At 68.2% G+C, this 114797-nt stretch carries 96 protein-coding genes and 1 tRNA gene (1 of these 97 running past the window's edge); 39 read left to right on the top strand and 58 right to left on the bottom strand.

What is annotated here, in order from left to right:
- Positions 1 to 534, top strand: the 3' portion of a protein-coding gene (locus P0D62_RS02720) for a DUF881 domain-containing protein (RefSeq protein WP_275701083.1). 237 nt of this gene lie to the left of the window's left edge; the window shows 534 of its 771 coding nt (coding positions 238–771); its start codon lies beyond the left edge, outside the window; the stop codon is at positions 532 to 534.
- Positions 535 to 699: 165 nt separating this feature from the next.
- On the opposite strand, the gene P0D62_RS02715 is transcribed toward P0D62_RS02720, so the two are convergent.
- The 12 genes from P0D62_RS02715 to P0D62_RS02660 all read right to left on the bottom strand — a co-directional run bounded on the left by P0D62_RS02715 (position 700) and on the right by P0D62_RS02660 (position 15112).
- Positions 700 to 1353: an aminodeoxychorismate/anthranilate synthase component II gene (locus P0D62_RS02715; RefSeq protein WP_275701082.1), complete on the bottom strand. Its 654-nt coding sequence runs from the start codon at positions 1351 to 1353 to the stop codon at positions 700 to 702.
- On the bottom strand, positions 1346 to 3361 hold the full coding sequence (gene pknB, locus P0D62_RS02710; protein WP_275701081.1) for a Stk1 family PASTA domain-containing Ser/Thr kinase: 2016 nt from the start codon (positions 3359 to 3361) through the stop codon (positions 1346 to 1348). The genes P0D62_RS02715 and pknB overlap by 8 nt, the downstream gene beginning before the upstream one ends.
- 76 nt (positions 3362 to 3437) lie before the next feature.
- Positions 3438 to 4868 carry a peptidoglycan D,D-transpeptidase FtsI family protein gene (locus P0D62_RS02705; RefSeq protein ID WP_275701080.1) on the bottom strand — a complete coding sequence of 477 codons (1431 nt, stop codon included), beginning with the start codon at positions 4866 to 4868 and terminating at the stop codon, positions 3438 to 3440.
- Positions 4865 to 6259, bottom strand: coding sequence for an FtsW/RodA/SpoVE family cell cycle protein (locus P0D62_RS02700; RefSeq protein ID WP_275701079.1), 1395 nt, complete (start codon positions 6257 to 6259; stop codon positions 4865 to 4867). The genes P0D62_RS02705 and P0D62_RS02700 overlap by 4 nt, the downstream gene beginning before the upstream one ends.
- Positions 6259 to 7704, bottom strand: a complete 1446-nt coding sequence (locus tag P0D62_RS02695) for a PP2C family protein-serine/threonine phosphatase (RefSeq protein WP_275701078.1) — start codon at positions 7702 to 7704, stop codon at positions 6259 to 6261. The genes P0D62_RS02700 and P0D62_RS02695 overlap by 1 nt, the downstream gene beginning before the upstream one ends.
- Before the next feature lie 4 nt (positions 7705 to 7708).
- Positions 7709 to 8176, bottom strand: coding sequence for an FHA domain-containing protein FhaB/FipA (locus P0D62_RS02690; RefSeq protein WP_275701077.1), 468 nt, complete (start codon positions 8174 to 8176; stop codon positions 7709 to 7711).
- A 4-nt stretch (positions 8177 to 8180) separates the two neighbouring features.
- Complete coding sequence (locus P0D62_RS02685) at positions 8181 to 8873, bottom strand: FhaA domain-containing protein (protein WP_275701076.1); 693 nt, start codon at positions 8871 to 8873, stop codon at positions 8181 to 8183.
- A 105-nt stretch (positions 8874 to 8978) separates the two neighbouring features.
- Entirely contained in the window at positions 8979 to 9992 is a 1014-nt protein-coding gene (meaB, locus tag P0D62_RS02680) for a methylmalonyl Co-A mutase-associated GTPase MeaB (protein WP_275701075.1), read from the bottom strand.
- Between the two features lie 10 nt (positions 9993 to 10002).
- Positions 10003 to 10971, bottom strand: a complete 969-nt coding sequence (locus tag P0D62_RS02675; RefSeq protein WP_275701074.1) for an acyltransferase family protein — start codon at positions 10969 to 10971, stop codon at positions 10003 to 10005.
- A 66-nt stretch (positions 10972 to 11037) separates the two neighbouring features.
- Positions 11038 to 12171 (bottom strand): ABC transporter ATP-binding protein, encoded by a 1134-nt coding sequence (locus P0D62_RS02670; protein ID WP_275701073.1) that lies wholly within the window; start codon positions 12169 to 12171, stop codon positions 11038 to 11040.
- A 13-nt stretch (positions 12172 to 12184) separates the two neighbouring features.
- Positions 12185 to 13921 (bottom strand): ABC transporter permease, encoded by a 1737-nt coding sequence (locus P0D62_RS02665; RefSeq protein ID WP_275701072.1) that lies wholly within the window; start codon positions 13919 to 13921, stop codon positions 12185 to 12187.
- A gap of 108 nt (positions 13922 to 14029) precedes the next feature.
- Positions 14030 to 15112 carry an ABC transporter substrate-binding protein gene (locus P0D62_RS02660; RefSeq protein WP_275701071.1) on the bottom strand — a complete coding sequence of 361 codons (1083 nt, stop codon included), beginning with the start codon at positions 15110 to 15112 and terminating at the stop codon, positions 14030 to 14032.
- Between the two features lie 158 nt (positions 15113 to 15270).
- Between P0D62_RS02660 and P0D62_RS02655 the strand changes: the two genes are divergently transcribed.
- The 4 genes from P0D62_RS02655 (at position 15271) to P0D62_RS02640 (ending at position 19684) form a co-directional block, all read left to right on the top strand.
- Positions 15271 to 16248, top strand: a complete 978-nt coding sequence (locus P0D62_RS02655; RefSeq protein ID WP_275701070.1) for a Gfo/Idh/MocA family protein — start codon at positions 15271 to 15273, stop codon at positions 16246 to 16248.
- 417 nt (positions 16249 to 16665) lie between these two features.
- Positions 16666 to 18027 (top strand): HNH endonuclease signature motif containing protein, encoded by a 1362-nt coding sequence (locus P0D62_RS02650; protein ID WP_275701069.1) that lies wholly within the window; start codon positions 16666 to 16668, stop codon positions 18025 to 18027.
- 330 nt (positions 18028 to 18357) lie between these two features.
- The gene (locus tag P0D62_RS02645) at positions 18358 to 18717 is read left to right on the top strand and encodes a hypothetical protein (RefSeq protein ID WP_275701068.1); all 360 of its coding nucleotides are present in this window, start codon (positions 18358 to 18360) and stop codon (positions 18715 to 18717) included.
- A complete protein-coding gene (locus P0D62_RS02640; RefSeq protein ID WP_275701067.1) occupies positions 18710 to 19684 on the top strand; it encodes a hypothetical protein in 975 nt (324 codons plus the stop codon). The genes P0D62_RS02645 and P0D62_RS02640 overlap by 8 nt, the downstream gene beginning before the upstream one ends.
- A 76-nt stretch (positions 19685 to 19760) precedes the next feature.
- On the opposite strand, the gene scpA is transcribed toward P0D62_RS02640, so the two are convergent.
- From scpA to P0D62_RS02610, 6 genes are all read right to left on the bottom strand, one after another.
- Positions 19761 to 21941, bottom strand: coding sequence for a methylmalonyl-CoA mutase (gene scpA / locus P0D62_RS02635; RefSeq protein WP_275701066.1), 2181 nt, complete (start codon positions 21939 to 21941; stop codon positions 19761 to 19763).
- A gap of 5 nt (positions 21942 to 21946) precedes the next feature.
- Positions 21947 to 23818 (bottom strand): methylmalonyl-CoA mutase small subunit, encoded by a 1872-nt coding sequence (gene mutA / locus P0D62_RS02630; RefSeq protein ID WP_275701065.1) that lies wholly within the window; start codon positions 23816 to 23818, stop codon positions 21947 to 21949.
- Positions 23819 to 23979: 161 nt separating this feature from the next.
- Complete coding sequence (locus tag P0D62_RS02625) at positions 23980 to 25413, bottom strand: L-serine ammonia-lyase (RefSeq protein WP_275701064.1); 1434 nt, start codon at positions 25411 to 25413, stop codon at positions 23980 to 23982.
- A 94-nt stretch (positions 25414 to 25507) separates the two neighbouring features.
- The gene (locus P0D62_RS02620; protein WP_275701063.1) at positions 25508 to 26434 is read right to left on the bottom strand and encodes a hypothetical protein; all 927 of its coding nucleotides are present in this window, start codon (positions 26432 to 26434) and stop codon (positions 25508 to 25510) included.
- Positions 26435 to 26662: 228 nt separating this feature from the next.
- Positions 26663 to 27055 carry a hypothetical protein gene (locus tag P0D62_RS02615; protein ID WP_275701062.1) on the bottom strand — a complete coding sequence of 131 codons (393 nt, stop codon included), beginning with the start codon at positions 27053 to 27055 and terminating at the stop codon, positions 26663 to 26665.
- Between the two features lie 126 nt (positions 27056 to 27181).
- Positions 27182 to 28432, bottom strand: a complete 1251-nt coding sequence (locus tag P0D62_RS02610) for a M20 family metallopeptidase (RefSeq protein WP_275701061.1) — start codon at positions 28430 to 28432, stop codon at positions 27182 to 27184.
- A 256-nt stretch (positions 28433 to 28688) separates the two neighbouring features.
- On the opposite strand from P0D62_RS02610, the gene P0D62_RS02605 reads away from it, so the two are divergent.
- The 3 genes from P0D62_RS02605 to P0D62_RS02595 are packed head-to-tail and all read left to right on the top strand — an operon-like array spanning position 28689 to position 31208.
- Positions 28689 to 29591 (top strand): ABC transporter substrate-binding protein, encoded by a 903-nt coding sequence (locus tag P0D62_RS02605; protein ID WP_275701060.1) that lies wholly within the window; start codon positions 28689 to 28691, stop codon positions 29589 to 29591.
- Between the two features lie 22 nt (positions 29592 to 29613).
- The gene (locus tag P0D62_RS02600; protein ID WP_275701059.1) at positions 29614 to 30471 is read left to right on the top strand and encodes an amino acid ABC transporter permease; all 858 of its coding nucleotides are present in this window, start codon (positions 29614 to 29616) and stop codon (positions 30469 to 30471) included.
- Positions 30468 to 31208, top strand: coding sequence for an amino acid ABC transporter ATP-binding protein (locus P0D62_RS02595; protein WP_275701058.1), 741 nt, complete (start codon positions 30468 to 30470; stop codon positions 31206 to 31208). The genes P0D62_RS02600 and P0D62_RS02595 overlap by 4 nt, the downstream gene beginning before the upstream one ends.
- 93 nt (positions 31209 to 31301) lie before the next feature.
- On the opposite strand, the gene P0D62_RS02590 is transcribed toward P0D62_RS02595, so the two are convergent.
- Together P0D62_RS02590 and P0D62_RS02585 are read right to left on the bottom strand one after the other, a co-directional pair.
- On the bottom strand, positions 31302 to 32246 hold the full coding sequence (locus P0D62_RS02590) for a formylglycine-generating enzyme family protein (RefSeq protein WP_275701057.1): 945 nt from the start codon (positions 32244 to 32246) through the stop codon (positions 31302 to 31304).
- On the bottom strand, positions 32239 to 32478 hold the full coding sequence (locus tag P0D62_RS02585; RefSeq protein WP_275701056.1) for a helix-turn-helix domain-containing protein: 240 nt from the start codon (positions 32476 to 32478) through the stop codon (positions 32239 to 32241). Before P0D62_RS02585 ends, P0D62_RS02590 begins: the two co-directional genes overlap by 8 nt.
- A gap of 288 nt (positions 32479 to 32766) precedes the next feature.
- On the opposite strand from P0D62_RS02585, the gene P0D62_RS02580 reads away from it, so the two are divergent.
- The 13 genes from P0D62_RS02580 (at position 32767) to P0D62_RS02520 (ending at position 46749) form a co-directional block, all read left to right on the top strand.
- Positions 32767 to 33810 (top strand): sulfate ABC transporter substrate-binding protein, encoded by a 1044-nt coding sequence (locus P0D62_RS02580; protein WP_275701055.1) that lies wholly within the window; start codon positions 32767 to 32769, stop codon positions 33808 to 33810.
- Positions 33807 to 34691, top strand: coding sequence for a sulfate ABC transporter permease subunit CysT (gene cysT / locus P0D62_RS02575; RefSeq protein WP_275701054.1), 885 nt, complete (start codon positions 33807 to 33809; stop codon positions 34689 to 34691). The genes P0D62_RS02580 and cysT overlap by 4 nt, the downstream gene beginning before the upstream one ends.
- Positions 34688 to 35548, top strand: a complete 861-nt coding sequence (cysW, locus tag P0D62_RS02570) for a sulfate ABC transporter permease subunit CysW (RefSeq protein ID WP_275701053.1) — start codon at positions 34688 to 34690, stop codon at positions 35546 to 35548. Before cysT ends, cysW begins: the two co-directional genes overlap by 4 nt.
- A complete protein-coding gene (locus P0D62_RS02565) occupies positions 35545 to 36552 on the top strand; it encodes a sulfate/molybdate ABC transporter ATP-binding protein (protein WP_275701052.1) in 1008 nt (335 codons plus the stop codon). Before cysW ends, P0D62_RS02565 begins: the two co-directional genes overlap by 4 nt.
- Before the next feature lie 37 nt (positions 36553 to 36589).
- Positions 36590 to 37054 (top strand): RrF2 family transcriptional regulator, encoded by a 465-nt coding sequence (locus tag P0D62_RS02560; protein ID WP_275701051.1) that lies wholly within the window; start codon positions 36590 to 36592, stop codon positions 37052 to 37054.
- Between the two features lie 96 nt (positions 37055 to 37150).
- Positions 37151 to 37390, top strand: coding sequence for a FitA-like ribbon-helix-helix domain-containing protein (locus P0D62_RS02555; protein ID WP_275701050.1), 240 nt, complete (start codon positions 37151 to 37153; stop codon positions 37388 to 37390).
- Positions 37387 to 37806 carry a type II toxin-antitoxin system VapC family toxin gene (locus P0D62_RS02550; RefSeq protein WP_275701049.1) on the top strand — a complete coding sequence of 140 codons (420 nt, stop codon included), beginning with the start codon at positions 37387 to 37389 and terminating at the stop codon, positions 37804 to 37806. The genes P0D62_RS02555 and P0D62_RS02550 overlap by 4 nt, the downstream gene beginning before the upstream one ends.
- Before the next feature lie 102 nt (positions 37807 to 37908).
- Positions 37909 to 38685 (top strand): SDR family oxidoreductase, encoded by a 777-nt coding sequence (locus P0D62_RS02545; protein WP_275701048.1) that lies wholly within the window; start codon positions 37909 to 37911, stop codon positions 38683 to 38685.
- Positions 38682 to 39794 carry an isochorismate synthase gene (locus P0D62_RS02540; RefSeq protein WP_275701047.1) on the top strand — a complete coding sequence of 371 codons (1113 nt, stop codon included), beginning with the start codon at positions 38682 to 38684 and terminating at the stop codon, positions 39792 to 39794. The genes P0D62_RS02545 and P0D62_RS02540 overlap by 4 nt, the downstream gene beginning before the upstream one ends.
- Positions 39791 to 41440, top strand: coding sequence for a (2,3-dihydroxybenzoyl)adenylate synthase (locus P0D62_RS02535; protein WP_275701046.1), 1650 nt, complete (start codon positions 39791 to 39793; stop codon positions 41438 to 41440). The genes P0D62_RS02540 and P0D62_RS02535 overlap by 4 nt, the downstream gene beginning before the upstream one ends.
- 4 nt (positions 41441 to 41444) lie before the next feature.
- A complete protein-coding gene (locus P0D62_RS02530) occupies positions 41445 to 42332 on the top strand; it encodes an isochorismatase family protein (protein WP_275701045.1) in 888 nt (295 codons plus the stop codon).
- Complete coding sequence (locus P0D62_RS02525; protein WP_275701044.1) at positions 42329 to 46126, top strand: amino acid adenylation domain-containing protein; 3798 nt, start codon at positions 42329 to 42331, stop codon at positions 46124 to 46126. Before P0D62_RS02530 ends, P0D62_RS02525 begins: the two co-directional genes overlap by 4 nt.
- Positions 46123 to 46749, top strand: coding sequence for a 4'-phosphopantetheinyl transferase family protein (locus P0D62_RS02520; protein ID WP_275701043.1), 627 nt, complete (start codon positions 46123 to 46125; stop codon positions 46747 to 46749). The genes P0D62_RS02525 and P0D62_RS02520 overlap by 4 nt, the downstream gene beginning before the upstream one ends.
- A gap of 9 nt (positions 46750 to 46758) precedes the next feature.
- On the opposite strand, the gene P0D62_RS02515 is transcribed toward P0D62_RS02520, so the two are convergent.
- The 7 genes from P0D62_RS02515 to P0D62_RS02485 form a co-directional block, all read right to left on the bottom strand.
- On the bottom strand, positions 46759 to 47979 hold the full coding sequence (locus P0D62_RS02515) for an ROK family protein (RefSeq protein WP_275701042.1): 1221 nt from the start codon (positions 47977 to 47979) through the stop codon (positions 46759 to 46761).
- Positions 47980 to 48089: 110 nt separating this feature from the next.
- Positions 48090 to 48563, bottom strand: a complete 474-nt coding sequence (locus P0D62_RS02510) for a PTS sugar transporter subunit IIA (protein WP_275701041.1) — start codon at positions 48561 to 48563, stop codon at positions 48090 to 48092.
- Positions 48564 to 48612: 49 nt separating this feature from the next.
- Positions 48613 to 49962, bottom strand: coding sequence for a class-II fumarase/aspartase family protein (locus P0D62_RS02505; RefSeq protein ID WP_275701040.1), 1350 nt, complete (start codon positions 49960 to 49962; stop codon positions 48613 to 48615).
- Entirely contained in the window at positions 49962 to 51530 is a 1569-nt protein-coding gene (locus P0D62_RS02500; RefSeq protein WP_275701039.1) for a PTS transporter subunit EIIC, read from the bottom strand. Before P0D62_RS02500 ends, P0D62_RS02505 begins: the two co-directional genes overlap by 1 nt.
- A gap of 233 nt (positions 51531 to 51763) precedes the next feature.
- Entirely contained in the window at positions 51764 to 52591 is an 828-nt protein-coding gene (locus P0D62_RS02495; protein ID WP_275701038.1) for an HAD-IIB family hydrolase, read from the bottom strand.
- Between the two features lie 10 nt (positions 52592 to 52601).
- The gene (locus P0D62_RS02490) at positions 52602 to 53291 is read right to left on the bottom strand and encodes a hypothetical protein (protein WP_275701037.1); all 690 of its coding nucleotides are present in this window, start codon (positions 53289 to 53291) and stop codon (positions 52602 to 52604) included.
- Between the two features lie 163 nt (positions 53292 to 53454).
- A complete protein-coding gene (locus P0D62_RS02485; RefSeq protein WP_275701036.1) occupies positions 53455 to 54102 on the bottom strand; it encodes a YitT family protein in 648 nt (215 codons plus the stop codon).
- A 76-nt stretch (positions 54103 to 54178) separates the two neighbouring features.
- On the opposite strand from P0D62_RS02485, the gene P0D62_RS02480 reads away from it, so the two are divergent.
- The gene (locus P0D62_RS02480; RefSeq protein WP_275701035.1) at positions 54179 to 54679 is read left to right on the top strand and encodes an Lrp/AsnC family transcriptional regulator; all 501 of its coding nucleotides are present in this window, start codon (positions 54179 to 54181) and stop codon (positions 54677 to 54679) included.
- Positions 54680 to 54727: 48 nt separating this feature from the next.
- Here P0D62_RS02480 and P0D62_RS02475 read toward each other — a convergent pair whose 3' ends face one another.
- The 6 genes from P0D62_RS02475 to P0D62_RS02450 form a co-directional block, all read right to left on the bottom strand.
- A complete protein-coding gene (locus tag P0D62_RS02475; protein ID WP_275701034.1) occupies positions 54728 to 56020 on the bottom strand; it encodes a lyase family protein in 1293 nt (430 codons plus the stop codon).
- Positions 56020 to 57657: a glycoside hydrolase family 13 protein gene (locus P0D62_RS02470; RefSeq protein WP_406708211.1), complete on the bottom strand. Its 1638-nt coding sequence runs from the start codon at positions 57655 to 57657 to the stop codon at positions 56020 to 56022. The genes P0D62_RS02475 and P0D62_RS02470 overlap by 1 nt, the downstream gene beginning before the upstream one ends.
- Positions 57658 to 57674: 17 nt before the next feature.
- Positions 57675 to 59459, bottom strand: coding sequence for a glycoside hydrolase family 13 protein (locus tag P0D62_RS02465; RefSeq protein WP_275701033.1), 1785 nt, complete (start codon positions 59457 to 59459; stop codon positions 57675 to 57677).
- A gap of 121 nt (positions 59460 to 59580) precedes the next feature.
- Positions 59581 to 60462, bottom strand: a complete 882-nt coding sequence (locus P0D62_RS02460) for a carbohydrate ABC transporter permease (protein WP_275701032.1) — start codon at positions 60460 to 60462, stop codon at positions 59581 to 59583.
- Complete coding sequence (locus P0D62_RS02455; RefSeq protein ID WP_275701031.1) at positions 60459 to 61376, bottom strand: carbohydrate ABC transporter permease; 918 nt, start codon at positions 61374 to 61376, stop codon at positions 60459 to 60461. Before P0D62_RS02455 ends, P0D62_RS02460 begins: the two co-directional genes overlap by 4 nt.
- 18 nt (positions 61377 to 61394) lie before the next feature.
- Positions 61395 to 62702, bottom strand: a complete 1308-nt coding sequence (locus tag P0D62_RS02450) for an ABC transporter substrate-binding protein (protein WP_275701030.1) — start codon at positions 62700 to 62702, stop codon at positions 61395 to 61397.
- Between the two features lie 119 nt (positions 62703 to 62821).
- Between P0D62_RS02450 and P0D62_RS02445 the strand changes: the two genes are divergently transcribed.
- A complete protein-coding gene (locus tag P0D62_RS02445; RefSeq protein ID WP_275701029.1) occupies positions 62822 to 64063 on the top strand; it encodes an ROK family protein in 1242 nt (413 codons plus the stop codon).
- Positions 64064 to 64597: 534 nt separating this feature from the next.
- On the opposite strand, the gene P0D62_RS02440 is transcribed toward P0D62_RS02445, so the two are convergent.
- The 5 genes from P0D62_RS02440 to P0D62_RS02420 form a co-directional block, all read right to left on the bottom strand.
- Entirely contained in the window at positions 64598 to 65185 is a 588-nt protein-coding gene (locus P0D62_RS02440) for a histidine phosphatase family protein (RefSeq protein ID WP_275701028.1), read from the bottom strand.
- Between the two features lie 244 nt (positions 65186 to 65429).
- On the bottom strand, positions 65430 to 67367 hold the full coding sequence (locus tag P0D62_RS02435; RefSeq protein ID WP_275701027.1) for a glycosyltransferase: 1938 nt from the start codon (positions 67365 to 67367) through the stop codon (positions 65430 to 65432).
- A gap of 240 nt (positions 67368 to 67607) precedes the next feature.
- On the bottom strand, positions 67608 to 67841 hold the full coding sequence (locus P0D62_RS02430) for a helix-turn-helix transcriptional regulator (RefSeq protein WP_275701026.1): 234 nt from the start codon (positions 67839 to 67841) through the stop codon (positions 67608 to 67610).
- Positions 67838 to 68686 (bottom strand): ABC transporter permease, encoded by an 849-nt coding sequence (locus P0D62_RS02425; RefSeq protein WP_275701025.1) that lies wholly within the window; start codon positions 68684 to 68686, stop codon positions 67838 to 67840. The genes P0D62_RS02430 and P0D62_RS02425 overlap by 4 nt, the downstream gene beginning before the upstream one ends.
- On the bottom strand, positions 68683 to 69564 hold the full coding sequence (locus tag P0D62_RS02420) for an ABC transporter ATP-binding protein (RefSeq protein WP_275701024.1): 882 nt from the start codon (positions 69562 to 69564) through the stop codon (positions 68683 to 68685). Before P0D62_RS02420 ends, P0D62_RS02425 begins: the two co-directional genes overlap by 4 nt.
- Before the next feature lie 296 nt (positions 69565 to 69860).
- Between P0D62_RS02420 and P0D62_RS02415 the strand changes: the two genes are divergently transcribed.
- Both P0D62_RS02415 and P0D62_RS02410 read left to right on the top strand, forming a co-directional pair.
- On the top strand, positions 69861 to 70484 hold the full coding sequence (locus P0D62_RS02415) for a phosphoribosylanthranilate isomerase (protein ID WP_275701023.1): 624 nt from the start codon (positions 69861 to 69863) through the stop codon (positions 70482 to 70484).
- Positions 70485 to 70556: 72 nt separating this feature from the next.
- Positions 70557 to 70639: transfer RNA gene (locus tag P0D62_RS02410), tRNA-Leu, on the top strand.
- A 54-nt stretch (positions 70640 to 70693) separates the two neighbouring features.
- Here P0D62_RS02410 and P0D62_RS02405 read toward each other — a convergent pair.
- From P0D62_RS02405 to P0D62_RS02380, 6 genes are all read right to left on the bottom strand, one after another.
- Positions 70694 to 71473 (bottom strand): nucleotidyl transferase AbiEii/AbiGii toxin family protein, encoded by a 780-nt coding sequence (locus tag P0D62_RS02405; RefSeq protein WP_275701022.1) that lies wholly within the window; start codon positions 71471 to 71473, stop codon positions 70694 to 70696.
- Positions 71439 to 72470 carry a type IV toxin-antitoxin system AbiEi family antitoxin gene (locus tag P0D62_RS02400; RefSeq protein ID WP_275701021.1) on the bottom strand — a complete coding sequence of 344 codons (1032 nt, stop codon included), beginning with the start codon at positions 72468 to 72470 and terminating at the stop codon, positions 71439 to 71441. Before P0D62_RS02400 ends, P0D62_RS02405 begins: the two co-directional genes overlap by 35 nt.
- Positions 72471 to 72566: 96 nt before the next feature.
- Positions 72567 to 73232 (bottom strand): DNA alkylation repair protein, encoded by a 666-nt coding sequence (locus P0D62_RS02395; protein ID WP_275701020.1) that lies wholly within the window; start codon positions 73230 to 73232, stop codon positions 72567 to 72569.
- A 67-nt stretch (positions 73233 to 73299) separates the two neighbouring features.
- On the bottom strand, positions 73300 to 74286 hold the full coding sequence (locus P0D62_RS02390) for a sensor histidine kinase (RefSeq protein ID WP_275701019.1): 987 nt from the start codon (positions 74284 to 74286) through the stop codon (positions 73300 to 73302).
- Positions 74270 to 75121, bottom strand: a complete 852-nt coding sequence (locus tag P0D62_RS02385) for a hypothetical protein (RefSeq protein ID WP_275701018.1) — start codon at positions 75119 to 75121, stop codon at positions 74270 to 74272. Before P0D62_RS02385 ends, P0D62_RS02390 begins: the two co-directional genes overlap by 17 nt.
- A gap of 20 nt (positions 75122 to 75141) precedes the next feature.
- Positions 75142 to 75750 (bottom strand): hypothetical protein, encoded by a 609-nt coding sequence (locus P0D62_RS02380; RefSeq protein WP_275701017.1) that lies wholly within the window; start codon positions 75748 to 75750, stop codon positions 75142 to 75144.
- Between the two features lie 87 nt (positions 75751 to 75837).
- Here P0D62_RS02380 and P0D62_RS02375 point away from each other — a divergent pair, with 87 nt between their 5' ends.
- On the top strand, positions 75838 to 76581 hold the full coding sequence (locus P0D62_RS02375; protein ID WP_455153218.1) for a response regulator: 744 nt from the start codon (positions 75838 to 75840) through the stop codon (positions 76579 to 76581).
- On the opposite strand, the gene P0D62_RS02370 is transcribed toward P0D62_RS02375, so the two are convergent.
- Positions 76514 to 81283 carry an NAD-glutamate dehydrogenase gene (locus P0D62_RS02370; protein ID WP_275701016.1) on the bottom strand — a complete coding sequence of 1590 codons (4770 nt, stop codon included), beginning with the start codon at positions 81281 to 81283 and terminating at the stop codon, positions 76514 to 76516. The two genes, P0D62_RS02375 and P0D62_RS02370, sit on opposite strands and share 68 nt — an antisense overlap.
- Before the next feature lie 242 nt (positions 81284 to 81525).
- Between P0D62_RS02370 and P0D62_RS02365 the strand changes: the two genes are divergently transcribed.
- On the top strand, positions 81526 to 82881 hold the full coding sequence (locus P0D62_RS02365) for an SMI1/KNR4 family protein (protein ID WP_275701015.1): 1356 nt from the start codon (positions 81526 to 81528) through the stop codon (positions 82879 to 82881).
- A gap of 328 nt (positions 82882 to 83209) precedes the next feature.
- On the opposite strand, the gene P0D62_RS02360 is transcribed toward P0D62_RS02365, so the two are convergent.
- From P0D62_RS02360 to P0D62_RS02335, 6 genes are all read right to left on the bottom strand, one after another.
- Complete coding sequence (locus P0D62_RS02360) at positions 83210 to 84247, bottom strand: hemolysin family protein (RefSeq protein ID WP_275701014.1); 1038 nt, start codon at positions 84245 to 84247, stop codon at positions 83210 to 83212.
- A complete protein-coding gene (locus tag P0D62_RS02355; protein WP_275701013.1) occupies positions 84244 to 85620 on the bottom strand; it encodes a hemolysin family protein in 1377 nt (458 codons plus the stop codon). The genes P0D62_RS02360 and P0D62_RS02355 overlap by 4 nt, the downstream gene beginning before the upstream one ends.
- A gap of 275 nt (positions 85621 to 85895) precedes the next feature.
- Positions 85896 to 86750, bottom strand: a complete 855-nt coding sequence (nadC, locus tag P0D62_RS02350; protein WP_275701012.1) for a carboxylating nicotinate-nucleotide diphosphorylase — start codon at positions 86748 to 86750, stop codon at positions 85896 to 85898.
- Positions 86747 to 88375, bottom strand: coding sequence for an L-aspartate oxidase (locus tag P0D62_RS02345; protein WP_275701011.1), 1629 nt, complete (start codon positions 88373 to 88375; stop codon positions 86747 to 86749). Before P0D62_RS02345 ends, nadC begins: the two co-directional genes overlap by 4 nt.
- Before the next feature lie 136 nt (positions 88376 to 88511).
- Positions 88512 to 89492, bottom strand: a complete 981-nt coding sequence (gene nadA / locus P0D62_RS02340; protein ID WP_275701010.1) for a quinolinate synthase NadA — start codon at positions 89490 to 89492, stop codon at positions 88512 to 88514.
- A gap of 1176 nt (positions 89493 to 90668) precedes the next feature.
- Positions 90669 to 90950 (bottom strand): helix-turn-helix domain-containing protein, encoded by a 282-nt coding sequence (locus P0D62_RS02335; protein ID WP_275701009.1) that lies wholly within the window; start codon positions 90948 to 90950, stop codon positions 90669 to 90671.
- Positions 90951 to 91221: 271 nt separating this feature from the next.
- Here P0D62_RS02335 and P0D62_RS02330 point away from each other — a divergent pair, with 271 nt between their 5' ends.
- Entirely contained in the window at positions 91222 to 93426 is a 2205-nt protein-coding gene (locus P0D62_RS02330) for a ricin-type beta-trefoil lectin domain protein (protein WP_275701008.1), read from the top strand.
- Positions 93427 to 93771: 345 nt separating this feature from the next.
- On the opposite strand, the gene P0D62_RS02325 is transcribed toward P0D62_RS02330, so the two are convergent.
- Positions 93772 to 94884, bottom strand: coding sequence for an NUDIX hydrolase (locus tag P0D62_RS02325; RefSeq protein WP_275701007.1), 1113 nt, complete (start codon positions 94882 to 94884; stop codon positions 93772 to 93774).
- A gap of 101 nt (positions 94885 to 94985) precedes the next feature.
- On the opposite strand from P0D62_RS02325, the gene P0D62_RS02320 reads away from it, so the two are divergent.
- Positions 94986 to 95660, top strand: coding sequence for a response regulator (locus P0D62_RS02320; protein ID WP_275701006.1), 675 nt, complete (start codon positions 94986 to 94988; stop codon positions 95658 to 95660).
- A gap of 150 nt (positions 95661 to 95810) precedes the next feature.
- Here the strand turns inward: P0D62_RS02320 and P0D62_RS02315 are convergent, their stop codons facing one another.
- Entirely contained in the window at positions 95811 to 98240 is a 2430-nt protein-coding gene (locus P0D62_RS02315) for a sensor histidine kinase (protein WP_275701005.1), read from the bottom strand.
- Positions 98241 to 98417: 177 nt separating this feature from the next.
- Positions 98418 to 100757 carry a sensor histidine kinase gene (locus tag P0D62_RS02310; protein ID WP_275701004.1) on the bottom strand — a complete coding sequence of 780 codons (2340 nt, stop codon included), beginning with the start codon at positions 100755 to 100757 and terminating at the stop codon, positions 98418 to 98420.
- A 138-nt stretch (positions 100758 to 100895) separates the two neighbouring features.
- Here P0D62_RS02310 and P0D62_RS02305 point away from each other — a divergent pair, with 138 nt between their 5' ends.
- The 6 genes from P0D62_RS02305 to P0D62_RS02280 all read left to right on the top strand — a co-directional run bounded on the left by P0D62_RS02305 (position 100896) and on the right by P0D62_RS02280 (position 107980).
- A complete protein-coding gene (locus P0D62_RS02305; RefSeq protein ID WP_275701003.1) occupies positions 100896 to 101669 on the top strand; it encodes an ABC transporter ATP-binding protein in 774 nt (257 codons plus the stop codon).
- 3 nt (positions 101670 to 101672) lie between these two features.
- Positions 101673 to 103085, top strand: coding sequence for an FtsX-like permease family protein (locus P0D62_RS02300; RefSeq protein WP_275701002.1), 1413 nt, complete (start codon positions 101673 to 101675; stop codon positions 103083 to 103085).
- Between the two features lie 184 nt (positions 103086 to 103269).
- Positions 103270 to 104763, top strand: coding sequence for a substrate-binding domain-containing protein (locus P0D62_RS02295; RefSeq protein WP_275701001.1), 1494 nt, complete (start codon positions 103270 to 103272; stop codon positions 104761 to 104763).
- Between the two features lie 195 nt (positions 104764 to 104958).
- On the top strand, positions 104959 to 105561 hold the full coding sequence (locus tag P0D62_RS02290; protein WP_275701000.1) for a helix-turn-helix domain-containing protein: 603 nt from the start codon (positions 104959 to 104961) through the stop codon (positions 105559 to 105561).
- A complete protein-coding gene (locus P0D62_RS02285) occupies positions 105558 to 106436 on the top strand; it encodes an ABC transporter ATP-binding protein (protein WP_275700999.1) in 879 nt (292 codons plus the stop codon). The genes P0D62_RS02290 and P0D62_RS02285 overlap by 4 nt, the downstream gene beginning before the upstream one ends.
- Positions 106436 to 107980, top strand: coding sequence for an ABC transporter permease (locus P0D62_RS02280; protein ID WP_275700998.1), 1545 nt, complete (start codon positions 106436 to 106438; stop codon positions 107978 to 107980). Before P0D62_RS02285 ends, P0D62_RS02280 begins: the two co-directional genes overlap by 1 nt.
- Positions 107981 to 108066: 86 nt before the next feature.
- On the opposite strand, the gene P0D62_RS02275 is transcribed toward P0D62_RS02280, so the two are convergent.
- Entirely contained in the window at positions 108067 to 108405 is a 339-nt protein-coding gene (locus P0D62_RS02275) for an MGMT family protein (RefSeq protein WP_275700997.1), read from the bottom strand.
- A 35-nt stretch (positions 108406 to 108440) separates the two neighbouring features.
- Here P0D62_RS02275 and P0D62_RS02270 point away from each other — a divergent pair, with 35 nt between their 5' ends.
- On the top strand, positions 108441 to 109451 hold the full coding sequence (locus P0D62_RS02270) for a phosphotransferase family protein (RefSeq protein ID WP_275700996.1): 1011 nt from the start codon (positions 108441 to 108443) through the stop codon (positions 109449 to 109451).
- 30 nt (positions 109452 to 109481) lie between these two features.
- The gene (locus P0D62_RS02265; RefSeq protein ID WP_275700995.1) at positions 109482 to 110564 is read left to right on the top strand and encodes a winged helix DNA-binding domain-containing protein; all 1083 of its coding nucleotides are present in this window, start codon (positions 109482 to 109484) and stop codon (positions 110562 to 110564) included.
- Here P0D62_RS02265 and P0D62_RS02260 read toward each other — a convergent pair.
- Complete coding sequence (locus P0D62_RS02260; protein ID WP_275700994.1) at positions 110561 to 111157, bottom strand: histidine phosphatase family protein; 597 nt, start codon at positions 111155 to 111157, stop codon at positions 110561 to 110563. The genes P0D62_RS02265 and P0D62_RS02260 overlap by 4 nt on opposite strands.
- Positions 111158 to 111163: 6 nt before the next feature.
- Complete coding sequence (locus tag P0D62_RS02255) at positions 111164 to 112345, bottom strand: PEP/pyruvate-binding domain-containing protein (protein ID WP_275700993.1); 1182 nt, start codon at positions 112343 to 112345, stop codon at positions 111164 to 111166.
- Between the two features lie 50 nt (positions 112346 to 112395).
- Here P0D62_RS02255 and P0D62_RS02250 point away from each other — a divergent pair, with 50 nt between their 5' ends.
- Positions 112396 to 112782 carry an SANT/Myb-like DNA-binding domain-containing protein gene (locus tag P0D62_RS02250; RefSeq protein WP_275700992.1) on the top strand — a complete coding sequence of 129 codons (387 nt, stop codon included), beginning with the start codon at positions 112396 to 112398 and terminating at the stop codon, positions 112780 to 112782.
- 2 nt (positions 112783 to 112784) lie between these two features.
- Positions 112785 to 113435, top strand: a complete 651-nt coding sequence (locus P0D62_RS02245; protein WP_275700991.1) for a transcriptional regulator — start codon at positions 112785 to 112787, stop codon at positions 113433 to 113435.
- Between the two features lie 22 nt (positions 113436 to 113457).
- Here the strand turns inward: P0D62_RS02245 and P0D62_RS02240 are convergent, their stop codons facing one another.
- A complete protein-coding gene (locus tag P0D62_RS02240) occupies positions 113458 to 114660 on the bottom strand; it encodes a CynX/NimT family MFS transporter (protein ID WP_275700990.1) in 1203 nt (400 codons plus the stop codon).
- Positions 114661 to 114797: the final 137 nt, after the last annotated feature.

Genomic DNA, 114797 nt, shown 5'->3' with positions numbered 1-114797 from the left:
GAGCAGCTCAGGGCCGAGGTCGAGAGGCTCGGAGCGCAGCAGCTGGTCGACACCCAGCTGCAGGACCGCGTCGACGAGGCCGCCAAAGAAGCGCTGACCCTTCCGGTCGCCGGGCCCGCGATCCGAGTCACGCTCACCGACGCCCCCGTCGACGTGAAACCCGCCGGTGCCGACGATGACGACCTGGTCGTGCATCAGCAGGACATCCAGGCCGTGGTGAACGCGCTCTGGGCCGGTGGCGCCGAGGCCATGACCATCCAGAACCAGCGAGTGATCTCGACGACGGCGGTGAAGTGCGTGGGCAACACGGTGGTTCTCCACGGCGTCCCATACGCACCGCCCTACGTGATTGTCGCCGTCGGAGATCAGGAAGGCATGGAGTACGCGCTCGGCGAGAGCGAGGCCGTGCAGATCTACCAGCAGTACGTCGCCGCCTACGGCCTGGGTTACAGCCAGGAGCGGCTGGCCCGCGTCGACCTCCCGGGATTCAGCGGCCCGCCGGGTCTGAGCCACGCCCAGGTTCTCGGTCCGTAGCCTCGAAACGGGCTGGCCGGCAGCCGGGGAACAGTCCCTGCGGAAGGGTGCGCTGGCTCTTTTCGAGGCTCGGCCGCGGGCGGCCTCGCACCTCAAAGAGCGTGGTCGGTGCTGCGCGCTGGTCCTGATTGTCGAGGCTCCCCGCCTCAAAGAGCGTGGTGGGCCCTACCGGACGGAGATGGCGACCAGCGGGGCCAAGTGGGCGGCTCGGGCCGGGGCGTCGGTGTCGCCGCAGTCGGAGAGCCAGTTGGCCAGCATCTGGTAGCCGCCCTCGGTGAGCACCGACTCCGGGTGAAACTGCACGGCCTCCACCAGCTGCTCGCGATGGCGGATCGCCATGATGGTGCCGTCCTCGGTGCGGGCGGTCACCTCCAGCACGTCCGGCAGGGTCTCCGGCTCGGCGGCCAGCGAGTGGTAGCGGGTGGTGGTGACCGGAGACTCCAGCCCACGGAACACCCCGGTGCCGGAGTGCCGCACCGGCGAGGTCTTGCCGTGCAGCAGTTCCGGCGCGCGCCCGACGACGCCCCCGTAGGCCACCGTCATCGCCTGCAGGCCGAGGCAGACGCCGAACAGCGGCTTCACGCCGGTCAGCTGACGCACTACCTCGACGCAGACCCCCGCCTCCTCGGGCGTGCCAGGCCCGGGGGACAGCAGCACGCCGTCGAAGGGCTCGTACCACCCCGGCTCGGCGAACCGCGGATCGTCGTTCCTCCACACCGTCACCTCGGCCCCGATCTGAGCCAGGTACTGGACGATGTTGTAGACGAAGGAGTCGTAGTTGTCGATCACCAGGACGGAGACCGACGCCGGCTCACTCACCGTCGCCCTCGCCCGTGTTCTGGTTGGGATCGTCGGTTCCGGGGTCGTCGGTTCCGGGATCCTCGTCCGGCGGGGGCTCTTCCTGCGGGGCGATGGCGACGTTGATCTCGATCACGGTGTCGGGCGAGACGGACTCGCCCTGGCTCCGGTTCTGCCAGAAGACCAGGCCCTCGGTGACGTTGGCATTGAGCACCTCGCGGACCTCCGGCTTGTTGGCGAAGCCCGCATCCTTGAGTGCTTGCACCGCTTGCTCGGTGGTCGAGTTGATGAGGTTGGGAACCGTGACCATCTCGGCACCGGTGGAGACGGTCACCGTCACCGTCGAGCCATAAGGGGCGGGCGTGCCCGAGCCCGGATTGGTGCGGATCACCCGATCCTCGTCGACGCTGTCGCTCGACTCGGTCTCCCGATCCACCACGAAGCCGAGCTCACGCAGCGTGCTCTCTGCTTCGTCGTAGGTGACTCCCTCCAAGCCTTCGGGGATCTCCACGTCGGCCGGGCCGGTGGAGACGACGAGCGTCACCTTGTCCCCCGGCTTGAGCTCCTTGCCGGCGTCGGGCTCGCTGCGGATCACATGGTCTTTCTCGACGTCGTCGCTGGGGTCTTCGGCCCTGACCGCCTCGAGATTGACGGTCTTGAGCTTGGCTTCCGCCTGCTCGAAGGTGAGACCCTCCAACCCGTCGGGTACGGCGACCAAACCTGGCCCCGTCGAGATGAAGAGCGTCACGGTGGAGCCCTTCTCGGCGGACTGCCCCTCAGCGGGATTGGTGCCGATGGCGTAACCCTCGTCGATCTCGGGGTTGGTCTGCTCCTCGATATCGGGCACGAGGTCGACGTCCTTGAGCGCCTTCTCCGCGGCCTCTTGGGTGAAGCCGGCGACCTTCGGCACAGCGACCGAGGTGGGGGCGCTCGGGTTGAGCAGGATGTAGACGGCGCTCGCCAGGGCCGCCACGAGCAGCACGGACAGGATGATCAGCGTCGCCTTCAGACCGGTGCGCTTGGGTCTTTCCGCCTCGAGCTCGTCGTCGCCGCCGTCCCCGGCAGCCGGTACCACGGCGGTGGGCACGGCCGCCCGGCGCGCGGTGGTGGTGAGGGGATCGCTGGCGATCACCTGGGTGGCGGCTTCGGCGGGGAAGGACGCGGCCATGGCGGCGACGGGGCGGCCGGCAAGGGCGGCGGCGATGTCGTCGCGGAACTCGGCGGCGTCCTGGTAGCGGTCGCGCGGATCCTTGTTGAGCGCCTTCAGCGTGATGGCGTCCATCTCGGGTGTCACCTCGGGGTCGCGCTGCGACGGCGGCACCGGGGCCTCGCGCACGTGCTGGTAGGCGACGGAGACGGGAGAGTCGCCCTTGAACGGCGGCTCGCCGACGAGCAGCTCGTAGAGCAGGCAGCCCACCGAATAGATGTCGGAGCGGTTGTCGACCTTCTCGCCACGCGCCTGCTCGGGAGAGAGGTACTGCGCGGTGCCGATCACGGCGGCGGTCTGGGTCATGGTGGCGGAGGTGTCCGCGACGGCGCGGGCGATGCCGAAGTCCATCACCTTGACGCTGCCCTGCGGGGTCAGCATGACGTTGGCGGGTTTGATGTCGCGGTGGATGATGCCGGCGCGGTGGCTGTAGGACAGCGCGTCCAGCACGCCCGAGGTGAACTCCAAGGCCCTCGACGGCAGGATCCGGCGGCCATCGCGCAGCACCTCCCGCAGCGTGATGCCCTCCACCAGCTCCATCACGATGTAGGGCACCATGACGTCGGACTTGTCGTCGCGCTCCTCGCCGGTGTCGTAGACGGCGACGATGTTGGGGTGGTTCAGGCCGGCGGCGGACTGCGCCTCGCGGCGGAACCGGGCTTGGAAGGTGGGGTCGCTGGCCAGGTCGATGCGCAGCCGCTTCACGGCGACGTCGCGACTCAGGCGCGTGTCGTGCGCCCGCCATACCTCGGCCATTCCGCCACGACCGATGATCTGGTCGAGTTGATAGCGGCCGCCGAGGAGCGCTCCAGGCTCAGTCATCGCACGGTTCCTTTCGCAGTTGCCCCCACATATTGTGCCGGGTCGGGCGCCGAATCAAGTTGAGAAAAGCAGGGAATCATCGCAGAGCCTCCACCACGGACTTGAAGATGGGGGCGGCCAGGCGACCTCCCGAGATGTCGTCACGGGCCACGTCGGCGTTCTCGACGAAGGCCACCACGGCGACCTTCGGCTCCTTCGCGTAGCCCACGAACCAGGCGTAAGGGGGCCTGTCAGGGGCGCTTTGCGCGGTGCCCGTCTTGCCGCCGACGGTGAGCCCGTCGATGCGCGCCGGCCGGCCCGTGCCGTCGTCGACCACCGTCTCCATCATCTGCTGCAGCAACTGCGCGTTGGTGCGCGACAGCGGCTGCGACAGGCGCTCGGGCTGCTGCGAGCTGACGACGGTGAGGTCGCGGTTGGTGACCGTGCTCACCAGATAGGGCTTCATGGCGACGCCGTCGTTGGCGATGGCGGCCGCCACCTGCACGATCTGCAGCGGCGACGCGGTGACGTCGAACTGGCCGATCGCCGAGAGCGCGGTCTGGGCCTCGTCCATCTCGGTGGGGTAGCCGCTGGTGGCCGCCGCGATGTCGATGGTCTGTTCCTGGTTGAACCCGAAGGACTCGGCCATGTCGCGGATCTTGTCCTGACCCAACTCCAGGCCGAGGCTGGCGAAGGCCGTGTTGCACGAGGTCTTCAGCGCCTGCTCGAGCGTGACGGTGGTGCCGCCGCAATCGGTGGAGTTGCCGATGGAGCGCGACGAGTTGGGCAGCCGGAACGACGTGGGCGCCTCCAGCTCGGTGCCGGGCAGCTTTCCGTCCTTCAGGGCGGCCGCGGCCACCACCAGCTTGAACGTGGATCCCGGGGGATAGATCTCGCGGGTGGCGCGGTTCTTCAGCGGCTCGTCGGGGTCGTTCAGCAGCTCGTCCCAGCTCTCGCGCACGTCGGAGAGGTCCAGCGACGACAACCGCTCGGGATCGAAGGTGGGGGTGGAGACCAGGGCGAGGATCTCGCCGGTCTCGTAGTTCATGGCGACGACGGCGCCGCGCTTCTTACCCAGCGCGGTCAACGCGGCCTGCTGCGCGGCGGGGTTGAGCGTCGTCGAGATGCTCGCGCCCTGGGACTGGCGGCCGGAGAGGACATCGAGGGTGCGCGTCACCGACATCGACGCGGCCGTGCCCGAGAGTTCGGGGGCGTAGTACGCCTCCAGGCCGGAGCGACCGTACTCGTAGGCGTACCAGCCCGTCACCGGCGCCCACAGCCGGCCGTCGGGGTAGCTGCGTCGCCAGGGGAAACGGTTGGATTCGGTCTCGGTGCTGACGGCGATGGGGTCGTTGCCGACGAGGATCGCGCCGCGGTACTGGGCGAACTCGGCGTCGCGCACGCGACGATTCAACGGGTGCTCGTTGAGGGCCTCGGTGCGGCCCACCGAGATCCACGTGGTGTTGATCAGCAGTGCCGCCATCATCACCGCGACGAAGATGCTCACCTTGCGCAGGGGTCCGTTCATGGCGCGATCACCGTCGTCTGGTCGTTCATGCTGCGGGCATCGATGGGAGCGGCGGTGGCGGCCTGCGGCATGCGGGCCCGATGCGAGATCAGCAGCAGCAAGGCGACGATGATCCAGTTGGAGATCATCGACGAGCCGCCCTGGGACATGAACGGCGTCGTCAGGCCGGTCAGCGGAAGCAGCCGGGTGATGCCGCCCAGGATGATGAACACCTGGAGCGCAAAGACGAAGCTGAGGCCGCCGGCCAGCAGCTTGCCGAAGCCGTCGGGCACGATCAGCGCGCTCTTCAGGCCCCGGGCGGCGAGCAGCGTGTAGAGCAGGATGATCGCCATGAAGCCGACGATGCCCAGCTCTTCGCCGAGGCTGGCGGCGATGAAGTCGCTCTGCGGCAGCGGGGTGAGCTGCGGGCGACCCTCGCCCCATCCGCGGCCGAACAGCCCGCCCCAGGCGAAGCCGAACTGGCCCTGGATGATCTGGTAGTTGCGGTCGTAGTCGCTGAATGGATCGAGCCAGGAGCTCACGCGGCGCGGCACGTGGCTGGTGAACAGATAGGCCATCACCCCCGCCGCAAGGAACAGCAGGCCGCCGAGGATGGGCCACGCGGGGCGCTCGGTGGCGATGTAGATCATCACGGTGAACAGCCCGAAGAACAGCAAGGAGGTGCCCAGATCGTTCTGGTAGACCATGATCACCAGGGCGATGCCCCACATGATCAGGATGGGGCCGAGGTCGCGGGCGCGGGGCAGCGTCAGGCCCAGCACCTTGCGTCCGGCCAGGGCCAGCACGTCGCGCTTCTCGTAGAAGTAGGCGGCGAACGCGATGGCCAGGCTGATCTTGGCGATCTCTGCGGGCTGGAACGAGAACGAGCCCACCCGGATCCAGATCTGGGCGCCCATGGTGCGATGCCCCAGACCGGGGATCAGCGGGAGCAGCAGCAGGAACAGGCTGCCGATGAACAGCAGATAGGGATAGCGTTGCAGCCGCCGATGGTCGCGCAGCACGACGATCACGCCGACGAACAGCGACACCCCCAGCAGCGTCCAGATCAGCTGCGTCTGGGCGTATCTGCCGATGGGATCCGACGCCTGGTCGAGGCGGGCGATCATCGCCAGCCCCAAACCGTTGAGCAGCAGCACGATCGGCAGGATCAAGGGATCGGCGTAAGGCAGGACGAAGCGCACCACCAGGTGCACCACCAGCCCGGCGCCGAACCAGAGGCCTGCCACCAGCGGGATCTGCGCCGGGAACTCGCCGTGCAGGTTCAGATGCGTGATGATCCAGCCGGCGAAGCCAAGGCTCTGCGCCAGCAGGATGAGGGCGAGCTCGACGTTACGCCGGCGGCGGTAGACGATGACGTCGCCGGAGAACTCGGGTTGCGGGCTGACCGACATCAACAGGCTTCCGGATCTGCCTCGGACGACGCTGCGGGCGTCAACGGAGCGAGGTTGGTGGGGTAGGGAACGGCGGACTCGGGGCTCGACGTGGCGGGCTGGGCGGGTGCGCCCGTGGCGTAGGGGAGCTGCGGCACGGTGCGGCTGGCGGTGGGCGATGGCGAGGGCTGCGGGTTCGAGCGAGCGAGCCGCGTCGCGACGCACTGTTCCGCGCGCATCCGAAGCTCCCCGGCGGTGACCTGCGCCGCCGCCAGGTCGTCGACGGCGATCGTGTTGTTCACGTCGCGCTGGTAGTAGCGCGGCAGGTCGGCGACCGCGATGTCGGTGTCCTCCACCAGCGTGTTCAGCTCGTAGCCCAGCACCGTGCCGGGAAGGCCGTTGTAGATCGCCACGTTTCCGTCGTGGACCGCGACGAAGTAGCGGGTGCGGGTGAACGCGACGGCGCCCCAGGCGGAGCCGCCGAGCACCAGGGCCACGACGAGGATCGCGGCCAGCGTGCCCGGCCAGCGGCGCTTCGCCTCCCGTGGCGCGTAGCGGGCCACCTCGTCGGGGGGCAGCTCGCCGGTCTGCGCCGGAGGCGTCGGATAGGTGGAGTCGTGGCCGTCGGCGTTCGACGGGCCGGGGCTGATGCCGACCCTGGGAATGGTCACCTCGGTGGCCGAGCCCACCAGGATGGGGGCGGCGCGCTCGAGGTCGTCGTCGTGCTCGACCACCTCGCCCACCACGACGGTGATGTTGTCGTGGCCGCCCGCCTCGTAGGCCGCGTGGGCGAGGAACTCTACCGCCACGGCGACGTCGGGGATGGCGAGCAGGGTCGCGATGCTGGCGTCGTCGATCAGGCCGGAGAGCCCGTCGGAGCAGAACAGGAAGCGGTCGCCCGGCCGCACGTCCATCACGATCAGGTCGGGATCGGCGTCCATCTGGCCGTTCAGCACCTTCAGGATCAGCGACCGATGGGGATGCGTGGCGGCTTGCTCAGGGGTGATCCGGCCCTCGTCGATGAGCTGCTGCACCCACGAGTGGTCGTGGGTGATCTGGGTGAGCTCGCCGTCTCGCAGCAGGTATCCCCGGGAGTCGCCGACGTGGGCGATGGCCAGCTGCGACCCGTTGAACATGCCGCCGCAGAAGGTGGTGCCCATGCCGTCGAGGGCGTGATCGTCGTCGATGAGATCGCCCAGGCGGGCGTTGGTGCGCGAGATGATGCCCGACATCGCGCTCAGCATGTCCTCGGCGCCGGCGATCCGCCGATCGGAGCGGCTGGCCTCGACCGCCGCTACCGCGGAGGCCAGATCGCCGGCGGCCGCGCCGCCCATCCCGTCGCACACCAGCAGCATGGTGGGTGAGGCGTATCCGGAGTCCTGGTTGTTCTTCCGGATTCGCCCCACCTCTGAATGCGCCAGTGCCCTGATCGAATACGGGGCGGACGAGCGTTCGGCGGCGACCATCAGCTCACGCCTCCAGCCGCATCAAGGTCTTGCCGATGCGCACCACGTCGCCGACCGTGATCGGGACGGGCTCGGTCACGGGCTTGCCGTTGACGTAGGTGCCGTTGGTGGAGTTGAGGTCGTGCACCAGCCAGGTGGTCTCGTCGGTCTGGACGAGCTGCGCGTGGCGGGCGGAGGCGTAGTCGTCGTCGAGGAGCAGCGTGCTGTCGGCCGCCCGGCCCAGATTGATCGTCGACGACACCGGCACCGACATGCCCTGCAAGGCGCCGCTGGTGATGGCGAACCGAGTGGGGATCTGCGCCTTCTTCGACTTCTTCGACCGTCCGCGGTCAGCCGGCACCGCCGCGAGCGACGACGCGGGCACGCGCTTGCCGAACATATCGGTGCGCACCACATTGGCGACGAAGAGGATGAACAGCCATAGGACGGCGAGGAAGACGATCTTGATCGTCAGCACGATGAGGTCGGACATAGGCTCACGGCTCCGCGGGCGTGTGCACCAACAACCGTGTATTGCCCAGTTCGATACGGGATCCCTCGCCCAGAGTGGTCTTCGACACGCGCACGCCGTTGACGTGCACGCCGTTGGTCGAACCGAGGTCCTCGATGGTGATCTGCCCGCCGCTGCTCACGGAGATCATGGCGTGGCGGCGGGAGATGCCGGGGTCGTTGAGACGCAGATCCGCGTCGCTGCCCCGCCCGATCATCAGTCCTGGCGGGGAAAGCGGATGGCGCACCCCGTTGACCTCGAGGACGAGCTGCCTGGTGGCCGCGCGCGGAAGCTTGCTGGGCGCGTCGGGATCGGTGGCCTCGCTGGCGACGGTGAACTGCCCGGTGGGCAGCGTCTGATCGCAGTAGTAGGTGATGGAGATGGGCCCGTTGAAGACGTAGGTCCGCTCGGCGGCGTGCTCCCGGATGCCGGGGAGGATCTCCGCGGTGAGGGTCTTGGCGTAGGGGTAGAGCCGGTCGTAGTCGTGCGACGACAACCCGACGGCGAACTGGTTGGGCACGAGGCGCTTGCCCTTGCTGAGCAGCTTCGCTTCGGCGTCCAGCTCGCGCTGGATTCCGGCGGCGATCTCGACAGGCTGCACGTCGCCCTTGAAAGCACGTGCGAAGACCTTACCGACGGCCGATTCGATCTTCTTTTCGGCCTTGTCGAAGACTCCCATGCTTCCTCCCTTCTCGTTCCCGGCGTCTAGGCGGCACAGGCCACCTTACCTGGCCACCACTAATGGGGGCTTCCTGGTGCTTCCGACAGCTACCGCTTTGCCCAGTTACTGCTTCGCCCAGTGCAGGCTGGGCACGGCGTCGGCGAAGGCCTTCAGGAGGACGTCGGCTCCCTCCAACGCGCTGAGCGCCTCGGAGGCCAGCGCCTCGCCGACCTGGCGAGCGGCGTCGCGCACCTGCGGGGCGGTGCGCAGCGACTCCATCAGCTCGTCGCGCACCATGTTCCACATCCAGTCGCGCTGCTGCTCCAGCCGGTGAGCGGCGAGGCCGCCGGTGGCCTCCAGCTCTTCGCGGTGCTTCAGGACGGCGTCCCACACCTCGTCGAGGCCCTCGCCCGTGTAGCTCGAACAGGTGAGCACGGGAGCGCGGCGTTTGGCGTTGTCGGAGGAGATCAGCTTCATGGCGATGGACAGCTCGCGGGCCGACACGCGAGCGGCCTGCAGGTTGTCGCCGTCGGCCTTGGTGATGCCGATCACATCGGCCAGCTCGAGGATGCCGCGTTTGATGCCCTGGAGCTGGTCGCCGGTGCGCGCCACCTGGAGCATCAGAAAGGTGTCCACCATGCCGTGTACGGCCACCTCCGACTGGCCGACGCCCACCGTCTCCACCAGCACCACGTCGTAGCCGGCGGCCTCCAGCACCAGCATCGACTCGCGTGTGGCGCGCGCCACGCCACCCAGATGGCCGGCCGTGGGTGAGGGGCGGATGAAGGCCCGCTCGCTCATCGCGAGCTCGCCCATCCGGGTGCGGTCGCCGAGGATGGAGCCGCCGGTCTTGGTGGAGCTGGGGTCGACGGCGAGCACGGCGACGAGGTGGTCGCGCTCTTCGATCAGCTTCTGGCCCATCGCGTTGATGAAGGTGGACTTGCCGGCGCCGGGCACGCCGGAGACGCCCACTCGGAAGGCCTTGCCGGTCAGCGGTGCGATGCGTTGCAGCAGCTCGTGGGCCTGCTCGCGATGGGCCGGCTTCGTCGACTCGACGAGGGTGATCGCCCGCGCGATGTGGCCACGGACGCCCGACGAGATACCGTCCGCCAGCTCTTCCACGCTCAACCTACGCATGGCCTCCACCCTAACGGTCGCGGATGGGGCGGCGTCGGTCGGGCCAGCGGAAGAAGATCGTCTTCGACAACGGGATCATCGCGATAGGCACCAAGACACCCACGACGAACAGCACGGGGAAGATCACCCACCACGACGGCTCGAAGGGGCGGATGGCGAACCAGGCCATGCCGACCAGGGGGAAGTGCGCCAGATAGACCACGATCGAGTTGCGGCCCACGCGCTCCAGCCACTCGATCCGTGGCACCCGCGGTGCCACCCAGACGATGCCCGCGATGCCGAGCACCCCGATCGCGAAGTAGACGATGTCGAACTCGCGCTCGCCAGGATGAGTGGCGCTCCAGGCCCCCCACGCCGTCGCGCCCAGCAGCAGGGCCACCGGCAGATAGGGTTTCGTCTCCTGCCAGCGACGCACGAAGGTGGTGGCCGCGGCGCCGGTGAAGAAGAAGGCTCCGTAGTAGAGGATGCGGCGCGCGGTGAGAATGCCCGGCACACCCGCCGGCAGCAGCATGGCCACCAGCACCATCGGGATCGGCAGCACCCAGGCCGGCATCTTGAGGGTCAGCGGCCCGACGATGTAGCACGCCGCGAGCACCACGAGGAACCACATGTGGTGCGGCCCGCCGAGCCAGGTCATGGGATTGGCGAACTCCGACGGTGAGCCGAGGGTGAGCACCGTGATGGTGACCCACAGCACATACGGCCACAGCAGCGCCTTGACCTTGCCCTCGTAGTACCGCGAGGTGCCCTTGGACAGCGAGTGGCTGAGCAGCATGCCGGACAGGAAGAACAGCATGGGAATGCGGTACGGAGCCAGCGCGTCGCTGATCATGATGGCCCACCGCGGCATGCTGCCGCCGTAGATCGCCACCGTCGTCGGGATATGCCGGAACACCACGAGGAGGACGGCGGTGCCCCGCAGCATGTCCATCCAGCCGAAGCGCTCCCGCGCGCCGGCCGCCTGTTCTCCGTCGCTCACAGTCCTGGCCCTCCCCGAGCTCCCGTTGAAGACACCCTAGTGGCGCGTCGCCAACGGGTGGGAGGTCTATGCGTTGCGGGGCAGCAGCCAGGCGGTGTCGGGGTCGAAGCTCACCACGACCTCGGCGCCCTCGGGGTGGATCTCGCCGAGCTTGGGATCGGAGGCCACGGCCGTGATGGTTCCCTGGTCGGTGGTCACCTCGTATTCGACGTGGTCGCCGTAGAACACCGACGTGGTCACCCGCCCGGTCTTCGCGCCGGCCGGAACCTGCGGATCGCCCGGACGGAACAGCCGGAACGACTCCGGCCGCACCAGCAGCACCACGTCCTTCGCCGCCGCAGCGTCCGGGTGGGCCGGAACCTCGACGCTCTGGCCGAGCACCGTCACGCCCACCCGGTCGCCCGAGGCGGTGCCGCGTCGGCTCACCTCCAGGAAGTTGGCTCGCCCGATGAAGTCCGCGACGAACACCGAGGCGGGATGGCGATAGATGACGTCCGGGGTGGCGGCCTGCTCGATCTGCCCGCCGTTCATCACGATGATCCGGTCGGACATGCTCATGGCCTCCGACTGGTCATGGGTGACGTAGACGCTGGTGATGCCCAGCTGGCGTTGCAGCTTGCGGATCTCCAGGCGCATCCGCTCGCGCAGCTTGGCGTCGAGGTTCGACAGCGGCTCGTCGAACAGCAGCACCTTGGGCTTCATCACCATGGCGCGAGCCAGGGCGACGCGCTGCTGCTGGCCGCCGGAGAGCTGGTTGGGGGCGCGCTTGGCGAACATCTCCAGGTTCATCGACGCCATCACCTCGTCCACCTGGCGGGTGATCTCCTCCTTGGGGAGGCGGCGGATCTTCAGGCCGTAGGCAAGGTTGTCCCACACGCTCAGGTGCGGGAACAACGCGTAGGACTGGAAAACCATGGCCATGGGGCGCTTGTTGGGCGGGGTGGTGATCATGTCGGCGCCATCGAGCACCACGTGGCCGCCCGTCGGATCCTCGAAGCCGGCGATCATGCGCAAGGTGGTGGTCTTGCCGCAGCCGGAGGGGCCCAGCAACGTGACGAACTCGCCCGGTGCGATGGTGAGGTTGATCGCGTCCACCGCCGTGACGATCTCCTGCGCCCGGCCGAACTGCTTGGTGAGGTCGATCAGCTTCAGTTCGCCCTGGACCGGCTGGGACTGGTTGTTCGCGTGAAGGTTGTTCATGGTGAGCTTTCGGTCACATGCCCGCGGTGGGCAGGGCGGATGAGGAACGGCCGCGGACGGCGAGGCTGAGCAGGCCGATGACGGTGAGCACGATGACGATCAGGATCGTGCAGTAGGCGAAGGCGTTGCCGAAGCGGCCCGCCTCCACCTCGGAGAGGATCTGCGAGGTCATGATCCGGGTCTTCGGCGTCGTGATGAAGATGATGGCCGAGATCGTCGTCATCGAACGGGCGAAGGCGTAGACCAGGCCGCTCAGCAACGCGTCGCGGATCAAGGGGAGGGTCACTCGGGTGAAGGTGGTCGCGCCGCTCGCGCCCAGCGAGGTGGACGCCTCGTCGATCGCCGGATCGATCTGCTGCAGGGCCGCGACGCCGGAGCGCTGACCGGCCGGGGTGGCGCGTGCGATGTAGACCATCGTGATCGCCATCGCGCCACCGAGGATGGCGCCGCCGCCGGCGAGGGCCGGGAGCCAGCGCAGGTTGAACGCGTCCACCGGGCTGTTGTAGGCGATGGCGTAGCCGATGCCGAGCACGGTGCCGGGCACCGCCAGGCCGAGCATGCCGAAGAAGTCCATGTAGGGCGCGGCGCGCTTCAGCTTGCGCACCACCAGCCAGGCGATCAGCATGCCGAGGATGCCGGCGATCGGGGTGGCGATCAGCGCGAGGGTCGTCGTCGTGATGATCGCGTCGGAGCCGATGCCCTTGAACAGGTAGCGGTAGTTGTCGAGCGTGAAGGTGTTGTTGACGCCGAGGATGCGGACGAAGCCGCCGATGATCACGGAGCCGTAGATGGTGACGATCAACGCCGACAGCAGCGCGACGACGGTCAGCACGGGGATGCGCGCGGCGTTCGAGGTGATCAGCTTGGCGGTGCCCGTCGGCTTGCCGGTGACGCTGACCGCCGACTGCCGGTTGGCCCAGTAGCGCTGCAGGATGAACACCAGCAGTGCCGGCACCAGCAGCACCAGCGAGTATGCGGCGCCGGCGCCAAGGTTGTACTCGCCGATGATGGCGATGTAGGCGCGCGAGGCGAGCACGGTGTAGTCGCCACCGAGCACGATGGGGTTGGCGAGGTCAGCGATGGACTCGACGAACAGCAGCAGGAAGGACGCAGCGAAGCCCGGAATCAGCATGGGCAGCGTGACGGTGACGAAGACCTGCCACTTGTTCGCGCCCAGGCTCAGCGACGCCTCGTCGAGCGACGGATCGAGCGACCGCAGCATGCCGAGCAGATTGGTGTAGGCGACGGGGAAGAACGACAGCGACAGCACCACCGTCAGCCCTCCCAGGCCGTAGACGTCCCAGTTCAGTCCCAGCAGCTGCTTGGAGATGATGCCGGAGCGGCCGAAGAGGGTGATCACGGCGGTGGCCACCGCGAAAGGCGGCGAGACGATGGGCACCAGGGACAGCAGGTGCACGATCTTCTTTCCGCGCCACTTCATCCGCACCTGGGCGAAGGCCAGCACGAAGCCGATCAGGGTTCCGATGGCGCCCACAAGGAGGCCGAGCACCACGGTGTTGAGCACGATCTTCCGGTTGACCGGGGACGTGATCATTCGCGTCAGAGTGTTGACCCCGTCGACGGAGAAGGCCATGAACAGCGTGCGCGCGATGGGAAGCAGCACGAGGAAGAACAAGATGATGGAGACGATCACGATCAACGTGATGGTCACCGGGTCTTGGCGTACGCGGCGGCCGGGCTTCTTTGCCTTCGACGGTGCGGCGACGGGAGGTTCCACGGTGGTGGTCATGGGCGTCCGATCAGTGAGGCGCGGCCCGGACCGTTCCGGGCCACGCGGTGGATGAGGTGAGAGGTTTCGCGGGCGGGCGGTGCCGACCCGCGAAACCTCTCGGCGTCGTCACTCCTTGGGAGCGGTGGCGATCTCCTCGTCGAATCGAGCGGTCAGAGCCTCCTTGGCTGCGGCCGCGGCGGCGAAGTCGTAGTCGACGCGGTTGACCTCGTCGATGTTGACCATCCGGTCGTCCGGGGCGGCGTTCTTGTTGGTCAGCAGCTGGTAGGACTGGTGCTGCGGGCCGATCTCCTGCGCCTCGGCGGACAGCGCCCAGTCGTAGTACTGCTTGGCCGCGGCCTCGTTCTTGGAGCCGGCGATCAGTGCGACGCCGCCGATCTCCCAGCCGGTGCCGTCGCTGGGGATGGTGGTGACCAGGTCGCTCATGCCCTGTTCCGCGTACTTCACGCAGTCGTGGCTGAACACGATGGACACGCCCACCTCGCCGCGACCGGCGGACTGTGCCGGGGCCGAGCCCGAGGTGGTGTACTGCAGGATGTTGCCGTGCAGCTTCTTCATCCAGTCGAGCGCCTGGTCCTCGCCGCCGCGTAGCACGACCTGGGTCCAGAGCGCGGTGAAGGCGGTGCCGGAGGTGGCCGGGTGGGCCATCATGATCTGGCCCTTGAGCTCGGGAGCCAGCAGGTCGTCCCAGGTCTTCGGCGCCTCGACGCCCAGCTCGCCCAGCACCTTCTGGTTGGAGCAGAAGCCGAGCACGCCCACGTAGACGCCGCCCCAGTAGCCGTTGGGGTCCATCAGCGCGGGGTCGATGTCGGCGGCGGCCGGCGACTCGTATTGGGTGAGCAGCCCGGCCTCGGCGGCGACGTTGTAGCCGTCGACGGGGCCGCCGTGCCACACGTCGAACTCGGGGTTGCTCTTCGCGGACTCGAGACGGGCAACGGCCTCACCGGAGGCGAGGCGGACGTAGCTGGTCTGGATGCCGGTCTTCTCCTGGAAGGCCTGGGTCCAGGCCTGGCAGACGTCTTCCTGGTTGCCGCAGGCGACGACGAGGCTCTGGTCCTCGGCGGCCTGGGAGGCGCTGCCGCTGCCGGAGGGCGTGGTCTCGTCTTCGATGGCGCAGCCGGAAAGCAGGAGGGCGCTGACGCCCATGGCGGCGCCGGCGATTCTCCAGAGACTTCTGGCGGATCGGGTCATGGTTTCTCCTTGGGAAACAGCGGGTGAACGCTCGTTGTTCACTGAATGACGAGCATGTTACCGACTCCTCGTCCTTGCCGGGTGGGGTTTGGGGGCTACGAGCGGAAGCTGTGCCCGAATTGTGATCAAGTCAGTGCGTGATCGTCTACGCTCGCGGCATGACCGACAACGACATTCGCTGGGGCATCCTGGCCACCGGAGGCATCGCGCAGACACTGGCCGGCGACATGAAGCTCGCAGGGGTGACCATCTCCGCCGTGGCCTCTCGCAGCTTGGACTCCGCCCAGGCCTTCGCCGAGCGCTACGGAATCCCGACCGCCCACGGCGACTACCCGTCGCTGGCCGCCGACCCCGATGTGGACGCCGTCTATATCGCGACGCCGCACCCGATGCACGCCGAGTGGGCGCTGGCCATGATCGACGCCGGCAAGCACGTCCTGGTGGAGAAGTCCTTCACCGTGGATCGTGCCGAGGCCGAGCAGATCCGCGATCGCGCCCGGGCGAAGGGTGTGCTGGCGATGGAGGCCATGTGGACCCGCTACCTGCCGCACATGGCACGCATCCACGAGATCATCGCCGCCGGGACGCTGGGTGAGTTGCGCGGGCTGATCGCCGACCACTCGCAGAAGCTGCCGTCCGATCCGACGCACCGGATCAACGCGCTCGAACTGGGCGGCGGTGCGCTGCTCGACCTGACCATCTATCCCATCTCCTTCGCCTTCGACCTCTTCGGCACGCCCGAGACGGTGAAGGCCCAGGCCGTGATGGGGCCTACCGGCGTCGACGTGGTGGATGCCATCTCCTTCGGCTACGGGGACGGCGCACTCGCGTCGCTCTACGCCACCTCGCAGGCCGCGGGGCCCAACAGTGCCGTTGTGCTGGGCACGGAGGCGCGCATCGAGATCGACGGCGTCTGGTACGCGCCCACCTCGTTCCGCGTGATCCGTCCGGACGGCGAGGTGCTGGAGAGCTACCAGTCCGAGGTGTTCGGTTCTGGGCGCGAGCTTCAGGTGCTGGCCTTCGAGCGCTACCTGGCCGAGGGCAAGCTGGATAGCGACCGCCTCGGCCTCGACGAGTCCGTCGAGATCATGGGCGTCTGCGACGAGATCCGCCGCCAGATCGGCCTGACCTACTGAGCGTCGCCCGGGTAACGGGCTGTTGACCGTCTGAAAGGGAGATCTTCCACCGTCTGCGGTGGAAGATCTCCCTTTGGAGTCCTCGGGGCGGTGTCCTGATGACCTCACGTGTTGGTGGCGACGTTCTGCTTCGTGACTGGTGCTACCAAGGGTCGGGCGCGCACCGTCCGCGGAGCTTGTTGAGGATCCGTCCGGGCGTGCGGAGCGCCGCCTTTCGTCTGGCGGCCTGCTCCCTGGCGCGTGAGAGGTGGCGATCCTGCCGGTGCTGACACCCCTTACGTCGCGGCTCTGGGAGAGCGGCCTGCGGGCTGTTGCTCGCGGTCGGGTCGTCGGCAGGTGTTGCCCGGTTGCCCGAAAGTGTTGCCCGTATCGTACATTCGTTCGGTTTTGTCAGACCCTGTCTGTAGCGTTCTGGATATGGAAACGACGACACGAACCAGCACCCGGGAGGCCCTTGAGGCCATCACCGGCTGGTTGGCTGTCATCAACCCCACCGAGTGGGATGTGCTGCCCGAACCCGAACTACTGGAGCTGTTGTGGCAAGCCCGGAAACTCGCGGACCGGGTAACGGGGTTGGCGGCGATGTTGACCGCGACGACGGAACGCAGGAACGCGGCGATCCTCGTGACGAGCACTCCGTTGAACACGTTGATCGCGCAGACCGAGCATCGTGACGGGAAGGACGCGAACCGGGCGATCTTCCAAGGACGTGACCTCACAAGGAATCCCGCCGTGGCGGCAGCAGTACTGGAAGGGGTGATCTCCACTGAGCATGCGCGGGGTGTGGTCAAAGCGATGAAGGAGTTACCTTCGGATCTCACCCGTGCCCAGGCAGAAAAGATCACCGGGCTGCTGGTGAACGAGGCCACCCACACCGTGCCGAGTGAGCTACCAGGCAAAGCCAAGGAAGCACTACGCCGGGTGGCACCGGAGTTGGTTCCCTCCCCAGCGGATGAGGACAAGATCCTGGCGGAGCAGCGTCGTATCGCACTACGCCGGCGCTCCTTCACCTACGGGGATGATGAGGAGGGCTCGATCTGGTTCCGTGGATCGTTGCCGCACCTGGAAGCAGAGCCCTTGCTCAACTCCCTGCATCAGTTGGTGGCGGCTGGGAAACGCACGGAACGCGACAAGCCCACCAGCTCTGTCGGGCGTGAGATCACGAGAGAGCAGCGCTACGCCGACGCCCTCACCCAACTCGCCGAAGAACCACAAACTGGACGGCGGGCTCGTCCCCGCGCGACGGTGATCGTGACCATCAAAGAGGCAGACCTTTACGCGAAAGCCCATGCAGCGGGGGTGTTGTCGTCCGGACACAGGATCCCTGCCGGTGAACTCCGCCGACTCCTGTGCGACGCCAACGTCATCCCCGTTGTTTTGGGTGGTGATTCGGAGATCCTGGATGTCGGCACCACCTACCGGTTCGTCACCCCCGCCATCCGCCGGGCCCTGTCCGTCCGTGACGGGGAGTGTGTGTTCCCGTCGTGCACGGTGCCGGATGCCGAATGCGATGCGCACCACGTGATTCCATGGAAACATGGCGGCCCCACCAGCCTGGGGAATCTGGTGTTGTTGTGCGGCCATCATCATGGGCTGGTCGAGCCCCGGGATGGGGACGATCCCACCACCAAATGGCAGATCGGCTTCGATCCGAGAACGAAGAAGCCCGTCCTGACGAGACCGGGAATGGCCAAGATCACACTCCTACCCCAACCAGACATCCTCACCAGAGGCAGCCCCATACCCAGGAAGCCCGCACCCCAGCCCCAGCTCTGCTGAGGATTTCCGGTCACGGGGAACGGTCGGCATGGCAGGTTTTCTCCTTGCTGGGCGGCCCCAGCATTGCAGGCCGTCCTTGCAGGAGGTCGATACGGCGATGATCACCGCGCGGAATCTCAGGCCGGACGTGCACCAGCGGTTTCGCGAGCACGGGGCTGTCGGTGGTCGACTTGTTCGCGGTCTGACTAGGCAAAGAGCCGAGAAGACTCCGGGTGGCTGTTCTGTCGGATTTTCGTCTCGGGTATCAGGTCTACTGAGTGGTTTCGGGGCGTACCGTTCGGTTACCTCTCGGATCGCTTGGGGCCCGAAGGTCTAGCATCAGGAGGCACCGTGGCAAAGCAGCCGAAACCGCCGGTTGAAAAGTGGACCAAGGGACAGCAAGACAGAGCTGTGCAAGCGCTGAATGACGCAATAGCCTCCCTGGCGCCTACAGCCGCCGCAGTTCCTCCTGAGATTCAGGTGCTCCAGTACGAGGTGTCGGACGTACTCGCGCGCCTGCGTGCGCAAACGACTGCCGCAGGCTGGAAAGATAGTGACTACAAGAAGGCTGAAGCTGCCTTCTCCAAAGCGGTCGAAGCGTTGAGTTCAAGTAGTCCGCCTGTTCCGACGCACATAGTTGAGCTTCGCAAGCAGACGGAGAAGGTACTTAGCGATCTCAAGACGCAAGGTGCCGGTGGCGGGAATGGCTGAGCCAGACGCCGGTGAGAGCGGCGGGAAGCCGCCCCTGGATGCGACGAGGCAGTCGATCCAGGCTATTCGCGACGACCTGGGCAAGTTCGGTACCGGGCTTGGTATCGGCAGCAGCATTTTTCTGGGAGGCACCGCTGTCCTGAACTTCGACTCTCTCTTTCCTCTGCCCCAGGGGTGGCCTTGGTGGGTAGCTCTCGTCATGATTTTTGTTGCTGCCGCAGCGGGATCGGTCCTTCTGACGAGAAGGTTCTTCGTTGCTCGTCGTCGTGTGGTGATCGACACCATGGACTACGGGGATGAGGAGTCTCTAGACGGGTTGTCTGAGCGGAAGGGTGGGCTATCCGACGAGGAGCGACTACTGGTGAGACGCCGGTTCGACGAACTGGCTCACGAAGAAGGCGCGAGGAACGTCGTCGCGGTGGAACGTCGCGGCGAGCGACTGATCCGGATAGCCAGTGCGGCGGCGCTGCGGGGAGATGAACAGATCGCGACGTGGGCGAAGAGCGAGGGGGAACGTCTGCTGGCAGGCGTCTCCCAGGCCAGCGCCGAGGCGGGACTGAAAGTGATCGAGCGCCGGTCGGCTCAGGTCTATAAGGGCGTCGGTACCGGGGTTCTTGCTGTTGTGACGGCGTTGGGAGTCGTCGGGGGCTTCGTCCTCGCTGACTTTTCGAAGGGCGAAAGAGAGAAAGCGGAGTCCTGGGTCGCGTGCCAGCAGGAGCTGAAGGATGATCAGCCCGCGTTCCGCGAAGAGGTATGTCGACAGCTTCTGTCTGAGGCTAAGGAGGCGAAGTCCGGCGTCAGCAATGTCCCGCCGACGGCTGATCCTGCGGAAGTGAAAGTAGATAAAGGCTTCTTGTCCAGGCTCAACACGTGCTGGAGGACGGCATCCGTTGCAGGCATCCCCGAGGAGCTTCGGCTGCGGGCGGTTGAGCGGTGTGCAGGGTTGTCGCCAGCTGAGAGCGAATGAGGCTGAGGCGAGACAAAGACGAATCCCGGTTGTGGCTGGCTAGACCAACCACAACCGGGATTCACCTATCTAGAGATCAGCTCTCGACCTGGGCGATCAGCTTCTCCAGCAGATCGACGGCGCAGTCGGGGATGATCGTGCCGGGCGGGTAGATCGCGTCGGCGCCGTTGGCGTACAGCTCGTCGAAGTCCTGCGCCGGGATGACGCCGCCCACGACGATCATGATGTCCTGACGGCCCAGTTTGTCCAGCTCGGCGCGCAGCTCGGGCACCAGAGTGAGGTGACCGGCTGCCAGCGAGGAGGCACCCACGATGTGCACGTCGGACTCGATGGCCTGACGCGCGGCCTCCTCGGGGGTCTGGAACAGCGGGCCGACGTCGACGTCCATGCCCAGATCGGCGAACGCGGTGGCGATCACCTTCTGGCCGCGGTCGTGGCCGTCCTGGCCCATCTTGGCGATCAGGATGCGGGGACGACGACCCTCCCTCTCCTCGAACTCCTCGACGAGATGGCGAGCGGTCTTGATCGACTCGTTCGAGCCGGCCTCCTGGTTGTACACACCGGAAATGGTACGGATCTGCGCGGTGTAGCGCCCGTAGACCTTCTCCAGCGCGTCCGAAATCTCGCCGCCTGACGCCTTGGCGCGGGCCGCGTCGATGGCCAGCTTCAGCAGGTTGCGGTCGGGATCGGTCGGATCCGGGTTGGCGGCGGCCCAGGTGAGGCGCTCCAGCTTCTCCTGGGTGTCGGCCTCGTCGCGCTCGGCGCGCAGCTGCCGCAGCTTGGCGATCTGCGCCTCGCGCACGGCCTTGTTGTCGACCTTCAGCACCTCGAGGGGATCCTCGTTGTCCAGCTGGTACTTGTTGACGCCGAGCACCGGCTGACGGCCGGAGTCGATGCGGGCCTGGGTACGGGCCGCGGCCTCTTCGATGCGCATCTTGGGGATGCCCGCCTCGATGGCCTTCGCCATACCGCCGGCCTGCTCGACCTCCTGGATCAGGCTCCACGCCTTGGAGGCCAGCTTCTGGGTGAGCGACTCGACGTATGCCGAACCGGCCCACGGGTCCACCGTGCGGCAGGTGCCCGACTCCTGCTGCAGGAACAGCTGGGTGTTGCGGGCGATGCGGGCGGAGAAGTCGGTCGGCAGTGCGATGGCCTCATCGAGCGCGTTGGTGTGCAGCGACTGGGTGTGGCCCTGGGTGGCGCCCATGGCCTCGACGCAGGTGCGCACGACGTTGTTGAAGACGTCCTGCGCGGTCAGCGACCAGCCGGAGGTCTGCGAGTGGGTACGCAGCGACATCGACTTGGGGTTCTTCGGTCCGAACTCCCGCACCAGGCGCGCCCACAGCAGGCGCGCCGCCCGCATCTTGGCGACCTCCATGTAGAAGTTCATGCCGACCGCCCAGAAGAAGGACAGACGGGGAGCGAACGCGTCGACGTTCAGGCCCACCGACTCGCCGGCGCGGATGTACTCGACGCCGTCGGCCAGGGTGTAGGCCATCTCGATGTCGGCCGTCGCTCCGGCCTCCTGCATGTGGTAGCCGGAGATGGAGATCGAGTTGAACCGGGGCATGTTCGCCGAGGTGAAGGCGAAGATGTCGGCGATGATCTTCATCGACGGCTGCGGCGGGTAGATGTAGGTGTTGCGGACCATGAACTCCTTCAGAATGTCATTCTGAATGGTTCCGGCCAGCTGCTCCGGCTTGACGCCCTGTTCCTCGGCCGCGACGACGTAGAGCGCCAGCACCGGGAGCACCGCGCCGTTCATCGTCATCGACACCGACATCTGATCCAGCGGGATGCCGTCGAACAGCTGGCGCATGTCGAGGATCGAGTCCACGGCCACGCCGGCCATGCCGACGTCGCCGGTCACGCGGGGGTGGTCCGAGTCGTAGCCGCGATGGGTCGCCAGGTCGAAGGCGATCGACAGGCCCTTCTGGCCGGCCGCGAGGTTGCGGCGGTAGAAGGCGTTGGACTCCTCGGCGGTGGAGAAGCCCGCGTACTGGCGCACGGTCCAGGGCTGGTTGACGTACATCGTCGCGTAGGGGCCCCGCAGGAACGGCGGGATGCCCGGGCGGGTGCTCAGGAAGTCCAGACCGTTCAGATCCTTCTCCGTGAACAGCGTGGGCACCTCGATCTGCTCCGGCGTCATCCAGTGCTCGGAGTGCGCGAGCGAGTTGTTGATCTCTGCGAAGGCCGCCGCGGCATCAGCCGGAATGCTGGAGGCCAACGGCACGTCGGTAAAACGTGGAATGGTCATGTGATTCAGGCTCCCAACTGGTCCAGCGTGGTCGAAAGCAGCTCGACCACATTCATTCCGTCGAACACGTTGCCGTCGACGGCGGCCTCGCCGCCCTCGCCCAGCTCCCTGATCTGTCCGGCGACGAGCACCTGCTCGGCGCCCGCGGCACGCAGCGCCTCGGCCACCGCGATGCCTTGAGCGACGTAGACCTTGGCGCTGGAGCACAGCACCGCGACGGTCGTGCCGGCCTCGGTCAGCTGACGTGCGAAGTCCTCGGGCGTGGTGCCCTCGGCGTTCACGGTCTCGATCCCGCCCACGTGGTACAGGTTCGAGGTGAAGCCCTCGCGGCCGCCGAAGTCGCGGCGAGCGCCAAGGCAGGCGAGCAGCACCTTCGGGCCCTTGCCCGCGGCGCGGGCGGCATCCGAGCGATCGCGCAGGTCTTCGAAGACCTGGGAATCGCGCTTCAGTGTGAGGCCGGTGTACTCCGGTGCGGCCGGACGCGGGGTGCAGTCGCGCAAGGCCTCGGTGTGGTTGGGGAACATCGAGACGCCGGTCAGCGGCACCTTGCGGGTGGCGAGGGCCTTGGCGCGCGCCTCGTTGACCTCGTCGAGCTGGGCCTTGATCGTGCCGTCGGCCAGTTTCGCGACGAAGCCGTCGGCGTCGATGCCCTGGAAGACCGCCCAGGCCTTCTCGCTGAGCTGGCGGGTCATCGACTCGATGAACCAGGCGCCGCCGCCGGGATCGTTGACCCGGCCCAGGTTGGATTCCTCGGCCAGCGCGATCTGGGTGTTGCGCGCGATGCGGCGGGAGAAGTCGTCGGGCAGACCGAGCACGGTGTCGAAGGGCAACACTGTCTGGATCTCGGCGCCACCGACGGCAGCCGAGAAGCAGGAGATGGTGCCGCGCAGCATGTTGACGTAGGTGTCGTCGCGCGACAGCTGACGCTCCGAGGTGACGGCGTGCTGGATGGCGCCGCGCCGGGATGGCGTGACCTCCAGCACCTCGCCCACCCGCGACCACAACTCGCGCAGCGCACGCAGCCGGGAGATGGTGACGAACTGGTCGGTGCCGGCGCTGACCCGGAACACGATCTGGTCGAAGGCCTCGTCGGCGCTGAGCCCGGCGGCGGTGAGCGCGCGCACGTACTCGACGCCCACGGCCAGCGCGTAGGCCAGCTCGTGCACGTCGCCGGCGCCCGCGTTGTTGTACACGGTGGCATCCACGACGATGGGGCGAACGCCCGCGTAGGGCTTGGCCAGCTCGACGGCCTCGGCGAGCACCGACAGATCGGGCTGGGTGCCGCGCAGCGCGGCGGAGCCGATCGGGTCGACGCCGAGGTAGCCGGACAGGGCCGCTGCGTCCTTACCCGACGCGGCGAACACCTCCACCAGCGCCTTGGCGGCTTCGATCTGCTGGGTGCGGCTGGCCAGGTAGATCGGGGCCAGGTCGAGCAGCACGCCCGAGAGCACCGACGCCACGTCGTCGACCGCGATCGCGTCGGGATCCACGCGCAGGTACACCGCGGTGCAGCCGCGATCCAGATCAGTCAGGATCGCCTTGTTGGTGACCACCGGATCCGGGTTCTCGTGCAGCTGCGCGACATGCCAGGAGTCCATCTCGCCGTTGCGCACGGTGGTGCCGCGGGTGAACGGGGGAACGCCGGGATAGCCCAGTTCCTCCGCCCCGTCCTCGCGGGTGTACAGCGGTTTGATGACCAAACCGTCGACCGTCGTGCTCGTCAGGCGCTTGTAGGCCTGCTCGATGCTGAGCTCCTTGCCTTCCGGTCGCCGGCGGTTCAATACCTTCAGTACCTCCCGCTCCCAATCAGCCTGGGTGGGGGTATCGAAGTCGGCGGCCAGGCTGATCTCGGCCGCACTCATGCCTTCTTCACTCATCGCTCTCCGTCCAAGGTTCTGAGGGTCTTTGTAAGACCGTTCACCACACTAGACCAGGCATGTTTCGTAAATGCGGGCGGGGTAAGTGAAGGCATTTGCGCTTGTCAAAGCGCCCTTCGAGGCGGGAGCCCGCCTCGGGGATCACCGTGAGGCGGCTCGGCTCAGCACTCGACGACGTTGACGGCGAGGCCGGCCTGGCTGGTCTCCTTGTAACGCTCCGACATGTCGGCCCCGGTCTGGCGCATCGTCTCGATGGTGGTGTCCAGCGAGACGACGTGGGTTCCGTCGCCGAGCAGAGCGAGTCGGGTGGCCATCAGCGCCGTCGACGCGGCGATCGCATTGCGCTCGATGCAGGGGATCTGGACCAGGCCGCCGACCGGGTCGCAGGTGAGGCCCAGGTGGTGCTCGATGGCGATCTCGGCCGCGTTCTCGATCTGCGCGGGAGTGCCGCCGCGCACCGCCGTCAGGCCCGCCGCAGCCATCGCGCAGGCGCTGCCCACCTCGGCCTGGCAGCCGGCCTCGGCGCCCGAGATCGAGGCGTTCGCCTTGAAGATCGAGCCGATCGCGGTAGCCGTGAGCAGGAAGGTGTGGATGTCCTCGCGCGGGAAGCCCTTCTCCACCGTCGCGTAGTACAGCACGGCGGGCAGCACGCCCGACGCCCCGTTGGTGGGGGCGGTCACCACGCGGCCACCGCCCGCGTTCTCCTCGTTCACCGCCAGCGCGTACATGGCCAGCGCCTCGCCCGACTGGCGAGAGACTCCTTCTTCCATGAGACGCTCCCAGCCCGCAGCTGCTCGACGGCGCACGTGCAGTCCGCCCGGGAGCACGCCCTCGGCATGCAGACCACGCTCGACGCAGCCCTTCATCGCCTCCCAGATGGCGTCCAGCCCTTCGCCCGCGCGCTCGGCGCCATGGAGGGCCACCTCGTCGTCCCAGGCGATGTCGCGGATGGCTCTGGCGGGTGCGGTGGCTCCTTTCGAGACGCTCGTTCCTCGCTCCTCAAGGAGCGTGGTTTGGTGCTTCGCGCCCTTCGTGATTGTCGAGGCACCTTCGTCGTTGCTCAAAGAGCGTGGGGAAGGAGATCCGATGACGCTCCTTGAGGTGCGAGCGGAGCGAGCCTCGAAAGGAGCAGCCGTCAAAGCCAAGAGTTCCGCCATGTTGCCGTAGACGTGCGCGGGGCGCTTGTCGGTGGCCGGGGCATCGTCGTCGCCCACTCGGACGATGAAGCCGCCGCCGATGGAGAGGTAGGTTTCCTGGACGATCTCGCCGCTGCCGACCAGCGCGTACAGCACCATCGAGTTGGGGTGGCCCGCGTGACGCGACAGGGGAGCGAACTCGATGTCGTCCTTGTGCAGGGCGACGCCGCCGACATCGAGCACCTCGCCCCGGTACAACTCGGCCCACTGGCCATGGACCAGGGCAGGATCGACGGTCTCCGGCTCGTGGCCGCGCAGGCCGGCGATGACCGCGTCGGGCGTGCCGTGACCGACGCCGGTGGCGGCGAGCGATCCCTCCAGTCGGCAGCGGAACCGGGTCACGCCGTCGAGCAGGCCTGCGGCACGGAGCCGTTGCCGGAAGTCCAGCCCAGCGCGCATGGCCCCACCGTGTGCGAACTGGAGGGGCCGATACCGATGGAAAAAAGCTCGAGCGCGGAGACATAGACTCCGCGCCCGAACTTCTTGTTGGTACTCACCTACTCGGGGCCTTGTGGTTGGAACGTGTATCGCTGACGGTTCCGCAGACATTGCCGATCAGCATGCCGGCAGCCGGAAGTGCTGCGCCCCAACCATCTGCCCATCCCAGCATGCCGAGCGCAAGTAGTGCGACCACCCCGATGAATAGGCCGCGAGCGGCGAACTCGTAGAAATTATCACCCTGGCGGGTGAAGCGTATCTGTCCGAACAGTGCGATGGCCCCGCAGGCAACAATCCAAGCGTACACAAAACCGACACCAAACATCCGCTCGTATGTAAGCGCGTCGACCAAATTGTCGACCCAGCGCGTGTCCCCGAGAATGCCGGTTATGAGTTCGAGCAGGAGCCCGATTGCCAGGATCGCCACAAGCTGGGCCAGAGTGCCGACTACGGTTATAACAAGGTGAAACCCGAGCAATCCGAATCTGCTCCTCGGCCTCATGGGTTTTGAGGAATACGCGCTGCCGCCGTGCCCGCTTAGGCTATTGGCTGAGGAGGAGGAATACGCGCCGCCGTCGTACCCTCTTAGGCCATTGGCTCCTGCGGAGATGGAGGGGGGCGGATTGACGAAGGGGTCGCTGCGTGAAGGATGCCAGCCGCCAGAATGATCGACATGGTTGCCCCAGATGCTGTCGTGGGACTCGCCGATCTTGTTGCCGCTGGCGTCGTAGTGGTTGGTGTGGTTGCCCCAGATGCTGTCGTGGGACTCGCCGATCTTGTTGCCGCTGGCGTCGTAGTGGTTGGTGTGGTTGCCCCAGATGCTGTCGTGGGACTCGCCGGACTTGTTGCCGCTGGCGTCGTAGTGGTTGGTGTGGTTGCCCCAGATGCTGTCGTGGGACTCGCCGGACTTGTTGCCGCTGGCGTCGTAGTGGTTGGTGTGGTTGCCCCACAGGCTCTTCCTTGACCGTCCATCGTTGCCCATGGGGTGATGCTATCAAAGTGAGCTACTTTGCTCCTCTTTGGCTTGTGCCGCTGGTGTCCCTTGAATACCTTCCAAAAAAACCAGCTGCGGCACGATCCTAACTCGCCGCAGAGCTAGGCGGAACGGATAGGGCTATTTGATCCCGAGCGTGTATGAATGCTGGAAATAAAGGCCCGGGGTGTTCTGATGATCTCCTCTGGTCAGAATTCGACGCTAGGGTCGTGAAAATCACGGATTCTCGCAGCGCTTTAGACTGTAAATTGTCACAACGGCGTCAAATCCCCAAGTTCCAGGAACCTTGACCCACCCAGGCTTCGTGGCACATGTGTTGCGTGCGAGATCCTGCGTGACGTAGGACTTGGATACGTGCTCGTATCCATCCGTGTCTACCCATCCGAACTTCTTCTTCGAGTTCTCTCCGTTGTAAAGCCTGCCTTGCTCGCTGTCTTCAGCGCATTTGGTCCGGCCCCAATCTTCGCACACCGTGATATAGTTGGGGCCACCCGGAACCTTGCGGTATGTGATGCTGATGTCGCGCCAGCCAGCATTGGCTTGAAGTGGTGCGCTTACTGCGAGGGTGGCGGCGAGTGCGGCGGTGGCAAGAGGTCTGAGTGCTTTCATCCCCGCACAATACCCGAATTTTGCACGTGACAGTTCGAGTGTCCAGATTACCGCTACGTTATCTTCGACGTTCCAAAGGCGGTGCTCAGGATGTGCTTGGTGGTTGTCGGTGCCGGTAGAGATGGCTCAGAGCTCGAATGTGACCTGGGTTGCCCCGGCGGGGCGCTCGGCCTTGCGGCGCTGGAACTCGGCACGGATCTCAGGGGTCAGTGCCACGTCGATGACGGTGGCGGCCATGCTGACCGCGCCGTCGATGGTGGTGTCGTCGGCCTCAGGAGTGATCGCGACGGCGGTGAACGCCGGGTTGTGCGGCGGGGCCGCGTGGCCCCGGATGGAGACCATCGGATGGATCGACGGCACCACCTGGGAGACGTTGCCCATGTCCGTCGAGCCTCCGCCTTGGCGCACCACGGGATCGATCGTGCGGCCGCGGGCGGCGAAGTTGACGTCCCACAGGTCGGCGAGGATCTGGTCGCTCTTGACGGGGAGGTACGGGTGCTCGGTGGGCTCCCACGTCCAGTCGCAGCCGGTGGCGATCGCGCCGGCCTCGAAGCAGCGCAGCACCTTGCCCTTCATGTCGCGCCAGACGTCGAGTTCGTAGGCGCGCAGCTCCACCTGCACGACGGTGCGCTGGGGGATGATGTTGGTGGCCTCGCCGCCCAGCGAGATGAAGGCGTTCATGTTCGAGTCCTTCGACATCTGCTGGCGCAGCATCGCGAACGCGTTGAGCGCGAGCACGGCGGCGTTGGAGGCGTTGATGCCCAGCTCGGGTGCCGCCGCGGCGTGGGACGTGCGGCCGGTGTAGATCACCTGGAAGCGCTCGACGGCGGTGAAGAGCGCGCCCTTTGCGCTGTGGCTGTCGCCCGTCATGTCGGGGGACGCCGTCATGCCGTGCACCATGAGAGAGATGTGGGCGTCCTCGAAGGCGCCGGCCTCGAGCAGCGACACCTTGCCGCCGCCGTGTTCCTCGGCGGGCGTGCCGAGCAGCACCACCCGGAGGCCCGCCTCCTCGGCGACCTTCGCCAGCCCCAGCGCGGCGCCGACACCGGCGGAGCAGATCAGGTTGTGGCCGCACGCGTGGCCAACCCCGGGGAGCGCGTCGTACTCGGCGCAGATGATGACGGTGAAGTCGCCGTCGCCGTAGACGGCCTCAACGGCGGTCTCGAGGCCGTAGGCCTTCTCCGTCACCTCGAAGCCCGCCTCCCGCATCGTCTTCGCGACGAGTGCGGCGGCCTCGTACTCCTCCCACGACAGCTCAGGGTTGGCGTGGATGGCGTGGTTCAGCTCGAGGATCTGCTCCCTGAGCCCCTCGATCTCGATTCGGGCCTGTTCCTTGACGGCGACCAGGCCGCGCTCAGAATTCGACTGCTCCGTCATACTCTTGCTCCTCGTCGTCCGGGTCTCTAAGTGGGCTCAGTGTATTGACCGGTTGTTTCGGGGAAATTGCCGGGGCCATCCACGGGTTTACGCACTCGTCACACGTGACTTCCCAGCTGCCGGATGCTATTACCGTGGGACGCGGCGCTTTTGCTACGTTGTTCGCGCTCGCGTTGCACACAGCGCCCGCGCTGCGCGACCCCCGTGTTGCGGGTGCTGACCAAGCCGACGAAGAATCCCCACTGAAGGAGTCGCCATGACATTCACGACACGTTCGGCGCTATCGACGGCCAAGCGGATCCTGCTTGGCGCCACGGCGACGTTGATGGTCATGACCGCGACGGCGTGCAGTGGTACCCCGGAGCCGAGCACCTCGCCCAGCGAGAAGGCCCCCGAGTCGACGAGCTCCGCCGGCGCCGACGCGCTGCCCACCGTCACCCCGGGCAAGCTCACCATCGCGACGGGAGAGCCGGCGTTCTCCCCGTGGATCGAGAACGACGCCCCGGAGTCGGGTGAGGGCCTCGAGGCCGCCGTCGCCTACGCCGTCGCGGAGGAACTGGGCTTCGCGCACGACGACGTCGTCTGGATCCGCACCCCGTTCGACACGGTGATCGCGCCCGGCCCGAAGGACTTCGACCTGAACATCCAGCAGTTCTCCGTCACGCCGGAGCGCAAGGAGGCCGTCGACTTCTCCTCTCCCTACTACGTGACCACCCAGGCGATCGTCTCGCAAGAGGGCAACGCGGGTGCGGACGCCAAGACCCTCGCCGAGCTGAAGGACGTGAAGTTCGGCGTGGCCTCGGGGTCCAATGCCGCCACCGTGATCGAGACGAACGTCGCACCCAGCCAGGAGATCTCCGTCTTCAACAGCAATGATGACGCCGTCGCCGCCCTCCAAGCCGGACAGATCGACGCGATCGTGACCGACCTTCCCACCGTGCTGTACCTCCAGGCCGCCGTCCTGGACAAGGGGGTGGTCGTCGGCCAGTTCGAGCCGATCGCCGGCGACGGGGACGAGTTCGCCTTCCTGCTCGAGAAGGGCTCGGAACTCACCGCACCGGTCACGGCCGCCGTGGACGCGCTGCGCGAGGCCGGGACGCTCGATGCGCTTGCGGAGACCTGGATCGCCGAGGGCGCGGGCGCGCCCGTCCTGAAGTAAGAGGCTTCAAGACAGGGCTGACATGAGAGCCGTAGATCGCCCGACGCCGAGTCCGGTGGAATTGGAGCGGCGCGCGTATCGACGTCGGCAAGGTACGCGGTCGGTCCTGATCTCCGTGGCGTCGACGCTGCTCTTCGCCTTGCTGCTCGGCTACGCCGTGGTCAGTTCCCCCGGATGGCCGGCGGTTCAGAAGTCCTTCTTCAACCTGGAGATCGGCGTCGAGTTCTTCCCGCGCATCCTGCAGGGTCTCTGGCTCAATGTCCGGGTGCTGTTCTTCGCGGTGATCGGCGTGGCGGTCCTGGGTTCGCTGCTCGCGGTGACGAGAACCCTACGCGGTGCCGTGTGGACGCCGATCCGGCTCCTTTCGGCCGGATACACGGACATCTTCCGCGGGCTGCCGGTGCTGCTCGTGCTCTATCTCGTGGGATTCGGGATCCCGGGGCTCGGCATCTTCCCGCGGCTCCCCGCGCATTTCTGGGGCGCGATCGCGCTGGTGCTGTGCTACTCCGCGTACGTGAGCGAGGTGCTGCGGGCCGGCATCGAGGCCGTGCACCCGTCGCAGCGGATGGCGGGCCGCTCGCTGGGGCTCACTTACAACCAGACGCTGCGCATCGTCGTGCTGCCGCAGGCGGTCCGCAAGGTCACGCCCGCCCTGATGAACGACTTCGTCGCGATGCAGAAGGACGTGGGCCTCATCTCGGTGCTGGGCGCGGTGGACGCCATCCGAGCCGCGCAGATCGCCACCGCGACCACCTACAACTCGACCCCGTATGTGGTGGCGGGGATCCTCTTCATCCTGTTCTCGCTGCCGTTCATCCGCCTGACGGACTGGTACACCGCGCGGGCCCAGCGACGCGAACAGGTGGGTGGTGAGGTATGACCGCTGTCCTTGCGATCGACAACGTGCACAAGTGGTTCGGCGACCATCAGGTGCTCGACGGGGTGTCGCTCGAGGTGCATCGCCACCAGGCGGTCGCGCTCATCGGATCGTCGGGAAGCGGCAAGTCGACCCTGTTGAAGACCATCAATCTGCTGGAGCGGGTCGACGACGGCCGGATCTTCCTTGCCGGCCAGGACATCACCGACCCGCGCGTGGACGTCGACGCGGTGCGCGGCCGGATCGGCGTCGTCTTCCAGCACTACAACCTGTTCCCCCACCTCTCCGTCCTCGACAACGTGACGCTCGCGCTGCGCAAGGTGAAGGGCGTCCCCAAGCGGGAGGCCGACGAGAAGGGACGCGCCCTGCTGAAACGGATCGGCCTCGCCGACAAGGCGAAGGCCTTCCCGGACCGGCTCTCCGGCGGACAGCAGCAGCGCGTCGCGATCGTCCGGGCGATCGCCACGGATCCCGAACTGCTGCTGCTCGACGAGGTCACCTCCGCGCTCGACCCACAGCTGGTGGGCGAGGTGCTCGACCTGGTGCGGGAGTTGAAAAGCATGGGGACGACCATCGTGATGGCCACCCACGAGATGGAGTTCGCGCGGCAGGTCGCCGACACGGTGGTGTTCCTGCATCAGGGCCAACTGATCGAGACGGCGCTGGCCGCGCAGTTCTTCGAGAACCCCCAGACCGAACGCGCCCAGCGTTTCCTGCGCAGCCTGTCCTCTGAGACGTAGGAGGCTACGGGATTTATAGCTGGCTCTGTTGGTCGCACTGTACGTATTGCACAGTGCGGCCAACAGGGCCAGCTATAAATCCGGCAGTAGCGATTACGACGCGGCGATCCGGAAGCCGGTGTGGGACAGCGAGGTGTCCGGGGTGTTGGCCGTGCGTGCCGATGTCCGGTAGCGCCGGCAGTAGGAGTCGTGGCACAGGAACGAGCCGCCGCGCAGCACGGGACGGGGATCGGCCGCCGAGAACGTGCTGACCGTCCACTCCCACACGTTGCCCGTCATGTTGTAGAGCCCGAAGCCGTTGGGCGGGAACGCCGTGGCAGGAACGGTTCCCACCGGCTCGGACGGTCGGTCGGGGAAGAGGCCTTCGAAGGTCTTCATCCGGGCCTCGCCTCCGGGAAGCCGCTCGTCGCCCCAGGGATAGGGTCGCTGTTCCAGGCCACCACGTGCCGCGTATTCCCATTCGGTCTCGGTGGGCAGCCGGGCGCCGGCCCAGTGCGCATAAGCGAGGGCGTCGTTCTGCGAGACGTGCGTGACGGGATGGTCGGCTCGCTCCGCCACCCCCGACCCGGGGCCTTCCGGTTCGCACCAGCTCGCCCCCGCGACGAGCCGCCACCACGGCGCCGCCGCCACGGCCCGGGTGGGCGGTGCGTCGGGCGGCAGCAGCCCGGCGAACACCAAGGAGTCGCCGAAACGCTCGGCGTCCGTGATGTAGCCGGTGGCCTCGACGAAGGCAGCGAACTGGGCCACCGTGACGGTGGTCGCGGCGAGGGAGAACGGCTCGACGTCTTCGGCCCGTACCGGACCTTCCCCGTCGGCCGGGTAGGCGAGGGGATCCTCCGAACCCATCAGGAAGGTGCCACCGGGAAGCCTGATCAGGTGAGGCCCGCTCGGCCTCGGGGCATCCACGATCGGCAGCAGAGACGGCGGTGCCGGCACGTGCTGTGGGCCGTCGCGGTGCAGCGACGGGCCACAGCAGGAGGGGGTGCTCACACGGCCGCCAACTGCGGTGCGGCCGCGAATGGATGCAGGCTCAGCCATCGAGATCGTCTCGAATCATCAAGCTCGCGCCGAGGGCGTCGAGAGCCACCATCAGCTTCCCGATCTCCAAGCCGTCCTTCTGTCCCTTCTCGGCAGCGATCAGCCACTGCCGGGAGACTCCCGCCTTCTCTGCGAGTTGAGCTTGGGTGAGGCCACGGCGGCGACGCAGACCGACCAAGGTTGTGCCGAGCCGGAGCAGGCTCCGTGCGTCGTAGAGGTGACCGTGAGGCATGAATGTCAGCGTATGGCGACATATCTGAGATGTCCACGATCGGTGACATGCCACCTGCTTCCGGGATCCCTTAACCGCTTGCTAGTCCACCGACTTCGGTGGATTAGCAAGCGGTTAAGGGGGAGGTCTCTTGGGCAACGGGTCGCGCCCAACCGGTTCCGCTGAGGGCGGATGTCGTCCTCCGACAGCATAATCCCTACTAATTCCATGGGAGATAGGTCTAGTTTCTTGTCTCGAGGGTCGCCGGGATGTCCGGCGGCCCGATACATCCGAACAAGGAGCACTCACATGAGCTACCCCCGCAGAGCTGTCCTCGCCGCAACCTCCGCCGTCGTCGCGCTGGGTCTCATGGCCTGCTCGGGTGGCGGCGCGAGCGACGAGGTGGGTGCAGCGGCCGAGGGTCCATCGGACGACGCGAAGGCATCGTCGGTGATCAATCTCTATGCCTATGCGGTGCCCAAGGTCGGCTTCGACAAGGTCATCCCCGCCTTCACCGCCACGGCCGCGGGGGAGGGCGTCGAGTTCCGGCAGTCCTACGGTGCCTCGGGCGACCAGTCGCGCAAGGTGGAGGCCGGTGCCGAGGCCGACTTCGTCAACTTCTCCGTCGAGCCCGACATCACCCGGTTGGTGAAGGCCGGCCTCGTGGCCGACGACTGGACCTCGGTCCCCAACGGCGGCGTGCCGTTCGGGTCCGTCGTGACCATCATCGTGCGGGAGGGCAATCCGAAGGACATCCAGGACTGGGACGACCTGCTGGCCGCTGGCGTGGAGGTGGTCACCCCCAACCCGTTCTCCTCGGGATCTGCGAAGTGGAACCTGCTCGCCCCGTACTCGGCCAAGAGCGAGGGCGGGGCGAACCCGGATGCGGGCCTCGCCTATATCTCCGAGCTGGTCGGCGACCACATCAAGGTGCAGCCGAAGTCGGCGCGCGAGGCGACCGAGACCTTCCTCCAGGGCACCGGCGACGTGCTGCTGAGCTACGAGAACGAGGCGCTCTTCATCGAGGAACAGGGCGAGGCGGTGGAGCACGTGACGCCCGCGATCACGTTCCGCATCGACAATCCCGTCGCGGTGCTGAAGGACAGTCCCAACCTGGAGGTGGCCACCGCCTTCCGCGACTACCTTTTTACCCCCGAGGCGCAGCGCTTGTGGGCTGAGGCCGGCTTCCGGCCTGTGGATGCGACGGTTGCCGGCGAGTTCACCGAGAAGTTCCCCGCCCCCGAGAAGCTCTGGACGATCGACGACCTGGGCGGCTGGGGCGTCGTCGACTCGGAGCTGTTCGACAAGGAGAACGGCTCCATCGCCGTGATCTACGACGGGGCCACCTCGTGAGCGCCCCGACGATCCCGCGCGGGGCCGCCCAGTCGAGGGCCCCGCGTCCCACTCCGCCGACCAGGCAGGGCGGGCGGGCCAAGCCGAGGGCTGGGCGGGTGAACGGGCTGACGCTCGGCGTCGTCACCCTCTGGCTGAGCGTGATCGTGCTGCTGCCGCTGGCCGCGCTGACGGTCGCCTCCTTCGAAGACGGCTGGGGCGGCTTCTGGCAGGCGATCACGGCTCCGGCCGCGCTCGCGGCCCTCGGCACCACCATCCTGATCTCGGCCGCCGTCGCCGTACTGAACGTGGTGACCGGCACCCTGATCGCCTGGGTGCTGGTGCGTGACCACTTCCCCGGCAAGCGCATCGTCGACGCCTTGATCGATCTGCCGTTCGCATTGCCCACCATCGTGGCGAGCATCGTGCTGCTGTCGCTCTACGGCCCGTCGAGCCCCATCGGCATCGAGTTGAACGCGACGCGGTGGGGCGTGGGGATGGCGCTGGCCTTCGTCACGTTGCCCTTCGTGGTGCGCTCGGTGCAGCCGGTGCTGATCGAGCTGGACACCGACGTGGAGCAGGCCGCCGCGTCGCTGGGTGCGTCGAACTGGACGACGTTTCGTCGCGTCGTGCTGCCGGCGCTCACCCCGGCCATCGTCTCGGGCGGCGGCCTGGCCTTCGCCCGGGCCATCGGCGAGTACGGCTCGGTGGTGCTGATCGGCGGCAACATCCCTCGCGAGACCCAGGTGGCGTCGCAATACATCCAGCAGCAGATTGAGATCGACCGGCCCGTCAGCGCGGCGGCCGTCTCGGTGGCGTTGCTGGTGGTCTCCTTCGCCACCTTGCTGGTGTTGAGGATCGTCGCGGGGCGCGCGCATGACCGTCAGGAGGAGACCCGATGAGAATCTCGACGCCCAGCCGCCTCGCGCTGCGGCTGATCGCCCTGGTCTATCTGGCCGTGTTGTTGGCCTTCCCGATCGTGACCATCCTGTGGCGCACCTTCCAACCGGGACTCGGCGCCTTCTGGGCATCGATCCAGACCCCCGCCGCCATCTCGGCGCTCAACCTCTCGCTGCTGATCGTCGCGATCGTGGTGCCGCTGAACGTGATCTTCGGCGTGGTCACCGCCTTGGCGCTGGTTCGCGGCCGGTTCCCCGGACGACGCCTGCTCTCGGGCATCGTCGACCTGCCGTTCGCCGTCTCGCCGATCGTCGTCGGCGTCGCCCTGATCATGCTCTGGGGCGTCAACGGGTGGTTCGGAGGGCTCGACTCGCTCGGGTTCCGGGTGATCTTCGGCCTGCCCGGCATGGTGATCGCGACCCTCTTCGTGACGCTGCCCTTCGTGGTGCGCGAGGTGGAGCCGGTGCTGCGGGAGATCGGCACCGAGCAGGAGCAGGCCGCGGCCACCTTGGGAGCGTCGTCGTGGCAGACCTTCGTGCGGATCACGCTGCCCGCCATCCGCTGGGGCCTCACCTACGGAGTGGTGCTCACCGCCGCCCGCGCACTGGGGGAGTTCGGTGCCGTGATCATGGTCAGCTCCGGCTTCCCCGGGGTCTCCCAGACGCTGACGCTGCTGGTGCATTCCCGCTACATCGACGACCACAACACCTACGGCGCCTACGCGGCGGCCACGCTGCTGATGATGATCGCGCTCGTGATCCTGCTGGCGATGACCCTGATCGACCGCCTCCGCCCCGACCACCATTCCCCTTCCTCGACGTCCTCGACGACATCCGCACCCGCAAGGAGCACCTCATGATCCGCGTCACGCACGCCCACAAGAACTACGGGAGCTTCGCCGCCCTCGACGACGTGTCCCTCGACATCCCCTCCGGCAGCCTCACCGCACTACTCGGGCCCAGTGGCTCCGGCAAGTCGACGCTGCTGCGCGCGATCGCGGGCCTGGAGGATCTCGACTCCGGCTCGGTGCTGATCGCCGGAACCGACGTCACCCGCCAGCCGCCGCAGAAGCGGGGCATCGGCTTCGTCTTCCAGCACTACGCGGCCTTCAAGCACATGACGGTGCGCGACAACGTCGCCTTCGGCCTCACCATCCGCAAGCGCCCCAAAGCCGAGACCAGGCGCCGCGTCGACGAGCTGCTGGAGGTGGTGGGCCTGGCCGGCTTCCAGCACCGCTACCCGGCGCAGCTCTCCGGCGGCCAGCGGCAGCGGATGGCCCTGGCGCGGGCGCTGGCCGTCGATCCGCAGGTGCTGCTGCTCGACGAGCCCTTCGGTGCCCTCGACGCGAAGGTGCGCGACGACCTGCGTCGCTGGCTGCGCCGGCTGCATGACGAGGTCCACGTCACCACGGTGCTGGTCACCCATGATCAGGAGGAGGCGCTGGACGTCGCCGATCGGATCGCGGTGCTGAACGCCGGCCGGATCGAGCAGGTCGGCAGCCCCGACGAGCTGTACGAGACCCCGGCCAACCCCTTCGTGATGTCCTTCCTCGGATCGGTGTCACGGCTGGGCGACACGCTCGCCCGGCCGCACGATCTGCGGCTGGAGCGCGACGTGCACCGCGCGCGGGCCGAGGCGGAACACCACGGGCTGCCCGTCGTCGAGGCCGAGGTGGACCGACTGGTCCGGCTGGGCTTCGAGGTGCGGATCGAGCTGCGGGAGCCGGCGTCGGGGGAGAGCTTCTTCGCCCAGCTCACGCGCGGCGAGGCGTCGCATCTCGACCTCCGAGTCGGCGATCGCGTCTGGGTGCTCCCCACGCGGACCCTGTCGGCGGCCCACGATGTAGCGCCATTGGCCGGTTGACGAGGCAAACATGGGAACCGTCCGCCACAATGAGGGGATGGAGATCTCCGCCAGGACCGAGTACGCCGTTCGCGCCATGCTCCAACTGGCGGAGGCATCCCGTGCCCAGGACGTGCCAGTGTCCACCGACGCCCTTGCCCGCGCGCAGGATCTGCCCCGCAAGTTCCTGGAGTCCATCCTCACCGATCTCCGCAAGGCCGGCCTGGTCTACAGCACCCAGGGCGCGCGCGGCGGCTATCAGCTGGCACGCCCGGCCGCAGAGATCGGCGTCGGTGCGGTGATTCGCGCGGTCGACGGTCCCCTTGCCGAGGTGCGGGGGCGACGACCCCAGGACACCACCTACGACGGGGTGGCCCGGCACCTGCCGGAGCTCTGGGTCGCCGTGCGGGCCAGCCTGCGTCAGGTGCTCGACGCCACGTCGCTCGAAGACCTTCTCACCGGCGAGCTGCCGGCGCCGGTGCGCGAGCTGTTGACCCTTCCCGACGCCTGGCAGAATCGCTGACGATCCCTTAACCGCTTGCTAGTCCACCGAAGTCGGTGGACTAGCAAGCGGCTAAGGGGCTGCGAGCAGGTTGCGCAACACTGATATCGTTGTTGCATGACGGCTATTACTATTCGGAAGCTCCCGGACGACGTGAAGCAGAAGCTGCGGATGCGCGCGGCCGCCAATCAACGTTCGATGGAGGCCGAGGCGCGGGCGATCCTGGTGGCCGGGCTGGAACAGCCTGCCCGCACGGATTTCACCTGGATCCAGCAGCTGGTGGAACTGGGCAACGAACTCGGCGGCGTGGAGGTGCCCGTGCCTGAGCGCACGGCGGCCCGAGTGGTTGAGCTGTGATCGTTCTCGACACCAACGTCATCTCGGAAGCCTTGAAGGGGCCGCAGGCAGACCCGAATGTGATCGCGTGGCTGTCATCGTTGTCCGCCGCACCGGTGACCACCATCGTGAACCGCGCCGAGTTACTGGCCGGCGTTGCGCTGTTGCCCGATGGGCGTCGGAAAGAGGTTCTGCACGCCACGATCACTGCGCAGTTGGCGCGGATGGGAACCTGCCTGCCGCTCACCGAGGAAGCGGCCGACTGTTACGCGGAGATACAGGCGCGACGGCAGGAGGTGGGAAGGCCGATCTCGGGCTTCGATGGGCTTATCGCCGCGATCTGCCTGGCGTCGTCCTCGACGCTGGCCACGCGCAACACCAAGGACTTCGAGGGGCTCGGGCTGGATCTGATCAACCCCTGGCTGCTTCCCCATTGATCAGAGTTTCCCTGACGGCCATGCCTCCGGACTGGAGGTCCCAAGGGCCCGAATGGTGGCTCGATTATTTAGGCTAGGTAAGCCTCCCCTAATATGCATCGCATGCTTGTTCGTTCCCCCGCGTCTGTCGCTCTCGTGACCGGAGCCGCATCCGGTATCGGTCGTGCGACGGCGCTTCGCCTTGCCCAGTCCGGGGCGGCGCTTGCTCTGCTCGACCGCGACGCCGACGCCCTGGCGGCGACGGCGGATGAGGCGCGCGACGCCGGGGCGACGGAGGTGCTGGCCCGGACGGCCGACGTCACCTCCCCCGACGAGATCGAAAGCGCCTTCGCCGAAGCGACCGAGAGCCTGGGGGAGTTGGACGCGCTCGCCTGCACCGCGGGAATCCTCGAGCCCGCCGGCCTCGCCGAGGTCACCGCCGCGTCCTGGCAGCGGCACTTCGACGTCAACACCACGGGGGTGCTGCATTGCCTCCAGTCGGCACGCACTCGGCTCCGCGACGGGGGAGCCATCGTCGTGGTCAGCTCGAACGCGGCGCGCGTGCCCCGCACCGGCATGCTGGCCTACGCGGCGTCGAAGGCGGCGACGTCGGCCCTCACACGCTGCGCCGGCCTTGAACTTGCCGCACGGGGCATCCGCTGCAACGTCGTGGAGCCCGGTTCCACGGACACCTCGATGCTGCGCTCGCTCTGGCCCGACGAGGAGTCGGGGCTCGCGGGCACCCTGCACGGCAACCCCGGCGCATACCGCGTCGGCATCCCGCTCGGCCGCCTGGCCGAACCCGGCGATGTCGCCGAGGTGATCGCCTTCCTGCTCTCCGAGCAGGCCCGCCACGTCACACTCCAGCAGATCTATGTCGACGGAGGAGCCTCGCTGTGACCCAGCTACTCGAGGAAGTAACCCCGATTGCCGTGAACACCTCCCCGATCCTCTTCATCGGTGACGAGAACATCGTCGCCGAGCGTCTGCTCGACACCTTGGCCGCGCCGGGTGACGAGTCCTGGGCCGACGGCGTGGTCGCGTCGCTCGCGCCGGGTCAGTGGGCTGTCGGGGCTCTTCCCTTCGCGCCGGGCGGTCCCGCCGTGATGCATGTGGTCACCGGATCGGGCCAGCCGCCGGTGCCGGTCGTGCCCAACCCCGCGCGCAGGCACGTCGTCACGCCGTCGCCAACTCGCGAGGAGTACGCCGACCGGGTCCGCGACGCGCTCAGCCGGATCGCCGCCGGCCGGTTGGAGAAGGTGGTGCTCGGCCGCAGCCTCGACGTCATCAGCGAGCCGCCGCTCACGCCGCAGGAGGTGCTGGGCCGGCTGATGGTGACCCGCCCCGGCCGCTACCTGTTCAGCGTTCCGCTCACCGCCGACCTCTTTGACGGGCCGGTTCTGGTGGGCGCCAGCCCCGAACTGCTCGTCCGCCGCCGGGGTGCGGAGGTCAGCTGCCTGCCGCTCGCCGGATCGGTGCCCCGCTCCCCGGACGCGGAGGAGGACGCGCGTCGCGCCGACGCGCTGCTTGCCTCCGCCAAGGATCTCGACGAGCACGCCTTCGTCGTCGACCAGATCGTGGCCGCGCTCAGCCCCGTCGCGCTGGAACTCGAGGCCGACCCCACGCCGCAGCTGCTCGCCACCGACACGCTGTGGCACCTGGCCACGTCGATCCGGGCCCGGATCGAGCCCGCGGGGCCGAGCGCGCTGCACCTCGCCCGGCTGCTGCACCCCACGCCCGCCGTCGGTGGCGTGCCGACGGCTGCAGCCCTCGCGGCGATCGACGAGATCGAGGGGCCCGGCATGCGCGGCCCGATGGCGGGCGCGGTCGGATGGGTCGACGGCGCGGGCGACGGGGAGTTCGCGGTCGCCATCCGCGCGGGCGTGCTGCACGGCGATCACCTGCGCCTGTTCGCGGGGGCGGGCATCGTCGCCGGCTCCGATCCCGATGCCGAGGTGCGCGAGACCAGCGCCAAGCTCGACACCATGGCCAGGGTGGTGGGACTGTGAGGAACCCCGTCGCCGCCTTCCCGACCTGGCCCGACAAGGCCCGTCGCCGCTATCGCGAACTCGGCTACTGGACGGACGAGACCTTCGCGGCCTTCATCGACGACCGCTGCCGGCGGTTCGCCGGCAACACCGCGGTCGTCGGCCGTGATGTTCATGGCCGCGAGGTGTGCTGGAGCTACGCCGACCTGGCCGCCGCGGCGGACCGGGCCGCGGCGCACGTCGCGGCGGCGGGTGTCGCGCCCGGCGACCGCGTGGTGGTCGCGCTGCCCAACGTGGCCGACTTCGTTGCCGTGATCCTCGGTCTGTTCCGGCTGGGCGCGCTCCCGATCTTCGCCCTTCCCACCCATCGCGAGCTCGAGCTGACCCAGTTCTGCGTCACGGCCGACGCCGCCGCGATGGTCGTCGCCGCCGACGACCTCTCGGGCCTGCATGCCGTCGTCGCGGCCCGCGTCGCCGAGCAGGGCGTCGAGCCGCCCACGCTGATCGACCTTCGCACCTGGGGCGATGAGCAGCTCCCGCCCGTCCCCGCCCCGGACCGTGGCGCCGAGGACGCCGCCTTCCTGCAGCTCTCGGGCGGGACGACCGGCGTGGCGAAGCTCATCCCGCGCACCGCCGCCGACTATCTGTACTCCGTGCGCGAGTCCGCCACCATCTGCAACCTGACGGAGGACAGCGCCCTGCTCGTCGTGCTGCCCGCCGCGCACAACTTCCCGATGAGTTCGCCCGGCATCCTCGGGGTGCTGCACGTCGGGGGACGGGTGGTGCTCGCCCCCGATCCCAGCCCGCGCACCGCGTTCGCGTTGATCGAGCGCGAAGGGGTGACCGACGCCTCGCTCGTCCCTCCGCTCGCCCAGGCGTGGATCTCCGCCGCGCGGCGCCGGACCCCGAACCTGTCGACGCTGCGCACCATCCAGGTGGGCGGCTCCAAGCTGGCCGACTCCGTCGCCGCCGAGATCGGCCCGGTGCTGGGCGCGCGTCTGCAGCAGGTGTTCGGCATGGCCGAGGGCCTCGTCAACTACACCCGCCTGGACGATCCGGACGAGCTGGTGCTCACCACGCAAGGCCGGCCGATCAGCCCCGACGACGAGATCCTCGTCGTCGACGAGGACGACAACCCCGTGCCCGACGGCGTCGAGGGCAGCCTGCTCACCCGCGGCCCGTATACGATCCGCGGCTACTACCGCCCGGGCGACCCAGGCGGCGGCCCCAACCGCGACTCGTTCACCGCCGACGGCTTCTACCGCACCGGAGACCGGGTGCGGCGCCTGCCCACCGGCCACCTCATCGTCACCGGCCGCGACAAGGATCAGATCAATCGCGCGGGCGAGAAGGTCGCCACCGACGAGATCGAGGGGCTCGCGCTCGCTCACCCCGACGTCCTCGACGCCGTCGCCGTCGGCCTGCCCGACCCGTACTTGGGGGAGAGCATCTGCCTCGTCGTGCGGATCGAGCCCGGCCGTCCCCGTCCCGCCGACCTCTCCGCGCGCCTCGCGGCGGCGGGCCTCGCGTCCCACAAGCTCCCCGACCGGGTCGAGTTCTTGGACGCCTTCCCCGAGACCCACGTCGGCAAGAACAGCCGACGAGAGCTGCGCCAGCTGCTCACGGAACAACTCGTCCCCACCCGACCCGCCGACGACCGGAGGTAAGACCGTGACCCTTCCCGCTCTGATCGACTACGCGACCCCGCAGCACACCCCGGCCAACCGGGCGAACTGGACGCTCGACGCCGGCCGCGCGGCCGTCCTGGTCCACGACCTGCAGCGCTACTTCGTCCGTGCCTTCGCGCCCGGCTGCCCGGCGCTGGAGCGTGCGCTGAGCGTCACGACCGAGATCCTCGACGCGGCCCGCGCCGCGGGTGTGCCCGTCTTCTACACCGCGCAGGCCGGCGACCAGCCGGCCGACGAGCGCGGCCTCCAGGGCGAGCTGTGGGGGCGCGGCATGACGTCGGCGGACGAGGACACCGCCATCGTCGACGCCGTAGCTCCCCATCCGGACGAGGTGGTGATCGCCAAGCACCGCTACAGCGCCTTCGCCAAGACGGACCTCGGCGACCGGCTTGCCGCGCTCGGACGCGACCAGCTGGTCATCGTCGGCGTCTACGCCCACATCGGCGTGGCGGCCACCGCCTCCGACGCCTTCCAGCGCGAGATCTACCCGTTCGTCGTCGCCGACGGCGTCGCCGACTTCGGCGCCGCAGAGCACGAGCGGGCGCTCGCCCAGGTGGCCAGCTGCTCGGGCGTCGTGGTTCGTGCGGCGGACGTCGTCGATGCGTTGGCTCCCGCCGGCGCACCCGCCGAGGGAAGTGCGTGGGACGCCGAACTGCGCTCCGCGCTCGACGGGCTGCTGTCCGACGACGCGGTGGCGGCCGCGTTCGCAGCACCCGACTCCGATGTCTTCGCGCTGGGCCTCGACTCCATGCGAGCCTTCGAGCTGCTCGACCGTCTCCTCGACGCCGGGGTGGACGTCGACTTCGGCGAGTTCACCCGCCGTCCCACCGTGTCCTACCTCCGCGAGCAGGGCCTGCTGACCCAGTCATGACCTGGCTTCCGTTGACGTCCGCGCAGCGCGGGCTGTACTTCGCACACGAGTTGGCGCCGGAGAACCCGTGCTATACCACCGCGGAGGTCGTCGAGATCGACGGCGCGGTCGACCTCGACCTGCTGGCCGCCGCGCACGCGCAGGCCTACCGCGAGTTCCCGCAGCTCCGCGCCGAGTTCCGGACGACGCCGGAAGGCCCCGAACAGCGGGCGGGGGAGGCCGTCCCGGCCGTGCAGCGCGTGGCGGTGCAGGACGACGCAGCCGCCGAGGCGTGGATGCGCGCGGAGCTCGGTCGGCCGATGCGGCTGTCGGACGGCGATGTGGTCCGGGCGGCGCTGCTCTCCTTCCCCGACGGCCGGACGTGGTGGTTCCACGCGGCCCACCACGTCGTGCTCGACGGCTACGGCGTGCAGCAACTGCTGCGGCGGATCTGCGAGGTATACGACGGCGCCCCTCCCGCCGACCCCGGGGTGTCCCTCGCCGACCTGGTCGCCGACGACCTCGTCCGCGCGGACGACGACGGGGCCGCCGCGTTCTGGGACGACCGCCTGCGCGCCATGAGCGGCGCGGCGTCCCTGGCCGGGCGCGTCGCGACGCCCGCGCCGTCGGCGATCAAGCGCAGCCTCGAACTCGATCCCGCGACCCAGACGTTGCTGGTGCAGAGCGCGCGCCGGCAGCGCGCCGGCTGGCCCGACCTGTTCGCGGCGGCCGTCGGCGGATACGTCGCGCGGATGGCGGGCGCGGCGTCGGCGCGGATCGGCGTGCCGCTGATGAACCGCACGGTTCCCGGCGTGGGCGCGCTGCCGTCGGCGCGGACCGTGTGTACCGCGATGAACGTCCTGCCCGTGACGGTGCCCGCCGACGACACGGTCGCGGGTGCGCTCGCGGCGACCACCGCCGACCAGGCGGAGGTCCGCGCCCACCCGTTCGTGCGTCAGGAGACCCTCGCCCGCCGACTCGCGCAACTGACCGGCGGCCAGCTCTTCGGCGCGCAGGTCAACGTCGTGCCCTTCGAGTTGGAGCTGCGGCTGGGCGCGGCCGTGGGCGTCGTCCGGAACCTCACCGCCGGGCCGGTCGAGGACATGACCGTGTGCCTGCGCGGCACGCCCGGCCGGGGACGCGTCGTCCGGCTGGAGATCGACGCCAACCCGGAGCTGTACACCGCCGACGAGGTGGACCTGCACCTCGCCCGGCTCACCGCTTGGCTGGCCGCGTACGCGGGCGCGGCCGCGGAGACCCCGCTGCGCGACCTCCCGCTCCTGCCGCACGCCGAGCTGGACCTGGTGACCAGGGCATTCAACGACACCGCGGTCGAGCGTGAGGCGGCGACGCTGGGCGAGCGGTTCGCGGCGCAGGCCGCCCGGACCCCGGACGCGACCGCGCTCGTGTTCCGCGGCGAGACGAGGACCTACGCGCAGCTCCTCGACGCCTCCCGCCGACTCGCGGCGGGGCTGGCCGCGCGCGGCGTGCGCCCGGGCGACGTCGTCGGGGTCGCGCTCGAACGCGGCTTCGCCCTCTACGAGGCCGTCCACGCCCTGGCGCTGCTGGGCGCCGTCTACCTCCCCGTCGATGCCGATCTGCCGGCCGCCCGCGTCGACGGCATGCTGAGCGATGCCGCGGCGGTGCTGGTCATCCGGCCGGGCGATGACCTGGCCGCCGACCCTGGCGACCTCCCCGTCTTCGGCGACGTCGACGCGCCCGCCTACCTGCTCTTCACCTCCGGCTCGACCGGGCGGCCCAAGGGCGTCCTCGTCGGCCACCGCGCCATCGACAACAGGCTCGCCTGGATGCAGCACCACATCCCGATCGGCCTCGGCGACCGGGTGCTCCACAAGACGCCGATCTCCTTCGACGTGTCCATCTGGGAGCTGTTCTGGCCGCTGCAGGTGGGCGCCGCCGTCGTCATCGCCGAACCCGGGGCGCACCGCGACCCGCGTGCCATCGCCGACCTCGTCGTCACCGAGGGCGTCGACGTGCTCCACTTCGTGCCCTCGATGCTGCGCGCGCTGCTCGCCGACCCGCGCGCCCGGGAGCGCGTGGCGGCCGGAGAGGTGTGCCACGTCGTCACCAGCGGTGAGGCCCTCACACCCGACCTCGTGGCCGGGACCGCGCGCTGGTTCGGGGTGTCGCCGCTCAACCTCTATGGGCCGACGGAGGCCGCCGTCGACGTCACGTTCTGGGACTGCGCGCCCGACGAGGACGTCGTGCCCATCGGCCGACCGGTGTGGAACACGACGTGCTTCGTCCTCGACGGCGACCTCCGGCCGGTGCCGATCGGCGCGGCCGGCGAGCTGTGGCTGGGCGGGGTCCAGCTGGCCGACGGGTATGTCGGTCGGCCGGATCTGACGGCGGAACGGTTCGTCGAGACCGCGTTCGGCCGCCTGTACCGGACCGGCGACCTCGCCGCGTGGCGCCCCGACGGCGCGCTCTGCTACCTCGGCCGCACCGACGATCAGGTGAAGATCCGCGGCCAGCGCGTCGAGCTGGGTGAGGTCGAGGCGGCGCTGACCGGGGTGCCCGGACTGGTCGCGGCAGCGGCCGGCGTAGTCGACGAGGCTCTGGTCTGCTGGTACGCCGTCGCGGAGGGAGCCGACGCCGATGCCGACGCCGTCGGCGCCGCGCTCCGAACGGCCGCCGCCGCGCGGCTTCCCGCGTCGTTCGTGCCTGCCCATTGGGTCGCCGTGAGCGAGATCCCGCTGGGGACGAGCGGCAAGACGGACCGGCGTCGACTGGCCGAGATCGCGCCGCCGCGCCCTGTCGCCGCCGGGGCCGGGACGCCGCACGATCTGCTCGAGCAACGACTGTGCGCGCTGGTGGCCGACGTCGTCGGGGCGGAGGCGGTCGGCGCTGACGATGACTTCTTCGCGCTCGGCGGCGACTCGCTGCGCGTGCTGCGGCTGATCGCCGAGGCCGAGGCACAGCTGGGGCTGGAACTGACCCTCGCCGACGTCTTCGCCCACCCGACGCCCGCGGGCCTCGCGGCGCTGGCCGGCGCCGACCGCGAGCGCGCCGACCTCGCGGAGGCCCTCGTCCTCCGGCCGATCGGCGACCGGCCGCCGCTGGTGCTGCTCCCTCCCGCAGGCGGGCTCGGCTGGTGCTACGCGAGCCTGCTGCGCGCGCTGCCCGCCGACCAGGGTGTGCTCACCGTGCAGGCACCCGGGATCGCCGACGGCGCGCCCGAACCGGTCGCCGATCTCGACGCGCTCGCCGCGCGCCAACTGGCGGCCGTCCGCGGCGTGCTGGGCCGGCGGCCGTTCCACGTCGCCGGCTGGTCTCTGGGCGGCATGGCCGCGCACGCCGTCGCGCGGCTGGCCCGCGAGGAGGGCCAGGAGGTCGGGCGGGTCGTGCTGCTCGACGCCTACCCCTCCGACCAGTGGCAGCACCTGGCCGAGCCCACCGAGGAGGAGGCGCTCGTCGGGATACTCAGGCTCGGCGGCGTCGAGGGGCTCCTGCCCGACGGCGCGACCATGGACCGCGCGACGGTGGCCGACGTCCTGCGCCGCGGCGGCAGCGCCCTCGCCGCGCTGCCCGAGCCCGTGCTCGACGGCTGCATCGCGAGCGTGATCGAGGCCAGTCGGATCGTGCGGACATCGCGCCACGGGATCCTCGACGGCGATCTGGACGTCGTCGTCGCGACGGCGCCGCGCCCGGAGCGCTGGCTCGACGCCGCCGGCTGGCGCCCCTACGTGTCCGGAACGGTCACCACCCATCCGGTGGACGCCACGCACGGCGACTTGGTGCGCCGTCCGGTCGCGGATCAGGTGGGCGCGATCCTCGCCGGGCTGCTGCGATGAGCGCTCCGGCCAGCGAGCTGGGTCACTCGGTGCGACCCGGATGGCCCGCGCCGGTGGCCCGGTTCGCCCGGGTGACGGGGGAGGAGGACGCGGCGCTGCTCACGGACCTGGAGCGCGAACGACGCGACCGGCTTCACCGCGCGGATGACAGGGCCGCGTTCGTCGCGGCCCACGTGCTGGTGCGGGAGTGCGCGGCCGAGCTGCTCGGGGTCGGCGTCCGGGAGGTCACGATCGTGCAGCGCTGCGCCGACTGCGGCGGCCCGCACGGCCGACCGACGGTGGCCGGGTTCCCGGAGGTTCACGTGAGCCTGAGCCATTCCCGGGGCGTGGTGGCCGCGGCGGCGGCCTGGTCGCCGTGCGGGATCGACGTCGAACCCCTGCGCCCGATCTCCCCGATCGCACGGGTGCTTTCGGCATCGGAGCGGTCCTGGTTGGCGCACCAACCCGACCCTTCGGCGGCCTTTCTCCGGCTCTGGGTCCGCAAGGAAGCCCTGGTGAAGGCCGGTTTCGGCACCCTCGACGACCCGCGTTCCGTTGACGCCATCGCCCCACCCGTGCCAGTGGTGGACTGGGTCGACCATCGCGCCGTCGGTGCCTTCGCCGCCCGCACGGGTGCTTTTTAGAGAAAGGCCCTAAGCCGGCGCCTCGATCCGGCGTCGTGCAAGGTGGGGGAGGACGGCGCCGCGAACCTCGTCGAGGGCCGTGATGATCGCGCCGCGGATGACGACGTCGGCACCGAGACGGGATCGCACCAGTTCCGGTGCGGGCATGTGGGACTCCTCGGCGAGGACCGAGCGGGCGGTGTCCAGGATCGGATCGATCTCGTCCGCGACCGCACCGCAGATGATGACCCTGGAGGGATCGAACATGCTGCTCAGCGCGCCGACGATCCGCGCCAGCGAATGGGCCAGCTGATCCGCGAGGACGGTGGCGTCGGGATCGCCGGAGGAGGCCAGCTTCAGCAGATGCCGCGCGTCCACGTCCTCGGGGAACAGGCGGGAGAACACGCCTTCGTCCTCGAGGTCGCCGGACTCGAGCATGGCGGCGGCCCGGCTTTCGGCGATGCTGCCGAGGCCGCGCCGGGTGCCGACGCCGAGCACGTAGTCGAAGGCTTTCATCTCGCCGACACCGCCGTGGGCGCCGTGCAGAAGATGCCCGTCGATCACCACACCGGCACCCAGGCGCCGGCCGGCGAGGAGGGCGACGAAGTCGCTGCATCCGGCGGCCTGCCCGGCGTGGAGTTCGGCGGCTGCGGCCAGCTGCGCGTCGTTCTTGACCAGAACCTGGGAGAACCGGGCCTGCAGCGCTTCGGTCAAACCCGGGTTGGTCCGCTCCCAGAAGCCATAGGGATGCGGGGGAGTCGAGCCGTCCCGGGCCACGGGAGCGGCCACGCCCGCGCATACCGCCAGGACGTCCGTCGCGCTACGGCCGACGGCGGTCAGCGCGGCGTCCACTTCGCTGAGGATCGTGTCGCGGCGCCGCTCGGGGCTGTCGCTCGGGTTCAGTTCCGTCCGGCGATGGGCGATCGGCGAGCCCCCGAGATCGGAAACGGCCACCGTCAGGTGGAAGTCGCCCGAGTCGATGCCGACGACCACGCCGAGGTTGGGAGGCAGCTGAAAGCGCCGTGCAGGCCGGCCGGCCCGGTACTCGCCCACCACACGGGCATTGGCGAGTTCCTCGAGGATCCGCGCCTCGACGAGCTTGTCGATAGCGATGATCGCCGTCGTGCGAGTGAGGCCGGTCGCGGCCATCACGTCGGTGGCGGTGAAGGGCCCGCGACCCCAGGCGAAGTCGAGCACAAGACCGACGCTGACTCTGCCAGCGCCGAAGTCGTATGACTTGGCCGAACTCACGAGCGCTCTTTCCTTCTTGGTGCTCCTGCGATGGTAGCCCGTCACGGTGCCAGCGGGTATGGCAAGAGCGCCGGAAACCTCGCGGCCTCCGGCGCTCTTGGCGGTGGGTGTTACTTGACCTCCACCACCGCGGAGCCTGCGGTGGCCCGTCCCGTCGTGAGCTTGAGGCGCTTGTCCTCGAGGTTGGTGATCACCACGATGATGGTGGTCTTCTTGCCCTGTTCGACGACGTAGCCCAGATCCATGATCGCCATCGGCTGGCCGGCAGTGACCTTGTCGCCCTTGGCCACCTTCACGTCGAAGCCCTCGCCCTTCAGCGCGACCGTCTCGAGGCCCATGTGGACCAGGATGTCCAGGCCGTCGTCGCTCTGCAGGATGATGGCGTGCTGGGTGGGGAAGATGCTCTTGACAACGCCGTTCACAGGGGAGACCACGGTGCTGGAGCTGGGCTCCACCGCGAAACCGTCGCCCATGCTCTTGCTGGCGAAGACCGGATCGGAGACGGCGTCCATCGCGATCACGTCACCGTCGGCGACGGCCACCAGGGTGGGGGCTTCCTTCTTGAACTTGCTGAAAAATCCCATGGAATATCGCTTCCTTAACTCTTTCTCGTTTTCGATGTCGTTGATCGGGTCAGCCGGCGTAGAGGGCTCGCACGGACCGCGCGGTCTCGCGTGAGATCTCCGCGGACAGGCCGACGTAGCTCTCCGGCTTCAGCATCTCCGCGATCTCGTCCTGGCTGAACGCGGTGCTGACTACCTCGTTGGCCGCCAGCACGTCGGAGTACCGCCGTTTGTTGAGGGATGCGTCGATGGCCAGCTCGTAGACCAGCTCGTGCGCCTGGTCCTTGCCCAGCCGCTCGGCGAGCTTCATCATGATGTACTCGCTGTTGTCGATGCCGTGGTTGATGTTGGCGTTGACGTACAGCCGCTCGGCGTCGACGTGCAGCGTCGCCGAGAGCTCCACCATCCGCACGATGGCCTCCCGCATCAGGCCGACGGCCTCGTACAGGATGCTGTCGAACAGCATGTTGGAGGTGCTGTCCGCCTCGAACGGGCGAGCGCTGGAGAAATAGCCCACCGAGGTCAGCGAGTACAGCTTCTGCGCGTTGGCGATGATGCCCTTTGCCAGCTTGGGGTTGATCTTGTGCGGCATCGTCGAGCTGCCGATCGTGCCCTTCTGGAACCCTTCGGAGACCTCCCCGAACTCTTCGATGGAGGTCTGGAACACCTCCTCGGCCACCTTGTGGAAGTTGTTCGCCAGCAGCGCCAGGGCGTTGATGTACTCCACCTTGGGCGAGTTCACCGCCCGCGACGGGATCTGCATCACGTCCATCTGGAGCAGCTCGCCGACGCGATTCTGCACGTCGACGCCCACCGCTCCGGTGGAATTGAAGGCCCCGACGGCGCCGCCCATCATGATGGTGAAGACGCGCGGCTCCAGCTGCTCCAAGCGTTCCACGCTCATCAGGATCTCCGAGATCCAGGTGGCCACCTTGTATCCGTAGGTGATCGGGATGGCGTGCTTGCCGTGCGTGCGCCCAGCCATCACGCTGTCCGCGTGGGTCTCTGCCAGATCGGCCAGATTCAGCAGGATCTGCTTGGTCAGCTCTAAGAACTTGCCATTCACCTTCTTGAGCACGATGCTCTGCGAGCTCTGCTGTATGTTCTGGGTGGTGCTGCCGAAGTGGATGTACTTTCCGGCCTCCGGGTCGCACGCCTTCACGAACACCTTGACGAAGGGCACGAAGCCGTGGCCCACCTTGCGGTAGATCTCGTCCATCAGCTCCAGGTCGAGGTTCTCGTACTTCGCATTCTCCTTGATGTTCTGGGCGGCCTCCACGGGGATCACCCCGTACTCGGCCTGAGCCAGCGCCAGGGCGCTCTCCACGTCCAGCCAGGTCTGGAGCTTGACCTCGTTCGACAACAGGTGGCTGATGCCGTGGTCGTCGAGGGTCTTGCTCATCGAGTCGGTGAGAGCCATCAGCCCACCGGCTTCTTCATCGCATCGTCGACCGCGTTGCGGACGAACTCGACGTAGGGGCCGAACACGATGTGGATGTGGCCCTCCTGCGGGAAGAAGATGCCGCTTGTGCCGGTGTCCTTCAGGATGTCGCGGTCGACGGCCTCATTGGAGACCAGATCGACGCGCAGGCGCGAGACGCAGTTGTCGACGTTCTTGATGTTCTCCTTGCCACCCAGGCCCTGGATCACGAGCACGGCGAGCTCGTCGTAGCGCTTCTCCAGGAGGAGCGTCCGGTCGCCCATCGCCTTCTCGCGGCCCAGCGTCTCGAACTTCCACTTCGAGATGGCGAACCGGAAGAAGAAGTAGAACACGACGGAGTTGGCCAGGCCCAGCAGCACGAGCTGCCACCAGTTGGTGTCGTCGTACAGGAGGCCGAAGATGCCGAAGTCGAAGATGGTGCCGCGGATGTAGCCGATGGTCACATCGAGGAACTGCAGCGGGAGCGCCATGATGCCGCACATCACCGCGTAGGCGATGAAGAGCATCGGGGCGATGAACAGGAACGAGAACTCGATGGGCTCGGTGATGTTGCCGAGGAACGCGGTGAGCACCACGGTCAGGATGGCGGCCTTGGCCACCTTCTTGTTCTCCTTGAAAGCGGTGTGGTAGAACGCCAGGCCCATGGCCGGGATGCGGAACAACGTGGTGAGCATCTGGCCGCTGGCGAGGTAGCTGAAGAGCTTGGGGCCGTGCTCGTCCCACGCCTGGCTGCCGGGGCCCTGGTTGAAGAGCACCTCGTTGGCCGCGGGCAGGATACCGACGAACGGCTGGCCGTTGATCATGTAGGTGCCGCCGGCCTCGGTGAACCGCACCACGGAGGCGAGCACGTGGTGCAGGCCGAACGGGATGCAGAGACGGTGCGCCGTCCAGTACAGGCCGACGCCGAAGTAGTCGTTCATGAAGATGGGTGAGATGAACACCAGGACCGCGGTGAAGCCGCCCCAGACGATCGGCACCAGGAAACCGATCGGGATCATCAGCACGAACGTGGCGATGGCCACGAACTTCTTGCCGCCGAAGAACGCGAACGCCAGCGGAAGCTCCTTCGTGTACCACTTGTCGCAGGCGTATGCGGCGAGCAGGCCGGCGATGATGCCGCCGGCGGCCTCCACGCGCACGGTGTGGATGCCGAGCACCAGGCCCTGGCCGGCCGCGCGCATCAGGTCGGGATCGTCGACGAGCGTGCCCGTGACGATGAGGTAGACCCGCATCGCCACCTGCATGGTCAGGTAGCCGATCACGGAGGCGAACACCGCGATGCCCTTGTCGCGCTTGTTCATCCCATAGGCCACGCCCATCGCGAACAGCAGCGGGATGTTGTCGAAGACGACCTGGGAGATGGTGCCGAGGCTGGTCAGCACCTCCTGGAAGATCGCGTTGCCGAGCCACGGCACCTTCTCGGTGAGGTATTCCTGGGTGAGGGCGTTGGCAAGGCCCATGATCATGCCGACCGGGGCGAGCACGGCAATGGGCAGCAGCAGGGATCTGCCGAAGGTCTGAATGCCCTTCTTGAAGCGGGTCTTCATCGTCACTCCTTCTCTTCGTTGAGCGATGTCTGTAGGTCGGGGACGAGCGGCCGTCGGGTGGTCTCGGGGGCCACGGTGGGTCGTCGTCGGCGGTGTGGTCTTGGTCGTATCGGATGCCGGTTCCCCGACGTTACGCAAGGCAATATATCTTATGCCCTGATCAATTTTCGACAGAGGTGCGCGGTGGACTTTTCGTCCGTTCCCGGACGGGAGTGAGACCCTCCGCAGAATCTCTACGCGCCGAGAATCCCCTCGATGACGACGGCCACGGCGTCCTCTTCGTTCGACACCGTGACGTGGTCGGCGGCCGCGCGGGCCTCAGGGGTTCCGTTGGCCACGGCCACGCCCCAGCCGGCCCAGCGCAGCATCGCGACATCGTTGATGTTGTCGCCGATTGCCACCACCTGGCTGCGGTCTATGTCCAGATGGGTCGCGACGCGGGCCAAGGCCGACGCTTTGGTGACGCCGCCGCGAGCCACCTCCAGCCAGGATGCGCCCGAGACGACCGGCTCGCAGCCGGGCACGTTCAGAGCCAAGGCTGCGGCGTAGATCTCTTCGGCCGGTACTCCTGGCGCGGCGGCGACGAGCTTCACGGCCGGCCGGCTCAGCGCCTCGTCGAGGGCGACCTCGCGTTGGTCCGGCGGCCACGGCGCCTGCGGTCCGGAGACGGCGTCGAGATAACCGGACTGCGCCCGGACGGTGTTGCCGCCGTTCCTGAACGTGGCGACCTTCACCTCGGGGAAGACCCGTCTCAAGCCGTGCGTCAAAGCGATCTGCGCCTCAGGTGAGAGAAGCTCCTCGGCCAGGATCTCGCCGGTGCCGAGGTGGGCGATCACTGCGCCGTTGCAGCCGATGCCCAGATCCGCCAGCGGGGTGTCTTGAACGAAGGTGGCCTGCGAGTAGGGCTGTCGTCCGGAGACGGCGATCACCCGGATCCCCGCGCGCGCGGCCTCGGTCAGCGCGGTGTGTACGCGAGGACTGATCGCTCGGGGGTTGCCGCTCAGCAGCGTGCGGTCCATGTCGGTGGCGATCAGGCGCACCGTGGCTCGACTCGGCGTCATCGCGTTTATCTTACTTCTCGCCGGGATCCCCGGTTACTCGGCTGCGGGCGACGTAGGTGGCGGCCAAGCCGTACGCCGCGGCGACCGCGAGCATCAAGAGACCGGGCGCCTGCGCCAGCAATGCTCGCTGACCGAGGACGAGGACGGTGCCACCGCCGTAAATGACGACGGCGACGGCGATCATCTCGATCACGAAGCGGCGGAAGTTCCGCTGCAGCACGGTGTTCCACATCCGCAGGACCAGGAGAATGGCGGCAGCGAGCAGCGGGGGTGCGAGGACGAGGGTCCAGGTGATGTCGAAGCTCCAGCCGTGGGTCGTCAGCTGCATGATCATCAGGATCACGGTGATCACCGCGGCCATCCACAGTCCCTTGCCGGCGAAGTCGGACAGTAGGAAGGGTTCCGGACGCGTCGTGACGAGCACGCCCTCGCTGTGCCACTTCGCCTCCCGCTCGCGGGCCCACTTCACGGGGTCGCCGAACGATCGGTAGACCGACCTCTTGGTTTCCCGCAGCTCGGGCAGGAGATCGGCGAGCGCCTCGCGGGTCAGGTCGGGTCGCACGTCGTCCAGATCCAGTTGGGCCGCGACGCTCCATGCCCAGTCTTCGTCGCGCTGGTCCCCGCGTAGCGCACGAAAGGCCGCGGCGATCTCCTCCATCGTCTTGGGGCGCCGGGGTTTCCGTTCGCGGGTGCGCTTCATCTGAAGCCCTTTCGTTGGACGTGCGCGAGTGCGGCCTCGACTCCTGTGATCGGGAGGTGTCGGAGGCGCGATCCTGCGCCCGGGGCCGGTGCTCGACTCCGACCAGGCTATAGGAGGTGACCCTATGCAGCCAACAAATTAATCTAGTAGACGATGAAATACCTCAGGCGCCGACGTAGCGCCCTGGACGGTGGTTCATGCTGAGGATCAGGCCCACCATGGCCACGCCGCCGGCCGAGACCAGCACCGTCGACGGCGGGGCGTAGCTGAGGGCGCTGGCGACGATGACCGCGTCGAAGCAGAGCTGGACGCGCCCGGCGCGCCAGCCCAGCTTCTCTTGGGCGAGCAGCGAGATGATGCTGAATCCCGCTGGGCTGGCGCCGTGCCGGAAGAGGATCAGGAAGCCGATGCCGATCAGGACGTTGCCCACGAGGGCGCCGTAGAGGGCGTCGATCTGAAGCGCGCCGATGACGTGTGGGGTCAGCGACGACATGGTCGAGATCAGCGTCACGGCGACGGCGCTGCGCAGCGTGAAGCGCCACCCCTTCTGCCAAAGGCCGAGGCCGTAAAAGGGGATGGCTAGAACGAAGATCGCGATTCCCAGATCTACGCCGATGGTGTGCGAGAGCAGGAGTGCGACGCCCTCGGTGCCGCCGGTGACCACGCCGGCCGACTTCATCAGGAAGAGGCCAAGGGAGATCACCGTGGCGGCGATGGCGATGGCGAGAACGTCCTCGACGGCCGTATGAGGGGTCGGTGAAGGGGTCTCGACTGACGGGGTCGCCTGGGATTGGGCCGAAGCTTTGAGCACGACTCGATGATTCAAGGAATAGACATGGGCGTGCAACCGCCAGGCGTTTCGCTGAGATGAATGCACAATAGAACCTGTGAATACGGTCAATATGCCAAGCCATCGACGTCTCGACGTCCTTGATGCTCAGATCCTGCTCGCCCTGGAGGACGATCCGGGGGCGTCGATCCTGCAGATCGCCAAGACGCTCGGTATCTCGCGCAACACGGTGCACGCCAGGCTGCAGCGGCTGGATCGCGACGAGGTGCTGCTGGGCTTCAGCCATCGGGTGACGCCGGCGTCGCTCGGCTACCCGCTGCTCGCTTTCGTCGCCCTGGCCTTGAGCCAGCGCGACGGGCCGGACGCTGCCGCCGAGCTGTACTCCATCCCGGAGGTGATGGAGGTGCACTTCACCACCGGCGACGCCGACCTGCTGACCCGCGTCGTCGCGAAGGACACGCTCGACCTGCACCGGATCACCAACCAGATCCTCGAGATCGACGGCATCCAGCGCACCAACACGATGATCTCGGTGAACCCTGCCATGCCGTTTCGCACCCGCCAGCTCCTGGAACGCCTGGCTGTTGGAGCGTCGTGAGGGCTTAGCTGCTCACCATTCCACCGAAGTCGGTGGAATGGCGAGCACTTAAGCGCTGGCCGCTGCCCTCGCCGAGCGCGCGGCCTCGCGGGCGATCTGCTCGCTCAGGCCGGTGTAGTTGGCCGGGTCGAGGAGAGCGTCGATCTGCTCCGCGGTCAGCACGGCCGCGACGCGTTCGTCGGCCAGGAGGGCGTCGGCGAAGGACAGGCCCTCGGCGTTGACCCGTTCGACGGCGTGGTGCACGACATGGTGCGCCTCCTGCCGTCCGAGGGCGTCGGCCAAGGCCAGCATGGCGGCCTCGGCGTTGATCAGGCCCTTGGTGAGGCCCAGGTTCTCCCGCATTCTCCCGGGATCCACCTCGAGCCGCTGGATCAGCGGCACCAGCGCGTCGAGCGCCTGCATCGTGTGGGTGCCGGCCTGCTCCAGAGCGCGGTCCATCATGACGGAGCGGGTGCCGTCCACCTCGTGCGACTGCAGCATCGCCTCGAGGGCGAGCGGTGCAGCGGCGCGGGCGGTGGCGGCGGCGATGATCAAGACTCCGACATGCGGCGCGACGCGCTTCTGCGGCATGGTCGACGAGCCCACCTGGCCGGCAGGAATGGCCTCGTGGGCCTCGCCGATCTCCGGGGTGTTCAGCAGCTGGACCTCCTCAGCTACCGACTGTGCGGTGGCCGAGATCAGCCCCAGCAGCAGGACGAACTCCGCCAGGTGATCGACGATGGCGCGAGAAGGCACCGGCATGGGGGAGAGGCCGAGGATCTCGGCGACCCGCGCTTGCAGCGCCGGCCCGCGCTCGCCGAAGGATGCGAAGGTGCCCGCGGCCCCGCCCGTCATGGAGCGCAGCAGCCGGGGGCGAAGCTCGTCGAGACGCTCGAGGTGGCGGGTGAACTGGTCGGCCCACGCCGCGGCCTTGAGGCCGAAGGTGATCGGCACGGCGTGCTGCCAGTGCGTCCGGCCGGGCATGGGCATGGCGGCGGTGCATTCGGCGAGATCGGCCAGTGCGACGAGGGCCTCGCGGACGGAGTTCCGCACGGCGTCGTGTACGTCGCGCAGGATGAGGATGTCGCCGGTCTGCTGGATGTTCTGCGTCGTCGCGCCCCAATGCACCCAGCCGCCGTGCTCGCCGACGGCCTCGGCCAGCTCCTCGACCAGCGCCATCATGGTGTGGCCGTGCGCGGCGATGCGGACACCGAGGCGCGCCGGGTCGAGCGTGATCGTCCGCGCGACCCGCGCGATCTCGGCGGCGGCCTCGGCAGGGATGAGCCCCAGCTCGCCCTCGGCCTCGGCCAGCGCCGCCTCCACCAGCAGGTAGCGGCGTCGCTTCTCCTCCGCGGTGAACATCAGGCCCGCAGCCAGACCGTCGTCTCGCCGGGCAGCTCGTCGCCGATCGGGCCGGACGACAGCAGCATCTCGCCGTCGGGCAGCGGGAAGGGCTCGGCGCCGAAGTTGGAGACCACCAGCCACCCGCCCGGACGCGCGAAGGACAACACGTCGTCGCGGCCGGTGGCGACCCATGTCAGTTCCTCGGCGGCCAGCAGCTCGCGGCGCAGCCGGAGCGCCTCGCGGTAGAGCGACAGCGTCGAGGTGGGCTCCCCGTCTTCGGCCTCGACGGAGTATCCGCCGAACCACAGCGGCTGCGGCAGGTGCGAGCCGCCGTCGCCGAAGCCGTACGACGGCCCGGAGCGGGTCCAGGGGATCGGCACGCGGCAGCCGTCGCGCCCCACCTCGTTGGCCCGGTTGCGGAAGAACGACGGATCCTGGCGCTGCTCGTCGGGGATCTCCGCGACTTCCTGCAGACCCAGCTCCTCGCCCTGGTACAGATACGCCGACCCCGGGAGCGCGAGCATCAGCATGGTGGCCGCGCGGGCTCGGCGCAGACCGCGGGCCGCGTCGATCAGGACGGGATCGCCGCCGGCCATCAGCCAGTCCCCGCCGTGCTTGCGCAGCGGCTCGCCGATGGCGTTCACCCCGGGGCAGGGGGTGCCGTAGCGGCTGGCGTGCCGGATGGTGTCGTGGTTGTTCAACACCCAGGTGACCGACGATCCGGAGGTGGCGGCTACCTCGAGGCTCTCGTCGATGATGGTGTGGAAGCGCTCGGCGTCGTAGTCGGAGAGCTGGAGATCGAAGAAGAACGATTGGCCGAGCGTCTGCGGGCTGGCGTACAACGGGACGCGCGAGCGGTGCACCGCGGCCTCCGCGACGGCGGTGCGCGGCGGGTCGTAGGAGTTGAAGACGGTGCGCCACTCGGCGTAGAGCTCCTGTAGCTCGTCGCGGTCCCAGGTGGGGTGGGTGCCGTCGCGGGGGTGGTCCTCGAGCTCGGCCTGGGTGGGCAGCGGGTCGCTCATGTCCTTGGCCAGCATGTGCGCGGCGTCCACCCGGAAGCCGTCGACGCCGCGATCCGACCAGAACCGCAGGATGTCCAGGAACTCCTGGCGCACCTCGGGGTTCGACCAGTTGAGGTCGGGCTGCTCCGCGGCGAAGGTATGCAGGTACCACTGGCCGTCGGCCACCTGGGTCCAGGCGCGGCCGCCGAACAGCGAACGCCAGTCGGTGGGCGGCTCGCTGCCGTCCGGGCCGGTGCCGTCCCGGAAGTGATAGCGCGCCCGGGCCGGCGAGCCCGGCTCGGAGGCGACCGCCTCCCGGAACCACGCGTGGTTGTTCGACGAGTGGTTGGGCACGATATCGATGATCACCCGGATGTCGCGGGTGTGCAGCGCCGCGACGAGGGCTTCGAAGTCGGCGAGAGTACCGATCCGAGGGTCGACGTCGCGGTAGTCGATCACGTCGTAGCCGCCGTCGGCCAGATCCGACGGGTAGAACGGGCTGAGCCACACGGCGTCGATCCCCAGCGTCGCCAGGTAATCGATGCGCGACAGGATGCCGCGCATGTCACCGATGCCGTCGGCATTCGCGTCGGCGAAGCTACGCGGATAGATCTGGTAGACGACGGCTTGGCGCCACCATTCGGAGATCGACACGGGGTTCCTTTCGAGGATCAGGCGAGACGGAGGATGCGGGATTCCCAGGCGGCCAGCGTCGCGGGATCGGCGTCGTCGTGGGTGCCGAGGACCAACTCGGCCCCATCCAGCGACGGCAGGTCGTCGGCAGGGATCTGAACCGGCTCGGAGGAGCAGTTCGCGATCACGAGCAGTCGCCCTTCGAGGCTCGTGTTGCCGGTTGCTGAGGTGCGAGCGTCAGCGAGCCTCGAAGTGCGCACCTCAGGGAGCGTGTCGAGGGTGCGGGTGAAGGCCCAGAGCTGGTCATGCTCCGGGAGCAGCAACTGGAAGCGGCCCTCGCGGACGGTCTCGTCGTCGTGGCGCAGCTGGATCAGCTTCTGGTAGTGCGCGAACACCGAGTCGGGGTCGCGACGGGTGGCCTCGGCGTTGATCTCGGTGTAGTTCGGGTTGACGTCGAACCACGGGGTGCCTGTGGTGAACCCGGCATGCTCGGTGTCGTCCCAGTGCACGGGGGTGCGGGCGTGGTCGCGGCTCTTCGCGGCCAGGGAGCGCAGCACCTCCTCTTCCGAGACGCCACGGGCGGTGGCGAGCGCGTGGTAGTTCAGCGACTCGACGTCCTCGTAGTCCTCAATGGAGGAGAAGGGGGAGTTGGTCATGCCGAACTCCTCGCCCTGGTAGACGTACGGGGTGCCCTTGTGCAGGTGCAGCACGGTGGCCAGGGTCTTGGCCGAGGTCACCCGGTGCTCGGGGGAGTCGTCGCCGAAGCGAGAGACGGCGCGGGGCTGGTCGTGGTTGTCCCAGTAGAGCGAGTTCCAGCCGGCCTCTGCCAGGCCTTCCTGCCACTGGTTCAGGTTCTTCTTCAGCACGGGCAGCGGAAGGGGAGCGAGGTCCCACTTGCTCCACGAGGCCTGGTCGAGGTTCATGTGCTCGAAGGTGAACACCATGTTCAGCTCTTTGCGCGCCGGATCGGTGACGCGCTGGGCCACCTCGACGGTGGCGCCGGGCATCTCGCCGACGGTGATCAGGTTGTGCTCGTCCAGCCCCACCTCGCGGTTCATCTCGGCGAGGAACTCGTCCAGCCGAGGACCGTTGGCGATCTGGCGGAAGCTCGCGGCCTCCGCGTCGATGGGGCCGCCCGAAGTGAGTTCGGCCGGCTTGGAGATCAGGTTGATCACGTCCATCCGGAAGCCGTCGACGCCGCGCTCCACCCACCAGCGCATCATCGCGTAGACGGCCTGGCGCACGTCCTCGTTCTCCCAGTTCAGGTCGGGCTGACCAGGGCTGAAGATGCCGAGGTAGTACTCGCCGCTGGCCGGATCGTAGGTCCACGCCCTCGGGGCGAACGCGGCGTGACTGTCGTCGGGCTCGGCGCCAGGAGTGCCGGGCTCGTGGCCGGGGCGAGCGGGCCGCCAGTAGTACCAATCGCGCTTCGGCGACGCCGGGTCGCGCGACTCGACGAACCAGGCATGCTGATCCGAGGTGTGGTTGACCACCAGGTCCATCACCAGCTTGATGCCCCGAGCGTGAGCCTCGGCGATCAGCTCATCCAGATCCTCCAGGGTGCCGAAGAGCGGGTCGATGTCCTGGTAATCGGAGATGTCGTAGCCGTTGTCCACCTGCGGCGAGCGGTAGACCGGGGACAGCCAGAGCACGTCGACGCCCAGCTCCGCGAGGTAGTCGAGGCGAGAGGTGATGCCGGGAATGTCGCCGATCCCGTCGCCGTTGGAGTCCTGGAACGAGCGCGGGTAGATCTGGTAGACGACGGCAGAACGCCACCAGCCCTCCGGGCGTGCGGCCGTGCTGATGTCCGTGGTGGTGGTCATGGTGCTTTTCTCCTAAGAAGGGGGTCCGATACGACACAGATCCCTCTATGGTCCCGGGCGACGAGCCTTTCGGCTCGCCACCCGAGAATAGAGGGATCTGCGTCTGATTGTTGTCTCAGGGTTACTTGATGGCGCCCTGGGTCAGGCCCGACATCACCCAGCGCTGCGAGAAGATGTAGACGATGATGGCCGGGGCCATCGCCATCAGGTACGACGCGAAGCTCACGTTGTAGCTGTTGCTGAACTGGGTCTGGAAGATGCTGTTGACCACGGGGATCGTCTGCAACTCGGGGGTCGAGATGATCAGCGAGGGCATCATGAAGTCATTCCACGACCCGAGGAAGGCGAAGATGCCCACCGTCGCGGCCATCGGGGACAGCAGCGGGAAGATCAGCTTCCAGAACGTCTGCCACGTGGTGGCACCGTCCATGCGCATCGACTCCTCGAGCTCCAGCGGAATGGAGCGCAGGAAGGTGGTGAACAGCAGCGTGTTGAACGCGAGGCCGAACACGATGTGCAGCAGCGCGACGCCGGCGAAGTTGTCCAGCCCCATCAGACCGGTGAGGCGCACCTGCGGGAGCGCGACGACGGGGAAGGGGATGAACATGGCGGCCAGCAGATAGAAGAAGGAGTAGCGGAAGATCTTCTTGTCCCAGTTGCGCACGATGGCGTAGGAGGCCATCGATGCCACCAGGATCGCGCCCGCCACGGCGACCAACGTCACGATGGACGAGATCAGGAAGGCGCGCGGGAAGTTCGTCAGGCTCCAGGCCTCGGTGAACCCACTGACGCTGAACGGGCTCGGAAGGCTGAACGCGTTCAGATCGGTGGACTGCTGGGTGGTCTTGAACGCCATCGCGACGGTGACGTACAGCGGAACCAGGATGGTCAGTGACGCGATCAAGAGCAGGATGGTGGCGGTCCAGTTGGTCCGCTCCTGGCCCACCTTGCCGCGGACGGTGCCCTTTCCGTCTGTCTTGGGGATAACGACTGCAGCGCTCATGACTGTGAGGTTCCCTTGGTAAGGCGCAGCTGGAGCAGCGCGATGATGATCGTGATGATGAAGAAGACGGCGGCGTTGGCCATCTGGTAGGCGTAGTCACCGCCACCGAAGCCGGCGAAGATGGTGTAGGCCACCGATCGCGTGGCGACACCTGGCCCGCCACCCGTCAAGGCGACGATCTGGTCGTAGACACCCAGGTAGCCCTTGAAGCCCAGGATCAGGTTGATGCCCACGTAGCCGGCCACCAGGGGCAGGGTGATGTGGATGAGGTTCTTCCAAGGGGTTGCGCCGTCGATGGAGCTGGCCTCGTAGACCTCGCCGGGAACGGTCATCAGGCCGGCGATGTAGATCAACATCGTGCCGGGGATACCGCCCCAGACGGTGACGATCACGATCGCGAACCAGGCCCAGCTCTCGTTGGCCAGCAGGCTCTCCGAGAGGGTGTCGTTGCCGATCCACTTTCCGAACTCGGTGAGCGAGTTGTTGAACAGGAAGCGGAACACGTACGAGTAGATGATCGCCGAGATCACCATCGGGATCACGAAGATCGCGCGCAGCGCGTTGGTGAACTTGATCTTCGACGTGAGGCCGAGGGCGAGCATGAAGGAGATCACGTTCACCAAGATCACCGAGACGGTGGCGAACAAGAACGTGAAACCGTAAGAGGACAGGATGTTCTCGTCCTGGAACAGCGCGATGTAGTTCTTGAAGCCGATCCAGTCGTAGGTGCCGAAGCCGATCGAGTTGGTGAAGCTCATGGTGAGCCCCTCGATGGCCGGGTAAGTGATCAGAAGGGTGAACGCGGCGAGAGCCGGGAGCAGGAAGAACCAGTAGATCGGCTCCACGGTGCGTCGCTGCTGACGAATCTCCGGCTCAGCCGAGGAGTTCGCCCGTTGTGGGGTAGTCGTTGACATCTTTGTAACTCCTTCTGATCAGGCCCGGTAGGCGAGTCGGGCCCAGTCGCGGTCCATCTGCGCGAGAATGCCTTCCGCCGGCTGACCGAACACAATGGACTGGAGATAGTTGGCGGCCGGGATGTTGTTCGGAATGAACTGCGAGGCACCCATGTAGAACTTGCCCGAGTCGTAGTAGGGCTGCATTCCGACGATGCGCTCGTCGGTCACCGGCGGGGCATCCTTGGTGGTGCCGAAGCCGAGGAAGGCCGCGTTGTACGGATCCTGGATCTCCGGCTGCATCAGGTACTGGAGGAACGCCGTGGCACCCTCCGCCGCATCGGCCTGCTCGGGAACCCAGAGCGAAAGGTCGATGTTGACGCGAACCTTCAGGTCGTCGGGGTTGTCCGTGACGGGCATCGGGAAGGTGCCCAGGTCCTGGTCGGGGTTCGACTTCTCGAACTCACCGAACGCCCAGGGACCCTGCAGGATCATCGCCGCGCCATCGTTGGCGAACGCCGTGTTGCCGTCGCCGTAGCCGCGGCCGGCTGCGTCCTCGTTGACATACTTCAGGAGCTCCAGCATCTTCTGGGTGGGCTCCAGCATGGTCTTCTGGAAGGAGACCTCGGAATCGGGGCCGACATCGGCGCCGATCTCGTTCATCTTCTTGTAGAAGTCGGCCACGTCGACCATTCCGCCGACGGGGTAATCCCACCAGCCCTGGGCGATGGTCCAGGTGTCCATGAAGGTGCCGTAGAACGGCAGGACACCCTTGCCCATGAGGGTCTCGCAGACGTCGATCAGGGCGTCCCACGTGGTGGGCACCTCGACGTTGTTGGCTTCGAAGATCCGCTTGTTGTAGATCACCGAGGCGGCCATCGCGGAGTACGGCAGCACGCTGACGCGATCCTCGAACTGCGGGTACGACTTGGAGAGCTCGACGATGTCGTCGCGAATGGTCGCGGCCTCGGGGAGGCTCTTCAGGTCGGTGAGAGCGCCGCGCTCCATGAAGCGCGCCATCTCAAGGTTGTAGTTGAGCAGGCCCAAGTCCGGCGGGTTGCTGCGCACGAAGCTCGCCGACAGGTTCGTCGAGAGATCATGAAGGATCCGGTAATCCTTCTGAGATGCCGTGAAGTCGGCAGCCCACTGGCGGAACTGCGGCACGGCCTCGGGCTTCGAGGCGTAGAACGTCACGGTCTTGGCGGAGCCGGCCGAACAGCCGGTGAGCCACGGGATGGCACCGGCTGCGCCGACTGCGCCGGCCGCTTTGAAGAGGCTGCGCCGAGGCGGAGCCCATGAACTCAACCCGGCGCGCGCGTCGGGTGTGATGGGTGAAGGTTGAGGCACGTCGTCGTCCCTTTCCGTCTGTCTTTGACTGGACCAGTTTCTAAGAAAACTAAATTGAATCACCGTAGAAACGTGGGCTCAGTTAGGATGCCTCAGACAACGGGTACAGGTCAAGGGGGATGAAGCCGATGCAGTTCATCGACGTCGGCCTGCGTCATCGGGCAAGCACCTCCGCCGTGCTGGAGTTCGCCTGGGACGCCGGCGTCTTCCGCGCTGACCATGTGATGGCAGCCTGCGGCCTGACCCGGTCCACCACCTTGTCGGCGTTGGATACCTTGATCGAGATCGGGCTCATTCGCGAACTCGACAGCTCACCCGCCACCGGCACCCGACTCGGGCGGCCGGCCCGTCGTTTCGAACTGCGCGGCGACGCGGGGCTCGTCATCGGAGTCGATGCCGGCAACCGATACTTCACCGCCGTCGCTGCAGACTTGACCGGAGTCGTGGTGGCCAGGGAGAAGTTCGAGGTGCCCGGGCACTACGACGGCGCGGGGACGATCCGCGACGATCGTTCCTACCAGGAACGGCGAGACGCGGCCTTCCGCGCCATCGACGACGTGCTTTCGCAGGTGGGGCGCACGCGCAACGACGTGATCGCGGTGGGGGTGGGCATCCCCGCTCCGGTCGACGGTCAGGGCCGCTCGCCGTCCCACAGCGCGGGGTTCTGGCAGTACATGAACGCCGGACTGCAGGAGGCGCTCGCCCAGGTCTTCCCCGCCGTCCGGCTGGAGAACGACGCAGCGCTGGCCGCCGTCGCGGAGGGCACCCTGGGGGAGGCGAGGGGCTGCGATCACTTCGTCGCCATGCTGTCCGGCTTCCGGCTCGGTTCGGGGGTCTTTATGGAGGGACGCCTCGTGCGGGGTGCGCAGGGAGGCGTCGGCGAGCTCGAGGCCCTCCGCTACGTCGCCGACCTCGGCGGAACCTGGGGGCTCGGCGACCTCACGGTGAAGTGGATCCGAGCCGCCTTGGAGGACGGGCGGATACCCGCCGAGCATCCGTGGGCCGAGCTTTCGCCCGACGATCTGTCGACGCAGCGGCTGCTCGCCGACGCCCGGATGTCCGATCCGGTGGCGCGACCCCTGCTGGAGGAGCTGGGGGCGAAGCTCGGCTTGGTCTGCAGCGTGATCGCGCGTTTCTACGACCCGGAAAGAATCGTGGTGTGCGGCTCCATGGCCGGTGCCCTGGGCGAGGTGATCGAGATGGCGCAGCGTCAGCTGAGCGCCGAAGCCGAGTTGGAGGCGCCGGAGATCGTCGCCTCCGAGTTAGGCGGCGACGTCGTCTCGCTCGGCGCGGTGTCCGCAGCGCGAGAGGCCGCCCTCGAGATCGTCCTCCCGCTGCTCTCCGAACGAAACACTCTCTAGAACCTACGCTCTTCGAGGTGCGAGGCCGTTCGCGGCCGAGCCTCGAGGAGAGCGTGACGGCGTCTGGGGGCTGGTGGTCAGGTTTCGGTGGTCTCGTTCGTCGTGTTACGGATGGGGTCGCGGTTGCTGAGGTGCGAGCGGAGCGAGCCTCGAAGTGCCCGCCGCCGGCCGTGTTCCGGCGCTTCGCGCGGGCTCACGGCTTTTACGCCCACCAAACCCACTCGCGAACCCCATCCTCCACACGACTAAGTTCTTCGGCCGCCAGTCGCTCTTTTCGAGGCTCGTTCCTCGCACCTCAAAGAGCGTGATCTCTCCACACGACTCAGTTCTTCGGCTGCCGGTCGCTCTCCTCGAGGCTTCGGCTTCGGGGCTCGTGCCTCGCCCAGGGCCTCCGCACCTCGAAGAGCGTGGGGGATGACGGTCTTCGAGGTGCGAGGCCGCCCGCGGCCGAGCCTCGAGGAGGCCCAGCGTTAGATTCGCAGGAACCCCGCCATCAGTCCTTGCGCGCAGCCGCGCTCTTTTCGAGGCTTCGGCTCAGAGGGTGTGGTCGCCCCACTGCTCGATGGTCCAGCCATCGGCAAGGGAACCGTTCATCACGATCCAGTTGGTGTTGGGCAGCGGCTGAGCGATGGACTGGTCGATCGTCGGGACACAGGTGAGACCCCAGACGCGTAGTGCGGCGCCGTGGCTGACCAGGGCGGCGCACTCGTGGCCCGCGGACTCGATCTGGGCGATAGCTCTGGTGTAGCGCTCGATGAACTGGCGGGCCGTCTCGCCGCCTTCCATGCCGACGTCGAGATTGTCCGGCGCCCACGAGAACAGCATCTCGATGTACGGGCGCCAGTTGGTGCTCATCTCGTCGACGCCGGCGGCGATCTCCTGGAGCCCGTCGACCACCTGCACCTCCAGACCGCGTGCGGCAGCCAGCGGGGCGGCGGTCTGCTGCGCCCGGGTCAGCGTCGATGCGTAGACCGCCTCGATGGGCTCATGCGCGATCCGCTCGACCAGCTTCTCCGCCTGCGTCAGGCCCGTCTCATCGAGCGGTGCCCCCGGGTAGGCGGTGTCGAGCTCCCTGTTGACGTTGCTCTGGGTCTGTCCGTGACGGATGAGGATGAGGCGCATGACTCCCAGGCTATCGGGTGGCGCCGCAGTACTCCGCGCACCCCTTGCGTCCCCCGCCTCCCTCTTCCTTGAACCTCCCCGCCCGCCATACCGAAAATCGGCCACTGGCCGATTTTCGGTACAAGACCCAGGAAAATCGGCCAACGCCCGGTACGCGGTCGTCGGCGTCGTCGAAGTACTGGCCGATTTTCGGTACACGACCCGGGAAAATCGGCCAGTGGCCGATTTTCCGGGAGTGAGGGGGTCAGGGGAGGGGGAGGGTGAAGCCGGTGCCGCGGAGGCCGGTGGAGGTCAGGATGTCCTCGGTCTGGCCGCCCGAGTGGGTGAGCGACGAGCCGTGCACGGTGAGCTGGGTGCGGTGGTGACCCAGGGCCTCGGCGACGCGGGGCAGCAGGCGGTCCAGGGCGAACCAGACCACGCCGTCGTCCTGGACGGGGGTGAGTTCGGCGAACGGGATGCCCAGCTGCTCGGCGGCGGCCTTGGTGGCGTGGTGCATCCGGACGTGGTCGGGGTGACCGTAGCCGCCGTCGTCGGCGTAGCTCACCGCGAGTTCGGCTCGGTCGGCGATCAGGAAGGCCTTGACGTCGGCGATCACCTCGTCGAGATCCGCCGCGCAGAGCGAGCGGGGATCGGCATCGTCGGCGGGGCCCGCCAGGCCCTCTCGGATCCAGGTCATTCCGGAGTCGCGGTAACGACGAGGTTCCTCCGTCGCCCGCGCCGGGGGCGTGCCAAGGTAGGCGTGGCGCTCCACACCGATCACGTTGAGCGCGCCGGCCAGTTCGGCCTCTCGACGATGCTCCAGCTCGATGGTGCCTAGCAGGTGGGACAGCGGGCCGGGAACGACCTCGCCCATCTCTCCTCGGGTGGCGGTGAGGACCGAGACGTGGATGCCCTCGTCGGCGAGATGCGCGATCAGCGCGCCGGAGGCGAGGGTCTCGTCGTCGGGGTGGGCGTGCACGAAGCAGACGCGGCGGGTCAGTCGGGCGCCGATGGCGCGACGATAGGCGGCGGTGGTGCGCTCCGCCACCTTCGGCCAAGTCATGTCCTCGGCCCGCTGGCGACCGGTGGCACCCATCAGTGCGCGCCGCTCGTCGTCTGTCAGGAGACCGGTCAGCTCCTGGCCCCAGACGGCGGCATCGCGGGTGGGGATGAGCAGCCCGGTGTGGGTGTTGCAGATGGCCTCGGTGAGGCCGCCGGCAGCGGCCGCGAGCACCGGCACGCCGGAGGCTGAGGCCTCCAGCGCGATCAGTCCGAAGGTCTCGGAGAACGACGGCACCAGCATCACGCTGGCGTGCCGGATCACCTTCGCCAGCTCCGGTCGGTCGCGACCGGGCAGGAAGCGCACCGTCTCGGTGAGGCCCAGCTCGTCGACCAGGCGGTGCAGCTCGTCCTCGTAGCCGGCGAAGTCGGGTGAGGTCTGGCCGACGATCACCAGGTCTGGGCGGATCGCCTCCGGCACCTCGGCCAGGGTGCGGATGGCCAGGTCGGGGGCCTTCAGCGGCTGCAGCCGGGCGGCGAAGAGGACGTAGCCGGCGCGGATTCCGGGCTCGGGTGTCCAGCCCTGCTCCTCGCGAAGGGCCGGCCGGAACAGCTCGGTGTTGACGCCGGGTCGCACGATCGCGACCTTCTCCGGGTCGGCGTTGCAGCGGCCGATGGTGACGGCGGCCTCGTACTTGGACACCGCGATCACCAGGTCGGACTGCTCGGCGCACAGCACCTCGCCCGGCACCCGCGCCGGGGACTCCGGCGGCTCGCCGTCGTGCAACGGCGAATTGGGATGGGCGGCGACGGAGTGGAAGGTCATCACGTGGGGGATGCCGGCCTCGCGCGCCAGCGGGAGCGCGGCCACGCCGGACATCCAATGATGCGAGTGCACCACGTCGAAGCCGCGCAGCGTGCCAAGGTTGGTGCGGAATTCGTCGATGTACTGATCGATCTCGCTCTTGGGAAGGACGGCCGGCGGGCCAGCGTCGATCCGGTTGAGCACCAGGAGGTCGTCGAAGATCTCGGTGGCAGGCTGATCGGGATGAGAGCGCCGGGTGAAGAACTCGACGCGGTGGCCGGCCCGGACCAGCGCCCGGGCGAGCGCGCGGATCATCACGTTCATGCCGCCCGCGTCGGCGGTGCCGGCCCGGTCGAGCGGCGAGGTGTGCAAGCAGACGAAGGCGATGCGCAGGCTCATGCTCCGAACCTACTCGGATCGATGATGGCTCCGCGGTTTTTGGCCTCCTCGGAACTCCAATCTCGCTATGGGCTGAGATGGGTCTTGGTCAGTTCTTCGGCGTCTAAACCGGAAAATCGGCCATTGGCCGATTTTCCTGACTAGACACCGAAAAATGGGCCATTGGCCGATTTTGCGGTGTCTGGGCTGAAGAATCGGCCAGAACCTGGGTGCGGAGCCGGGCAGACGGGTTGGGGGGCGTCAGCGGAGGGGCGGGAAGTCGTCGAGGCTGAACACCGACTCCACGGGCACGTCGAAGTAGCGCGCGATCCGCAGCGCCAGGTGCAGCGACGGCGCGAACTCGCCGCGCTCCAGATAGCCCATCGTCTGGTAGTGAATGCCCAGCGCCTCGGCCAGCTGACGACGAGACACCCCGCGATCGGCCCGGAGCACCGCCAGCCGATTGCGGACCTGCTCGTCGGGCTTCGGGCTCACGCGTACCCCTGGGCGGCCAGGCGATCGCGGGCGGCCATCAGCGCGCCTACGGTTTCGCGGCGGATGCCCCGTCGCAGCACCCGCGGTGCCAGGGCGTAGGCGACGATGGCCCACGCCGTCATCACGCCCAGGCCCAGGAGGGGCTGGAAGGTGCCCAGCAGTTCGGCGGTTCCCGCCTCGGCAGGCAGCAGCGCCCAGCGCGCGATGTGCGCGCTCCAGTAGAACGGCGTCGCTCCGACCACCCACTGCAGTGCTTCGGGGTAGTAGGTGATGGGGAAGACGGTGCCGCTGGCCGCATAGAGGGCGAAGAAGACCAGCATCGCGATCGTCAATCCGGCGGTGGTTCGCGTCAGGGTTCCGGCCATGATGCCCAGAGGAAGGAAGACGAAGTACGACGCCAGGAGCACCGCGACGAGGGCCGCGACCTGCAGGACGGAGGCCGGAATCAGCGAGGGGAAGGCGATGAAGGTGCCTGCGGCCATCACGCCCGCGGTGAACAGCATGTACAAGCCGACGGAGAGCGTCTTGCCGAAGACCCAGGACCGGATGCCGTCAGGCACCATCCTGAGGCGCAACAGGGTGCCCTCGGTGCGTTCGGTATACATCTCGCTCATCACACCGAATGCTGCCATGGCCCCCGAGACGCCGAGCATGCCGGCCAGGGCGAAGGCCGCGCCGAGGATGTCGGTCGCGTCGTAGTTGGTGCTGCCCAGCACGAACCACACCACCACGACCGAGATGATAGGTCCAATCACCGTGGCGAGGAACGACGGGGTGAGGAAGTTGATCCGGAGCTCGGTCTTGGCCTGTAGCCAACCGGCGCGGAGCCAGGGGGTGCTGCTCATCGTGATGCCTCCTCGTCGATCAGGTTCTTGTGGGAATCGGGGTTGGGGTCGACCAGGGCGAGATAGGCATCTTCCAGGCTGGTGCGACGCACCTCCAAGCCGGTGACGTCGTCGCGGAGAAGGTCGCGCACGAAGGCCTCAGGCGCCGTCGTGACGTGAACGTGGTGCGCTCCGTCGGCGTTCCACGTGATCTCGACGTTGCTCTCCACCTGACGGCGCAGCTGGTCGGGCGAGCCCTCGGCGACGATCGTGCCGCGGTTGAGGATCAGGATGCGGCCCGCCAGGCGGTCGGCCTCGGCGAGATCGTGAGTGGTGAGCAGGAGTGCAGTGCCGGTGTCGATCTGGTCGGCCACGATGTCGTGCACGGCCCGCTTGGCAACGGGGTCGAGGCCCGTCGTAGGCTCATCGAGGACGAGCAGATCGGGACGTGCGATGAGAGCGGCGGCCAGATCGAGCCGTCGTCGGAGGCCACCCGAAAGCGTGACCAGAGTTTTGTGGGCGTGCTCATGAAGCTCGAAGGCATCCAGCATCTCGTCGACGCTGCGCAGCCGTGGGCCTTCTGGATAGTGAGCATGGATCCAACGCAGGAACTCGTGGACGCGCCATTTGGGCCGGTCGCGTCCCTGCTGCACGACCATGCCGACGCGGGAGCGCCAGGAATCGCCGCGCTGGGACGCCGGATCGACCCCGAGCACCTCGACGGTGCCGCCGTCGCGGTCGACGAAGCCCATCAGGATCTCGACGGTGGTGGTCTTGCCCGCGCCGTTAGGCCCCAGAAGGGCGACGGCCTGACCGGGCTGGAGAGCGACGTCGATCCCGTCCAGGACCGTCGTGTCGCCGTAAGTCTTGCGGATGCCGGCTGCTCTGATCGCGGTCAAGGCTCCTCCTTGGGGTAGCGTCAAGACGATAGAATGTAGCATAACTGCTACATTTCGCAGCATCAAGACTGCTCGTCTCTTGGGTGTTAGGCGATGGTCGACGCCCCGCCAGCCTCCGTCGCCGGGGGTTCTGGCCACTTTTGCGCCGTCTGATGCCGAAAATCGGCCACTGGCCGATTTTCCGGGAATGCGGGAATGGGGGAATGCGGGAATGGGGGTCGGGGTGGGGTGGTGGGGGGTCTGGGGTCACGAGTTCGGGCACTGCCCGGTGGGCAGGGGGCACGTAGGATGCAGGGATGTTCGTGAAGGTGTGCGGGTTGGACACGGTGGAGACGGCGAGGGTGGCGGTGGAAGCCGGTGCCGATGCGGTGGGCGTCGTGATGAACCGGACCAGCCCGAGGCGGCTGACTGAGGAGGCAGCGTCGGAGATCGTGGCCGCGGTCAAAGGGTTTGCGGAGGGTGCCGTCGAGACGGTGTTGGTGGTCAACGACATGCCTGCCGAGGACGCAGCCCTGACGGGCAACCGGTTGGGCGTCGACGTCGTACAGCTGCACGGCACCTACACGCTCGACGACTTCCGGGTCGCCCTCGGCTTGTTCAACGGGCGGGTCTGGAGGGCGACGTCGTTGTCCACCGATCCCGACCTCACCGTCGGCGCCTACGGCGAGACCCGGCTGCTGCTGGACGCCCCGCTGCCCGGTTCAGGTGAGCGGTGGGATGTCTCGGCGCTCGACGGGCGCACCCCCGAGGGAGAGTGGCTGCTGGCCGGGGGATTGAACCCGGACAACGTCGCCGCCATCATCGCCGCCGCCCAACCGTGGGGGGTGGATGTGTCGAGCGGGGTGGAGTCCGCGCCTGGAGTGAAGGACCACGCCAAGGTCCGCGCGTTCGTCGCCGCCGCGAAGAGCGCCGACGAGTAGCTGACGCCGTCGCGGTTTGCGGTCGTCGGCGACGCCCTGATATGTTTATCGCCGGGTCAGAGATGGCCCGATGCGCGAGTGGCGGAATGGCAGACGCGCCGGCTTCAGGTGCCGGTGCCCGCAAGGGCGTGGAGGTTCAACTCCTCTCTCGCGCACAAACGGAAGAACCCCGGCTGAGGCCGGGGTTCTTCGCTTTCTGTAGAGGTTGGTTATCCTTCGTGGAACCCTCTTGTGTAAGCGTGGAGAAGTTCGTTAGCCGATGCTCTTCTCGCGTGTTGTGGTAGAAGCGACCGGGTTCTCGGCGCGAGAAGGATGTCGCTTATCACGGAGGCTCGGTCGGCGGTGAAGAGGGCTCTGCTGTTGCGGCCGAAGCGGTAGGCGCCGGCCAGGCGGATGTCGTGGTCGGTGGCGGTCAAGCTATCTGGGTCATCCCAGGTCTCGTCGGCGTATAGGCCCTCCGAACCGGCTTCAAGCAGGGCGATGAGGTCAACAGCATCCTTGGGATCGTCGACGTGGCGGTCATGCCACGCCAGTACCTTGAGCGCGCACTGGGCCTCGATAGATGCGACTTCCAGGACAAGATCTCGCCTAAGGAGGACGGTCTCGGGCGATGAAGCGGCTTCAGGTATTCCGATGGTGTTGAGGACGCTTCCGTCGCTGAACTCGATGGTTGTCGCGTCTTGCCCGGTCGGGATGGGGAGCACGTCGATCGCTACTCCGTCTATCTGGAAAGCGTGATTACCGCCGCGTCGAGGAACAAGGTCTCGGGTGAAAAGGTCGAACCCCTCGGCCGCAACCACGATGTCCACATCGTGCGTGATGCGTGGCGGCGTGTGCCCCAGGGGTAGGTATACGACGAGGTCGCGCGCAGTCGCGCCGATGAGGATCCAGTGCAGCCCCGTCGTCGCCCCCAGTGTCTGGAGCGCGCGCAGGGTGTCGGTCGGGACGAAGGTCTCAGTCGTCGAAGATAGATCGAAGGATCGGGTCATTGGTGAGCCAGTTTCGTGCGACGGTGTCTGTGCGGGGATCGAGGATACTCGCGATGTCCGCGTAGACGACTGGAGAGGGGGCTAGGACGGGCAGTCCGGCGGTGATGTCCTCGAGCGCTGAGGTCCAGATGGCCTGCCGGAGGCTGATGGGGCCGTGGGGGTCGCGGCGAAGCCGGGCCGCACGGAGCAGCTCGGGGTTGGGGGCGTCGAGGTATAGATCAGCGGTGGCGGGGCGGATGTCGGCTCCTCTCGCAAAGGCGGCAAGTTCTCCCGACAGGACGACCGGGATCTCCGCCAGGCGTTCCGGCAGCGTCCGTACGGCAAACTCACTGGTGTACCGGCCCAAGATGAGCGACTCGCGTGCCGTCGTGAATTCCGCCACCCACCCTTCGAACAGGCTTCGCCAGCGTCGGCGGTTGTTTGCGGACGGGTCTTCTTGGGGTGTGCGCTCGAGCCCGCTGGTAAGTAGTTGGCGCCGCACTCTGTGAGTAGTCCCCACTGATGCCATGGTGTGGGATTGCAGCTCCCTGACGGGCGCATGGATGAGGGCGGGCCTGGTGAGGACCGCCAAGAGCACGGGAAGACTCGCCTTGGTGAAGAGTCTCGACGGCTGCCTGTCGGTATGGATGGGTCGGAACCCTTCGAAGTGGATCCTGAGGCCCTGGCCTGTAATGAACGCATTTCCGGCGGCGTCCGCGTAGTTCAGCCCCTTCCTGCGGAGCAGATCTCCTACCGTCGTGGTGATGTGATCCGACACGACGAGCGTGTTGGGGGTGAGGTTAGGGCGAAGAAGATCGACCGTCGATGGGCGCAACTGCGCTCTGACCTCAAGGGGCATGTCTATTGCGATGTCGTCGATGCGCACCCGGGCGAGGCCGTGTGCCTCCGGGTGGGTGGCTTCTGGTGGCAGATCGAACTCTGCCTCTATGTCCCGCTGGGACAAGGCGTGCTGCACTTTCCCGACCAGCTCGTCTACGCGGGTGTTCAGAAGTGACATATGTTCATGTTACGTGAACAGTGGAAAGAAATGAACAGGTGGGGACGTGTCGCAGTAGCCGTATGATCGCCGCACCTCAGAAAGCGCGGAGGCATGTCACGCCTTGCGGCGCACCAACTCTGCGATCGCGAGGGGAGCGAAGGGTGAGGTGCAGTTGGGCGGGGTGGGGTAGTCCTTGAGCACTTCCAGGCGCTCCCCGATGCCGACCGCGCGCTCGCGCAGTTCCGGGTTCTCGACGCCGATCTGGGTCAGCGCCCAGTTCATCGCCCACTGCAGCCGGTGGTGCGCGTCCTTCATCTCTGCCTCGATCACGTCGAGCAATCCGGGCTGGTCCAGGCCGTCGGGCTTCTTCGCGACGCGCTCCGCCGTGAGCGCCCAGCCGGCGCTGGCCACCACAGGGTCGGCGTCGTCGATCCAGCGCAGCCGCAGCGCCTCGGCGTGGGGACCCTTGGAGACGACGTAGCCCACCAGCCAGTCGTGCACCTTGGGGCTGCGCGCCTCCCGCAGCATCGCGTCCAGTTCGTCCGCCGTGAACTCGCGCGGCCGGCAGATCAAGAGGGCGACCAGCCGGGCGGCGGAGTCGCCGTTGGCCCAGAGTTCGCGCGCCAACGGCTGGTTCTTCTTCAGCTCCTTGGCGACGGCGCGCAGCTTCGTCAGGTTGACACCATGATCGTCGCCGTGACGTTCGTTGACGGCGCGGATCTTCGGATCCTCGAGCGCGGCCAGCTCGGCGAGGACGGCGTCGACGGTGGGCTCAGGCATGGCGATCTCCAGTCAGCTGGTGGGAGGCCAGTTTAGGCTGCGAAGCAGGATGTCATGACGGGCCCCACTAGAAGGCCTTGCGGCGCGCCGAATCCGCCGTGGCGACGGGGATTTCGGCTTCCACCCGCCAGCCTGGCTGCGCCGTCGGCCCGGCGTCGAAGCGTCCGCCGAGCTCTGCGACGCGCTGACTCAACCCGGCCAACCCATGGCCGCCTCCCGGCACGAGGCGTGGCACGCTCGCGCCGGAGCCATGGTCGGTGACGCTTGCCCTCACCTTCCTGCCGTCGGCCTCGATCAGAACCTCGACGGTGTGCCCGGCCGCGTAGCGCAGGGCGTTGGTGAGCCCCTCCCTCACCACCCGATAGACCAGATGTGTGACGGAGAGAGGGAGTTGGTCGACAGGCCCGTCGATCCGGTAGTGAGCATCCAATCCGCTGGCTCGGGAGCGTTCGACGAGCGCGTCGACCAGGCTGAGGTCTCCCTCGGGCTCGCCGCCGGCCAGCATGTCCCCGAGCCGCCGGAGATCCCGCTCGCCCGCCCTGGCTGCGCTCGCGATCGCCACCAGAGCCGCGTCGGCTCGCTCCGGATCCCGGCCGGCCAAGCGCTGCCCGGCCGCCGCCTGGATCACCATGACGCTCAGCGCGTGGCCCACCAGGTCGTGCAGCTCGTCGGCGATCCGGGAGCGCTCGTGCCGCACCGCGATCTCGGCGTACAGCTCCCGCTCGGCGTCCACCTCGTCGAGCCGCGACCTCAGCCTGCGCTCCGCCTCGCGCTTGCGGCCCAGCATTGCGCCCATCACGAAGGGCGGCACGCTGAACACGAGGGCGGCCACCGCGTTCTCAGGCGCGGGCGCGATGACGAGGACGCCCAGGTAGGCGGCCCCGCCGACGGCGGCTAGCCAAACCAGCCGGCCGGCGGCGCCGAGGCCGAGTAGCGCGAACCCCAGCACGTCGAGCACCGCCGATCCCTCCGGTCGCACCAGGTCCACCGCCGGAGCGAGCGCCAGAGCCAGAACCCCCGCGGCCAAGGCCCAGCGATCAGAGCCGCGGGGCATCGTCGAACTCCTGTTCGGGTGCGGCGTCGAGCCCGCCGACGATCCGCCGCATCTCCTCGAGGGCGTGCCGGCTCTGCGCCTCCAGCGACGCGAAGGAGGCGCGCAGCTGCTCGGCAGGCAGCCCACGCGAGGCCTCAGCTTCGGTGGCGAGGAGGCCGAGTCGTGAGCTGACCGCCTGGTCGATCCGGTGCGTCACCAGGGCCCGGTCGGCGGCCACCTCCAGGGCGGCCCGCTCGTCACGCAGCACCCGCAACTCCTCCGTGCGGACGGCCAGCTCCGCGATCGCGGCGGCCCGCCGTCCGGCGAGGAGGCCAAGCACCGCGGCCGAGGCGAGCGCGATCAGGCACAACGGCAGGGGCACCAGGCCCGTGGTGGCGTCGCGCACGAGAACGACGAACACCAGCACCACTCCGGCCAGCCACGCGGCCACGGCGCGCCATCCCCGTTCGTGCGCGCCGGCGAGATAGACCAGCAGGAATGCCAAGGGCAGGCCCACGCCGCAGCGGGTCACCCATCCGAAGACCAGCACGTGGACGCCCATCGCCGCGGTGCACGCGACGGTCACCTCCAGCACGCCCCGCCGCCACCACAGCAGCGGGAGCAGCGCGAGCGCGAACAGCGGGATCATTCCCCACGACCGCGAGCTGGGCAGGTGCACCATGGTGCCTCGGGCGAGCTCGATGGCCAGCTCGTCGGGGTTGGAGAGGATGGTGCCGAGCATCAGGACCGCCCCCACCATGACGAACACCGTTGTCAGCACCCAGTCGGAGGCGCGCACGCCCGACAGGGGCCGGAGTGCCCGGCCCCCGCGGAGGAGGTGCGTCGCAGCGTCCATCACGTGTCCTCGGCCTGTCCTCAGCCTGCCTGGTTGACGCTCAGCGTAGGCGCCGGCCGGGTCACCGAGGCGGCCGTGCGTCGCCGGGCGATCGCGTCGACGACGAGCCCAGCCGCGTAGCCGAGGACGGCCAAGCCGAGGGCGATGGGCAGGGCGCCGCCCATCAGGCCGGTCGGGCTGGAGATGCCGCCGGTGGAGGCGTCCTTGAGCAGGATCACGACGATCGAGCCGACGATGCCGGCCCCGCCGATCAGGTGGCGCGGCCACGTGCCCCCGAAGCGGGCGATCGCATAGGCGTAGGCGGCCATCAGTGGCAGCCCGAAGCCGCACCGCGTCACCCAGCCGAAGGCCGGGAGGCTGAGCGCCAGCACCACGAAGGTGATCGCGAGCGCCGGGAGCACCGAGCTCCGGCGCCACAGGATGGGGATCACCGCGGCGATGAACACCGGAATCAGCAGCGGGGATTGCGTGTCGAGCGGATGGGCCAGCGCGGAGCCGGCAAGGGCGGTGACGTTCTCGATGCCGATCAGCACGGCGACCGCGGTCAGCAGCCCGGTGAGCACATAGTCGGTGGGGCGAAGGGTGCGCATGATGTCCTTTCCGCCGGGCCCCCTCGGGTCCGGCGCCATGGCATCAGTCCACGCCGACGAGGGCCTCGTCTGCGTCCTCCCTCAGGACGATCATCCGGCGCGGTCTCATCCTCAAGGAGGACGCTCGTGACCGAGCAGACGGGCGAGAATGGCGGTGTGATCAGGGTGCTCATCGCCGACGACCAGGAGCTGGTGCGAACCGGCTTCCGGGTGATCCTCGAGGCCGAGGGCGACCTCGTCGTGGTGGCAGAAGCCGCCAACGGGGCGGAGGCCGTGCGTCTGGCTGCGCTCGAGAAACCCGACGTGGTGCTGATGGATATCCGGATGCCCGAACTCGACGGGCTGGCCGCGACGGAGCAGATCCGCCGGCAGCCCGATGCGCCGACGGTGGTGGTGCTGACCACCTTCGACCAAAACGAGTACGTCTACCGCGCCTTGCGTGCCGGGGCGGCCGGGTTCCTGCTGAAGGACGCCCCGTCAACCAGGCTGATCGCCGCCGTGCGGGCCGCCGCCACCGGCGACTCGCTGATCGAGCCCTCCATCACGCGGCGCCTCGTCGAGCGATATGCGACGTCGGCTCCGGCCGGGCCGCCGCCCCGGCTGTTGGTGCTCACCGAGCGCGAGCTCGACGTGTTGCGCCTGGTGGCGTCGGGAATGTCGAACGCGGAGATCGCCGCCGAGTTGGTGCTCGGCGAGACGACCGTCAAGACCCACGTCGCGCACATCCTGCTGAAGCTGGGCCTGCGCGATCGGGTGCAGGCGGTCGTCGTCGCCTACGAGTCGGGCTTCGTCGGGGTCTCGTCTATGGCGTCGCCCCCGTCAGCAGGCCCAGGTCGCGGACCAGCACCCACATCTGGCCGAGGCTGGTGACGGTGTCGTCGCGCAGATCACCGAAGGTGGCGCGGAGATCGGCCAGCGCGTCTGCGTGGCGTTTGCTCCAGCGCCCCACCCGCCGGGCGGCGTCCTCGTCGTCGGCCATGGCCAAGGCGTCGGCGGTCAGCTCCAGCGCCAATCGGTAGACGTCCTGCCTCAGGGCCGACTTCGCCACCGCATCCCAGCGGTTCTCCCCAGACAGCTTCGACAACATCTCGAGGAGATCGTCCAGCCGGATCGCCTCGGCCAGGTGGAGGTAGCCGCGGGCGACGAAGGCCGGGTCGGCGTCGAGCTGCCGCGCCAGGTCGGCGACGCCGAGGAAGGCGACGCTGTCCAGCAGCCCTGCGACGCGGTCCGCGAGCACGTCGGGCACGCCCTCGTCGCGAACCTCCCGCCGGCGCTCCTTGAAGCGTGCCAGAGCGGCCTTGTCGTACAGGCCGAGCACCGTCGCGGAGAGCCGTCGCACGGTCTCGCGATAGCGGGTGATCTCGGTGCCGATGTCGGCGACGGCCGACCGCCGGGACAGGAGATACCGCGCGGTGCGGTCCAGCAGCCGCCGGAATTCGACGTAGAGCCGGCACTGCGTCGTCGTCGGCACCACTCCGTCGAGTTCTTCGACGGCGGCGACGAAGCCGCGCAGGTCGAACGCCTCGCGGGCGATCACGAAGGCCTTGGCCACCTCGGCCAGCCCGGCCCCGGATTCCTCCATGGCGCGATGGGTGAAGGTGATCCCGCCGCGATTGACGACGGAGTTCGCGATCCGGTTGGCGATGATCTCGCGGCGCAGCGGATGGCTCCGCAGGGCTTGGGTGAAGCCGCGCAGGGGAGCGGGGAAGTACTCCTCGAGCTCCGTCTCGAACCACGGGTCGTCGGGCACGGAGGACGCGAGCAGCGCGTCCTTCAGCGCCATCTTGGCGTGGGCGACGAGGACGGAGAACTCAGGTGAGGTGAGGCCGCGCCCCTCCTTCTCGCGGCGTTCCAGTTCCGCGGTGCTGGGCAGCGCTTCCAAGGCCCGGTCGAGGCCGCGGTGCTGCTCCAGCCAGGTCATCAGGCGCTCGTGCGAGCCGAGCATCGCGTCGCCGAGGTGACGGGCGTTGCTGAGCAGCACGTTCTGCTCGTAGTTGGTGCGCAGCACGCTGGCGGCCACGTCGTCGGTCATTGAGCGCAGCAGTTCGTCGCGCTGGCGGCCGGTCATCTGACCGTCGGCAACCAGGCTGCCGAGCAGGATCTTGATGTTGACCTCGTGGTCGGAGCAGTCGACGCCCGCGGAGTTGTCGATGGCGTCGGTGTTGATGCCGATGCCCAGCTCGGCGGCCTCGACGCGTCCGAGCTGGCTCGCGCCCAGGTTGCCGCCTTCGCCGACGACGCGGCACCGCAGTTGCGCCGCGTCGATCCGCACGGCGTCGTTTGCTCTGTCTCCGATGTCGGAGTGCTGCTCGGAGGAGGCCTTGATATACGTGCCGATGCCCCCGTTCCACAGCAGGTCGACCGGGGCGGCCAGCACCGAGCGGATCAGCTCGGTGGGGGTGAGCTGCGCGACGTCCCCCAGGCCGAGCGCGTCCCTCATCTCCGGCGTGACCGCGATCGTCTTGGCCGACCGCGGGAAGACACCGCCGCCCTTGCTGATCAGGGCCCGGTCGTAGTCAGCCCACGACGAGTACGGCAGCGCGAACAGGCGCCGGCGCTCGGCGAAGGAGGCCGCCGGATCGGGGTTGGGGTCGACGAACACGTGCCGGTGATCGAAGGCTGCGATCAGGCGGATGTGAGGGCTGCTCAGCATGCCGTTGCCGAACACGTCGCCGCTCATGTCGCCGATGCCGACGACGGTGATGTCGGTGCTCTGCGGGTCGACGCCCAGCTCGAGGAAGTGGCGTTTCACCGACTCCCACGCGCCCTTGGCGGTGATGCCCATGCCCTTGTGGTCGTAGCCGGCGGAGCCGCCCGACGCGAAGGCGTCGCCCAGCCAGAAACCGTGCTCCGCCGAGACCTCATTGGCCAGGTCGGAGAAGGCGGCGGTGCCCTTGTCTGCCGCTACCACCAGATAGCTGTCGTCGCCGTCGTGCCTGACCACGCCGTCGGGGCCGACGGTGCGCCCCTGCACGCGGTTGTCGGCGACGCTGAGCAGCGAGCTGACGAACTCGCGGTAGGCGGCTCGTCCTTGGGCGAGCCAGGCGGCGCGGTCGCGCTGTGGGTCGGGCAGGCCCTTGGGGAAGAAGCCGCCCTTCGCGCCGGTCGGCACGATCACCGCGTTCTTGACCATCTGCGCCTTGACCAGGCCCAGTACCTCGGTGCGGAAGTCGTCGCGCCGGTCCGACCAGCGCAGGCCGCCGCGCGCCACCTTGCCGAAGCGCAGATGCACGCCCTCCAGGCGAGGGCTGTAGACCCAGGTTTCGATGAGCGGCCGCGGTGCCGGCAGATGCGGCACCCGTTGCGGGTCGAGCTTGAACGCGATGGCGGCGCCGGTGCCGTCGAGCTGGTAGAAGTTGGTGCGCTCGCCGGCGCGGATCACCGCGAGGAAGGCCTGGATCATCCGGTCGTGATCGAGGCTCGGCACGTCGGCGAGATCGGCGATCACCGCATCCGCGAGGGCCTGCTCCCGTTCCGGGTCGACGACGTCGCCCGGCCGGAAGCGGGCCTCGAACACCTCGACGAGCCGCCGGGCGAGCCCGGGATTCTCGACGAGCGCCGCCACGAGGGAGCCCGTCGAGTAGTGCATCGTCTGGCGCAGGTAGGCGGCGATCATGCGCAGCACCACCACCTGCTTCCAGGTGAGATGGATCGAGCCGATCAGCTGGTTGAAGCCGTCGCTCTCGGCGCGCCGTTCCCAGACGGCGAGGAACGCGGGCAGGAAGCCGGCGTCCGGATTCCCGTTGCCCGAGAGCCACCAGTCCTCGCTCCGCGCCGTGACGCCGAAGTCCAGGATGTGGCGCACCGTCCCGTCCTGAGCCTGGAGCCGGTGGGTGCGTTCGTCGGTGACGGCCAGCCCGAAGTCGAGCAGCAGCGGAAGCACCTCGGTGAGCCCTAGCGCACGGTCGCAGTAGAGGCGCAGCCGACGCTCGCCCGGTTTGGCATCCATCTCCTGGTAGAGGCCCGCGCGCACCCCGTGCGTCAGCTCCTCCAGCTGGCGGATGTCCGTGGCCGCCTTGCGCGGCGGATGCATCGCCTTGTAGGCCTCGTCCAGCCCCGCTCGCCAGCGCGTGATCAGACGGGCGGCGTCGAGCTCGCCGAACTCGGCCACCATCGCGGCCTGCCAGTCGCCGTCCCAGGTCTGCACCGCTTGTCGCAGCCAGTCCTGCACGTCGTCGAGGTCGACGGTGGGCAGGGCCTCGCTGGCATCGCGCCGGATGACGTAGTGCACCATCGCGAGTGCGGAGTCGTCGACGCGCGCGGTGTAGTCGACGCTGGTGCCCTGGAACGAGCGCATCAGGATGTCCTGGATGCGCAGCCGCACGTCGGTGTTGTAGCGGTCGCGGGGGAGCAGTACGAGACAGGAGGTGAAGCGCCCGTAGACGTCGGGCCGCACGAACAGCTGGGTCTGCCGCTGGTAGCGCGAGGCGACGATCCGGGTGGCCACGTCGGTGAGGTAGTCGACGTCGCCCTGGAACACCTCGTCGCGCGGGTACGACTCGAGCACGCTGATCAGGCGCTTGCCCGAATGGCTGTCGCGAGCGAAACCACTTCGTTGCAGCACGCTTTTCACCTTGGCGGCTGTGAAGGGGATGGAGCGCACCGACGCCTGGTAGACGTTGGAGGTGAACAGCCCGATGAAACGATGCTCGCCCACGATGGCGCCGTCGTCGCCGACGATCTTGACACCGATGTAGTCGAGATAGGTCGACCGGTGCACCAGCGAGCGGGCATTGGCCTTGGTGATCAGCAGCAGCTGCCGTTCGGCGGCCTTCTCCGCGACGACCCCGCGCAGTTTCCGGCGAGGCGTGCCGGAGTCGCCGCGCATCAGGCCGAGGCCGCTGCCGGGCACCTGGTCGAGGGTGTCGTCGTCGCGGTTGTAGGCGTAGCGCCGATAGCCGAGGAAGACGAAGTGGTCCTCGATCAGCCAGTCGAGAAGCGCCTGCACCTGCCGTCGTTCCGCCTCGGGGATGGCGGCCGGCCCGTCGGCCAACGACGTCGAGATCGCGGAGGCCTGATGCAGCATCGGAGTCCAGTCGGCCACCGCCGTCGCAACCTCGGCGAGGATGAACCGGATCCGATCGACGAGGGCTTCCAGGAGATGCGGGTCGGGCACGCGGGGCAGCTCGATGTGCAGCCACGACTCTGGAATCCCGTCGTCGCCGAGGCCGGTGAGCACGCCGTCGTCGTCGCGTCGCACGCTGAGCTGCGGATGCAGAAGGAGACGAACGGTTTGATGCTGGCGGTCGAGTTCGGCGGTGACGGAGTCGACGATGAAGGCGGTGTCGTCGGTGACCACCTGGATCACGGTGTTGCCGGTGGCCCAGCCGTGGGTGTCGACCTGCGGGGTGAACCCGGCTACCAGGATCTCGCCGGGGAGGCGTGTGCGTCCTAGAGCAAGGTGGCTGAGCAGGGCACCGCGGATGTCGTCGGGATGCCGTTTGGTGAGTTCCTCCGTGAGGACGTGCTGGTGATAGGCGGTGATCAGCTCATGCGCGTCGATCGGATCGGACGGCAGGCCGACGGCGGCCTCGCCGAGTAGCGAGCTGCGTCGCTCATCGAGAACAGTCATGGTGCTTCGGCGCTCCTCGGATGCGCAGCCGCCGTATGGGGCGCTGCTGTGAACTGATCTGTTTCCAGTGTCCTACAGAGTTCCCGGTCGCGAGTCAATGGGATAGCCCTATGCCCCTCTCTTTCTCAAGAGCCGCGCACAGATCTGCCTCTACGCGAAGGCCTCGCTATGCGGGAGGTCGAGACGCATGCGCAGATTTGTGCACGCGCCGGACGGCTGGGGCGCGTCGGTAGCCTGTGGCCATGGACTCTCGACTGCTGCAGCGCGACATCTGGGCCGGCCCGCTGGAAGAACTGCGCGCAGGTTTACCCGAGCGCGCGGTGACGGCGGAGATCTCGGGCACCCTGAGCCGAGGTTCCTTCGGCTGCAGCGAGGTGTGCCGCACATCACTGGGGGAGACGTTCTACCGCGAGCGGGGCGAAGGCTACAGCTCGATGGATCTGCTCCGCGCTGTGAAGGAGTACGCCGACAACACCTCGGTGGGCGTCTCCGTGACGGTGGACCGGTATGCGGCACCGAAGGTGGTGCTCTACGAGATCCCGGGCGACGGGTCGGTGAGCACCGGAGGGATCGGGGCGCCGATCGGATCGGTGGTGCTGCGACCCGGTGCGGTGCCCGAGCCCTACCGCCGGCTGCCCGCCCGGTACCCGTCCCACTGGGACTCGACGATGGATCCGGCCTGGGTGTCGAATGTCGTGCGGCAGTGTCTGCCGGAGGCCCGGGGCATGACGCCTCAGCAGATCCAGGAGTGGGAGCGGCGCACCAACTGCATGCTGCCCCCGGATGTGCGCGCGATGTACGAGGCGGCCACGAGCGGCGACCTGATCAAGCCCGTCGTGCCCGGCGACCCGGACTCGGAGGACGACGACAGCCGCTACCTGATGCGTCTCTTCCCGCTCGGACAGGACGATGAGTATTGGAGCCCTGAGGGTCGTTTCCTTGCCTGGCAGTACGGCGCTAGCGAGGTGGCCGGGCCCGACCCGACGGGCCGCGTCCAATCGCTCGCCTTCTCTCCGGCCTGGGTGCCGCTCGGCGACGACTGGGGCGGCAACTACTTCGTCTCCGATCTCGCGCCCGGGCCGAACGGCCGCATCGGGCAGATCCTCTTCGTCGACCACGAGACCAACTCCGGTGCCAGCTGGGTGGCGCCGTCGCTGACGGCCTTCCTGGCCAACCCGCCCAGCAGCTATGAGATGCTTCCCGCTGCCGGCGTGCTGAAGGTTCGCCTCGGCGGCAGCGACCGGGACATCGCCGGCGCCGTCACGCCGGAGACGGAGGTGCTGATCGTCAACCGGGTCGACCAACCGGTGGACCTCGCCGTCCTCGCCGGGCATCCGAGGCTGCGCACGGTGGAGGTCGATCCCGGCCGGGCCACCGGGATCGACGTGGTGCAGCAGCTGCCCGCGCTGGAATACCTGGCGGTCGACGTACCCACCTGGCGTTACTTGCTCGACCGTGACCTGGTGCCCCGAGGGTTGCTGGCCGCCGGCTTCGAGGGGCGCGACGCCACCTGGGCCGAGGTCGTCGACGTCGCGAACACACTGCTGACCCGCTGGAACCGCCCACCCATCATCGAGCACACCATCCACGCTCTTTGAGGTGTGAGGCCGCCCCCACGACGCTCTTTGAGGTGTGAGGCCGTTCGCGGCCGAGCCTCGACAGTCGGGACGAGCGCGAAGCACTGATGGCGCTCTTTGAGGTGCGAGGCCGCCCGCGGCCGAGCCTCGAAAAGACCCCCCCCGCGAGAATCCGCGGGAACCCAGCCATTGGTTCCCAGGCACAGTCGCGCTCTTTTCGAGGCTCCGCTGCGCTCCGCTCCTCAAAGAGCGTCATGGGTGCTTCGCGCTCGCCTTGATTGTCGAGGCTTCGGCTTCGGGGCTCGTTCCTCGCCCAGCGCCTCCGCACCTCAAAGAGTGTGCAGGTGGACTACGCTCCGGTGGCGTCCTGGACCTCGCCGATCAGTTCCTCGACGATGTCCTCGAGGAACAGCACACCCGTCACGGCTTCGCCTTCGACGACGCGGGCCACGTGGGCCCGCTGCGAGCGGATGGCCGCCAGCGCGTCTTCCAGCTCGTCGGCGCGCTGCACCGTCGGGAGCTCCCTGATCCGGTTGGGCGGGATGGGCTGGTCGATCGCGCCGGGGTTGGTGAGGTCGAGCACATCCTTCAGGTGCACGTACCGGCTGGGCGGCCCGTCGGGCGAGGTGAGCACGTAGCGGGAATAGCCGTTGTCGGAGACGATCCGCTGCACGTCGCGCGGGGTGGCATCGGCGGGCAGCAGCACCATCTTGGCCAGCGGCACCTCCACGTCGGCCACGGTCTTCTCCGTGAACTCGAAGGCGGCGGTCAGCGTGCCGGTGGTGTCCTCGAGGGTGCCCTCGCTGGTGGACTGCTCGACGATGGCCGCCACCTGGTCGATGGTGTAGGCGCTGGTGGCCTCGTCCTTGGGCTCCACCTTGAACATCCGCAGGAAGCCGTTGGCGATCCAGTTCAGCAGGTGGATCAGCGGGTTGACCAGGCGGGAGATCAGCACCAGCGGGGGAGCCAGCAGCAATGCCGCGCGGTCGGGCACGGAGAAGGCGATGTTCTTGGGCACCATCTCGCCGAACACCACGTGCAGGAAGGTCACCAGCACCAGGGCGATGACGAAAGCGGAGCCGCTCACGAGCGAGGGGTTCAGCCCTGTGCCTGCCAGCGGATACTCCAGCAGGTGGTGGATGGCGGGTTCGGAGACGTTCAGGATCACCAGCGAGCACACGGTGATGCCCAGCTGGCTGGTGGCGAGCATGAGGGTGGCGTGCTCCATGGCCCACAGCGTGGTCTTGGCCGACGCCTGGCCGGCGGCCGCGCGCGGCTCGATCTGGGAGCGTCGGGCGGAGATGACGGCGAACTCGGCGCCCACGAAGAACGCGTTGACGATCAGCAGGACGACCAGCCAGATCAGTCCAGGAAGGTACTCGCTCACTTCTCGGCCTCCTTCCGTGAGTGCTGGAACTCATCCAAGATGCGCTCCCTGGCGCCTGCGAAGGCAGGGTCGGTGGCGGAGTCGTTGGGCACGTAGCGCAGCCGGTCGATGCGGGAGCCGGTGAGGCGTTCGACGCGCAGCCTGCCGTCCGCCGTCGGCACCTCTTCGCCGATGACCGGGATGTGCTCCAGCGTGTCCAGCACGTAGCCGGCGATGGTTTCGTACTCGTCGCCCTCGGGAATGCGGATGCCGGCGCGCACCAGCACCTCGTCGGGTCGCAGCGACCCCTTGAGCAGGATCGAGTCGGGGAATTTGACGATGTCGCGCAGGCGCGAGTCGTGCTCGTCGTGGAGTTCGCCAAGGAGTTCCTCGACGAGATCCTCCAGCGTGACGATGCCCGCGGTGCCGCCGTACTCGTCGACGACCACCGCGATCTGATAGCCGCGGCCGCGCAGCACCTCCAGCAGCGAGCCGGCGCCCGCGCTCTCCGGCACCAGCAGCGGCGAGGACATGAACTGGGTGACGGGCATGTTCTTGCGCTGGTCGAAGTCGAAACCGTAGGCCGTCTTCACGTGCACGACGCCGATGATGTCGTCGACGCCCTCGCCCTCGATGGGGAAGCGCGAGTGCCCGGTGGAGATGGAGGTGGCGATCACGTCGGCGGCGGTCGCGGTGCGCGGGAGCGTCTCGGCGTTCACGCGCGGGGTCATCACCTCTTCGGCGGTGTGGTTGGTGAAGGTGAGCGTGCGGTGCAGCATCACGGCCTCGTCGCGGTCGAGGGAGCCTTCCAGAGCCGAGCGGCGGATCAGGAAGCCCAGCTCCTCGGCGCTGCGGGCGCCCGACAGCTCCTCCTTGGGCTCGATGCCGAAGGCGCGGATCACGGCATTGGCCGTGCCGTTGCACAGCAGCACCAGCGGCTTGAAGACGAGGGTGAACGCGGCCTGCAGCGGCACCACGATCTTGGCGGTGGCCAGCGGCACGGCGAGCGCGAAGTTCTTGGGCACCAGCTCGCCGAAGATCATCGAGAAGAGGGTGGCGATGACGACCGCGAGGACGGTGGTCAGCGTCGAGATCAAGGCATCAGGGGTGCCCATCGCGGCGAGCGGCCCGCTGAGCAGCGAGCTGATCGCCGGCTCGAACGTGTAGCCCGCCAGCAGCGTCGTCAAGGTGATGCCGAGCTGGGCGGCGGAGAGGTGCGTCGATGTGATCTTCAACGCGTTGATCGTGGGGGCCAGACGTGGCTCGCCCTTCGCCTGGCGCTGCTCAAGATCTTTGCGATCGAGGTTCACCAGGGCGAACTCCGAGGCGACGAAGACGCCGGTGCCGATGGTCAGCACGATGCCAGCGAGTATTCCCCAGAATTCGGAACTCATCGCCCACCCCGCTTCGCCGTAGAGACAACGTACGGCGCCCGCGAGGCGGGCTTGGGACTATGCCCAGAAGGATCATCCATGCGGGACAGCATAATGCGTGCCGCAAGATGACTGATATCGACGATCAGCGGCGTTGCGAGAACGGACAGGAACCCCACCGCGGGTCCCTGTATTTCGAGACGCTCGTCCCTCGCTCCTCAGCAGCCGGGATCTCCGCCCTTCCTGCGGTCGTGAGATGAACGGTGAAGTCGCGGAGATCGACTCGTTGGGCGTCCCTAGGTGGAGTTGGAGACGTGGTCGAGGCCGATGTCGAGCACGCGGGCGCTGTGGGTGAGCCAGCCGACGCTGATGAGGTCGACGCCGGCTTCTGCGATCGGGACGGCCGTCTCCGGTGTGATCCGGCCGGAGGCCTCGGTGATCATCCGCCCGCCCACCATCTCTACGGCTAGTCGGAGCACGTCGGGAGTCATGTTGTCGAGCAGCACGACGTCGGCGCCCACCTCGAGCAGCTCGGCCAGCATCTCGAGCGTGTCCACCTCCACCTCGATCTTGACCAGGTGCCCGACGCCGGCGCGCGCCGCCTCGACGGCCTGCCGCACGCCCCCGGCCACCGCGATGTGGTTGTCCTTGATCAGCACCGCGTCGTCGAGTCCGAACCGGTGATTCGACCCGCCACCGCAGACCACGGCGTACTTCTGCAGCGCGCGCAGGCCCGGGATGGTCTTGCGGGTATCGGCGACCTTGGCGCTGGTATGCGCGATGGCGTCGGCGATCGACGCGGTGCCGGTGGCGACCCCCGAAAGGTGCCCCAGGAAGTTGAGCGCGACGCGCTCGCCGGTCAGCAGGGCCCGCGCGGGGCCGGTGACGGTGGCGATGACATCGCCGGGCACGACCCGGGAGCCGTCCGGCAGATGCACGTCGACCTGCACCGATGGCTCCAGCAGCCCCCAAGCCAGCTGGGCCACCGGCAGGCCGGCGACGACGCCCGGCTCCCGCGAGACGAGCCGCACGGTGGCGGTCGCGTCGGCGGGAACGATGGAGTCGGTGGTGAGGTCGCCGGCGCGGCCCAGGTCTTCCCGGAGCGCGGCGGCGACGAGGGGTTCGATCAGAGGGCGGGGGAGCGTGCTCATGCGGCGCGTCCTTCCATGCGGGTCGTCGAGACGACGGTGTGTTGCGGGGCCGTGGTTTCCGGGAAGTCGGTGCGGGTGTGTCCCCCACGCGACTCGGCGCGGATCAGAGCGGCGTGGGCCAGCAGGTAGCCGACCAGGCCGGCGTCGTCGTCGAGGTAGGGCGTCAGTTCGTCGAGGGCCCGGCGCAGTCCGTCGGCGTTGCGAAGCACTCCGGCACCGGCGGTGACGATGCGCCGGATCTCGTCGAGACGGGGATCGGTGGGGCACCAGGGGATGTTGGCTTGAGGCTGAGTCTCGCCATTCATGTGCTCCTGGGGCTCGTCGGCCTCCAGGTCTACGCGCCGCGCGCCATCGTGCAAGGGGCTGGTCCGGCTCCGATCGTCGGGGCGAGCGTGCGCCGCTCTCTGCCAGTTCCGCTCGCCGAGCGGAGCGATGGCGATTGTGAGCGAGGTGCGACGAAGGCGCCGTGCGATGCCGCGTCCGCAGACCACGGCCTCGAGCAGCGAGTTGGAGGCCAGCCGGTTGGCGCCGTGCAGGCCCGTCGAGGCCACCTCGCCGGCGGCGAACAGCCCGGGCACGGTGGACTGCCCGTCGGCATCCACCAGCACGCCGCCCATGTGATAGTGCGCGGCGGGGGTAACGGGGAGTAGGTCTTTCGTGGGATCGAGTCCGGCGGCGAGCGCGGTGGCGTGGATCGACGGGAACACCTGCGCGAAGCGCTCCCCGGGGGAGGTGCGGGCGTCGAGGAAGACCGTGTGGCCGGCTTGCAGCTGGGCCCACTCGGCGCGGGAGACGACGTCGCGGGCGGACAGCGGATCCTCCAGCACGCGCTCGCCCAGCTCGTTGACCAGGATCGCGCCCTCGCCGCGCACGGCCTCGCTGATCAGGGGGAGCGGGTCGAGCGCGACGTCCAGCGCGGTGGGGTGGAACTGCACCATCTCGAGGTCGCGGAGCGCGGCGCCGGCGCGGTAGGCGAGCGCCAGGCCCTGTCCGCGCGAGCTGAGCGGGTTGGTGGTGTGGGTGAACAGGCCGCCGACGCCGCCGGTGGCCAGCACGACGGCGGTGGCGCGGACGCGCACGGGGCCGTCGGGGGTGTCGAGGTCGATGCCGGTCGCCCGGCCGCCCTCCACGACGATCCGCCGGGCGACGCTCTGCTCCCAGACGGAGACCGACGGCAGCCGTCGCGCGGCCTCGATGACGGTGCGCAGCAGTTCGGCGCCCGTCCTGTCGCCTTGAGCGTGCACGATCCGGCGGCGCGAGTGCGCACCCTCTAGGCCCAGCTTCAGCGAGCCGTCGTCGTTCCGATCCCAGCGCGCGCCGAGCTGCGTCAGCCACTCGACGGTCTCCGGCGCGGCCGCGATGATCCGACCGACCACCGTCTCGTCGCACAGGCCCGCGCCGGCGGCGAGGGTGTCGGCGGCGTGCAGGTCGGGGGAGTCGTCGGGACCGATGGCCGCCGCCATGCCGCCCTGCGCCCACCCCGTCGAGGTGCCGACGCCGAGCCGGCCCGCGGTGACGACGAGGCACGGCGTGGGAGCCAGCTCGATGGCGCAACTCAGCCCTGCGAGCCCCGCGCCCACGATCACGGGACCGTCGATGACCAGCTCGGTGCGTGTGGTGTTCATTGTTATCGCGCTCCTAGGAGATTGTGTAGCCCGGGTGCCGTGATGAGGAGGCGCGGGAGGGTATCGAGGGAACCCTCCGCGAGGTGAGATGCGACGGCCAGTTCCTGGGAGTGCGTGACCGCTGGTGGTTCATTGCTCAGTGCACTTCGAGCATGCGGTCGACGGCGCGACGGGCTCGGACGGCGACGGCGGGGTCGATGGTGACCTCGTGGGTCATCGTCTCCAGCGCGTGCCGGATTGCGCCCAGCGTGTTGCGCTTCATGTGCGGGCAGAGATTGCAGGGTCGCACGAACTCGACGTCGGGGTACTCCTGCGCGACGTTGTCGCTCATCGAGCACTCGGTGATCAGCGCGACGCGCTTCGGTCGACGCTCGGCGACGAAGGACACCATCTGCGCGGTGGAGCCGGCGTAGTCGGCCTCGTCGACGATCTCCGGCGGGCACTCGGGGTGCGCCAGCACGGTGACGCCGTCGGGATAGTCGGCCCGGATCTGCTGGATGTCGCGCGGGGTGAAGCGCTCGTGCACCTCGCAGGCGCCGGGGTGGGTGATGACGCGCACGCCGGTCTGGCGGGCGACGTTCGCGGCCAGGAACTGATCGGGGATCATGATCACCTCGGGCACGCCCAGGCTCTCGATGATCTGGACGGCGTTGCCGGAGGTGCAGCAGACGTCGCTCTCGGCCTTCACCGCGGCGGAGGTGTTGACGTAGGTGACCACGGGCACGCCCGGGTGCTGGCGGCGCAGCTCCCGCACGTCCTCAGGGGTGATCGACTCGGCCAGCGAGCAGCCCGAGCGCAGATCCGGGATCAGCACCGTCTTCGACGGGTTGAGCAGCTTGGCGGTCTCGGCCATGAAGTGCACGCCGGCCAGCACGATCACGTCGGCCTCGACGGTGGTGGCCTCGCGGGCCAGGGCCAGGGAGTCGCCGACGATGTCGGAGACGCCGTGGAAGATCTCGGGGCGCATGTAGTTGTGCGCGAGGATCACGGCGTTGCGCTCGTGCTTGAGGCGCAGGATGGCGTCGACGTCGTCGGTCATGGTGGCCCACTCGATGGAGGGGATGACGTGGTTGACCCGCTGGAACAGGTCGTCGGCGGTGATCAGGGTGGTGGTCATCAACTTCTCCTCTTATGCTGAATCAGAGCATAAGATTATGCTAAATCTGAGTATAAGAGAACGCAAATCGAGCCCAGGTGTGCGCCCCCTCCCGGTCGTGCCCCGGCGCGTCGCGCGGGCTCACACCGCGCTCTTCGAGGTGCCCTTCGAGACGCTCGTTCCTCGCTCCTCAGCGTGCGGGCTGCTTCGCGGACGCCGTAGGGCGGGAAAGAGGGGTTCTTTCGTATGAGGAACCACGAGGCCGCCTGCGGCCGAGCCTCAAGGAGGGCATGAGGGTGTCTGCGGGCATGCGGTTGGGGCTCCGGGTCGACTTTGGCGGAGAGAAAAGTCCGCAAAACGGCGAGTTGGTTGCCGCAAAACGGCGAGTTGCCTGTCGCGAATCGGCGAGTTTGGGTCCGCGAGTCGGCGAGTTGCGTGGTGCGAATCGGCGACGGAATGGCTCGAGGGGCGTTAGGGTGGGCTGCGTGATCGCCTCGCCACCGGTCCCTGAGGGATGCCCGCCGTTCGCGCCTGACTGTGGGGGTGCAAGCTGAGTCGCGGGCATCGTCTCGAAGGGCCTCGCGAGAATCTGCAGCGGCCTTGGCGACGGCGGGCTGAGGTTGGGTTTCGGCGGTCAGGTCCGTCGTGTTCCGGATGGGGTCCGGTCCTGCCCGGCCGTGTTCCGGCGCTTCGCGTGGGTCTACCCTGCGCTCTTCGAGGTGCGAGGCCGCCTGTGGCCGAGCCTCGAGGAGAGCGTGACGGCACCTGAGGGCTTGTGGTCAGGTTCCGGTGGTCTTGCTCGTCGTGTTACGGATGGGGTTGCGGTTGCTGAGGTGCGAGTGAAGCGAGCCTCGAAGTACCCGCCCGGTCGCCTCACGGCGCTTCGCGTGTGCAGGACGGCTTTTAGGCCCACCAAAACCCGCACGCGACCCCCATCCTCCATACGACTACCCGTCGCTCTCCTCGAGGCTCCGCTGCGCGCCGCACCTCGAAGAGCGTAGGTGGGGTGCACCTCGAAGGGGGTGCTCCTCCACGCGACTCGGCTCCTCAGGTGCCGATCGGGCGGGTGGTGCCGGATCTATAGCTGGCTCTGTTGGTCGCACTGTGCAATACGTACAGTGCGACCAGCAGAGCCAGCTATATGTACGCCATCGTTCCTCGCGCAGTCCTCGAGGGGGAGACCGCGAAGACCGACTCTCAGCGACCCGCCGTGAGGTCGGGCAGATCCTTCGGGATGAGGGTGGTGAGTTCGACGTCGAGCACCTGTGCGACGGCCAGTAGTGTCCGTAGCCGAGGGTTCAGTGGGGTGCCCGGCTTCGACTCACCCTTCTCGTACTTGTAGTAGGTCTGCCCCGCGATGCCAGCGGCGTGGGCCACGGCTTCCTGGCTCATGCCCTTCGCGTGCCTGGCCCGCTGCAGCCGGATGCCGATCTCACGGGCGCACTCGTCCCACGATCCGCGCGGCTTCGGGCTGTCCACCCGGCAAGCCTTGTGGGAACTGCATCTTTTGATTTACATACATGTATGTAGATTTCAAGGTAGGGTCGTGCCTGTCTCGCGGAACGACAACATGCCCCGGTAGATCGGGGTATGAAGTGCTGTGAGGAGTATCCGTGGCCACTGGAGGCTGCGGGGTCGGTGCTGGGTGCGCCCGCCGCTTCGGCGGGGCCTTGAGAGCGGGGGAGCAATGACAACTACTGAACTGACCACCAGGCGAGGGTGCACCATGCGAAGGTGGCTTGCCGTCAGCGTGTCGCTCGCGCTGGCCATCGCTGGAACGATCCTGGCAACACCGATCCGGGCGGCGGCCACCATCCACAATTGGCCGGGTAACTGGGGCAATCCGTCGGTTGTGGGGCGCTACAACGACTGGGGCTTCAACGTCTGTGGTGGTGAATATGTGGCCGGTTGGGCTCACCTGGGAGCTGACTCACAAGGTGCGCCAGCCGGGAGCTCGGTCAAAGCTATCGGTGGTGGAACAGTGAAGGCGATCGTTGGCTATTCCACAGGGCAGGCTGCGATTGTTCAACACCGGTCGACCGCCGGGGACTTTGTGGCGGTATATGGTCATATCAACCCAACGGTTGGTACCGGTGCGACAGTGTCGACGGGAACTCAGCTGGGCACGGTTGCGCAGTGGGGTGGAAACAGTCATCTTCACTTCTCCGTGATTCCCGGAACCTACCGGGCGGGGATGCACTTGTGGGGGTACCGGAACTGTGCCGCTGGAGAGACGGGCAATTTTGGATACGTCAACCCTCTGCCATGGCTCGCTGCTAACGGACCGGCGGGGTCTGCGCCAGTCCAGCCAGATCCGACGAAGATTGCGGGCGGTGATCAGATTCGGGCGGCTGGTACGAATCAGTGCATTGACAATGCGGGCTCCCTCCCTGTGAATGGCAATAAAATCATGATGTTTGGCTGTCATGGTGGGTCGAACCAGTCCTGGAAGTACGAGAACGGTTTGCTTCGCATGTATGGCAACTACAATATGTGTCTTGATGCCTCTGGTCTGATGTCCGGGAGTGGTCGTGCTGTGACGCTCCATACGTGCCACGGCGCTAGCAACCAGAAGTGGACGAGATATGGCGACAGCACGATCCGCTCTGACAGTGATGGGCAGTGCCTAGCCACGGTTGGCGGCGCCACGGGCAACGGAGTTGCTCTCCAACTCCGCAGCTGCAATGACACAGGCGTGCTGAAGTGGGCCGGGGATACGGTGTTCCCTGTGACGAAGATCTCTGGGGGAAACCAGATCGTGGTGGTTGGTACAAGCCAGTGCATTGATAACGACCTTTCCAGGCCTGTGGATGGCAACAAAGTCATGCTGTATGGCTGTCATGGTGGGTCGAACCAGTCCTGGAAGTACGAAAATGGGCAGCTTCGGGTGTACGGCAACTACAATATGTGTCTTGATGCTTCTGGTCTGATATCCGGCAGCGGTCGTCCGGTTTCGCTCATCGGTTGCCACGGAGCTAGTAACCAGAAATGGACGCTTGGTAGCGACGGTACGATCCGTTCTGATAGTGATGGGCAGTGTCTGGCTACGGCAGGCGGTGCCACCGGCAACGGGTCGGCCCTCCAGCTCCGCAGCTGCGATGCTCCCGAAAAGCTTCGGTTCACCGGCTCATGGTTCATCGGCAATACGTCGGCACCAGTGATCAATGGCACCGCGAGAGTTGGTTCATCCCTTTCCGCGTCGAATGGCTCTTGGTCTGTCGGCGACACCTCGTATTCCTACCAGTGGCTGGCCGACGGCACTGCGATTGCAGGGGCCACCGAATCGTCTTACACGCTGGCCACCGGCATGGAAGGGAAGCGGATCTCAGTGCAGGTCACTGCAACGCGGAGCGGCTATGCGCCGGGCGTCGCGCTCTCTTCGCAGACCCCCGCCGTGATGCCGCCCGAAGTGCTGTTGCCGGAGGTGACGGTGCCGTCGGTGGGGTCTTCGGTGAAGGTCGGGTCGAAGGTGTCGGCGAAGCTGGGGGCTTGGAAGTCGTCTTATTCGGTGAAGTATCAGTGGTTGCGGGATGGGAAGAGCATCAAGGGGGCTACGAAGTCCACTTATGTGCCGTTGCCGTCGGATGTGGGGAAGAAGCTCAGTGTTCGGGTGACCGCCAGCGCGGCTGGTGTGGAATCGCGGACTGTTACTTCGAAGGCGGTGAAGGTTGGTAAGGGTTCGCCGTCGGTGAAGGTGTCGGCGAAGGCTGGCTCGAAGGGCAAGGTGACGTTGTCGATCGCGCTGGGTCTGCCGGGTACGAAGGATGCGTCGGTGGCCGGGAAGGTGAAGGTGTATGACGGGAAGAAGTTGGTCAAGACCGTCACTGTGAAGAAAGGTAAAGCCAGTGTGAGTCTGTCGGGGTTGAAGAAGGGGAGTCATACGTTCAAGGTGAGTTACGGCTCGACGAAGGCGTATGAGGCGAAGTCGGGTTCGGTGAAGGCGACGATCAAGTAGCACCTGGGTTCGGGAGAGTGCTTCAGTGGGAGATGTTCCACCGTCTACGGGGGAACATCTCCCACTGGAGTGTCGTTGTTGGTGGTTGATCGGGGATTGTCCCTGGGTTTCTGCGGATTCTTGCGGGGGCTCTTTTCGAGGCTTCGGCTTGGGGGCTCGTTCCTCGCCCAGCGCCTCCGCGCCTCAAAGAGCGTCATCGGTGCTCCGCGCTCGTCCTGATTGTCGAGGCTTCGGCTCTGGGGCTCGTTGCGGGTGCTGAGGAGCGAGGTACGAGCGTCTCGAAGTACGCCCCTGAGCCTTCGCACCTCAAAGAGCGTGAGGGGTATCCGCGCCCCGGAGAGTGGTTCAGCGGGAGCGCGGGGTGGGGAGTTTGGTGCCGGCGGCCCGGCGTTCCTGGAGGATCTCCTGGCGGAAGCGGTAAAGCCTGGCCGGGCGGCCCCGGGTGGACGTGCGACCGCCCGTCTCCTCGACCAACTGCTGCTGCTCCACCAGCCTGCGGAAGTTCTGGGTGTGGATGTCCTGGCCGCCCAGCGCCTCGACGCAGGCCTGGAGCTGGCTCAGAGTGAACTCCTCTGGCATCAACTCGAACACGACCGGCCGATATTGGATGGTGGAGCGCAGACGAGCGATGCCCGTGGCGAGAACCCGCCGATGGTCGCCGTCCATCCGTTCGCCAGGTACACCTGGGGCCTGCTGCCACCATTCGATCCGGTTCCCGGCCGGGGTTGCCGCCCGCCTTCGCTCGTCAGGCGACTCCGGCACGAGCCCAGCCTCCCACAGCACCTCGTAGCGCTGCAGGGCCAGGTCTGGCTGCCAGGGCCGGCCATCGAGACCGAAGTCGACGGCGCACCGGTCCCACCGCGCGGCGGCGTCAGCCCTCGCCTCCCCTCGAGCATGTCCCTCGACCTCTTGATCGTGGGTGTGCGCCGGCGATGCTACGTGCTCGCTGTTGGTATGCAGCGAGGGATCGGCGCCGGCTTCGTGGAGGAGGTCGCTCTCGGTGCTTCGGCGCTCAGGTGCTGCGTCGTCGCTGTTGGTATGCCGCGAGGGATCAGACCCTGTCGCCCAGCGGTTCAGCGCCGGACCGATGACGTCGGTGAGGGGGGTGGCGCCGTCGCGGCGGTCTTCCCAGGGGAACAGTGAGTACCAACTGCGCCACCGTCCACCCTTGGTGTTCAAACCGCGGACCAAACCGAGATAGGAGACGGAGATGGTGCGGGTGCCGCTGTGGTCGCGGTCGCGATCGGCGAAGGTGTAGAGCTGCTCCAGGTAGCCGACGGTGAGTCCCGTCTGTTCCTCCACCCACGCTCGCACCGCTGTCTGAAGTGAGCGGTGCCCGGGCAGGAGGGGGCCGGCGGGAAGCCGGGCGGAGTGGGGCAAGGTCAGCACGCAGGGCTCGCCGTCCACCATGGCAACGATCACCGCCAGTACCTCGGCGTTGATCGGCTCGCTGCTCATGGGGAGTCTCCTGCGTTCTGGGTGTCTTCCGAGGATAGCGATCCACCGGTATCGACGGTGCTGGTGTGTTCAGGCGGGAGACTGCTAGGTACTCTTCGAGGGTGCAGACCGGTCGCCGCATTCGGGTGCTCGTCGTCGACGACGACGAGCAGATTCGCGAGGCCTACCGCCGGATCTTCGAGCGTCACCCCGAGGCGGAACTTGTCGGTGAGGTGCCCGACGGGGCGTTCGCGGCCGACGCCTATGCCAAGCACTGTCCCGACGTCGTGCTGATGGACCTCCAGATGCCGCAGGTCTCCGGCATCGACGCCACCCGCCAGATCATCGCCCGCTGGCCCGACGCCGTCGTGGTGGCCATGACCACCTTCGGCGGTCGCGAGTACGTGGTGGGGGCGCTACGGGCGGGGGCCTCGGGGTACCTGCTCAAGGACGCGGGAGCAGAGCGGATGGTGATGGCCCTGAGCCAGGCCCTGGCAGGGGAGATGCCGCTGTCGGCGTCGGTGCGTCGCGAGCTGGTCTCCACCGTCGTCGCCGACGAGGCGGCCCCCGCCGAGCACGACCTCGCCCCGCGCGAGCACGAACTGGTGCGATGGCTCGCCCACGGCCTCACCAATGCGCAGATCGCTACGCGGATGCACCTGTCGGAGGGCTCCGTGAAGCAGTACGTCGCGCGGATCGGAACGAAGCTCGGGGTGGTGTCGCGGACGCAGATCCTGGTGCGCTCGATCCAGCTGGGCATCGTCGACCCCGCGAATCTGCCGCCTATTCAGGGGTAGGTTCATGCGCGGGTCCCTGACGCGAGAGCGACATACAGGGCAGTGAGTTGAATAACGCTGGCTATCCGGCGTGGCCTGTACCTATTTCACACGCCGCGCCATATTCGCAGCGTTATGTTCAGCACTGCTTCCCGGCAGGCAGTCGAAGGCCTAACTACGGGCGGCGGGGAGGTCTGCGTCGACCACCCACATGCCGTCCTCGGCGCTCGCCGTCAGGGTTCCGCCGGTGAGTCGGACGCGCTCCTCCAAGCCGATGAGGCCGAGGCCGGTGGAGTCGGCGGAGCGGACCGGGCGGCTCGGCAGCGGGCTGGTGATGCGGATGCGGATGTGGTGGTCGTCGCGGGTGAGATCCAGGGTGCTGTGGGACTGGGCGGGGGAGTAGCGCAGGATGTTGGTGGTCGATTCCCTCACGATGCGCACCAGCGTCCGCTGGGTGGTGGGGTCGTCCGGTGAGACGTCAGGGTCGAGGTTCAGCTGCAGGAATCGCCCGGAGTCCTGAAGCGTCGCCGCAGCGGCATCTGCGGCAGCGATGAGGGTGAGGAGTGCGGCGGGCGCGGGGGAAACGGAGTTGGCGGCCGTGGTGCCCGTGGCCGACGCGGTCTCGGGGGAGTCGAGCACGTGCAGCAGCAGGGCGAGGTCGGTCTGTGTCGATTGGAGGATCGCGTCGATGCGGTCGATCGCCGCGCGCAGGGTCGCGGGATCGGAGACGCCGCGCTGCGCCTCCACCTGCAGGCCGATCAGGGTGAGCTGGTGCGCGACGATGTCGTGCAGCTCGCCCGAAAGCTCGCGCCGCACCTCGTCGCGGGCCCGACGGTGCTGCTGGGCCGCCTGCCCGAGCCGGGTTCGTTGCGCATCCCGGAGCCGGATGAAGTGCCGACCGGCCAAGCCCAACCCGGCGCCGACGAAGGTGATGAAGAACGCCCGATACACCTCGTCGATGGTGAACCACACCCAGGCGTGGGCGAGCGACACCGCGAGCACGGGCCAGAACAGGCGACGGCGATGAGCCACCAGGATCGCCGTGGCCCCGATGAACGCGAAATCGGGCTGACCGATGGCCGCCTGCGGGTCCAGCCACCAGAGCCGGATCAGCGCGGCGATGGCCAGCACGGCGGCTCCTGGGAGGGGGCGCCAGCAGGCGAGGCCGAAGCCGATGAAGGTGAGCAGCCAGAGCCCGTCTTGGGTCCAAACGATCTCGGCGTCTGCGGGAAGCACGAACAGGTTGAGGGCCAGGATGCCTAGAACGCCGATCGTGCTGACGACGGTGCCCGCCCACCGGAGCGCTCGTTCGAAGCGGCGTCCCCCGACGGGATCGTCCGGCGACTCGGCGCGGGCCGCGTCCTCCGCGACGGGGGTGGGCTGCGAGGGCAGGACGGCCCGGATCCGGCCGCCGTCGGTGGTTTCCAGGACGCCGCCGGTCTCCCGCAGCCGGCCGGCGGTCTGGGTGAGGACGGCGGAGAGGGACGGCCGCATCCCGGGCGCCGCCACCTCGACCACCACGCCGTCGTCGTCTGAGGTCAACCGCACGGAGCACGACGCGCCGGGCGTGGCCGCGTCGAGGGTGAGCTGTGCCGCCTCTCGCAAGAGGTCGGCGACGATCCGTCGAGCGAAATCGCTGGGCTCGCGGGCGATTTCCGAGACGTCGAGTTCGACGGCGTGGCCATGTCCGGTGAGGAGGTCGTCGATCTCTTCGGCCATCGCCACCAGGCCGGCGGGCTGGGCTTGGGCGTGCGGACTGTCCTCAGCGACGCGGTCGTCGCGAGGCCCTGGGGCCCCGGTCTCCGGGCGGTTGCGGAGCGTCGAGATCAAGCTGCGCAGCTGAGCCAGCGCATCGCGCGAGCCTGCTGCGAGCCGGTCGAGTGTGGTCGCAAGAGTCTGGGCGTGGTCCTGCGGCATGGCGGCGGCACTGCCGCCCGGCCTGGGATCGCCGGCTGCGGCTGACACGCTCAAGAGACGACTCGGATCGCGCCGTTCGCGCGCCTCGGCCACCAACCGTCGCTGATCCGCGAGACCGGTGGAGAGCAGATCCGAGAGTTCGGCGGCCAGCGCCCGACGCTCGGCGGCTCGGGTCTCCTCGGATCGCCGCTCCAGATCGCGGATGTGGGAGCCGATCAGGAGATGGCGCGCGTGCAACGAGCGGACGACGACGCCTCCGAACGCGGCGGCGCCGACGATCATGGCGTGCTCGAAGAACGCGATGGGGGTGCCGTCGATGATGACCGCGATGATCGCATTGCCGGTGAACATCGCGAGCGTCGCGACGATCACGGGCGTCGACGCCGTGGCGCACGCCGCGAACGGGATGGCGAGCATGAGGTAGAAGCCCTGCAGCCCGTGTCCCGTGGCATGGGCCAACGCGAGCGGAACGATGCTCAGCGCGGTGCCGAGACCCGGTCGGAAACTCGCGAGCAGGATCGACACCGCCGTCAGCAGCCGGATGGCGACGTAGGCGGCGGGCGGCTGATCGGGGTAGGGATCGTGGCTCATCGCGAGCCCGAAGTCGAGCAGCAGGATGATCGCGAGGATCCAGCGCACGATGCGCAACGTTCGCGACGTGGTGCTCGCGTTCGTCTTCTGCATCGTCTTCCTTCTACACATCCCGCCGATAGGCGGTACCTACTGCGGCGCATGGGACGGCGACCTTGCAACGTTGGCGAACTTACTGACCTGGCCCGTCGCTGCGTCGGTCCCCCCAGCCGTCACTGCGACTCACTATAAGCAGCCGCCGAGCCGTGGCCAACGGTGCCCCTCGCGGGATCAGGCCGAGCGCGGGGCGAGGACGAGCGGCAGCGTCGCCGTCACTACCCACATCCCGTCGACCGAGCGCGCCGTGAGAGCGCCCCCGGTGAGCCGGACGCGCTCCTCCAACCCGACCAGGCCGAGGCCCGTCGAGTGCTCATAGGGGGTGGTCGAGAGCGGAAGAGGGCTGGTCACCGACAGGTTCACGGTCGCGCCGTCCGCGCGCAGCTCGAGCGTGCAATGCGCCTGTTCGGGGGCATACCGCAGGATGTTGGTGGTGGCCTCGCGGATGATCCGGGTCACCGTCCGTCGGGTCGTCGGATCCGCCTCGTCGACGGCGGGGTCGGCCGTGACCATCAAGACCCGGCCGGACTCACGCAGGGTCATGGCGGCGGCCTCCGCTGCGCCCAGCGGCGTCAGCAGGGCGTCGGTCTCGCCCCCGACGCCGGCAGTGGCCTCCCCGTGAGAGCCGGGTTCCTTCAGCACGTGCAGGAGGAGGGCGAGGTCGGTCTGGGTGGACTGCAGGGTGGCGTCCACCCGCTCGAGAGCCGCCTCCAGGGCCCCGGGATCGCGGAGATCCTGAGCCGCGCCGCCCTGCAAGGTGATCAGCGTGAGCTGGTGCGCGACGATGTCGTGCAGTTCGCCGGCCAGCTCGCGGCGGACATCGTCGCGGGCTCGACGACGTTGCGCCACCGCCCGGCCGAAGGTGGCCCGGTGATGGAGCGCGAGGCGATGGAAGTGCTGCGCGCCCAGCCTGGCGGCGGTGCCGAAGACCATGATCAAGAGGCTGAGGTAGAGCGCCAGCGGCTCGGGCCGTCGGAACCAGATCACGGAGAAGAGCCCAGCCAGCGCGAGCATCCCGACCGACCAGACGGTGTTGCGGGCAACCAGCATCGCCGTCAGGGTGACGAGCGCGAGGTGCGGCGCCGCGAACGCGAGTCGGGGCTCCAGGAGCCACAACGCGAGGAAACAGACCAGCACCAGCGGCGCGATCGCCCAGGCCGGGCGCCAGCAGGTGACGACCAGGGCGGTGAAGGTCCACGCCCACAGGGCCGGGTCGACCCAGGCGCCGCCGCCCTCGGGTATCGCCGCCAGCGTGTGGGCGCCGTAGACCAGAACGCCTGCGAGCGCGAGGACGCTGCCCGTCCAGCGCAGGGTCCGCGCTCGGTTCCAGCGCGGCAGATGATCTGCTTCCGAGACCTCGTCGCCCGCGTCGCCCACTGTGGGCTGGGCGGGCACCGTCGCTCGAAGCAGCCCTGGCTCGCCGGTCTCGAGCGAGCCGCCGCTGAGTCGGCACCGACGACGGGCGCGCGCGAGGCCGTCCGTCGCGGGGAAGACCACGCCAGGAAGGTCGATCTCCACGCTTGATCCCTGAGCCCCGGAGGCCACGGCGATTCGCACGGCCACCCCGGGTGGGGCAGCCTCGACGGCCACCGCCGTCGCCTCGCGCAGCACGTCGGAGAGCAGTCGGGCGGCGAAGTCGCCGGACGGGCGCAGCATCCCGGAGGTGTCGAGCTCCACCACGAGCCCGTGACCCGTCAGGAGTTCGTCGACGTCCTCGGCGACGGCGACCAGGCCGGGTTCGGGCGCGATCACGCCACCGCCCGATGCGTGCCCGCGCAGCGTCGAGACCAGGCCGCGCAGCCGGCCGAGCGCCTCGCGGGCGGCCTGCGCTGCCTCCTCGATGGTGCGGGCCGCGCCGGCGGGGTCGTCGTCGGCGCGGGCGGCGGCCACTCGTCGACGCTGTTCCGAGAGCCCACCCGACAGCAGCTCGGAAAGCTCGTCGGCGAGCTTGGTGCGTTCCGTGGCTCGCAGTTCCTCGGCCTTCGCCTCGATCTGCCGGATGTGCGCACCGACGCTCTGGGTGCGTCGGCGCAACATCCGAACGACAAGACCGGCTGCGGCGGAGCCGAGGGCGAACACCGCGTAACTGGCGAAGTGCACCGCGTTGTCCAGCGCGATGCCCTTAACGACGGCGTGCCCGAGGAAGAGCGTCATGGTCAGGATCACGGCCCGGACGCTGCCGGTGGCGCACACGGCGAGGGGAACGGCGAGGAAGGCCGGAACGTCCTGAGCCTGGTGCCCGATCAGATAGGTGGAGGCCATCGGAGCGAGGCTCGCGACGGCGGCAAGCGGCGGGCGGGCGGTGGCGAGGATCGCGATGCCGATGCTGACCATCATCACGACGGCGAAGGCCAGGGCCTCCGCCCTGTCGTCGGCGTCCCTGCTGAGCAGCATGAAGAACTCCAGGAACAGCCAGGCGAGCAACGCCCACCGCAGCACACGCAACGGCACCGAGCCGGAGAACCCCGGCCCGGACACGCCTGAATCGGTGCGTGCGCGCGTCTTCGCCGTCACGAGTCCTCACTATAAGTGGCGCCCGCGCCCACCCCTCCGGCCCTTCGCCTGCGCTTCTGACCGAAAGTGAACTATTCCGCAGCGTCCGCAGGTCAGTTGGATGGGTATCAGAACCACCAGCGAAGGAAGGGCCACATCATGGCGATCGAAGTTGATGCGCATGTGCAAGCACCGGTGACGACGGCGATCCGGGCGCAGGACGTCAGGAAGTCGTATCGGGTAGGCGACGGGGAAGTGGAGATCCTGCACGGCGTGAGCCTCAGCGTCTCCACCGGCGAGATGGTCGCCATCATGGGCCCCTCGGGCTCGGGCAAGTCCACGCTGATGTACTGCCTGGCCGGTTTGGAAGCGCCGAGCAGTGGGACGGTGTCCATCGCCGAGCAGCCGTTGGCTGGTCTGTCGCGCACCGCGCTGGCGAAGATGCGGCGCTCCCAGGTGGGTTTCGTCTTCCAGTCCTACAACCTGATCCCGACGCTGACCGCCGCCGAGAACGTCGCGCTGCCCTACATGCTCGCCCGACGGAAGCCGCCGGCGGGCCTGATCGAGAACACCCTCACCACCGTCGGGCTCTCCGAACGAATGAATGCCCAGCCGCCGTCGATGTCCGGCGGCGAGCAGCAGCGTGTCGCGCTCGCCCGCGTGCTGGCGCAGCAGCCCGACGTGATCTTTGCCGACGAACCCACCGGTGCCCTCGATACCAGGACCGGCGAACTGGTGCTGGCCGAGCTGTCGCAGATCGCGCACACTCCCGGGCGCAGCGTGCTCGTCGTCACCCACGACCCCACCGTCGCCGCCGCCTGCGACCGCATCTTCTTCATGCGAGACGGGCTGCTGGTGAAGGAACTCGCGTCGGCGTCGGCGGAACAGGTCGCGGCCACGCTCACCGGCTTGAGCGCGCACGAGGCGGGCTGAGCCGTGCTGCGTCTGCAACGCGCCGAGCTGCGCGACTCCTGGACCGCCTGGCTGGGCGTCAGCCTGGCCTTCATCGTCATCAACGCCAGCCTGACGATCACGATGATCACCTACTGGACGGGGCACGTCGCCATCCGCGACGGCCGTCTCGAGTACCTGCAGTCGGCGTACTACACGATCACTCAGATGCTCGTCGGGCTCTGCATCCTGTTCGTCGCCATCCCCGTGATCCACTCGGCCACCGGGCTTGTCGTGGAGTCGCGTCGGGGATCGCTGGCCCGGCTGGCGCTGGCGGGGGCGACCCCCGGCCAGGTGAGCGCCACGATCACGGTGCAGCTGGCCGTCGTCTCGCTGGCCTGCGGGCTGATCGGGGCAGTGATCGGCGTGTTGAGCATCGACGGATGGTTCGCGTTCACCACCTACGGCAACCGCGACGAGACCATGTTCGAGGTGGTCGATCCGGTGGTGGAGGCCGGGCCGATCCTCGCCACCTGCCTGGCCTGCATGCTGGTGGCCGTGGTGGCCGGCGCGCGACAGGCGCGGGCGGCCAGCCTGATCCCGCCGGTCGAGGCGCTGCGGCTGGCGCAGGCCGCGCCGAGGAAGGTGCGGCTGGGGGCCGGAGGTTGGGTGAAGCTGATCTTGCTCGGCCTGCTCATCGCCGCGTCCTTCGTCTCCGTTCCCATCCAGCTCGAGCATCGCTACAAGGAGACGATCAGCAACCTGATGATCCTCGGCTTCCTGCAGATCTTCTTCTGGTCGGCGTTGCTCGCCGTCGTCGCGCCCGTGCTGGTGCGGCCCGTCACCCGCTGGTGGACGCGGCTCATCCCGTCGATGTCGCCGGCGTGGCAGCTGGCGCGCTCCACCGTCAGCGCGCGCGCCGACCGGCTGTACAAGTCGGTGGTCCCCGTCATGTTCACCTTCGCCATCGGCGTCGGCTCGATGGTGTTGGGTGATTCCGGAATCGGCGCGATGGTCGCGTACTTGGGCGACGCGACGATCAAGGTGCCCACCTGGGACAGCCACCTCTACCTCTTCGGCCTGCCTCTGCTGATCGCCTTCATGAGCGGCGTCGGCGTGCTGATCATGATGAGTAAACAGCGCGACGCCGAACTGGCGCTCGTCGCCATCGTGGGAGCCACTCCCGCGCAGCGCGTCGCGGTGCCGGCCTTCGAGGCGCTGATCATCACCACCACCGGCCTGCTGTTGTCGCTCATCGCGGTGATGCCCAGCCTCATCTTCCAGGCCTACTCCCTTCGTGCGGCAGAGCTTGGATGGAGCCTCGTGCTGTCCTGGCCGCTGATCCTCGGCGTCTTCGCAGGCGGCTTCCTGCTCACCCTGCTGTCCACCGTGCTGCCCACGTTGCCGGCCTTGCGGAAGTCTGAGCCCCGCGTGATCGCTCGCCTCGTGGCGGAGTAGCCGCGCCACGGGCGGCGGAATGTCCTTAGCCGCTTGCTAGTCCACCGACTTCGGTGGATTAGCAAGCGGTTAAGCGGTGCCTCGTCTGTAAACGCTCCTTTGGGTAAAGGCGTCGTCCGCGCGCCGGCTGCGTAGGATTCGAGGAAGCCGCGACGTTGCGGGCATGGACCAAGGAACGGCACCGATGAGTCACAAGAAGTACTACGCGATGACCCTCCTGGTTGGGTTCCTCGCGATCCCGCTGCTGGTGCCGATTCTGGCCTTCGCCCTGCTCGTCGCGCCCGACCTGGTCGGCATTCCTTCCGGACGCTGGCAGGACATGGGGCTGGTGATCGCGCCCCTGGTGGCGCTGGCGACGTCGTTGCTGATCTGGCGCTGGTTCGCTCGCCGGCCGTCGCGTCCGCCGGAGTGGGCCAAGGCGCTGTTGCCCGTGGTGCTGGTCCCGGCCTACTTCCTGCTGGTGTGGGTGATCTCCTTCGCAGTGGTCGAGGAGCGGACGGACTTGGCCCTCCAGACGGTGAGTTTTGGGTTTGCGTTCCCTTGGGGCCTGGGCTTTGTCCTGGCCGAGCTGCTCGGCGCCTACGGGATCGCGCCCCTGATGCTGATCGCCACCCTCGTCGGTTCCGTCGGCGGCTTCCTTTGGGGATGCCGGGCCAACCCTCCGACGGGGGTCCGGGCGCGCCGGGTGATCGTCGCGGGCTCCCTTGTCCTGGCCGTCGGCGCCTCTGGTCAACTGGGGTATCGGGAGTACCGGGCATGGCAGTGGGACTCGTTGGAGCGGGTCTCCAGCGAAGTGGATCTCTGGCTGTATCACCCGTGGGGCGACGAATCCGTCGTCGTGCAGGCGCCGACGCCCAGCAGCCTCACCATCTCCGAGCAGTTCCCCCTGCTCGACGGGGCCACCGCGCTGTATCCGGTGTACTCGGCGGCGGCCCGTGCCGTCTACGATCCGCCGATGCCGACGGACAGCGACGACATCTACGAGTTCGCGAACACCTATGTCGCCTGCAACCGCACCTCGGAGGCCTACGACCGCCTGATCAATGGCGACGCGGATGCGATCTTCGTCCTGCAGCCGTCTCAGGGGCATCTAGAGAAGGCTGAGCGGCGCGGGGTGCAGCTGAATCTCACCCCCATCGGGCACGACGCGTTCGTCTTCTTCGTCAATGCCGACAACCCCGTCGAGGGTCTCACCTTGGATCAGGTGCGCGCGATCTACACGCGGCAGATCACCAACTGGGCCGAGTTGGGCGGCGCGGACGAGGAGATCGTCGCCTATCAGCGTCCGGAAGATTCCGGCAGCCAGACGGCGATGCTGGCCGAGGTGATGGGCGACGTGCCCATGGCGGAGCCGCTCACGGAGGAGCTGTCGTGGGGCATGGGCATGGTGATCGAGTCGGTGGCGGAGTACCGCAACCAGACCGCGGCCATCGGCTACTCGTTCCGCTGGTACGCGACGGAGATGAACGGCAGTCCCCGCATCAAGCTGCTGGCGATCGACGGCGTCGCGCCCAGCCCGGAGAACATCGCCGACGGCAGTTACCCGCTCACCGTCGACCTGTACGCAGCAACCGCCGGTTCGGATAACCCGCACGTTCCCGAGCTGGTCGACTGGATGGTCTCTGACGAGGGCCAGGCCTTGGTCGACGCTGTGGGCTACGTCCCGCTTGCTGACTGACTCGGTGGCGTGCTTAACCGCTTGCTAGACCACCCACTTCGGTGGTCTAGCAAGCGGTTAAGGATCCCTTTCGTGGATCAGTGCGCCTGATGAGGGCGCCGGGCTGTCGGTGGTGGTGGGGCTCGTCGTCGGCTGGACGACACGCCGCGCGGTGTCCAGTTGAGGGGGTCACTGGACGTTCGTATAGTCCGAATCATGGGCACGCAACACGACGTCGCCGGCCGGGACCGGATCCTCCGGGCGGCGCTGACCTCCTTCACCGAGCAGGGCGACGCGGCCAGCATCCGCCAGATCGCGAAGCGCGCCGAGGTGTCGCCGGCGCTGATTCAGCACCACTTCGGCACCAAGGGCGACCTCCGCGCGGCCTGCGACGACTACGTCCTCGGTTATTTCGAGGAACACGTCGCCACCGGCATCGACCAGCCAGGCCTGGGCCCGGAGTACCTCGCGGAGGTGCACCGCTCCGCTCCCATCGTGATCGGCTACCTGAGCCGGCTGCTGGTGGAGAACAGCCCGCATTCGCAGCGCATCTTCGACGCGCTGGTCGCGCTCACCGAGGCGCATCTGCCGGAGCGGGACACGTCGTCGGTGCGAGACCGGGCAGCGGTGCTGGTGACGATGAAGCTGGGCTTGCTGCTGCTGCGTCCGCACGTGGAGCGCTCCCTCGGCATGACCGACTCGCTGGTGGGCAGCTCGCGGATCATCGCCGCGCAGCTCGACCTGCTCAACCCCTACCTCATCTCCCCGGAGATCTTGGCGGCCGCGCGAAAGGCGACCGGAACGGAGGCATCGCAATGACCGCGATCATCGAACTGGAGGGGGTCACGAAGCGCTACGGGCATGTCGTCGCGCTGGACGACCTGAGCCTGCGCGTGGAACAGGGGCAGGTGCACGGCTTCCTCGGCCCCAACGGCGCGGGCAAGACCACCACCATGCGCGTCCTGCTGGGCCTGCTCGGCATCGCGTCCGGGCGCGCGACGGTGTTCGGCCTCGACCCGTGGCGTGACGTCTCCGAGATCCACTCCCGGCTCGCCTACGTGCCGGGCGACGTCACCCTGTGGCCCAACCTGAGCGGCGGCGAGACCCTCGACATCCTGGCCCGGCTGCATGGCGGCGGGCACGACCGGCAGCGGTGGATCGACCTGTTCGACCTGGACCCGACCAAGAAGAATCGCACCTACTCCAAGGGCAACCGGCAGAAGGTCGCGCTGGTGGCCGCGTTCGCCTCCGACGCCGAGCTGCTGATCCTGGACGAGCCGACGTCGGGCCTCGACCCGCTGATCGACCAGGCCTTCGTCCACGCCGTCCAGTCCGACCATGCGCGCGGCAAGACGATCCTGCTGTCGAGCCACATCCTGGGCGAGGTGGAGCGGCTCTGCGACTGGGTCGGCATCATCCGCGATGGTCGGCTGGTCGACTCCGCGCCGCTGGCCGAGCTGCGTGGCGCCGGGCACACCTTGATCACGGCGCACGTCGATACCCAGCCGGACCTCTCCGTCGACGGCGTCGCCGTGCTGGCGAGCGACGGCGACCGGCTCCGGCTGAGCGTCACCGCCGCGGCTCTGCCGGAGGCGCTGAGCCGGCTCTCCGCGGCTGGTCTCCGCTCGCTCGAGGCGGGCCCGCCGTCCCTGGAGGACGTGTTCCTCTCGCACTACGCCGCCACGGAGCGGTGATGTCCACCCTGATCAGCGCCTATCTGAGGCGCTCGCGGTGGCGTCTGCTCGCCTGGGTGCTCGGCGTCGGGCTGCTGCCCGCCCTGATGGTGGTCTCGACGCGGGTCGGGTATCCGACCCAGGCCGACCTGGATGCGTTCGTCCGGGAATCCATGGCCAGCGTGGCGCAGGTGGCGATCCGTGGCCCCATCTTCGAGGCTTCGGTCGGCGGGATCGTGGCATGGACGCTGGCGTCGTCGGGGTCGCTGGTGGGGTGCGTGATCGCGATGATCTTCGTCGTCAGCTATGCGCGCGCCGACGAGCAGGCCGGGCGGCTCGAACTCGAGCTGGCAGGTCGCGCGACTCGTCGAGAGCAGCTGCTGGCGGCCGTGTTCGTCGTCGGAGGTGCATCGGTGCTGACCGGGCTGGTCGCCGTCGTCGGTCTGCTCGCGACGGGAATGGACCCGGCGGGATCCGTGCTGCTGGGGCTGGTCCTCGCCAGCGCGATGCTGTTCTTCACGGCCGTCGGCGCCGTCTGCGCGCAGGTCGCCGCCGATTCGGGAGCCGCCGGCGGCCTCGGCGCGATCGCCATCGGCGCTTCCGTGGTGCTCGCCGCGATCGGCGACGCGACCGGCAGCCCACTCGTGTGGGTGAGCCCGTTCGGCTGGGCCCGGCATGCGCAGGCCTTCGCCGGCGACCGGTTCTGGGCGCCGCTGATTCCGCTGGTGCTCGCGGTGGTGCTGGCGTGGATCGCGCTCCGGCTCAACGCCGCGCGCGACTACGGCACGGGCGCGATCCCCGCGCGTCCCGGTCGGGCCACCGCCCCGGCCTGGGTCCGCAGCCCGCTGACGCTAGCCCTCCGCCTCCAGCGCGGCGCCGTCATCGGCTGGACAGTGGCCCTCACCCTGCTCGGCGTGTTGTTGGGCTCGGTGCTGGCCGGCCTCGACCAGCAGCTCGCCGGCAGCGCGTTCGAGGACTTCGCGCACTGGCATGGCGGCACGGTCGGCGAGGTGTTCTTCCAGTTCGTGCTCTACCTGCTCGCGCAGATCGCGGCCATGGCGGCACTCGTCGCGGTGCTCGCCCTGCGTCGCGACGAGGCCGGCGGTCTGGCGGAGCCGGTGCTCGCGCGCGCCGTCACGCGCCGCCGCTGGTCGGTGGCCGGCTGGACGGTGGCGGTGATGACGAGCGTCGCCATCCTGCTCGGGGTGGGCGTGGGCGCTGCGCTGGGGTCCGGGCGGTGGTCGCTGCCGCTGACCACCGTCGCCTATCTGCCCGCCACGCTGGTGGTCGTGGGTCTCGCGCTCGCCCTGACCGGCTGGCTTCCGCGGGCGGCGGTAGCCGTCAGCTGGGCGGCGCTGGGGCTGCTGATCCTGCTGGACCTGCTGGCCGAGTTCAACCTGGTCTCGCCGCAAGTGGTCGGCCGCGTCTCTCCCTTCGCGGCCACGTTCAGCGCCCTGTTCACAGGCGGACTTCCGGTGACGCTGGCCGTGCTGACGGCGATCGGACTCGGCCTGGCGGCGTTCGGCCTGGTGGGCATACGACGCCGCGACCTGCGGCCGTCGTGACCAGGTGTTCTTATAGCCGCCGGTTCGTCACGGAGTATCTCGCTCCGTTTCTGCTGCCGTTTTCTTCCTTATAAAGGATCTGTCGTCTATAGCGGAAGGTCGGCCAGCGCTGCTTTCACCGCTGCTGCGTAGGTGTCGATGTCGACGACGGAGGCGCGGTAGTCGCAGCGGGTGCCGTCGGGGCGGATCGGGGTGCCTTCCTCAGTCCAGCGACGCCGGGCCTCGGCCATGCTCGGAGTGGGGAGCCGGCCGTCGTGGGTGGGAACCCGCCACCAGGCGACGGCGCTGCCGTGCCGGCTCATGATGGCGCCAACCTGCCGAGGACCGGTGCCGACGAGCGATGCGATCATCCCGTAGCTCGCCACGCGCCCCGGCGGGATGCACTCCACGGCGCGGAGCACGCGCTCCACCAGCAGTTCATCCATGGGATCAGCCTAGACACCATGGATAGCATGAGCCGGTGAATGCGACGCCGATCGACCCGACGCTGCCAGAGATGGGGTGGCGGCTGCACGCCGCGGTGAGCGCGAGCGCGCTTCCCGTGCCGGAGTTGGGTCTCGTCGTGTCGCGCCTGGAGGTCTCGCTTCTCGGTACGGGGGAGAGCTACGCTGCGTGGCTGGTCTCCGACGGGGCCACGTCGTGGGTCTTCCGGCTGGCGCGTCGTCCGGTTGAGGACATGCCCTGCCCGATGGAGGACGAGCTCCGCGCGGCGGCCTTCGTGTCGGACGGGATCGGGTCGCGGGCGGTGGCCGTGGAGGTTGCCGGGGACAACGCGCTGGGCTGCCCGTACGTCGTCTCCACCTTCGTGCCGGGTGAGATGCGCGCGCCCGCGGACTGGGATCGGGATCTGTTGCGCGCGCATGCGCGTGGGCTGGCGGCGCTGCATCGTCCAGACTTCCAGCTTGCCGGTCGGATCGGTGAGTCGGGAACCGTGTTCGACATCGTCGACGAGTTCGACGGCGGCTGGGCGTGGTGGAGGGGTGCGCATCCCGAGGTCACCGAGAACCCGGGCGTCATCGAGTTGGCGGGCGCCGTCCGACGTCGACTCCTCGACCTGGCGCCGGCCTTCCATGGCATCGGCTACTCCGTGATCCACGGCGACCTCGTGGCCACCAACGTGCTGGTGGATGATGCGGGCACGCCGCGCTACGTCGACTGGGAGTGGGCTCGCGTCGGCGACGTGGCCAACGACCTGGCGCTCATCGGCGGCACCGTCGTGGGCGGCCCGTGGTACGTGCCGATGGACGACGCGATGATCGACGAGTTCCTTTCGACGTACGTGGAGGCGTGCCGCGAGCGCGGCCGTGCCGTCGGCGACGTACATGGGCTGCGGGCCCGGCGCGATGCCTGGGAACTCACCGAGCGCTTCCTCACCAGCCTGCATTTCGACACGAAGGCGACTGGCGATGACATGTACGTGGAGGCGACGCAAAGCATGCGCCGCGGGCTGTGGCGTCTCGTCAGCCGATAGTTGTCGGTCGGGCCTGATTGAATACGGGCTATGCCCGATCGTGAGTTAGCCCAGCGCCGCCTCGTCGCCCAAGGCTTGGTGACAAGGCCCTACGCCACTCCACACGACGCCGTGCGTGCCTTTGCTGCCATGCAGGGGCAAGACCTCCCCGGGGTGCTCGCCTCGGCGGCGCTCCGCTCCACGGGACGGGTGGAGGACGTGCTCGCCGCCCTGAACGATGGATTGCTGGTGCGCGGTTATCCCATGCGGGGCACCATCTTCTTGACCGCGGCGGAAGACCTCCGATGGATGACCGAGTTGATGGCCGGCGCGCCGCTGCGTGGGGCGGGTCCGCGTCGGCGGGAGCTGGGTCTCGACGAGGAGCAGTTCGACCGAGCGGGCGCGCTCCTCCTCGAGGCGCTGGCGCGGGCCCCTCGGGGCTTGTCGCGGAACGAGGCGCTCGCCGTGCTGGACGCAGCCGGCCTCTCCACGGGCGGCGGCCGCGGCTACCACATTCTCTACACCCTGATATCCAGGTCGGTGCTCTGCTATGGCCCGTGGAACGGCGGCGACCAGAACATCGTCGCGGTGAGTTCCTGGCTTTCCGAGGACTCGACTCTTGAGCGTCGATTCAACGGCGACGAGGTGGCCGCCACCGCTGAACTCATGCGGCGCTACTTCACCTCCCATGGACCGGCGACGGTGCGCGACTTCTCGTGGTGGAGCAAGATCCCGCTCACCCAGTGCCGGGCCGCGCTGCCGCTCGTCGACGGGGTGGAGCAGGTGCCCGGTGACGAACCCGCCTACGTCCGTCTGGGGCTCGCCGACGAGGTGACCGAGTTGGGCCGCGCCGTCGCGAAGCCGCTGCTGCTGCCCGGTTTCGACGAGTTCATCCTCGGCTATCAAGACCGGCTGTTCGCGATGACGCCCGAGCAGCACGTCCAATTGGTGCCGGGCAACAACGGGGTGTTCCGCAAGTCGATCGTCGCGGGCGGCCTAGTGAGGGGCTTCTGGCTGGCCAAGGGTCGGCTGGGCACGCGCACCCTCGACGCCGCCCCCTTCCGCCCGCTGGCGAAGACCACCGAGGCGGCCGTGCGTCGTCGCTTCGCCGAGTATCCGCACCTGCCGGCTTAGGCGCGAAGCGCGTCGGGGAACCCCGTCCAGCGCAGTTCCGGGGGCAGGTGGCTCAGGTCGTTGAACATGACCAGGGCCGGCGGTTGGCCGGAGCCGTAATGGATCACCGTCAGCCCCGTGTTGGCGCTGTTCATGCCGAGCCAGCGAACGGGCGGGGCGCCGAGTGCCTCGCGCACCAGCCAGGCGATGGGGTAGGAGTGGGTGACCAGCACCTCGTGCACGTCCTCGGAGCCCGACGGTGCCGTCGCGAAGCGTGCGACCATGCTGCGTGCCAGGCGGTTTCCCGCCGCAGCCTCGCCGACGTCGTAGCCGTCGAAGAAGGGCCTCCATGCCTGCGGGGTCTCGTCGGGTGAGGGTACGTAGGGGACGTGGTCGATGAGTTCGGGCGCCTCCGCGACGGGGGCGTCCACCTGGGCTCCGATCATCTGAGCCGTCGCGGCCGCCCGGGGGAGTGGCGAATGCCAGACGGTGCTGATCGGCAGGTGCGCGAGCCGCTGGCCGAGGAACCCGGCCTGTATCCGTCCCGTCTTCGTCGGGGTGCCGAAGGCGTCGGCGTCGCCGTGTCGCGCGATGTAGAGATGCCTGGTTGCCATGGGTGCCTAGTCTCTCGGTTGCAGGGTTACGGTGCCGGCGGTGCCGTCGACGGTGACCCGCGCTCCGTCGGGAATCTGGGTGGTCGCGTCGACGACGCCGAGCACCGCGGGAATGCCGTGCTCGCGCGCGACGATCGCGGCATGGGAGAGCGCGCCGCCGGTCTCGGTGACGATGGCCGAGACCACGCGGAACAGCGGCGTCCAGGCCGGATCGGTGTAGGGGCAGACCAGGACGTCGCCGGGTGTGATGCGGTGGAAGCTCGACGGCCCGAGCACGACCCGGGTGGTACCGGTCGCGGTGCCGTGGGAGCCCGGCGTGCCGACGTGGTGGGGTGCGTCCTTGTGCGGCGCGACGTGTTGCGAGGAAGGTAGGGGCGCCGTGATCGGTCGCGCCTGAAGGATCCAGAGTTCTCCGTCGGCGAGGGCCCATTCGACGTCCTGCGGTGCGCCGAGCAGACGCGCGATCTGCGCGCCCAGGTCGACGAGCGCGGTGATCTGTGGGGGTTCCAGCGCGGGGTCGAGCCGCCCATCCTCCGTCGTCGGAGTGCTGACGAGCCCGGTGTCGGTGGGGTTCCGGTCGAGGCGGGTGGCCTTGGTGCCGACGCTGCATCGGACCGAGCCGTCGGCGTCGACCTCGTACGAATCGGGCGTCACCACGCCGTCGACGACGCTCGGCCCGAGTCCCCAGGACGCCTCGATCCGAGTGGGCCCGCCGGGCTGCGTCGGGGTGAACATCACACCCGAAGCCTTGGCGTCGACGAGACGCTGGACGAGGACGGCCATGCGCGCGCCGTCCTGCGAACCGGTCTCGGTGCGCGTGGTCCAGTAGTCTGCGGCGCGCGAGGACGTGAGCGACGACCGGCATGCCCGGATCGCCGCGAGCACGGCCCGTGGGCCGCGGACGGCGAGCGTGCTCTCATACTGCCCGGCGGCTGACGCGTGGGCTGTGTCCTCGCTGGAGGCCGAGGAGCGCACCGCCATCGCCGCGTGGCCCAGGGCGGTGAGCTGTTCGCCGATCGCCCGCTCCAACGCCTCGTCACTGCCATCGTCGAGCGCCTCGACGGTCGCGAAGGGCACGACGAAGCCGTCGGGCACGGGGAGCCCTGCGCGGGCCAGTACAGCCAACGTCGCGGCCTTGCCTCCGCAGGTGGCGGGGTGGGCGTCGGGCAGGGGGATCAATATGCTCATTTATCAACAATCAATTGACAACATTATGTTGATTGTGCAGGATGAGGGGTATGGAAAGCAAGCACGATGTCGGCCGCGCCGGCGACGACCAGGCGCAAGCGCAGCGGGAGAGGGCGGCCCAGCAACGGCTTCGCGCCCTCGGGGCCGACGATCTCCCGGGGACGCCTTGGCGCCCGCGTCCGATACCGCCGTCGGCCGTCGACCTGGCGCACTTTGCGCTCTGGAAGTCGACCGAGATCGGCTCGGAGGATCTGTTGAGTGCGCTCTCCCTGCTGCCGGCCGCGCGAGCTGAGGTGGAAGGTCTGGAGGCTGGGCTGCTCTTCAGCGCCCGCAGCGCGGGGCTGACCTGGGCTCAGATCGCTGAGGCGATGGGGTTCCGGTCTCCGCAGGCGTGCCAGCAGCACTACACCCGCCTCGCGGCGCGATCGGGGCGGTAGACATGGCACACGTGTCGACGCCGCCGCTGCGCGTGCTGCACTCGGTGAGGGTGCTGGGGTTCGCGGACACCGACGTCGTGGCGGAGCGGGCGCTCGTCCGCGACGCCGATGCCATCGAAGCGCTGCGCCAGGCCGAGGCGAACGGATGGGTGGAGCACGTCGACTACTTCGGTATCGCGGGATGGACGCTCACCGACCCGGGCAAGGCCGAGAACGAACGCCAGCTCGCGCAGGAGCGCGTCGTTGCCGACCCGGGCGCCGTGGTCGCTGCCGTCTATCGGGAGTTCCTTCCGCTCAATGCGCGCCTGGTTCGCGCCTGTTCCGACTGGCAGCTCAGGCCCACGGCACAGGACTCGCTGGCTCCCAACGATCACACCGATCCGCACTGGGACGAGCGCGTGTTGAACGAGCTGGCTGCGCTCGGGGATGCCGTCGCGCCGCTCGTCGACCGGCTTTCCGACGTGCTGTTGCGCTTCAGCGGCTACCACGCCCGCTTCGATGCTGCGCTGCGTAGTGTCCGCGCGGGGCAGCATGAATGGGTGGACAAGACCGACGTCGACTCCTGCCACCGGGTGTGGTTCCAGCTGCACGAAGATCTCGTTGCCACCTTGGGCATCGATCGTCGGACGGAAGGGGAGAGGGTCGCTCGCTAGGCGGGGCGCCGCGGCTCTTTCCCTAGATGTTCCGGCGCGGCCGACCGGCCGGAATGGCGACGATCGCCTGCGTGGTGGCGAGCAGGCAGACGAAGCCCAGCGAGGCGCGCCAGGATCCGGTGCTCTGGGCGAGATAGCCGGCGAGCACCGGTCCGACGGCGGCGAGCAGGTATCCCAGCGACTGGGCCATGCCCGAGAGCTGAGTGATCTCGAGGGTGGTGCGTCCGCGCAGGCTGATCAGCGACAGTGCGACGACCAGCGACGCACCACCGCCGATTCCCGCGACGATGGCCCACAGCATCGCCTGTTGCGGGGCGAGGAGAAGGCCGACCACTCCGACGAGCGTGGGCACGCTGGCCGTGACGGCCGCCGCCACCTGGCTGTCTGGGCTACGCATCAATCTGGGAATGGCCAAGGCCGAGAAGATCCCGACGATCTGGAACAGGAACAACTGCCAGCCGGCTTGACGCTCGGACAGCCCGGCCGTCGCGGCGATCGTCGGCAGCCACGTCACCATGATGTAGAAGATGGTGGATTGCAGGCCCATGAACGCGGTCACCATCCAGGCGGTGGGCTGACGCCAGACGCTGATGGTGGGTGGGATCTCCGGGCGGCCCGGTCGGGATCCTGCCGTGGCCGTCGCGTCGGCGCGTCGAGTGCGGGGAAGCCAGATGACGGCCGTCACGACCGCGGGGAGAGCCCAGAAAGCCAACGCCCCGTGCCAGCCCACGCGCTCAGCCAAGGGGACGACCACCGCGGAGGCGGTCCCTGCGCCGATGGTGATGCAGGCCGAGTAGATGCCCGTCGCTCGGGAGACGCCGGAGCTGTAGTCGCGTTTGACCAGCGCAGGAACCAGCACGTTGCCGATCGTGATGGCGCTGCCGATGACGATGGTGCCCACCCAGAGGCCGGCGGTGCCCGCGTAGGAGCGCACGCCGATCCCTGCAGCGAGCACCAGAAGCGCGAGCAGGATCGAACGCTCGATCCCGAGTCGCTTGGACACGTGATGCACCAGCGGCGACACCGCAGCGAAAGCGAGCAGCGGCAAGGATCCCAGCAGCCCCTGGGCCGCTTCGCTCAGCGCCTTCTCCTGCCCGATCTGCGGCAGCAGCGGGCCGACGGTGGTCAGCGCCGGGCGCAGGTTCAGCGCTACCAGGAACACCAGCGCGGTGCTGATGGCGGCCCACGTGGCGGCGCGGCGGTCGTCGACGGGCGGAGTTGGCACGGCGTCGAGCCTAGATGATTGAGTCCAAGGGGTCGTGGCTCGGCGTGGTGTTGCCGTGAGTGTGAGGGAGGGCGTCCAGAGTCGGTGTTGCTAACACCAACACCGAGCCGGAAGGGCCCTGTCATGGTCACCGATCT

Source organism: Tessaracoccus caeni (assembly GCF_029211185.1).
GTDB classification, from domain to species: domain Bacteria; phylum Actinomycetota; class Actinomycetes; order Propionibacteriales; family Propionibacteriaceae; genus Arachnia; species Arachnia caeni.
The sequence above is the reverse complement of the archived record's forward strand: the minus strand, read 5'-3'. Positions and strand labels throughout refer to the sequence as shown.

What these genes read in the sequence shown, in the direction of transcription:
- pknB (WP_275701081.1), bottom strand. Translation starts at nt 3,361, where the DNA reads ATGACTGAGCCTGGAGCGCTCCTCGGCGGCCGCTATCAACTCGACCAG.
- P0D62_RS02705 (WP_275701080.1), bottom strand. Translation starts at nt 4,868, where the DNA reads ATGAACGGACCCCTGCGCAAGGTGAGCATCTTCGTCGCGGTGATGATG.
- P0D62_RS02700 (WP_275701079.1), bottom strand. Translation starts at nt 6,259, where the DNA reads ATGTCGGTCAGCCCGCAACCCGAGTTCTCCGGCGACGTCATCGTCTAC.
- P0D62_RS02695 (WP_275701078.1), bottom strand. Translation starts at nt 7,704, where the DNA reads ATGGTCGCCGCCGAACGCTCGTCCGCCCCGTATTCGATCAGGGCACTG.
- P0D62_RS02690 (WP_275701077.1), bottom strand. Translation starts at nt 8,176, where the DNA reads ATGTCCGACCTCATCGTGCTGACGATCAAGATCGTCTTCCTCGCCGTC.
- P0D62_RS02685 (WP_275701076.1), bottom strand. Translation starts at nt 8,873, where the DNA reads ATGGGAGTCTTCGACAAGGCCGAAAAGAAGATCGAATCGGCCGTCGGT.
- meaB (WP_275701075.1), bottom strand. Translation starts at nt 9,992, where the DNA reads ATGCGTAGGTTGAGCGTGGAAGAGCTGGCGGACGGTATCTCGTCGGGC.
- P0D62_RS02670 (WP_275701073.1), bottom strand. Translation starts at nt 12,171, where the DNA reads ATGAACAACCTTCACGCGAACAACCAGTCCCAGCCGGTCCAGGGCGAA.
- P0D62_RS02665 (WP_275701072.1), bottom strand. Translation starts at nt 13,921, where the DNA reads ATGACCACCACCGTGGAACCTCCCGTCGCCGCACCGTCGAAGGCAAAG.
- P0D62_RS02660 (WP_275701071.1), bottom strand. Translation starts at nt 15,112, where the DNA reads ATGACCCGATCCGCCAGAAGTCTCTGGAGAATCGCCGGCGCCGCCATG.
- P0D62_RS02655 (WP_275701070.1), top strand. Translation starts at nt 15,271, where the DNA reads ATGACCGACAACGACATTCGCTGGGGCATCCTGGCCACCGGAGGCATC.
- P0D62_RS02650 (WP_275701069.1), top strand. Translation starts at nt 16,666, where the DNA reads ATGGAAACGACGACACGAACCAGCACCCGGGAGGCCCTTGAGGCCATC.
- P0D62_RS02640 (WP_275701067.1), top strand. Translation starts at nt 18,710, where the DNA reads ATGGCTGAGCCAGACGCCGGTGAGAGCGGCGGGAAGCCGCCCCTGGAT.
- scpA (WP_275701066.1), bottom strand. Translation starts at nt 21,941, where the DNA reads ATGACCATTCCACGTTTTACCGACGTGCCGTTGGCCTCCAGCATTCCG.
- mutA (WP_275701065.1), bottom strand. Translation starts at nt 23,818, where the DNA reads ATGAGTGAAGAAGGCATGAGTGCGGCCGAGATCAGCCTGGCCGCCGAC.
- P0D62_RS02625 (WP_275701064.1), bottom strand. Translation starts at nt 25,413, where the DNA reads ATGCGCGCTGGGCTGGACTTCCGGCAACGGCTCCGTGCCGCAGGCCTG.
- P0D62_RS02620 (WP_275701063.1), bottom strand. Translation starts at nt 26,434, where the DNA reads ATGGGCAACGATGGACGGTCAAGGAAGAGCCTGTGGGGCAACCACACC.
- P0D62_RS02615 (WP_275701062.1), bottom strand. Translation starts at nt 27,055, where the DNA reads ATGAAAGCACTCAGACCTCTTGCCACCGCCGCACTCGCCGCCACCCTC.
- P0D62_RS02610 (WP_275701061.1), bottom strand. Translation starts at nt 28,432, where the DNA reads ATGACGGAGCAGTCGAATTCTGAGCGCGGCCTGGTCGCCGTCAAGGAA.
- P0D62_RS02605 (WP_275701060.1), top strand. Translation starts at nt 28,689, where the DNA reads ATGACATTCACGACACGTTCGGCGCTATCGACGGCCAAGCGGATCCTG.
- P0D62_RS02600 (WP_275701059.1), top strand. Translation starts at nt 29,614, where the DNA reads ATGAGAGCCGTAGATCGCCCGACGCCGAGTCCGGTGGAATTGGAGCGG.
- P0D62_RS02595 (WP_275701058.1), top strand. Translation starts at nt 30,468, where the DNA reads ATGACCGCTGTCCTTGCGATCGACAACGTGCACAAGTGGTTCGGCGAC.
- P0D62_RS02590 (WP_275701057.1), bottom strand. Translation starts at nt 32,246, where the DNA reads ATGGCTGAGCCTGCATCCATTCGCGGCCGCACCGCAGTTGGCGGCCGT.
- P0D62_RS02585 (WP_275701056.1), bottom strand. Translation starts at nt 32,478, where the DNA reads ATGCCTCACGGTCACCTCTACGACGCACGGAGCCTGCTCCGGCTCGGC.
- P0D62_RS02580 (WP_275701055.1), top strand. Translation starts at nt 32,767, where the DNA reads ATGAGCTACCCCCGCAGAGCTGTCCTCGCCGCAACCTCCGCCGTCGTC.
- cysW (WP_275701053.1), top strand. Translation starts at nt 34,688, where the DNA reads ATGAGAATCTCGACGCCCAGCCGCCTCGCGCTGCGGCTGATCGCCCTG.
- P0D62_RS02565 (WP_275701052.1), top strand. Translation starts at nt 35,545, where the DNA reads ATGATCCGCGTCACGCACGCCCACAAGAACTACGGGAGCTTCGCCGCC.
- P0D62_RS02560 (WP_275701051.1), top strand. Translation starts at nt 36,590, where the DNA reads ATGGAGATCTCCGCCAGGACCGAGTACGCCGTTCGCGCCATGCTCCAA.
- P0D62_RS02555 (WP_275701050.1), top strand. Translation starts at nt 37,151, where the DNA reads ATGACGGCTATTACTATTCGGAAGCTCCCGGACGACGTGAAGCAGAAG.
- P0D62_RS02545 (WP_275701048.1), top strand. Translation starts at nt 37,909, where the DNA reads ATGCTTGTTCGTTCCCCCGCGTCTGTCGCTCTCGTGACCGGAGCCGCA.
- P0D62_RS02525 (WP_275701044.1), top strand. Translation starts at nt 42,329, where the DNA reads ATGACCTGGCTTCCGTTGACGTCCGCGCAGCGCGGGCTGTACTTCGCA.
- P0D62_RS02520 (WP_275701043.1), top strand. Translation starts at nt 46,123, where the DNA reads ATGAGCGCTCCGGCCAGCGAGCTGGGTCACTCGGTGCGACCCGGATGG.
- P0D62_RS02510 (WP_275701041.1), bottom strand. Translation starts at nt 48,563, where the DNA reads ATGGGATTTTTCAGCAAGTTCAAGAAGGAAGCCCCCACCCTGGTGGCC.
- P0D62_RS02505 (WP_275701040.1), bottom strand. Translation starts at nt 49,962, where the DNA reads ATGGCTCTCACCGACTCGATGAGCAAGACCCTCGACGACCACGGCATC.
- P0D62_RS02500 (WP_275701039.1), bottom strand. Translation starts at nt 51,530, where the DNA reads ATGAAGACCCGCTTCAAGAAGGGCATTCAGACCTTCGGCAGATCCCTG.
- P0D62_RS02495 (WP_275701038.1), bottom strand. Translation starts at nt 52,591, where the DNA reads ATGACGCCGAGTCGAGCCACGGTGCGCCTGATCGCCACCGACATGGAC.
- P0D62_RS02490 (WP_275701037.1), bottom strand. Translation starts at nt 53,291, where the DNA reads ATGAAGCGCACCCGCGAACGGAAACCCCGGCGCCCCAAGACGATGGAG.
- P0D62_RS02475 (WP_275701034.1), bottom strand. Translation starts at nt 56,020, where the DNA reads ATGTTCACCGCGGAGGAGAAGCGACGCCGCTACCTGCTGGTGGAGGCG.
- P0D62_RS02465 (WP_275701033.1), bottom strand. Translation starts at nt 59,459, where the DNA reads ATGACCACCACCACGGACATCAGCACGGCCGCACGCCCGGAGGGCTGG.
- P0D62_RS02460 (WP_275701032.1), bottom strand. Translation starts at nt 60,462, where the DNA reads ATGAGCGCTGCAGTCGTTATCCCCAAGACAGACGGAAAGGGCACCGTC.
- P0D62_RS02455 (WP_275701031.1), bottom strand. Translation starts at nt 61,376, where the DNA reads ATGTCAACGACTACCCCACAACGGGCGAACTCCTCGGCTGAGCCGGAG.
- P0D62_RS02445 (WP_275701029.1), top strand. Translation starts at nt 62,822, where the DNA reads ATGAAGCCGATGCAGTTCATCGACGTCGGCCTGCGTCATCGGGCAAGC.
- P0D62_RS02440 (WP_275701028.1), bottom strand. Translation starts at nt 65,185, where the DNA reads ATGCGCCTCATCCTCATCCGTCACGGACAGACCCAGAGCAACGTCAAC.
- P0D62_RS02435 (WP_275701027.1), bottom strand. Translation starts at nt 67,367, where the DNA reads ATGAGCCTGCGCATCGCCTTCGTCTGCTTGCACACCTCGCCGCTCGAC.
- P0D62_RS02425 (WP_275701025.1), bottom strand. Translation starts at nt 68,686, where the DNA reads ATGAGCAGCACCCCCTGGCTCCGCGCCGGTTGGCTACAGGCCAAGACC.
- P0D62_RS02415 (WP_275701023.1), top strand. Translation starts at nt 69,861, where the DNA reads ATGTTCGTGAAGGTGTGCGGGTTGGACACGGTGGAGACGGCGAGGGTG.
- P0D62_RS02405 (WP_275701022.1), bottom strand. Translation starts at nt 71,473, where the DNA reads ATGACCCGATCCTTCGATCTATCTTCGACGACTGAGACCTTCGTCCCG.
- P0D62_RS02400 (WP_275701021.1), bottom strand. Translation starts at nt 72,470, where the DNA reads ATGTCACTTCTGAACACCCGCGTAGACGAGCTGGTCGGGAAAGTGCAG.
- P0D62_RS02395 (WP_275701020.1), bottom strand. Translation starts at nt 73,232, where the DNA reads ATGCCTGAGCCCACCGTCGACGCCGTCCTCGCCGAGCTGGCCGCGCTC.
- P0D62_RS02390 (WP_275701019.1), bottom strand. Translation starts at nt 74,286, where the DNA reads ATGCCCCGCGGCTCTGATCGCTGGGCCTTGGCCGCGGGGGTTCTGGCT.
- P0D62_RS02385 (WP_275701018.1), bottom strand. Translation starts at nt 75,121, where the DNA reads ATGGACGCTGCGACGCACCTCCTCCGCGGGGGCCGGGCACTCCGGCCC.
- P0D62_RS02380 (WP_275701017.1), bottom strand. Translation starts at nt 75,750, where the DNA reads ATGGCGCCGGACCCGAGGGGGCCCGGCGGAAAGGACATCATGCGCACC.
- P0D62_RS02370 (WP_275701016.1), bottom strand. Translation starts at nt 81,283, where the DNA reads ATGACTGTTCTCGATGAGCGACGCAGCTCGCTACTCGGCGAGGCCGCC.
- P0D62_RS02365 (WP_275701015.1), top strand. Translation starts at nt 81,526, where the DNA reads ATGGACTCTCGACTGCTGCAGCGCGACATCTGGGCCGGCCCGCTGGAA.
- P0D62_RS02355 (WP_275701013.1), bottom strand. Translation starts at nt 85,620, where the DNA reads ATGAGTTCCGAATTCTGGGGAATACTCGCTGGCATCGTGCTGACCATC.
- nadC (WP_275701012.1), bottom strand. Translation starts at nt 86,750, where the DNA reads ATGAGCACGCTCCCCCGCCCTCTGATCGAACCCCTCGTCGCCGCCGCG.
- P0D62_RS02345 (WP_275701011.1), bottom strand. Translation starts at nt 88,375, where the DNA reads ATGAACACCACACGCACCGAGCTGGTCATCGACGGTCCCGTGATCGTG.
- nadA (WP_275701010.1), bottom strand. Translation starts at nt 89,492, where the DNA reads ATGACCACCACCCTGATCACCGCCGACGACCTGTTCCAGCGGGTCAAC.
- P0D62_RS02325 (WP_275701007.1), bottom strand. Translation starts at nt 94,884, where the DNA reads ATGAGCAGCGAGCCGATCAACGCCGAGGTACTGGCGGTGATCGTTGCC.
- P0D62_RS02315 (WP_275701005.1), bottom strand. Translation starts at nt 98,240, where the DNA reads ATGCAGAAGACGAACGCGAGCACCACGTCGCGAACGTTGCGCATCGTG.
- P0D62_RS02305 (WP_275701003.1), top strand. Translation starts at nt 100,896, where the DNA reads ATGGCGATCGAAGTTGATGCGCATGTGCAAGCACCGGTGACGACGGCG.
- P0D62_RS02295 (WP_275701001.1), top strand. Translation starts at nt 103,270, where the DNA reads ATGAGTCACAAGAAGTACTACGCGATGACCCTCCTGGTTGGGTTCCTC.
- P0D62_RS02290 (WP_275701000.1), top strand. Translation starts at nt 104,959, where the DNA reads ATGGGCACGCAACACGACGTCGCCGGCCGGGACCGGATCCTCCGGGCG.
- P0D62_RS02285 (WP_275700999.1), top strand. Translation starts at nt 105,558, where the DNA reads ATGACCGCGATCATCGAACTGGAGGGGGTCACGAAGCGCTACGGGCAT.
- P0D62_RS02280 (WP_275700998.1), top strand. Translation starts at nt 106,436, where the DNA reads ATGTCCACCCTGATCAGCGCCTATCTGAGGCGCTCGCGGTGGCGTCTG.
- P0D62_RS02275 (WP_275700997.1), bottom strand. Translation starts at nt 108,405, where the DNA reads ATGGATGAACTGCTGGTGGAGCGCGTGCTCCGCGCCGTGGAGTGCATC.
- P0D62_RS02265 (WP_275700995.1), top strand. Translation starts at nt 109,482, where the DNA reads ATGCCCGATCGTGAGTTAGCCCAGCGCCGCCTCGTCGCCCAAGGCTTG.
- P0D62_RS02260 (WP_275700994.1), bottom strand. Translation starts at nt 111,157, where the DNA reads ATGGCAACCAGGCATCTCTACATCGCGCGACACGGCGACGCCGACGCC.
- P0D62_RS02255 (WP_275700993.1), bottom strand. Translation starts at nt 112,345, where the DNA reads ATGAGCATATTGATCCCCCTGCCCGACGCCCACCCCGCCACCTGCGGA.
- P0D62_RS02250 (WP_275700992.1), top strand. Translation starts at nt 112,396, where the DNA reads ATGGAAAGCAAGCACGATGTCGGCCGCGCCGGCGACGACCAGGCGCAA.
- P0D62_RS02245 (WP_275700991.1), top strand. Translation starts at nt 112,785, where the DNA reads ATGGCACACGTGTCGACGCCGCCGCTGCGCGTGCTGCACTCGGTGAGG.